At 44.9% G+C, this 113,809-nt stretch carries 111 protein-coding genes, 13 tRNA genes, 1 riboswitch and 1 other annotated feature (1 of these 126 cut by a window edge); of the genes, 32 read left to right on the top strand and 92 right to left on the bottom strand.

Annotated features, from left to right (window positions below; all coding sequences use genetic code 11):
* From ACTSEZ_RS12855 to ACTSEZ_RS12830, 6 genes are all read right to left on the bottom strand, one after another.
* Window positions 1-1,391, bottom strand: partial view of a DNA translocase FtsK gene (locus ACTSEZ_RS12855; RefSeq protein WP_369734585.1) — the 5' portion only. It extends 1,453 nt beyond the left edge of the window; 1,391 of the gene's 2,844 nt are visible here — the first part of the coding sequence; the start codon lies at window positions 1,389-1,391; the stop codon falls past the left edge of the window.
* A 235-nt stretch (window positions 1,392-1,626) separates the two neighbouring features.
* Window positions 1,627-2,442 (bottom strand): DUF1444 domain-containing protein, encoded by an 816-nt coding sequence (locus ACTSEZ_RS12850; RefSeq protein WP_369734584.1) that lies wholly within the window; start codon window positions 2,440-2,442, stop codon window positions 1,627-1,629.
* Between the two features lie 21 nt (window positions 2,443-2,463).
* Window positions 2,464-2,778, bottom strand: a complete 315-nt coding sequence (locus ACTSEZ_RS12845; RefSeq protein ID WP_369734583.1) for a thioredoxin family protein — start codon at window positions 2,776-2,778, stop codon at window positions 2,464-2,466.
* Between the two features lie 139 nt (window positions 2,779-2,917).
* On the bottom strand, window positions 2,918-3,424 hold the full coding sequence (locus ACTSEZ_RS12840) for a hypothetical protein (protein WP_029278947.1): 507 nt from the start codon (window positions 3,422-3,424) through the stop codon (window positions 2,918-2,920).
* A gap of 176 nt (window positions 3,425-3,600) precedes the next feature.
* Window positions 3,601-4,125: a DUF84 family protein gene (locus ACTSEZ_RS12835; protein WP_369734582.1), complete on the bottom strand. Its 525-nt coding sequence runs from the start codon at window positions 4,123-4,125 to the stop codon at window positions 3,601-3,603.
* A gap of 80 nt (window positions 4,126-4,205) precedes the next feature.
* Window positions 4,206-5,279, bottom strand: coding sequence for a M42 family metallopeptidase (locus tag ACTSEZ_RS12830; RefSeq protein ID WP_369734581.1), 1,074 nt, complete (start codon window positions 5,277-5,279; stop codon window positions 4,206-4,208).
* A 1,366-nt stretch (window positions 5,280-6,645) separates the two neighbouring features.
* Here ACTSEZ_RS12830 and ACTSEZ_RS12825 point away from each other — a divergent pair.
* Window positions 6,646-6,957 carry a PepSY domain-containing protein gene (locus tag ACTSEZ_RS12825; protein ID WP_282033127.1) on the top strand — a complete coding sequence of 104 codons (312 nt, stop codon included), beginning with the start codon at window positions 6,646-6,648 and terminating at the stop codon, window positions 6,955-6,957.
* 40 nt (window positions 6,958-6,997) lie between these two features.
* On the opposite strand, the gene ACTSEZ_RS12820 is transcribed toward ACTSEZ_RS12825, so the two are convergent.
* Complete coding sequence (locus ACTSEZ_RS12820; RefSeq protein WP_369734580.1) at window positions 6,998-7,846, bottom strand: YtnP family quorum-quenching lactonase; 849 nt, start codon at window positions 7,844-7,846, stop codon at window positions 6,998-7,000.
* A 56-nt stretch (window positions 7,847-7,902) separates the two neighbouring features.
* The gene (trmB, locus tag ACTSEZ_RS12815) at window positions 7,903-8,544 is read right to left on the bottom strand and encodes a tRNA (guanosine(46)-N7)-methyltransferase TrmB (RefSeq protein WP_369734579.1); all 642 of its coding nucleotides are present in this window, start codon (window positions 8,542-8,544) and stop codon (window positions 7,903-7,905) included.
* 642 nt (window positions 8,545-9,186) lie between these two features.
* Here trmB and ACTSEZ_RS12810 point away from each other — a divergent pair.
* The gene (locus tag ACTSEZ_RS12810) at window positions 9,187-9,465 is read left to right on the top strand and encodes a YtzH-like family protein (RefSeq protein ID WP_029278932.1); all 279 of its coding nucleotides are present in this window, start codon (window positions 9,187-9,189) and stop codon (window positions 9,463-9,465) included.
* On the opposite strand, the gene ACTSEZ_RS12805 is transcribed toward ACTSEZ_RS12810, so the two are convergent.
* The 7 genes from ACTSEZ_RS12805 to thpR form a co-directional block, all read right to left on the bottom strand.
* Window positions 9,462-10,262, bottom strand: coding sequence for a phosphotransferase family protein (locus ACTSEZ_RS12805; RefSeq protein ID WP_369734578.1), 801 nt, complete (start codon window positions 10,260-10,262; stop codon window positions 9,462-9,464). The two genes, ACTSEZ_RS12810 and ACTSEZ_RS12805, sit on opposite strands and share 4 nt — an antisense overlap.
* A 190-nt stretch (window positions 10,263-10,452) precedes the next feature.
* Window positions 10,453-12,585 (bottom strand): type I pullulanase, encoded by a 2,133-nt coding sequence (gene pulA, locus ACTSEZ_RS12800; RefSeq protein WP_369734577.1) that lies wholly within the window; start codon window positions 12,583-12,585, stop codon window positions 10,453-10,455.
* A 74-nt stretch (window positions 12,586-12,659) separates the two neighbouring features.
* Complete coding sequence (locus tag ACTSEZ_RS12795; RefSeq protein ID WP_369734576.1) at window positions 12,660-13,577, bottom strand: diacylglycerol/lipid kinase family protein; 918 nt, start codon at window positions 13,575-13,577, stop codon at window positions 12,660-12,662.
* A gap of 126 nt (window positions 13,578-13,703) precedes the next feature.
* Window positions 13,704-14,624: a hypothetical protein gene (locus ACTSEZ_RS12790; protein WP_369734575.1), complete on the bottom strand. Its 921-nt coding sequence runs from the start codon at window positions 14,622-14,624 to the stop codon at window positions 13,704-13,706.
* A gap of 28 nt (window positions 14,625-14,652) precedes the next feature.
* Entirely contained in the window at window positions 14,653-15,339 is a 687-nt protein-coding gene (locus ACTSEZ_RS12785) for an LrgB family protein (RefSeq protein ID WP_369734574.1), read from the bottom strand.
* The gene (locus ACTSEZ_RS12780; protein WP_369734573.1) at window positions 15,339-15,722 is read right to left on the bottom strand and encodes a CidA/LrgA family protein; all 384 of its coding nucleotides are present in this window, start codon (window positions 15,720-15,722) and stop codon (window positions 15,339-15,341) included. The genes ACTSEZ_RS12785 and ACTSEZ_RS12780 overlap by 1 nt, the downstream gene beginning before the upstream one ends.
* 44 nt (window positions 15,723-15,766) lie before the next feature.
* Window positions 15,767-16,315 (bottom strand): RNA 2',3'-cyclic phosphodiesterase, encoded by a 549-nt coding sequence (gene thpR, locus ACTSEZ_RS12775; RefSeq protein WP_369734572.1) that lies wholly within the window; start codon window positions 16,313-16,315, stop codon window positions 15,767-15,769.
* Window positions 16,316-16,514: 199 nt separating this feature from the next.
* On the opposite strand from thpR, the gene cysK reads away from it, so the two are divergent.
* A complete protein-coding gene (gene cysK, locus ACTSEZ_RS12770; protein WP_369734571.1) occupies window positions 16,515-17,447 on the top strand; it encodes a cysteine synthase A in 933 nt (310 codons plus the stop codon).
* 26 nt (window positions 17,448-17,473) lie between these two features.
* On the opposite strand, the gene ACTSEZ_RS12765 is transcribed toward cysK, so the two are convergent.
* The gene (locus ACTSEZ_RS12765) at window positions 17,474-18,652 is read right to left on the bottom strand and encodes an MFS transporter (protein WP_369734570.1); all 1,179 of its coding nucleotides are present in this window, start codon (window positions 18,650-18,652) and stop codon (window positions 17,474-17,476) included.
* 115 nt (window positions 18,653-18,767) lie between these two features.
* The gene (gene pepV / locus ACTSEZ_RS12760) at window positions 18,768-20,162 is read right to left on the bottom strand and encodes a dipeptidase PepV (RefSeq protein WP_369734569.1); all 1,395 of its coding nucleotides are present in this window, start codon (window positions 20,160-20,162) and stop codon (window positions 18,768-18,770) included.
* A gap of 332 nt (window positions 20,163-20,494) precedes the next feature.
* Here pepV and ACTSEZ_RS12755 point away from each other — a divergent pair, with 332 nt between their 5' ends.
* On the top strand, window positions 20,495-21,796 hold the full coding sequence (locus ACTSEZ_RS12755; protein WP_369734568.1) for an NCS2 family permease: 1,302 nt from the start codon (window positions 20,495-20,497) through the stop codon (window positions 21,794-21,796).
* Window positions 21,797-22,110: 314 nt separating this feature from the next.
* On the top strand, window positions 22,111-22,335 hold the full coding sequence (locus ACTSEZ_RS12750; RefSeq protein WP_029278908.1) for a DeoR family transcriptional regulator: 225 nt from the start codon (window positions 22,111-22,113) through the stop codon (window positions 22,333-22,335).
* 89 nt (window positions 22,336-22,424) lie between these two features.
* Here ACTSEZ_RS12750 and ACTSEZ_RS12745 read toward each other — a convergent pair whose 3' ends face one another.
* Complete coding sequence (locus ACTSEZ_RS12745; protein WP_369734567.1) at window positions 22,425-23,150, bottom strand: pseudouridine synthase; 726 nt, start codon at window positions 23,148-23,150, stop codon at window positions 22,425-22,427.
* Between the two features lie 145 nt (window positions 23,151-23,295).
* Entirely contained in the window at window positions 23,296-24,918 is a 1,623-nt protein-coding gene (locus tag ACTSEZ_RS12740) for a putative polysaccharide biosynthesis protein (RefSeq protein WP_369734566.1), read from the bottom strand.
* A 181-nt stretch (window positions 24,919-25,099) separates the two neighbouring features.
* On the opposite strand from ACTSEZ_RS12740, the gene ACTSEZ_RS12735 reads away from it, so the two are divergent.
* A complete protein-coding gene (locus ACTSEZ_RS12735) occupies window positions 25,100-26,377 on the top strand; it encodes a BaiN/RdsA family NAD(P)/FAD-dependent oxidoreductase (RefSeq protein WP_369734565.1) in 1,278 nt (425 codons plus the stop codon).
* An 11-nt stretch (window positions 26,378-26,388) separates the two neighbouring features.
* Here ACTSEZ_RS12735 and ACTSEZ_RS12730 read toward each other — a convergent pair whose 3' ends face one another.
* The 14 genes from ACTSEZ_RS12730 to ACTSEZ_RS12665 all read right to left on the bottom strand — a co-directional run bounded on the left by ACTSEZ_RS12730 (window position 26,389) and on the right by ACTSEZ_RS12665 (window position 38,162).
* Entirely contained in the window at window positions 26,389-26,571 is a 183-nt protein-coding gene (locus ACTSEZ_RS12730; protein ID WP_029278896.1) for a sporulation protein Cse60, read from the bottom strand.
* Entirely contained in the window at window positions 26,572-26,811 is a 240-nt protein-coding gene (locus tag ACTSEZ_RS12725; RefSeq protein WP_369734564.1) for a DUF2553 family protein, read from the bottom strand.
* A 111-nt stretch (window positions 26,812-26,922) separates the two neighbouring features.
* Complete coding sequence (locus ACTSEZ_RS12720; protein ID WP_369734831.1) at window positions 26,923-27,246, bottom strand: rhodanese-like domain-containing protein; 324 nt, start codon at window positions 27,244-27,246, stop codon at window positions 26,923-26,925.
* Between the two features lie 99 nt (window positions 27,247-27,345).
* Window positions 27,346-29,760, bottom strand: coding sequence for a leucine--tRNA ligase (gene leuS / locus ACTSEZ_RS12715; protein WP_369734563.1), 2,415 nt, complete (start codon window positions 29,758-29,760; stop codon window positions 27,346-27,348).
* 97 nt (window positions 29,761-29,857) lie between these two features.
* Window positions 29,858-30,084, bottom strand: a binding site (T-box leader).
* Between the two features lie 151 nt (window positions 30,085-30,235).
* Window positions 30,236-30,559, bottom strand: coding sequence for a DUF4257 domain-containing protein (locus ACTSEZ_RS12710; RefSeq protein ID WP_369734562.1), 324 nt, complete (start codon window positions 30,557-30,559; stop codon window positions 30,236-30,238).
* Between the two features lie 343 nt (window positions 30,560-30,902).
* On the bottom strand, window positions 30,903-32,126 hold the full coding sequence (locus ACTSEZ_RS12705; RefSeq protein ID WP_503129023.1) for an MDR family MFS transporter: 1,224 nt from the start codon (window positions 32,124-32,126) through the stop codon (window positions 30,903-30,905).
* Window positions 32,127-32,248: 122 nt separating this feature from the next.
* On the bottom strand, window positions 32,249-32,653 hold the full coding sequence (locus ACTSEZ_RS12700; RefSeq protein WP_369734560.1) for a hypothetical protein: 405 nt from the start codon (window positions 32,651-32,653) through the stop codon (window positions 32,249-32,251).
* A gap of 37 nt (window positions 32,654-32,690) precedes the next feature.
* Entirely contained in the window at window positions 32,691-34,034 is a 1,344-nt protein-coding gene (locus tag ACTSEZ_RS12695) for an ABC transporter permease (RefSeq protein WP_369734559.1), read from the bottom strand.
* Window positions 34,015-34,713, bottom strand: a complete 699-nt coding sequence (locus tag ACTSEZ_RS12690) for an ABC transporter ATP-binding protein (protein WP_369734558.1) — start codon at window positions 34,711-34,713, stop codon at window positions 34,015-34,017. The genes ACTSEZ_RS12695 and ACTSEZ_RS12690 overlap by 20 nt, the downstream gene beginning before the upstream one ends.
* An 11-nt stretch (window positions 34,714-34,724) precedes the next feature.
* Window positions 34,725-35,714 carry a hypothetical protein gene (locus ACTSEZ_RS12685; protein ID WP_369734557.1) on the bottom strand — a complete coding sequence of 330 codons (990 nt, stop codon included), beginning with the start codon at window positions 35,712-35,714 and terminating at the stop codon, window positions 34,725-34,727.
* Window positions 35,708-36,586, bottom strand: coding sequence for an ABC transporter ATP-binding protein (locus ACTSEZ_RS12680; RefSeq protein ID WP_369734556.1), 879 nt, complete (start codon window positions 36,584-36,586; stop codon window positions 35,708-35,710). The genes ACTSEZ_RS12685 and ACTSEZ_RS12680 overlap by 7 nt, the downstream gene beginning before the upstream one ends.
* On the bottom strand, window positions 36,579-36,968 hold the full coding sequence (locus ACTSEZ_RS12675; protein ID WP_369734555.1) for a GntR family transcriptional regulator: 390 nt from the start codon (window positions 36,966-36,968) through the stop codon (window positions 36,579-36,581). Before ACTSEZ_RS12675 ends, ACTSEZ_RS12680 begins: the two co-directional genes overlap by 8 nt.
* A 753-nt stretch (window positions 36,969-37,721) precedes the next feature.
* Window positions 37,722-37,883, bottom strand: coding sequence for a hypothetical protein (locus ACTSEZ_RS12670; RefSeq protein WP_029278881.1), 162 nt, complete (start codon window positions 37,881-37,883; stop codon window positions 37,722-37,724).
* A gap of 15 nt (window positions 37,884-37,898) precedes the next feature.
* The gene (locus tag ACTSEZ_RS12665) at window positions 37,899-38,162 is read right to left on the bottom strand and encodes a YtzC family protein (RefSeq protein ID WP_029278879.1); all 264 of its coding nucleotides are present in this window, start codon (window positions 38,160-38,162) and stop codon (window positions 37,899-37,901) included.
* A 188-nt stretch (window positions 38,163-38,350) separates the two neighbouring features.
* Between ACTSEZ_RS12665 and mnmL the strand changes: the two genes are divergently transcribed.
* Entirely contained in the window at window positions 38,351-39,316 is a 966-nt protein-coding gene (gene mnmL / locus ACTSEZ_RS12660; protein ID WP_369734829.1) for a tRNA modification radical SAM protein MnmL/YtqA, read from the top strand.
* Window positions 39,313-39,891 (top strand): tRNA 5-(aminomethyl)-2-thiouridylate-methyltransferase MnmM, encoded by a 579-nt coding sequence (gene mnmM, locus ACTSEZ_RS12655; protein ID WP_369734554.1) that lies wholly within the window; start codon window positions 39,313-39,315, stop codon window positions 39,889-39,891. The genes mnmL and mnmM overlap by 4 nt, the downstream gene beginning before the upstream one ends.
* Window positions 39,892-39,952: 61 nt before the next feature.
* On the opposite strand, the gene tbcS is transcribed toward mnmM, so the two are convergent.
* Both tbcS and ACTSEZ_RS12645 read right to left on the bottom strand, forming a co-directional pair.
* A complete protein-coding gene (gene tbcS, locus ACTSEZ_RS12650; protein WP_503129022.1) occupies window positions 39,953-41,032 on the bottom strand; it encodes a tetraprenyl-beta-curcumene synthase in 1,080 nt (359 codons plus the stop codon).
* A 19-nt stretch (window positions 41,033-41,051) separates the two neighbouring features.
* On the bottom strand, window positions 41,052-41,840 hold the full coding sequence (locus tag ACTSEZ_RS12645) for an alpha/beta hydrolase (protein WP_369734553.1): 789 nt from the start codon (window positions 41,838-41,840) through the stop codon (window positions 41,052-41,054).
* Window positions 41,841-41,959: 119 nt separating this feature from the next.
* Between ACTSEZ_RS12645 and ACTSEZ_RS12640 the strand changes: the two genes are divergently transcribed.
* The 3 genes from ACTSEZ_RS12640 to ACTSEZ_RS12630 all read left to right on the top strand — a co-directional run bounded on the left by ACTSEZ_RS12640 (window position 41,960) and on the right by ACTSEZ_RS12630 (window position 44,456).
* Window positions 41,960-42,481 carry a gamma carbonic anhydrase gene (locus tag ACTSEZ_RS12640; protein WP_369734552.1) on the top strand — a complete coding sequence of 174 codons (522 nt, stop codon included), beginning with the start codon at window positions 41,960-41,962 and terminating at the stop codon, window positions 42,479-42,481.
* A 218-nt stretch (window positions 42,482-42,699) separates the two neighbouring features.
* A complete protein-coding gene (locus tag ACTSEZ_RS12635) occupies window positions 42,700-43,266 on the top strand; it encodes a phosphatase PAP2 family protein (RefSeq protein ID WP_369734551.1) in 567 nt (188 codons plus the stop codon).
* Between the two features lie 47 nt (window positions 43,267-43,313).
* Entirely contained in the window at window positions 43,314-44,456 is a 1,143-nt protein-coding gene (locus ACTSEZ_RS12630; protein WP_369734550.1) for a glycosyltransferase family 4 protein, read from the top strand.
* Window positions 44,457-44,549: 93 nt separating this feature from the next.
* Here ACTSEZ_RS12630 and asnB read toward each other — a convergent pair whose 3' ends face one another.
* The gene (gene asnB / locus ACTSEZ_RS12625) at window positions 44,550-46,433 is read right to left on the bottom strand and encodes an asparagine synthase (glutamine-hydrolyzing) (RefSeq protein WP_369734549.1); all 1,884 of its coding nucleotides are present in this window, start codon (window positions 46,431-46,433) and stop codon (window positions 44,550-44,552) included.
* Window positions 46,434-46,591: 158 nt separating this feature from the next.
* Entirely contained in the window at window positions 46,592-47,794 is a 1,203-nt protein-coding gene (metK, locus tag ACTSEZ_RS12620) for a methionine adenosyltransferase (protein WP_369734548.1), read from the bottom strand.
* Between the two features lie 186 nt (window positions 47,795-47,980).
* Window positions 47,981-48,130, bottom strand: a riboswitch (SAM riboswitch).
* A gap of 305 nt (window positions 48,131-48,435) precedes the next feature.
* Between metK and pckA the strand changes: the two genes are divergently transcribed.
* From pckA to ACTSEZ_RS12595, 5 genes are all read left to right on the top strand, one after another.
* The gene (gene pckA / locus ACTSEZ_RS12615; protein WP_369734547.1) at window positions 48,436-50,025 is read left to right on the top strand and encodes a phosphoenolpyruvate carboxykinase (ATP); all 1,590 of its coding nucleotides are present in this window, start codon (window positions 48,436-48,438) and stop codon (window positions 50,023-50,025) included.
* Window positions 50,026-50,382: 357 nt separating this feature from the next.
* Complete coding sequence (locus ACTSEZ_RS12610) at window positions 50,383-51,570, top strand: dicarboxylate/amino acid:cation symporter (protein ID WP_369734827.1); 1,188 nt, start codon at window positions 50,383-50,385, stop codon at window positions 51,568-51,570.
* Between the two features lie 277 nt (window positions 51,571-51,847).
* Entirely contained in the window at window positions 51,848-52,132 is a 285-nt protein-coding gene (locus ACTSEZ_RS12605; RefSeq protein WP_369734546.1) for a CD3324 family protein, read from the top strand.
* Window positions 52,133-52,257: 125 nt separating this feature from the next.
* A complete protein-coding gene (locus tag ACTSEZ_RS12600) occupies window positions 52,258-52,902 on the top strand; it encodes a FusB/FusC family EF-G-binding protein (RefSeq protein ID WP_369734545.1) in 645 nt (214 codons plus the stop codon).
* A gap of 12 nt (window positions 52,903-52,914) precedes the next feature.
* Complete coding sequence (locus tag ACTSEZ_RS12595; protein WP_369734544.1) at window positions 52,915-53,697, top strand: arylamine N-acetyltransferase family protein; 783 nt, start codon at window positions 52,915-52,917, stop codon at window positions 53,695-53,697.
* A gap of 44 nt (window positions 53,698-53,741) precedes the next feature.
* On the opposite strand, the gene ACTSEZ_RS12590 is transcribed toward ACTSEZ_RS12595, so the two are convergent.
* A complete protein-coding gene (locus ACTSEZ_RS12590; protein WP_029278853.1) occupies window positions 53,742-53,984 on the bottom strand; it encodes a DUF2584 domain-containing protein in 243 nt (80 codons plus the stop codon).
* A gap of 53 nt (window positions 53,985-54,037) precedes the next feature.
* The gene (locus ACTSEZ_RS12585; RefSeq protein WP_369734543.1) at window positions 54,038-54,820 is read right to left on the bottom strand and encodes an alpha/beta hydrolase family protein; all 783 of its coding nucleotides are present in this window, start codon (window positions 54,818-54,820) and stop codon (window positions 54,038-54,040) included.
* A gap of 134 nt (window positions 54,821-54,954) precedes the next feature.
* Here ACTSEZ_RS12585 and ACTSEZ_RS12580 point away from each other — a divergent pair, with 134 nt between their 5' ends.
* The 4 genes from ACTSEZ_RS12580 (at window position 54,955) to ACTSEZ_RS12565 (ending at window position 59,319) form a co-directional block, all read left to right on the top strand.
* On the top strand, window positions 54,955-55,941 hold the full coding sequence (locus ACTSEZ_RS12580; protein WP_369734542.1) for an ABC transporter substrate-binding protein: 987 nt from the start codon (window positions 54,955-54,957) through the stop codon (window positions 55,939-55,941).
* Between the two features lie 12 nt (window positions 55,942-55,953).
* Window positions 55,954-56,727, top strand: coding sequence for an ABC transporter ATP-binding protein (locus tag ACTSEZ_RS12575; RefSeq protein WP_369734541.1), 774 nt, complete (start codon window positions 55,954-55,956; stop codon window positions 56,725-56,727).
* The gene (locus ACTSEZ_RS12570; RefSeq protein ID WP_369734540.1) at window positions 56,714-57,520 is read left to right on the top strand and encodes an ABC transporter permease; all 807 of its coding nucleotides are present in this window, start codon (window positions 56,714-56,716) and stop codon (window positions 57,518-57,520) included. The genes ACTSEZ_RS12575 and ACTSEZ_RS12570 overlap by 14 nt, the downstream gene beginning before the upstream one ends.
* An 836-nt stretch (window positions 57,521-58,356) precedes the next feature.
* Window positions 58,357-59,319, top strand: a complete 963-nt coding sequence (locus ACTSEZ_RS12565; protein ID WP_369734539.1) for a S8 family peptidase — start codon at window positions 58,357-58,359, stop codon at window positions 59,317-59,319.
* 35 nt (window positions 59,320-59,354) lie between these two features.
* On the opposite strand, the gene ACTSEZ_RS12560 is transcribed toward ACTSEZ_RS12565, so the two are convergent.
* The 5 genes from ACTSEZ_RS12560 to ACTSEZ_RS12540 form a co-directional block, all read right to left on the bottom strand.
* Window positions 59,355-59,906, bottom strand: coding sequence for a hypothetical protein (locus ACTSEZ_RS12560; RefSeq protein ID WP_369734538.1), 552 nt, complete (start codon window positions 59,904-59,906; stop codon window positions 59,355-59,357).
* 104 nt (window positions 59,907-60,010) lie between these two features.
* Complete coding sequence (gene ytkD, locus ACTSEZ_RS12555; RefSeq protein ID WP_369734537.1) at window positions 60,011-60,481, bottom strand: RNA deprotection pyrophosphohydrolase; 471 nt, start codon at window positions 60,479-60,481, stop codon at window positions 60,011-60,013.
* Between the two features lie 65 nt (window positions 60,482-60,546).
* The gene (locus tag ACTSEZ_RS12550) at window positions 60,547-60,879 is read right to left on the bottom strand and encodes a hydrolase (protein WP_369734536.1); all 333 of its coding nucleotides are present in this window, start codon (window positions 60,877-60,879) and stop codon (window positions 60,547-60,549) included.
* Between the two features lie 66 nt (window positions 60,880-60,945).
* On the bottom strand, window positions 60,946-61,350 hold the full coding sequence (locus tag ACTSEZ_RS12545) for a phage holin family protein (RefSeq protein ID WP_369734535.1): 405 nt from the start codon (window positions 61,348-61,350) through the stop codon (window positions 60,946-60,948).
* A 111-nt stretch (window positions 61,351-61,461) separates the two neighbouring features.
* The gene (locus tag ACTSEZ_RS12540) at window positions 61,462-61,902 is read right to left on the bottom strand and encodes a Dps family protein (protein ID WP_029278834.1); all 441 of its coding nucleotides are present in this window, start codon (window positions 61,900-61,902) and stop codon (window positions 61,462-61,464) included.
* A gap of 106 nt (window positions 61,903-62,008) precedes the next feature.
* Here ACTSEZ_RS12540 and ytzI point away from each other — a divergent pair, with 106 nt between their 5' ends.
* The gene (gene ytzI / locus ACTSEZ_RS12535) at window positions 62,009-62,173 is read left to right on the top strand and encodes a YtzI protein (RefSeq protein WP_369734534.1); all 165 of its coding nucleotides are present in this window, start codon (window positions 62,009-62,011) and stop codon (window positions 62,171-62,173) included.
* 251 nt (window positions 62,174-62,424) lie between these two features.
* Window positions 62,425-63,777 (top strand): S8 family serine peptidase, encoded by a 1,353-nt coding sequence (locus tag ACTSEZ_RS12530; RefSeq protein ID WP_369734533.1) that lies wholly within the window; start codon window positions 62,425-62,427, stop codon window positions 63,775-63,777.
* A 31-nt stretch (window positions 63,778-63,808) separates the two neighbouring features.
* Here the strand turns inward: ACTSEZ_RS12530 and ACTSEZ_RS12525 are convergent, their stop codons facing one another.
* Entirely contained in the window at window positions 63,809-64,786 is a 978-nt protein-coding gene (locus tag ACTSEZ_RS12525; protein WP_369734532.1) for a TIGR03943 family putative permease subunit, read from the bottom strand.
* A gap of 12 nt (window positions 64,787-64,798) precedes the next feature.
* Window positions 64,799-65,806, bottom strand: coding sequence for a permease (locus ACTSEZ_RS12520; RefSeq protein WP_369734531.1), 1,008 nt, complete (start codon window positions 65,804-65,806; stop codon window positions 64,799-64,801).
* A gap of 157 nt (window positions 65,807-65,963) precedes the next feature.
* Here ACTSEZ_RS12520 and ACTSEZ_RS12515 point away from each other — a divergent pair, with 157 nt between their 5' ends.
* Complete coding sequence (locus ACTSEZ_RS12515) at window positions 65,964-67,121, top strand: FAD/NAD(P)-binding protein (RefSeq protein ID WP_369734530.1); 1,158 nt, start codon at window positions 65,964-65,966, stop codon at window positions 67,119-67,121.
* 84 nt (window positions 67,122-67,205) lie between these two features.
* Window positions 67,206-68,108: a GTP cyclohydrolase FolE2 gene (folE2, locus tag ACTSEZ_RS12510; protein ID WP_369734529.1), complete on the top strand. Its 903-nt coding sequence runs from the start codon at window positions 67,206-67,208 to the stop codon at window positions 68,106-68,108.
* Window positions 68,109-68,201: 93 nt separating this feature from the next.
* Here folE2 and ACTSEZ_RS12505 read toward each other — a convergent pair whose 3' ends face one another.
* The 15 genes from ACTSEZ_RS12505 to ACTSEZ_RS12435 form a co-directional block, all read right to left on the bottom strand.
* Window positions 68,202-69,983 carry an acyltransferase family protein gene (locus ACTSEZ_RS12505; RefSeq protein ID WP_369734528.1) on the bottom strand — a complete coding sequence of 594 codons (1,782 nt, stop codon included), beginning with the start codon at window positions 69,981-69,983 and terminating at the stop codon, window positions 68,202-68,204.
* 382 nt (window positions 69,984-70,365) lie between these two features.
* Window positions 70,366-71,208 carry a DUF817 domain-containing protein gene (locus ACTSEZ_RS12500; RefSeq protein WP_369734527.1) on the bottom strand — a complete coding sequence of 281 codons (843 nt, stop codon included), beginning with the start codon at window positions 71,206-71,208 and terminating at the stop codon, window positions 70,366-70,368.
* A complete protein-coding gene (locus tag ACTSEZ_RS12495) occupies window positions 71,198-71,416 on the bottom strand; it encodes a helix-turn-helix domain-containing protein (protein ID WP_029278815.1) in 219 nt (72 codons plus the stop codon). Before ACTSEZ_RS12495 ends, ACTSEZ_RS12500 begins: the two co-directional genes overlap by 11 nt.
* Before the next feature lie 10 nt (window positions 71,417-71,426).
* Window positions 71,427-71,909 carry a DUF2975 domain-containing protein gene (locus ACTSEZ_RS12490; protein WP_369734526.1) on the bottom strand — a complete coding sequence of 161 codons (483 nt, stop codon included), beginning with the start codon at window positions 71,907-71,909 and terminating at the stop codon, window positions 71,427-71,429.
* Window positions 71,910-72,108: 199 nt separating this feature from the next.
* Window positions 72,109-72,378: a 30S ribosomal protein S14 gene (gene rpsN, locus ACTSEZ_RS12485; protein ID WP_029278812.1), complete on the bottom strand. Its 270-nt coding sequence runs from the start codon at window positions 72,376-72,378 to the stop codon at window positions 72,109-72,111.
* A 63-nt stretch (window positions 72,379-72,441) separates the two neighbouring features.
* On the bottom strand, window positions 72,442-72,798 hold the full coding sequence (locus tag ACTSEZ_RS12480) for a hypothetical protein (protein ID WP_369734525.1): 357 nt from the start codon (window positions 72,796-72,798) through the stop codon (window positions 72,442-72,444).
* A gap of 137 nt (window positions 72,799-72,935) precedes the next feature.
* Window positions 72,936-74,237, bottom strand: coding sequence for an aldehyde dehydrogenase (locus tag ACTSEZ_RS12475; RefSeq protein ID WP_369734524.1), 1,302 nt, complete (start codon window positions 74,235-74,237; stop codon window positions 72,936-72,938).
* A gap of 214 nt (window positions 74,238-74,451) precedes the next feature.
* Window positions 74,452-75,345 carry a formyltetrahydrofolate deformylase gene (gene purU / locus ACTSEZ_RS12470; protein WP_369734523.1) on the bottom strand — a complete coding sequence of 298 codons (894 nt, stop codon included), beginning with the start codon at window positions 75,343-75,345 and terminating at the stop codon, window positions 74,452-74,454.
* 133 nt (window positions 75,346-75,478) lie between these two features.
* Window positions 75,479-76,252, bottom strand: coding sequence for an ABC transporter ATP-binding protein (locus ACTSEZ_RS12465; RefSeq protein ID WP_369734522.1), 774 nt, complete (start codon window positions 76,250-76,252; stop codon window positions 75,479-75,481).
* Window positions 76,209-77,234 (bottom strand): ABC transporter ATP-binding protein, encoded by a 1,026-nt coding sequence (locus ACTSEZ_RS12460; RefSeq protein ID WP_369734521.1) that lies wholly within the window; start codon window positions 77,232-77,234, stop codon window positions 76,209-76,211. The genes ACTSEZ_RS12465 and ACTSEZ_RS12460 overlap by 44 nt, the downstream gene beginning before the upstream one ends.
* 20 nt (window positions 77,235-77,254) lie before the next feature.
* The gene (gene nikC, locus ACTSEZ_RS12455) at window positions 77,255-78,115 is read right to left on the bottom strand and encodes a nickel transporter permease (RefSeq protein WP_369734520.1); all 861 of its coding nucleotides are present in this window, start codon (window positions 78,113-78,115) and stop codon (window positions 77,255-77,257) included.
* Window positions 78,112-79,056, bottom strand: coding sequence for a nickel ABC transporter permease (gene nikB, locus ACTSEZ_RS12450; protein ID WP_369734519.1), 945 nt, complete (start codon window positions 79,054-79,056; stop codon window positions 78,112-78,114). Before nikB ends, nikC begins: the two co-directional genes overlap by 4 nt.
* Before the next feature lies 1 nt (window position 79,057).
* A complete protein-coding gene (gene nikA, locus ACTSEZ_RS12445; RefSeq protein WP_369734518.1) occupies window positions 79,058-80,617 on the bottom strand; it encodes a nickel ABC transporter substrate-binding protein in 1,560 nt (519 codons plus the stop codon).
* Between the two features lie 96 nt (window positions 80,618-80,713).
* Window positions 80,714-81,568 carry a DMT family transporter gene (locus tag ACTSEZ_RS12440; protein ID WP_369734517.1) on the bottom strand — a complete coding sequence of 285 codons (855 nt, stop codon included), beginning with the start codon at window positions 81,566-81,568 and terminating at the stop codon, window positions 80,714-80,716.
* Between the two features lie 214 nt (window positions 81,569-81,782).
* Window positions 81,783-82,256, bottom strand: a complete 474-nt coding sequence (locus ACTSEZ_RS12435; protein ID WP_369734516.1) for an S-ribosylhomocysteine lyase — start codon at window positions 82,254-82,256, stop codon at window positions 81,783-81,785.
* A gap of 139 nt (window positions 82,257-82,395) precedes the next feature.
* Between ACTSEZ_RS12435 and yidD the strand changes: the two genes are divergently transcribed.
* Window positions 82,396-82,626 (top strand): membrane protein insertion efficiency factor YidD, encoded by a 231-nt coding sequence (gene yidD, locus ACTSEZ_RS12430; protein ID WP_369734515.1) that lies wholly within the window; start codon window positions 82,396-82,398, stop codon window positions 82,624-82,626.
* On the opposite strand, the gene ACTSEZ_RS12425 is transcribed toward yidD, so the two are convergent.
* Window positions 82,614-83,177 (bottom strand): beta-class carbonic anhydrase, encoded by a 564-nt coding sequence (locus tag ACTSEZ_RS12425; RefSeq protein ID WP_369734514.1) that lies wholly within the window; start codon window positions 83,175-83,177, stop codon window positions 82,614-82,616. The genes yidD and ACTSEZ_RS12425 overlap by 13 nt on opposite strands.
* Before the next feature lie 148 nt (window positions 83,178-83,325).
* Between ACTSEZ_RS12425 and ACTSEZ_RS12420 the strand changes: the two genes are divergently transcribed.
* Window positions 83,326-84,501: a GTP-binding protein gene (locus ACTSEZ_RS12420; RefSeq protein ID WP_369734513.1), complete on the top strand. Its 1,176-nt coding sequence runs from the start codon at window positions 83,326-83,328 to the stop codon at window positions 84,499-84,501.
* A 121-nt stretch (window positions 84,502-84,622) separates the two neighbouring features.
* Window positions 84,623-85,645: a metal ABC transporter substrate-binding protein gene (locus tag ACTSEZ_RS12415; RefSeq protein ID WP_369734512.1), complete on the top strand. Its 1,023-nt coding sequence runs from the start codon at window positions 84,623-84,625 to the stop codon at window positions 85,643-85,645.
* A 28-nt stretch (window positions 85,646-85,673) separates the two neighbouring features.
* On the opposite strand, the gene ACTSEZ_RS12410 is transcribed toward ACTSEZ_RS12415, so the two are convergent.
* Both ACTSEZ_RS12410 and ACTSEZ_RS12405 read right to left on the bottom strand, forming a co-directional pair.
* Window positions 85,674-86,594, bottom strand: coding sequence for a CobW family GTP-binding protein (locus ACTSEZ_RS12410; RefSeq protein ID WP_369734511.1), 921 nt, complete (start codon window positions 86,592-86,594; stop codon window positions 85,674-85,676).
* 74 nt (window positions 86,595-86,668) lie between these two features.
* A complete protein-coding gene (locus ACTSEZ_RS12405; RefSeq protein ID WP_369734510.1) occupies window positions 86,669-86,911 on the bottom strand; it encodes a type B 50S ribosomal protein L31 in 243 nt (80 codons plus the stop codon).
* A gap of 180 nt (window positions 86,912-87,091) precedes the next feature.
* Between ACTSEZ_RS12405 and ACTSEZ_RS12400 the strand changes: the two genes are divergently transcribed.
* From ACTSEZ_RS12400 to ACTSEZ_RS12390, 3 genes are all read left to right on the top strand, one after another.
* Window positions 87,092-88,444 carry a cytochrome ubiquinol oxidase subunit I gene (locus tag ACTSEZ_RS12400; protein WP_369734509.1) on the top strand — a complete coding sequence of 451 codons (1,353 nt, stop codon included), beginning with the start codon at window positions 87,092-87,094 and terminating at the stop codon, window positions 88,442-88,444.
* Between the two features lie 27 nt (window positions 88,445-88,471).
* Window positions 88,472-89,515, top strand: coding sequence for a cytochrome d ubiquinol oxidase subunit II (locus ACTSEZ_RS12395; RefSeq protein ID WP_369734508.1), 1,044 nt, complete (start codon window positions 88,472-88,474; stop codon window positions 89,513-89,515).
* Window positions 89,516-89,636: 121 nt separating this feature from the next.
* The gene (locus ACTSEZ_RS12390; RefSeq protein WP_369734507.1) at window positions 89,637-89,795 is read left to right on the top strand and encodes a DUF1540 domain-containing protein; all 159 of its coding nucleotides are present in this window, start codon (window positions 89,637-89,639) and stop codon (window positions 89,793-89,795) included.
* Between the two features lie 66 nt (window positions 89,796-89,861).
* Here the strand turns inward: ACTSEZ_RS12390 and ACTSEZ_RS12385 are convergent, their stop codons facing one another.
* From ACTSEZ_RS12385 to ACTSEZ_RS12340, 10 genes are all read right to left on the bottom strand, one after another.
* A complete protein-coding gene (locus ACTSEZ_RS12385) occupies window positions 89,862-90,746 on the bottom strand; it encodes a metal ABC transporter permease (protein ID WP_369734506.1) in 885 nt (294 codons plus the stop codon).
* Window positions 90,743-92,059 (bottom strand): metal ABC transporter permease, encoded by a 1,317-nt coding sequence (locus ACTSEZ_RS12380; RefSeq protein WP_369734505.1) that lies wholly within the window; start codon window positions 92,057-92,059, stop codon window positions 90,743-90,745. The genes ACTSEZ_RS12385 and ACTSEZ_RS12380 overlap by 4 nt, the downstream gene beginning before the upstream one ends.
* 6 nt (window positions 92,060-92,065) lie before the next feature.
* Complete coding sequence (locus ACTSEZ_RS12375) at window positions 92,066-92,824, bottom strand: metal ABC transporter ATP-binding protein (RefSeq protein ID WP_369734504.1); 759 nt, start codon at window positions 92,822-92,824, stop codon at window positions 92,066-92,068.
* A gap of 14 nt (window positions 92,825-92,838) precedes the next feature.
* The gene (locus ACTSEZ_RS12370; protein ID WP_369734503.1) at window positions 92,839-93,765 is read right to left on the bottom strand and encodes a metal ABC transporter solute-binding protein, Zn/Mn family; all 927 of its coding nucleotides are present in this window, start codon (window positions 93,763-93,765) and stop codon (window positions 92,839-92,841) included.
* Window positions 93,766-94,155: 390 nt separating this feature from the next.
* Window positions 94,156-95,265: an o-succinylbenzoate synthase gene (gene menC, locus ACTSEZ_RS12365; RefSeq protein ID WP_369734825.1), complete on the bottom strand. Its 1,110-nt coding sequence runs from the start codon at window positions 95,263-95,265 to the stop codon at window positions 94,156-94,158.
* On the bottom strand, window positions 95,258-96,700 hold the full coding sequence (locus ACTSEZ_RS12360; protein ID WP_369734824.1) for an o-succinylbenzoate--CoA ligase: 1,443 nt from the start codon (window positions 96,698-96,700) through the stop codon (window positions 95,258-95,260). The genes menC and ACTSEZ_RS12360 overlap by 8 nt, the downstream gene beginning before the upstream one ends.
* 88 nt (window positions 96,701-96,788) lie before the next feature.
* A complete protein-coding gene (gene menB / locus ACTSEZ_RS12355) occupies window positions 96,789-97,607 on the bottom strand; it encodes a 1,4-dihydroxy-2-naphthoyl-CoA synthase (RefSeq protein WP_369734502.1) in 819 nt (272 codons plus the stop codon).
* A 28-nt stretch (window positions 97,608-97,635) separates the two neighbouring features.
* On the bottom strand, window positions 97,636-98,439 hold the full coding sequence (menH, locus tag ACTSEZ_RS12350) for a 2-succinyl-6-hydroxy-2,4-cyclohexadiene-1-carboxylate synthase (RefSeq protein WP_369734501.1): 804 nt from the start codon (window positions 98,437-98,439) through the stop codon (window positions 97,636-97,638).
* On the bottom strand, window positions 98,436-100,187 hold the full coding sequence (menD, locus tag ACTSEZ_RS12345; RefSeq protein ID WP_369734500.1) for a 2-succinyl-5-enolpyruvyl-6-hydroxy-3-cyclohexene-1-carboxylic-acid synthase: 1,752 nt from the start codon (window positions 100,185-100,187) through the stop codon (window positions 98,436-98,438). The genes menH and menD overlap by 4 nt, the downstream gene beginning before the upstream one ends.
* Window positions 100,174-101,595, bottom strand: a complete 1,422-nt coding sequence (locus ACTSEZ_RS12340; RefSeq protein WP_369734499.1) for an isochorismate synthase — start codon at window positions 101,593-101,595, stop codon at window positions 100,174-100,176. Before ACTSEZ_RS12340 ends, menD begins: the two co-directional genes overlap by 14 nt.
* 298 nt (window positions 101,596-101,893) lie before the next feature.
* Between ACTSEZ_RS12340 and ACTSEZ_RS12335 the strand changes: the two genes are divergently transcribed.
* Both ACTSEZ_RS12335 and ACTSEZ_RS12330 read left to right on the top strand, forming a co-directional pair.
* Window positions 101,894-102,829, top strand: coding sequence for a 1,4-dihydroxy-2-naphthoate polyprenyltransferase (locus ACTSEZ_RS12335; RefSeq protein WP_369734498.1), 936 nt, complete (start codon window positions 101,894-101,896; stop codon window positions 102,827-102,829).
* Between the two features lie 148 nt (window positions 102,830-102,977).
* Window positions 102,978-103,721, top strand: a complete 744-nt coding sequence (locus ACTSEZ_RS12330) for a TraR/DksA C4-type zinc finger protein (RefSeq protein ID WP_369734823.1) — start codon at window positions 102,978-102,980, stop codon at window positions 103,719-103,721.
* Between the two features lie 57 nt (window positions 103,722-103,778).
* On the opposite strand, the gene ACTSEZ_RS12325 is transcribed toward ACTSEZ_RS12330, so the two are convergent.
* The 18 genes from ACTSEZ_RS12325 to ACTSEZ_RS12240 form a co-directional block, all read right to left on the bottom strand.
* Entirely contained in the window at window positions 103,779-106,184 is a 2,406-nt protein-coding gene (locus ACTSEZ_RS12325) for a glycogen/starch/alpha-glucan phosphorylase (RefSeq protein WP_369734497.1), read from the bottom strand.
* A complete protein-coding gene (glgA, locus tag ACTSEZ_RS12320) occupies window positions 106,174-107,625 on the bottom strand; it encodes a glycogen synthase GlgA (protein ID WP_369734496.1) in 1,452 nt (483 codons plus the stop codon). The genes ACTSEZ_RS12325 and glgA overlap by 11 nt, the downstream gene beginning before the upstream one ends.
* A complete protein-coding gene (locus ACTSEZ_RS12315; RefSeq protein ID WP_369734495.1) occupies window positions 107,622-108,650 on the bottom strand; it encodes a GlgC family sugar phosphate nucleotidyltransferase in 1,029 nt (342 codons plus the stop codon). The genes glgA and ACTSEZ_RS12315 overlap by 4 nt, the downstream gene beginning before the upstream one ends.
* Before the next feature lie 82 nt (window positions 108,651-108,732).
* Window positions 108,733-109,878, bottom strand: coding sequence for a glucose-1-phosphate adenylyltransferase (locus tag ACTSEZ_RS12310; protein ID WP_369734822.1), 1,146 nt, complete (start codon window positions 109,876-109,878; stop codon window positions 108,733-108,735).
* The gene (gene glgB / locus ACTSEZ_RS12305; protein ID WP_369734494.1) at window positions 109,832-111,763 is read right to left on the bottom strand and encodes a 1,4-alpha-glucan branching enzyme; all 1,932 of its coding nucleotides are present in this window, start codon (window positions 111,761-111,763) and stop codon (window positions 109,832-109,834) included. The genes ACTSEZ_RS12310 and glgB overlap by 47 nt, the downstream gene beginning before the upstream one ends.
* A 667-nt stretch (window positions 111,764-112,430) precedes the next feature.
* Window positions 112,431-112,502, bottom strand: a tRNA-Glu gene (locus tag ACTSEZ_RS12300).
* A gap of 13 nt (window positions 112,503-112,515) precedes the next feature.
* Window positions 112,516-112,606: transfer RNA gene (locus ACTSEZ_RS12295), tRNA-Ser, on the bottom strand.
* Between the two features lie 8 nt (window positions 112,607-112,614).
* Window positions 112,615-112,689, bottom strand: a tRNA-Asn gene (locus tag ACTSEZ_RS12290).
* 27 nt (window positions 112,690-112,716) lie between these two features.
* Window positions 112,717-112,793: transfer RNA gene (locus ACTSEZ_RS12285), tRNA-Ile, on the bottom strand.
* A 5-nt stretch (window positions 112,794-112,798) separates the two neighbouring features.
* Window positions 112,799-112,872 (bottom strand) — tRNA-Gly (locus tag ACTSEZ_RS12280).
* Window positions 112,873-112,889: 17 nt separating this feature from the next.
* A tRNA-His gene (locus ACTSEZ_RS12275) sits at window positions 112,890-112,965 on the bottom strand.
* A gap of 46 nt (window positions 112,966-113,011) precedes the next feature.
* Window positions 113,012-113,087 (bottom strand) — tRNA-Phe (locus tag ACTSEZ_RS12270).
* A 10-nt stretch (window positions 113,088-113,097) separates the two neighbouring features.
* Window positions 113,098-113,173: transfer RNA gene (locus tag ACTSEZ_RS12265), tRNA-Asp, on the bottom strand.
* Between the two features lie 3 nt (window positions 113,174-113,176).
* A tRNA-Met gene (locus ACTSEZ_RS12260) sits at window positions 113,177-113,253 on the bottom strand.
* 181 nt (window positions 113,254-113,434) lie between these two features.
* Window positions 113,435-113,527 (bottom strand) — tRNA-Ser (locus tag ACTSEZ_RS12255).
* Between the two features lie 15 nt (window positions 113,528-113,542).
* Window positions 113,543-113,619 (bottom strand) — tRNA-Ile (locus tag ACTSEZ_RS12250).
* A gap of 5 nt (window positions 113,620-113,624) precedes the next feature.
* Window positions 113,625-113,701, bottom strand: a tRNA-Met gene (locus tag ACTSEZ_RS12245).
* Window positions 113,702-113,732: 31 nt separating this feature from the next.
* A tRNA-Ala gene (locus ACTSEZ_RS12240) sits at window positions 113,733-113,808 on the bottom strand.
* Window position 113,809 lies beyond the last annotated feature (1 nt).

Here is a 113,809-nt window from a genome sequence, read left to right as displayed (position 1 = left end):
GCTTTTTGCTTATCGCGCCCGAACATCATCACATTGAATGGAACCGTTGACCTCCTGTGCCCGCTGCTTGCTTGCTCCTTGACTTCTCCCGCTTCAGGCTTAGTTCCTTCGGAAGGCTCTATGTCAGCCTCCTGCTGCGGGTTCTGCGAAGATCTGTTTTCCTCATGGACGTTCAAATTCTGCACATCCTGGAAAAGAGAGGCAGGGCGCATTCTGTTTTCTGATGCTTCCGGTTCAGATTTTAATTCTGGTTCGAATTCTACTTCTTGTTCAGATTTTAATTCTGGCTCATCAAAAACTTCTTGTTCAGATTCTTCTTCTGGTTGAGATGTCATTTCTGGCACAAATTCTAATTCTGATACAGCTGTTTCTTCTGCTTCAACTGCCCTCTCTGTTTCCAGCGCAGGAATTGTTTCAAGTGATGCTGCAGTCTCATGGGGCTCTTCAGGCTGCCCTGACTGGGATGGCTCATGCAGTTCGGACACTTCTTCCATTGATAGAGCAGGAGCTGTTACTTTAAAGGCTGAAGACTGCTCATTCACTCGATCTGCAGGACGAATGACATTAGACTGTGTTTCATGTTCTGACTCTTCCATTGCCAGGGAAGCTGCTGACTCTTTGAAGCTTTGGGGCTGTTCACTCACTTGATCAGAAGGACGCAGTTCCTGTTTTTCCTCTTCTTTGCGATATCCGAAAGAAAACGTTTCAGGTTTATGATTTTGGTGTTTTTGCAAAGCTGACACTTCGTTATTTCTGTAAACCGCAGGAATGACAGTGCGGTCCTGTGATGTGTCCCCTTCAGGGATAGACCCGGAACGTGCCTTTAACCGGTCTGCTTCTTTTCTCAGCATTTCATGATTCTGCTGATGGAGCCTTGAAATGACAGACTCTGCAGCTTTCGCTTCCTGCTGGTAGCTTTGGAACATCGTTGTCCCCGCTTCCCGTCCGCCGTCCTGACTGACACGGCTGTTAAATGGACCCTGGTTGTCTCTTGATCTGTATCCGTAAATCGGAGAAGGAATTTCTGTCGGACTGAACGTTTTTTTAACAGGCTTGCTGTCTGTTTTTTTTAAAGCTTGCCCTGCCGGCTTTTTTGCTGAAGCGGGAGCTTTCCTTTCCGGTTTTGCAGCAGGTCTTCTTCTTGGTTCTGTCCGGCTGTTCTGCTGGTCGGGTATGACCGGAAATTTAAAATTCCCTTTCGGGTACTGATAGGCGATTTTTGCATCTGCATTTTTCGTATTGGCAGCCGGCTGCTTAATTTGAGCCGGTGCATTATGTACAGGCGGAAGCTGTTCAGGTACTTGCCTGCTTTCGGCTGATCTTTTTTCCAATTGCTTATCTTCTTCTGTTTCACCAGTAAAATAATTGATCATTTTTGAAAACCAACTCATTGCATACCACTCTTTCAAATGTTTCTTCTTTCTTACCCCTCTATTGTATCAGGTAATCGCATCTTTTTCAGATAAATGACCATTTCATTTTCAAGAGAGACCGGGAAATTCTGTTCCCCGCAAACGGAAAAAGCCACTAGAAAAAATCTCCAGTGACGTTTCACATTTTTATAAATGGTACGGTATCAGCCGTTTTTTTATGGGAGTCAGCGGACAAATTTTCCAGTTTGGCTATTTAGTCCTGTTCTTCCTTTTTTGCACGGTTCTTCGCAAGAATAAAAACAGGTTCAAGCTCGCGGTTTTCATACAAGAAGGACAAAGCCGTAATCGGCACTCTGCCGCTGGCAAAAAAGCTCATCGCCATTTGCCCGAGAATATCGTAGCCCGTATCGTTGCGCACATCTGCTATGATCAGAACATCCTGATGGGGAACCGCGACGGCCATTGTTCCCTCCGCTTTCTTATGAAACGAATCAAGAATCGATTCATTCAGCAGGCGGCTCGCATCATATCCGTCGTTTGCATTAAGAAAATAAAACACATTTCCTGCGACATGATCCTCTTTTACGCTCGTATCAAGCGATCTGAGATTAAATCTGGCCATCTCTTTCAGCTTGCTGAACGTCCAGTTCTCACGCTCCATCATCTTCTCATCAATCAGACGATAGGATTTTCCTAAATCAAGGGCATAATAAATTCTTGTTTCCGCAGTATGCTCTTCAAAAATCAGCTTGACTCCGTCTGACGACTCTTCAGGAAAAGATGTGGATCTGATAACCGGAAAGATCCCTTTTTCTTTGCCGGTCAATTCCTGTTCATGATTCATAACGGTAAGTGCTTCTTCAATATAGTACACAAGCTCATCAACAGCCGTATCTTTTTTCTCTTCCCATTTGGCAATAATCCCCGGAAGCGAAATGGTCAGTCCTTTTTTCGTCTCATCATCTTCAACCCGGAGCTGATCTTTTTCCCTGTCAAACCGGGTGGACCATGCTTTATGGCTCAAGCGGTCTTTAATCGTTTCAGCCATTTTTCTTGAAGTCATTTTCATCCCAGAATCTTCCCTTCTGTCTCAGGAAAGTCCATTAATAAATTCCTGAATCTGTTCTTTCGTTTTTCTGTCTTTATTCACATAACGGCCTGTTTCAGCACCTTTATGAAAAGCAACAAAGCTTGGAATACCAAAAACGCCAAGGTCTGCACACAAATCAATAAATTCGTCTCGGTCTACATAATAAAACGTAAAGCTGCTGTTTTCTTCCTGCAGCTCTGGCAAAATCGGGTCGAGAAACCGGCAGTCCGGGCACCAGTCAGCTGAAAACATGAAAATGACCCGCTCCTGCTGAATGACTTCGTTATACTGCTGCATTGATTGTAATTTTTCCATTATTAACCCTCCAACATGAACTAATTCCATCCACCCGAATCATACCAAACCCTGGTCCCTGTTGCCACTGTAGGGACTTATCAGAAAAAGCCCGGCTGAAAATAAGAAGACCTCTTCCTGTCTGAAAGAGGCCTGTTTTTCATTTAAATGAAACAGAAGAAACGATTTTCATCATTTGTTCTGCCGTATCTGCGACTTCCCTGCTGTTAGTCTGCGTCGTCATTTTCACTCCGCCGATGCCTGCTGACACTTCATACTCGTCGTCCGCTTTCAGTTTATCCACGAGAATGTAGCCAAAACGGCCTTTGTCCTCAAACGTTTCATTTACTAGCGGATCTTTATATTGCTCAAGAAGAGTATCATAGAAAAAAGAGCTCGTCTCTTTTTCATTCTCATTCACAAAGAGAACGTACTGCTGATCTCCCTTGGTAAAAATGACATTATTTGTTTTCCCTGCTTCTGCTTTATAGCCTTCAGGCAAGTAATAGCTGATAGAGCCGCTTTTATCATTGGCTGCAGGCGGTTTTGCTTCAAAAGATGTTTTCGTCTGATCTATCGTTGCAGTCTGAATTTCTTCATCATTTATCGTACAGCCAAAAAGGAATAATAAGAAAACAAATAGTAGTCCGGTATATAGTTTCTTCATACTGAAAAACCCCTCCATCTTTACTAGGAAAATAGAATTCCCTCCCTATAATAACCCTTACATTTTATAGTTAGCAAGACAGCTTTGTTTTATGTCCTGAAAAAGAGGGTATAAGAATCTGTTTTCAGCAATGGAGGCAAGTATTTGACTGTACGGACCAGCAAAAGAAGCAGCGGCTAATCACTGCTTCTCTCTGTCTGATAATGATATTGCCCAAACAAAAGCAGGCAAATATGCTTAAACATCTCTTTCCTTGTCACAAGCCCGCCTGTAAAAATACCCACTGCTCCTTCTTGTTGGCTGACATTCTCCCTGTCCGCATAGTCATCCATCACAAGCTTCAGCTCAATACCTGATTTCACTTTTCTGCCGATCTCCGCAGGCAAGGGAATCCTCGCGCCGCCTGCAATAATCGGCTCGATTCCTTGCACAGACAGCGCACCCCAATTGCAAAGGAAAAAGCCCTCATCTGTCTCGATCATACCGCCTTCAAGACCTATTCCAATATCGGCATCCTCTCTTTCTCTTGCACGCTGAGCTCTGTTTGCAGCTCCCCGGATCGTTTCTTCATCAGAAAACGGCTGGTCAGCAACACCTGATGAAACACTCGTACTGCTTAATGTAAAAGAGCCGAGCTGGTCAAGGCACTCTTGTACGGCATTTACTTTTGCCGGGTTCAGTGTCCCGATGGCAACCTTCATAATTAATCTCCTTTAAAAAAGCGCATGGCTACGGGTAACCGAAGCAAAATGCGCAAAGTAATCTGGCTGAAACGCCTATTTTATGAGTTTTGTTTAATAGTCGTCACTGTCGACTGGTCACATGCTTTAACAAGCTTCACGATCAATTCTTTTGCCGCAGCGTAGTCATCAATATGCACAATGGATGCTGCCGTATGAATGTAGCGCGAGCAAATGCCCACGACTGCAGATGGCACACCGTCATTTGATGTATGCACTCGTCCTGCATCTGTACCGCCCTGGGAAACAAAGTACTGATACGGAATATTGTTTGATTCTGCCGTATCAAGAACAAATTCGCGCATTCCTCTATGAGTGACCATCGTCCGGTCAAGGATGCGAAGAAGCGCACCTTTACCAAGCTGGCCGAATTCATGCTTTGCTCCGCTCATGTCATTTGCAGGACTCGCATCAAGTGCAAAGAAAAGATCCGGACGAATCATGTTCGCAGCTGTCTGTGCACCCCTTAAACCAACTTCCTCCTGAACAGTCGCTCCGGAATAAAGCGTATTTGGAAGGGTAACATCTTTCAGCTCTTTCAAAAGTTCAATCGATAAACCGCAGCCGTAGCGGTTATCCCACGCCTTTGCCATAATTTTTTTCGGATTGGCCATCGGCGTAAATGGACAAACAGGAAGAATTTGCTGGCCCGGTCTAATGCCCAGTTCTTTCGCATCCTCATCAGAATCTGCACCAATATCAATCAGCATATTCTTGATTTGCATCGGTTTATTGCGCTGGTCTTCGCTGAGCAGGTGAGGAGGAATGGATCCAATCACACCGGGAACTGGCCCCGCATCCGTCATGACCTCAACACGCTGAGCAAGCAGAACCTGGCTCCACCAGCCTCCAAGCGTCTGAAAACGCAGCATTCCGTTTTTTGTAACACCCGTCACCATGAAACCCACTTCATCCATGTGGCCCGCAACCATAATCCTCGGACCTTCCTCGCTGCCCCGCTTTACCCCGAAAATACTGCCGAGACGGTCCTGAATAATCTCATCTGAATACTTGGTGAGCTCAGAACGCATAAACTTTCGTACAGCATGCTCATTCCCCGGCGCACCCGGAAGCTCCGTCAATGTCTTAAAAAGCTCTAACGTCTCTTGATTCATCCATCATATCCCCTTTACGTATGTATACTTCCATTTTACAGAAGATTTATCGTTCGTGCTACTAAAGAAAAGCGGAGCCGACCGTTTAGCCCTGACAGGCAGAAAAGAAATCACCCGAAAAGTCCGGGTTTGACTTTTTGGGGGATTTTGTTCTGACGGAAGGGCTGGGAGGCGGAGCTGGACAATAAGAAAAGCGGAATCGCCTGGTTAGCTCCGGGAGTCAGATAAGAAATCGGCGGAAAAGTCCGGTTTTGACTTTTTTGACGATTTTGTTCTGACAGAGGAGCTGGGCGATGGAGCTGGACAATAAGAAAAGCGGAATCGACCGTTTAGCCCTGACAGGCAGAAAAGAAATCACCCGAAAAGTCCGGGTTTGACTTTTTGGGGGATTTTGTTCTGACGGAAGGGCTGGGAGGCGGAGCTGGACAATAAGAAAAGCGGAATCGCATGGTTAGCTCCGGGAGTCAGATAAGAAATCGGCGGAAAAGTCCGGTTTTGACTTTTTTGGCGATTTTGTTCTGACAGAGGAGCTGGGCGATGGAGCTGGACAATGCGAAAAGCGGAATCGCCTGGTTAAGAACACTTCCCCTTATACGCCAACTAGAGTTTGTGCTGCTAACCCCGGTTAAGAACACTTTACCTTCTACACCAACCAGAGTTTGTGTTGCTAACGCCGGTTAAGAACACTTTCCCTTTTACACCAGCCAGAGTTTGTGTTGCTAACACCGGTTAAGAACACTTTACCTTCTACACCAACCAGAGTTTGTGTTTCTAACGCCGGTTAAGAACACTTTCCCTCGTAAACCAGCCAGAGTTTGTGTTGCTAACACCAGTTAAGAACACTTTCCCTCGTAAACCACCCAACGTTAATGCTGCTAACCCAAGTTAAGAACACTTTCCCTCGTAAACCAACCAGAGTTTGTGCTGCTAACCCCAGTTAAGGACACTTGCCCTCATAAACCAACCAACGTTTGTGCTGCTAACCCCAGTTAAGGACACTTGCCCTCATAAACCAACCAACGTTTGTGCTGCTAACCCCAGTTAAGGACACTTGCCCTCATAAACCAACCAACGTTTGTGCTGCTAACCCCAGTTAAGGACACTTGCCCTCATAAACCAACCAACGTTTGTGCTGCTAACCCCAGTTAAGGACACTTGCCCTCATAAACCAACCAACGTTTGTGCTGCTAACCCCAGTTAAGGACACTTGCCCTCATAAACCAACCAACGTTTGTGCTGCTAACCCCAGTTAAGGACACTTGCCCTTCTACACCAGCCATAATCATTTCTGTCCACCCTCCTGCTTAACAACAGAAGGCATTTTCTGTATACTTAAATCATCGTGTACAGGATGGAGGAGATTGTGATGAATGGCAGAAAAGTACTGATAGGAATCGGGATTGGCCTGGCCGCTGCATATCTTTTCAGAGATCAATTGAAGCCGGCTTATATTTCTTCTGAAAAAGCACTGACGGCTGTGAAGAACGCGTTTAAAGAGAAAGGCCCTATTAATGGTTCATGGATTTATACGGTTCGTGAATCCTTTATTAATCAGGGGGAAACCTACAGCATCTACAAGGCCGGCGTTACACGGATGGCAGGGTCGGATCTTGAACAGTACGAAGCATTTGTAGACGCTACAAACGGAAATATCCTGCATGTTGAACAAATTGCATAATACACAAAAGGCATGGGGTGCGCACCCCATGCCTTTTCTTTTACAGCGGACGAACCCGCTCGACCTTTTCTGTTATCTCCCGCTGACTGTTCCACTTGATTGCGCGGTAAAACGCATCATGATAAAAAGAGATCCACGTATTTTGATCAGCTGCAAGTCCGAGCCATTTTTGCTTCTGTTCAATCGACTTCATCGGATAATCATCATAAGCGAGGACCCAAAGCGGATTGCTGTGCGCATGTGTAGGCATCAGATCTGCCATATGAAGGACCGTTTCCCCGCCGTCTTCAATTTTTATCACGCTGTGGCCGTTGCTGTGCCCTCCGGTGTGGAACATCGTGATGCCGGGCACAACCTCTGATGACTCATCAAAGGCTTCTACCTGCTGTTCAATGGCCGTCCAGTTATCTTTCCAGTATGTATTCGCAGACCGTATATTCGGCTCTTTCATTTCATTCCATTCCGTAAGAGAAGTGATAATTTTCGCCTTTGGAAAAACAGATGCCAGTTCCTCCCCCTCACGTTTTGTGAGACCGGAAACATGATCAAAATGTAGATGCGTCATCAGAACAAAATTAATATCTTCAGGTTTTAGCCCAAGCTCATTGAGCGAATTCTCAACATTGGATTCAGCTGTTACACCGAAATTGCGTTTCTGCTTATCTGTCAGCCTGCCTGACCCGATTCCGCTGTCGATCAGAAGATTTACCCCGTTCTTCTGGACCAGAATGGGATCTGTCCGCAATTCAATTTGATTAAGCTCGTTGACAGGATATTTTTTTGACCAAAGCGGCTTTGGAACGACGCCAAACATCGCACCGCCGTCAAGGTACGTCACTCCCCCGTCAAGCCAAGTTAAAGTTGTTTCCCCAATTGTTAACCTTTCCATTTACATCCCCTCCTCCTCCATCATACCAAAAAAAAGCCCAGGATTGATATCCTGAGCTACTTTCTGAATTTTACTTCCGAGCGGTAGATCCGCTGGCCTTTATTAGAGAATTTTTCTTCGTATTCAGTCATAATGTTGCCTTCAAACTCACTTCTGTGAAGGTCGAGGCTTACAAAAGTCAGCAGCAGGCCGTATTCTGAAAAGCTTCGCAGCGAATATTCAAATAGTCCCTGATTATCTGTTTTAAAGTGAATTTCGCCCTCTTCCACCAGAATATCCTGGTATCTTTTCAAAAAGGTTTTGTACGTCAGTCTGCGCTTTTCATGCCTTGTCTTTGGCCAAGGATCAGAAAAATTGAGGTAGACTCTGTCAACTTCCCCTTCTGCAAAAAGGTCTGTCAGGTCTTCAGCGTTTTCGTTAAGCAGAAAAAGGTTATCACACTCTGATTCAACCGCTTTTTGAAGAGCTGCGACAATGACGCTCTGAGATAATTCAATCCCGATATAGTTGATATCAGGGTTTGCTTTTGCCATTCCAGTTACGAACTGGCCTTTGCCTGTCCCCACTTCGATATGGATTGAATTTTCGTTTCCAAAAAGCTTGCTCCATTTCCCTCTATGCTCTTTAGGATTCTGTATTGCAATATGTGAATGCCCGGCAATGTAGTCATTTGCCCAGGGCTTGTTTCGCTGTCGCATCAAGCACACCTCTGTCCATGTAATGTCGGATAAAAGGGTATCACGAAACGGTCCTGCGTGCAAGAAAATCTGGTGGTTTGATTAACAGAATTTGTGAAAAAGGTCAGTGCAATTGTGCCGGCATTTTTTATGGAGCAGCAGTGATCATAATGGCACCGCTTCTTTATTATCCATGAGGGTTTTGTTGTACCACTTCACCCAGTCACGCCACTTCTCACATTCTCAACTCCCTCTTTGTGGCACTACTACGCTTAGTGACGCCACTTTCCTCTTCTCCTTGGGCCCCATTGTGGCACCTCTCCGCATAGTGATGCCACTTCTACATTCTCACCAGACTCTTTGTGGCACTACTACGCTCAGTGACGCCACTTTCCTCTTCTCTTTCGGCCCCATTGTGGCACCTCTCCGCATAGTGATGCCACTTCTACATTCTCACCAGACTCTTTGTGGCAACACTCCGCCCAGTGCCGCCACTTCTCACAACCCATCGGCCTTTCTAGGGCTCCACCTCCGGACCCACCCTAAAAAACCGCTCTACAAAAACAAAACAGCCGGCTCCCCGTGGAACCGGCTGCATACATGCGGAATGAAAACAGCGTCTCCTGCACAAATTAAGAGAAGAATTTGCAAAGGAGGCTTTTTATGCCGCTTAAATACGAGAATCAAGTTGAGTTGTTAAAGGATATTCTGTCAGAGCACCAGAGTGACTGCTGCGGAACGGTTGCTGAATGCGAGCAGCTTGAGCGCGTGGTGAAATCTTTGATGGTTCATGCTGATGTGCATCAGGATTTAAAAGGTGTCCTGCAATCGATTTATTCGTACAGCCAGGACGGAAAAAATTCCCCTGAACTGAATTCATATATTACGTCTCAGCAAAATGTGCTGTCTCAGTGGATCAGCGACATTGATTCATTTTCTTAATCTGCGCTGATTTTTGTAATCATTTGACGGAGATAGCTGTGCCATTCGTTGGTTTCTTTTTCGTTGTGCTTGGCACGGTACCAAAGGGTATAGGTAATCGTTTGCGCAAGCACATACCAGAACATTCTGGCCCGGAGCTGATCGTTAAGCTGAAGACCGTAAGTAGAAAGCCAGCTGTCCCAGTCTTTTTCGTCAATGTACCAATACAGCAGCATGCCGATATCGATTGCCGGGTCTGCTATCAGCGCGCCGTCCCAGTCAATCAGATAGAGCTGGTTCTCGCTTGAGAGCAGCCAATTGTTATGATTGACATCGCAGTGGCAGACCACTTTTTCGGCACAATCCACATACGGCAGGTTTTCTTCAAGATAGTGAAGGGCCTGCAGCACTTCAGGGAGATAGAAATCTTCAAACTCAACCGTTTGTTTTAAATCCTCTAAAATCACGGATGGAGTAAGAGGCTGCTTACCAAGACGCTTCAGCATATCAAGCAGTTCTTTTGAATGATGGATCTTATGCAGCAGTTCCGCTACGTTTTCCCCGTTCATATCATTCGGCTTCAGTTCACGGCCGCTGAGCCAGTGCTGTGCTGTAATCACATCGCCATTTTCCAGTCTCTTTGTCCATACGAGCTTAGGAACAATTCCTTCTGCAGACAGAACGGCCAAGAATGGAGAACTATTTCGTTTTAAGAACAATTTTTGTCCTTCTCGCTGTGCAAAATAGGCATCGCCTGTTGCTCCGCCAGCAGGAGATAGCTCCCACTCGCTGCCTAGTAGTTGTTCCAACCAGTTCACCTTCAATTTCAACCCAACATTTCATTTATAAGTTTGGAATAGGAAAAGAAAGCATGCGCTTTTCCTGTCATTAGTCATCATTTCAGTCAATTAAAAAAGACAGCTAGTTTGATGAATCAAACAGATACAAGTAGCCATCCTTTTAAATTTTATCGTTTCCAGGCGAATTTAGTCAAGAAAAACCGAAAAGCTACTTTTGAAACAAGACTAAAGTGCCGATTTCATTTGCTGTGATTTGTGAGTCTGCCTTCTGATCATGGTGATCTTTATTCATCAATGGACTTGATGCGATTTCCCATTCTCCTCCCGCAGGAAGCGGAATGACCGCACCATTTCGATGGCTGCAGTGAATGACCGCGATGTGTCTCCATGGACCATAATCTTTTACGTCCATTAAAGCATATGCGTATACTCCGCCTTCATTTTTCAGTACCCGGTAATGTCTGCTGATTTCATCTGAAGCTGCAAACCGGAAGGCGCCGTGGGATTTTCTCAAGGCAATAAGATGCTTGATATACTCGACATCCTCAGCGTATTTCTCCCGCTCATTCCAGTCGAGCTGATTGATGTCATCAGGTGATTTATAGCTGTTTTCTACGCCTTTTTTCGTCCGGTAAAATTCCTGGCCGCTGTGAAAAAACGGGATGCCCTGCGCAAGGATGACCATTCCGGCAGCAAGTTTTTGCCTCATACGTCTGTCTTCATGCGCCTCATGAGGATTTGACACCTCCATTTTATCCCAAAGCGTATGATTATCATGGGATTCCACATAATTAATGGATTGCGCAGGCGACGTAAAATGGGCAATCGATCCTGTCATGACTCTTGCCAGCAGATCCGGGTTTGATGTATGCCCGAAAATAAAACCTTTATCGTAAAGGTTGAACGTGCTCCCTTTGATGACATCCCTGAACTGGTCATTGAAAAAAGAGATGCCCGGCATTTTCCCGGCGTTTGCAATAATGGCTTTTTTTTCATAGGAAAGCGGGGTGTTTAAGTCCCATCCTTCTCCCAAAATAAGAAGATCCGGTTTAATCCTCATACATGCTGCATGGACTTCATTCATCGTTTCAACATCTAAAATACCCATCAAATCAAAACGGAAACCATCTATATCATATTCGCTCAGCCAATAGGAAACAGAATCCACAATAAATTTCCGGGCCATTTTCCGTTCGGATGCGATATCATTTCCGACACCGGTACCATCTGACGGAAGTCCGTTGTGGTCGTGACGGAAATAATAGCCCTGTACAATTTTTTCAAAAGAAGAGGTCTCCCGGATATAAACGTGGTTGTACACGACATCCATGATCACTCTGATTCCGCTTTCATGAATAGACTGAATGGCGCTCTTTAATTCTTTTATCCGTTCGGCAGGGTCATCGGGCTTCACCGAATAGCTTCCCTCCGGCGCATTAAAGTGCAGAGGATTGTATCCCCAGTTATACTCTGCCGATGTGTCCTGTTCATCCACGCCTTCAAAGTCGTTAAAAGGCAAAAGCTCCAGGTGGGTAACACCAAGCTCCTGCAAATAGGAAAGACCAGACGATAATCCGCCGGTTGTTTTCGTCTCTAATTCGTTGAAGGCTGCGTATTTTCCCTTTTGCTTGATGCCGCTGTCCGGATGGATGCTGAAATCACGGATATGAGCCTCATATATAATGGCATCGGTCAATTTTTCAAAAGGTTGAGGTTTTTTTCTTTCCACATCTGTTTTTTTCAAATCGGTTATGACACCGTACTCTCCGTTTATGGAAACCGCTTTTGCATAAGGATCGACAGCTTCGTTCCAGATCAGGTTCACACAGACAAGATACGTATAGAAAACGCTGTCAAAATTACCCTGAAGCTCTATCATCCATATTCCTTTTTCTCCAAGCGTCATAGGCATCGTTTCTATTTTATTTACATCCGGAAAAAGAAGCTTTACTTTCACCTCTGTCGCAGTAGGAGCCCAGACCTTTAATACTGTGAATTCCTCCCCGTAAACTGCGCCAAGGTCATTTTCTCCGTAGTAAAAATAGTCGTCAAATAAATCTGTTCGGATGACTGCCCCCATCTGGAGATCGGTTTTCCGGTTCAGGTCATCGCAAATTTCGTACAGTTTTCCGAAGGGCTTAACGGACGGGTCAAACCTGCATTGAATCTTTACTCTGTTTTCAATCGTCTCGATCCGTTCACACTTGAGCTCTGTCCGGGTCTCCCCGTCAAGCAGATAGAACGTCCTCTTTCCCTCTCCCTGCATTTCTCCAGGAATTAAAATGGTGATTAAGTTCATTTCGTCAAGGTATGCATGATATGCACGTTGTACCGTTAGCATGTTGATTCACCTGCCTGCAATAGTTGTTTCTTCATCACACCAGTATACCCATGTGGACACGTCTTGATATTTATTCAGATATAATACTTTATGCTTTTTGGCCTTAATGTGACTGTAACAGGTGTTTCGCCTAAATATTCTCCGTCTGCATGCACCATGACAGAAACGGGGCCTGATATCGTGATTTCATGGCCCTCCATCATGCAAACTTCTTTCAGCCCTTTATGTCTGCCCGTAAAAACAAGTACAAAGAGTAGGAGCAGTTTGCCTCTGGATAATCCGTGGACAACGGTGGCGTTCAGCAATCCGTCATCAGGCCTTGCATCAGGGGAGATTTTCATTCCTCCCCCGTAATATGGATGGTTGCTGACTGCAGCAAGCCAGACCTTCTCAAAAACCTTTTCTTCGCCGTCAATCGTCACAGAGAGCAATCCGGGCTGGTAGGTGATAAGACCTTTTATAAGAGCAAGGGTGTATACGAAGGAGCCTGCACCCGCTCTATTCAGAATCTTTTTCCACTTCATTTCACTGGAAAGCTTCGCAACGTAGGCGTCGAAGCCTGCACCTATGCTGTTCACAAACAGCCGGTCTGCTTTCCCGGCCCTGCAGCAGCCCAAGTCGCAGCTTTTAGCCTGTCTGTTCAGTCTTGTGAGAATGGAGCCTTTCCCCTTTGAGCTGCCGTATCCCCTTTTAAAATCATTGCCCGACCCCGAGGCGATATAGCCGATCTGGATATGATCAAATCCGCTGAGCCCGTTTACAATCTCGTGAATTGTTCCGTCTCCGCCAATGCCTATCACCGTTTTCAGCCGGTAGTCATGTATGGATGCAATTTGCCTGGCAAGGACTTCTGCATGTCCGGCGTAATCCGTCATAAAAGACCGGTACTCCATGTTTTTCTTTTCCATTTCTGCTTTGATTTTTTTAAAGACACGCAAAGACCGTCCATTTCCCGCAACGGGATTTATAATAAAGTATATGCTGTTTTCCATCGTCAGCCCCATTATCTTCATGTGGATTATGAATACCTTAAGAGATATTCCGAGTCTAGTAAAATTATAGCTTTTTTCTTTGGGGAAGTGGGTGTAATCCAATAAAAAAATACGCCAAAAGGCGCATTAGTCATTTCTTCTGAACGATTCACTCACACAATTAGCCAAGAGCACACCGGCTGCTTTCAGCTGATCATGCTTCATCGGCATTGTATGATGGACGTGAGGATATATCCACTGGCTGTATGACCTTTTATCCGCAACTGTCAAATCATAGGAAGCCTCTGGGTATTCAACAAAGCCCTCTTTGCAAACAAGTGCTTTTTTCACTTTTAATCCAATCTCTTTTTCTTTTAAAAGCTGCTTTACAAGGGCTGCTGTCCGGCTGAGGCTGATTATCGGCGAGAGGAGACTTGATTCATCTTTTTCTCCGGGGTTTTTCCGCCAGAACCTTTCTGCTGATCCCATATAGACGTCATGGCGGTCACCTTCAAGAAAATGAATGCACGTGATTTCCCCCGGGCTAATTAAAATCGTGTCGAGGGCAATGGATGTATTTTTCACCCTGAGGACTGGAGCATACATGATCAGATGCTGATCCGGAAGCTTTTGCAGAAGCTCCTTCAGATTGCGGTCATCCAAGAGAGAAGGATCTGCAAATGATCTGTCCCTTATGGTTGACGTTGCCCATTTCAGCTGGAAATGAAAGACCCGCTTCATAAACATTTCCTTAAGCTCATCAAGGGAGCCGGGAATGGCATGAAAGCTCAGCTCAGATGAATCCATATTTGCTTCAGGATAAGTGACCGATGTGCCGGACCTTTCCTTTTTAAGCCTGTAACTACGTATCCGTGTCAGGGAATCTCCCACTTTTTCCGTGCTTTCCTTTTGCTCTTTTTTAACAAAATGGTGAAATTCATTCTTTTCAAAAGCTTCCTTCAGCATGAGCCACTGCTGTTTTTTCACACGCAGAAACCGGCTCTGATAGCGGTACAGATCCATTTCATATCTGGATATGCACGCGTGAACTTTTATTAATTGAGCCACTTTATGTAAACTCCTTTCGGGTCATTCCTCACAGAACATGTAAAAGAAACGGAACCAATACCGGGCACAGAACAGCCGTAAATATGGCGCACAGCGTCATGGAAATGGAACTGACAGCTCCTTCAAGCTCTCCCATTTCAAGAGCTCTCGCCGTACCTGTTCCGTGTGATGCCGCACCAAGTCCGACTCCTTTTGCAACGGGATGGCTAATGCCGAAAGCCTTCAGAAAAGAAGGACCGAAAACAGCCCCCGACATGCCTGCTATAACCACATAAATAGCCGCAAGCGCTGGGATTCCTCCAAGTATTTCTGAAATATCCATTGCAACGGGATTTGTGACCGATTTCGGAGCGAGCGACAGGATTATCTCCCGGTCTACATGAAATAATGCTGCAAGGCCGGCACCGCTCACAATTCCGATTATACTTCCCGATAGAACGCTCGTAAAAACGGTCCAAGCATACCTTTTCATCACATGTCTGTTTTCATACAGCGGATAGGCAAGTGCGACTACCGCAGGCCCTAAAAGAGCATCAATCCACTTTCCGCCGGTCATATACTCAGCATACTCCGTATCTGTGAGAAGGAAAAGCACAATTAAGAGAAAAGTGCTCGTTGAGATCGGCACTAATAGAGGAAAAGGGTATTTTTTATAAACCTCTCTCATAAGGGCGTACACGATAACCGTAAGGACAATATAGAAGATCACAGCCATTAAGAGTTTTCCCCCTCTCCTTCATTTGCCGTTTTTCTGGTGCTCATCCACTGGCTTACCGAAGCAGCTGACAGCATGACGAGAGCTGTGCTGAAAAGAGCAATCAGCGCGCTGATCAGGCCCCTTCCCGCAAACAGGTCAAAATGGTCCATCAGCCCGACCGTTGCAGGAACGAAAAGCAAGGCTAAATGTTTAAGCAAAAAGGAGCTTCCCTCCTTTAACAGCGGCAGTTTTATGAGTTTGAAGGACAGGCAGAAAAATAAAAGAAACATGCCGATAATGCTGCCCGGCATGGACAAGTTGAAAGATTGCTGAATGGCTGTGCCGGCAAAATAAAAAAGAAATAAACCGGCAAGCTGAATAACAATACGTATAAATTTCATAGTTTCCCCGCTTAGCGTAAAAGTCTTATTTATCTTATTGGGCATCAGCGCAATAAGACAGTTTCCATCGCATGGTACTTAGGGACTTCCAAAAGCCTGGTCTGAAACAGATTGATTTTTGAAACCTGAAAGGCTGACACCGGATGATCCGGAACCATCCCTCCCTGAAATTCTTCATCTGCAGCCCATTTTCGCGCGATCGTGATATGAGGGGCAAATGGACGTTCATCAAGTGCAAAACCATGTTCCCGGCACACGGAATATACCGTTTCCCTCATCTTTTCAAGCGGCTCTGATTTTTCCGCACCCGCCCAGAAAATACGGGGGGCCTGCTTTCTCCCAAATGTGCCGAAACCGCTGATTGTCAGGTGAAAGGAAGGAAACTCGCCAAGGGCTGCGTGCAGTTCCTTCATGACGGCCTGCAGCTGATCAGCGGAATCCGGATGCCCCAAAAAAGCGAGCGTCAAATGATAATCCAGAGGATGAACCCAGGACTTAAACAGCTTTCTCATCCCTTCTGTTCTTGCTGTCAGTCTATCTGCTTCATTCTGAGGGACAGGTATTCCAATAAAATAATGGGTTTGTGTCGTCATAATGGTTCCTTTCCCGTCTGTTTGCTAAGAGTATGGCTCTGCTCCGGCGCTTCCATGCAAAAACAGCGCAATCACTTTTTTCATTTTATCAAAGTCTCCGGGAAGAATAGAACCAAAGCGCCTTGCTTTAAGAAAATCGATTGCTGGGAAGGCAAACAGAGGATATGCTATTATATCAACTAAAGGAGCTGAAAAAATCATGCGTGTTGTAGAAAATGTGGCAGATTTAATTGGCCACACACCTCTTTTAAAATTAAACCGCCTGAATCCAAAAGACGGGGCTGCGGTTTACCTTAAGCTTGAGTTCTTCAATCCAAGCGGCAGTGTAAAAGACAGAGCTGCTTTTAATATGATTGTCGAGGCCGAAAAACAGGGCCTGTTAAATGAAAATTCAACGATTATCGAGCCAACGTCAGGCAATACAGGCATCGGACTTGCGATGAATGCGGCAGCAAGGGGCTACAAAGCCATTCTTGTCATGCCTGATACGATGACACAGGAGCGCATCAATCTGCTTAAAGCTTACGGTGCAGAAGTTGTGCTTACACCCGGCGACGAAAAAATGCCCGGTGCTATAAAAAAGGCAAACGAGCTTGCAGAGGAAATCCCTGACAGCTTTGTTCCCATGCAGTTTGAAAACGAAGCAAATTCTGATGCCCACCGCAAAACAACGGCACCCGAGATTATTGCCGCAATGGATGAGATCGGGAAAAAGCTTACTGCATTTGTTGCCACAGCTGGCACTGGCGGAACCATTACAGGCACCGGCGAAACGCTCAAAGAGCACTATCCGGATCTGACCGTCCATGTTGTAGAGCCGGCCGGCTCCCCGGTCCTTTCAGGTGGAAAGCCCGGCAAGCATAAGCTTGTCGGCACGAGCCCGGGCTTTATTCCGGACATTCTGAACCAGAATGTTTACGATGAGATTTTCAAAATACAGGACGCTGAAGCGTACGATATCACACGCAGACTTGCTGCTGAAGAGGGAATCTTGGTCGGTCCATCCTCAGGTGCAGCCTGCTTTGCCGCCCTTGAAGTTGCAAAACGCCTGACACCGGATGATGTTGTTGTCTGCATCGCATGCGATACAGGCGAACGCTATCTATCAAGCGATGTATTCAGAGAAGAATAAGTCTTTTAAAAAAGAGCTGTTCCGGATCAAACCGGAACAGCTCTTTTTTGATTCAGCTTCATCACACAAAGGATGACAAGCGCAATAAGGGACATCGTTCCAAAGAACAAATACACATGAAGAATAGAATACCCTTCAAGGATAAGGCCCCCGAAAAACGTGCAAAACCAGTTTCCAAGCCCGTTGCCGACAGATGAATACAGAGAAATCGCCGTTGCCCCTACAGAAACAGGAGCAAGCTCTCTCACATACTGAAGGGCAGCGGGAATGAACAATCCAACAGAAAACCCCTGTGCAATCGTTGTGGCATATACAACCCCAAGAGGCGGTTCAAAGAAATACAGAAACCATCTGAGACATGAAATGCATGTTGCCATAACCAGGATGTTCATCATGCCGAGGCGCCTGATCCAGCTGCTTGCAAACTTCATAAACGGGGCTTCACTGCCGGCCGCAAGCAAAAATGCAATGCCGATTCCGGTCAGCCCGCCGCCAAGATCAGCGACAAAAATGCCGAAATAAATATTGTTGGCAAGAATAGGGCCAAGAACAAGAAATGCGATAAATAGAAACAGAAAATACCTCGGCACATTCGCAAGTTCTTTTATGCCGTCACGGATGCTGATCTGCATCGTCCTGCTTTCATTCGGCAGCTGAGCTGCGAAGAAAACGGCAAGAAACAGCACGAGTGCAAAGGAATAAAAAATCACGTGAAGAGAATAGTGTTCAGACAGCTGGCCAACAGCCATGACAGCAACTGCAAAACCCACAGCTCCCCACAACCTGATTGAACCGTATTCCGTTTTGGTTTTGTGAACATAATTCATTGAGATGCTGTCGGATAGAGGAATCAGGGCACTCTGAACAACTGCAAGCAGCAAAGCAATCACGATCAGCCAGAAATAGCCGTCAAGAAGTGAGAATACAATCCCAAACAGTCCGGCAAGCGTCAAAGCGACGGTCAGTAAAACAGTCGGTTTCTGCGTGATGTCACTTAAAATCCCCCACAGCGGCTGAACTAAAATCATAACAACCGGGCTGATGCTCATAATGATTCCAATCTGGCTTCCTGAAAGTCCTACACTGTCCTTTAAATAAACCGGCAATAATGGAAACAGAGATCCAATGGCAAAAAACATGAGAAAATAAAACGAACAGAACGAAACCCGCGTCATGCGGTGTTCTCTTTGAAGAGTGTAATCCAAACCAGCAGCCTTCTTTCCCCACCTGTCATTTCGATTGCTAAAAACCGCTCCCTGGAAAGAGAGCGGCTAAAAGCTTCTTCAAATATCCTACCACATGAAAAGCGTTTCGTTAATCTTATTTTGCCAGTTCATAAATGGCCTGAGCATAAATGGCCGTTGCCTTCAGAAGATCGTCGATGATCACGTATTCATCCTTTTGATGTGCTACATCCGGTCTTCCCGGAAACATAGGTCCGAAAGCGACACCTGCTTCAAGCGACCGCGCATATGTTCCTCCGCCGATGGCAATCAGTTCAGCCTTCTCTCCTGTCTGCTCCTCGTAAACCTTTTTAAGCTTTTGAATGAGTTCATGCTCTGCTTCCACATAATGCGGTTTTGAGTCGCTGAAGGATGTAAGGTGAAAATCAGTGATGGATTTGAGTCCTTCCTGAATCCTTTCCGAATCTGCTGTAACAGGGTAGCGGATGTTTACCCCAAGCTCTCCGCCTTCTTTGCTGTCATATGACATGATGCCGAGATTGACTGTCAATTCTCCGCTAACTTCGTCTTCACACTGAATGCCGATTTTCTCTCCTCTTGTATCATTGCTGAAAAAGGCGGTCATTTGCTTCAAAAAAACCTTTCCATTATGATCAAGCTCAGCTTCAGCAAGGAAAAGCCCAAGCAATAGCCCTGCGTTTTTGCCTGTATGCGGAAGGCTTCCGTGAGCGGAAATTCCTTCAGCGGTTAATTTGAGGGTGCCATTCTCTTCTGAAACACTGCCTTTGATTTCGTACTGGGAAAGGTAGCTGCTGTATTTCTCGGAAAGGGCTTTTGCATTATCTGTCTGAACGATTGCTTCAGCGAAATCCGGCACCATGTTAAAACGTCTTCCTGATTTGAAAGAAAGGAGCTTTGGTCCATTTTTGCTGATGCTCGCTTTATCAAAATGGAACGAAAGCTTTGCATCAATAATACCCTTTTCGGCATTTATAATTGGAAAATCTGCATCTGGAGCAAAACCGAGGGAAGGCATTTCTTCATGTTTGAAGTAGTGCTCCACACAGCCCCAGTCACTTTCTTCATCGGTTCCAAGAATCATCCGCACCCGCTTGTTCAGCGGAAGCCCGAGATCCTTCACAATTTTCATGGCATAATAAGCTGCCATTGTCGGGCCTTTATCATCAATCGCCCCGCGCGCGTAAATTTTTCCGTCGCGGATTTCCGCTCCAAATGGATCGCTGCTCCAGCCGTCCCCTTCAGGTACAACATCGACATGACAGAGTATGCCTACAATTTCATCTCCCTGTCCCATTTCAAGGTGTCCGGCGTAGCCATCGAGGTTTTTAGCCGTAAACCCGTCTTTTTCTCCCTTTTGGAGCATGTGAGTTAATGCTTTATGTATGCCTTTTCCAAATGGAGCGCCTTCTGTTTTTGATTTTTCATCCAGCACGCTCTTAATCCGCAAAAATTCCTGAGTATCTTCGGTAAATTGATCTTTTCTTTTCAGTACTTCCTGCATCCAATCCATTTGCATACCTCTTTTCATGATCATTTTCATCGTACCTCTACTTAGTTAAGATACCAAAGGATGCAAACATAAGAAAGCGCTCCACGGAGAAACTAAGCTTAAACAAAAAACAAAAACTCTTGCAAATCTACCTAAAAACGAATAATATAATAAATGTTTTGCAAAAACGTTCGTTTATCAAGTGCACTCATCACTCATTCTGCTTCTGCTGCCGATAAACAGCGCAGAAAAAAGCAGATACCAATTATTCAACAGCGGTCCCTGCATTCAAGGGACCTTTCTCATGACAGCAGCTGATGGCTGCCTGAAAGACTACACATTGGAGGCTTACTATGTTTAAACTGAAAGAACATCAAACAACGGTACGCACAGAGACACTTGCAGGAATCACAACATTCCTGACGATGGTCTACATCGTGGTTGTAAACCCGATTATTCTTGCAGATGCAGGCGTTCCATTTGACCAGGTATTTACAGCCACCATCATTGCGGCAATTGTCGGAACACTGTGGATGGCTCTTGCTGCAAATTACCCGATTGCGATTGCACCCGGAATGGGTTTGAACGCTTACTTCGCCTACTCGGTTGTCGGCGGCCACCAGGTCAGCTACCAGGTTGCCTTTGCCTCTGTTTTTGTGGCGGGCATCATTTTCCTGATCTTATCGCTGACACCGTTCCGCAAAAAACTGATTGAAGCCATCCCGGCTAACCTGAAATACGGCATCACAGCGGGAATCGGTCTGTTTATCGCCTTTATCGGCCTCAGACTGACAGGTATTGTAACAGACCATCCTGAAAACCTTGTGACGCTTGGCGATCTATCTTCACCACCTGTTGTCCTAGCTCTGATCGGGCTTGCAGTTTCCCTGCTCCTTATGAGCCTGAACGTTCATGGCGCCCTGTTCTTCGGGATGATCATTACTGGAATTATTGCCTATTTTACCGGACAACTTTCATTTGAAAATGGTTTTGTCTCTGTACCGAGCCTGCCTGAAGGATTTATGGTCCTGAACCCGGCCGATGCCATTGGACAGGTGATTTCAAATGGTCTTTACGCCGTTGTTTTCTCATTCCTTTTGGTTACGATCTTTGATACAACCGGCACGATGATCGGCGTTGCCCAGCAGGCCGGTCTTATGAAGGGTAATGAACTGCCGAATGCACGCAAAGCGCTGCTTGCCGACTCTGCTGCAACGACTGTAGGCGCTATGTTCGGCACAAGCCCGACGACTGCCTACATCGAATCCTCTGCAGGCGTTGCCGCCGGAGGACGAACAGGACTCACTACATTAACTGTTGCCGTGCTGTTCGGGCTTACCGCCTTTTTCAGCCCGCTTGTAGGAGCCGTTTCAGGCATAGCAGCCATCACAGCCCCTGCCCTGATTATCGTAGGAAGCTTAATGATGGGCAACATTGCGAAAATTAACTGGAACGAACTTGACGAAGCTTTCCCGGCCTTCCTTGTCATCATCGCAATGCCGCTCACTTCAAGTATTGCAACAGGCATAGCGCTAGGCTTCATCTCTTATCCGCTAATGAAAATAGCAAAAGGAAAATGGAGAGAGGTTCACCTGTTTGTTTATATCTTTGCCGTTCTGTTCTTTATTCAGCTCGTGTTCCTTGGCGGACATTAAAAGCCGCTCATAAAACACTTCAAAAGCACCCATACTAGAAATGGGTGCTTTTTTATATGCATAAAAATGTCATACTATTCAGAATTAATTACATATAGTAAAATAAGAAATATAGAACAAATCAGTGTGTAACAAGATTAAAACTATGTAAAAATTTTGTTAATTCTAGCTTTTCGCTGGTATGATGATGTCGAAATCGTGTAAAATATTGTTGTAGCGTTCATAAATTAAATTAGTACAGTAACATCTGCAGTAGGGGACATCGTAGGTTGCAGTAGGCTATGCCATACGATCAAATGATAAGGAGTGGTTTTTTGAAACCTTCAACAAACCGTATGCTAACTCGTATCAAATCTGTCTACATGTTTATCCATGAAAGAGGTACTGTTACAACTCAGCAGCTTGTTGACGAATTTGGTATTACACCCAGAACCATTCAAAGAGATTTAAATGTGTTAGCGTATAATGACCTGGTTCGGAGCCCAAGCAGAGGCAAATGGACAATTACACAGAAGAAGGTTAGAAAAATGTCTTCCTAGAAAGCCGTTTATTCCGGAAAAAAATGTTAAACTTGCATACATAAGAAAACCAGTCTGCCCATTTGGCGACTGGTTTTTTTCTTGTCATTTTACAGCTCTATGGCCTGTGCATTCCTCAAAGCTTCCACTTCTTCGTCCGTCAGCTCTCTGTATTCTCCGAGTTCAAGACTCTCATCCAGATGAAGCGGGCCCATGCTGATGCGCTGAAGATAGGCAACTTTTTTGCCGACTGCCTCAAACATCCGTTTTACTTGATGGAATTTGCCTTCAGTGATGGTAATATGAATCTCTGACCGTTCTCCTGCTTCGATGATTTCAAGGCGGGCAGGCTTTGTGACATACCCGTCATCAAGCTCTACTCCTTCTTTGAAAGCAGACGCATCTTCTTCTGTCACATGTCCCTCAATTTTCGCATAGTACGTTTTTGGCACATGCTTTTTAGGAGAAAGCAGCTGATGCGACAGCTGGCCGTCGTTTGTAAGGAGAAGAAGCCCCTCTGTGTCTTTATCCAGACGTCCTACAGGAAATGGCTTGTAGACGGCATCAATCATTTCTAGCAGATCAATAACCGTTTTCTGGACAGAGTCCTCTGTGGCCGACAGGAAGCCGGCCGGTTTGTTCAGCATCAGGTAAATGTGCTCTTTGTACTCAACTGTTTCACCGTGAACCGTCACGGCCTGAAGCGCTGGGTCAACATGTGTTTTGGCATCCTTGATGATCTTGCCGTCAGCCTTTACAGCACCTGTTTTCAAAAGCTGCTTGACTTCTTTTCTGCTTCCATAGCCTATATTTGAAAGTAATTTATCGATTCTCATTGTACGACCTGCCTTTTAATTAAAATATAGATTAATGCAAGGGCGGATTCTGAAATTATACCGTTCCTTTCCCCTCCACTGGTTTGTATGGATTATGCTGACTAGCATCCCTCTATTTCCAAAAAGAGCTTTTAAAAAAGAAGGCTTACTCAGAAGCCTTCTTCTTGCGGTTTAGAAAGGAAAAACGGCTTCCGAGAAGCTTCTCAAGCAAATGAGAGCGGTGCGCTGCGTAAAGGTATGCAGCTGCTCCTAAGCCAATTGCAATCAGCAGAATGATGACTGACTGCATTTTCCCATCAGAGTATTCAATAAAAATAGATAGAACGGATTGGGTGACTGACACGACTAGACCCATGAACGCCGTCAGAATTCCGATAAAGACGGTGCGTTTGAACAGGAGCTTGAATGAATAGCCGGCGTGGCGGCGGATCATCGCAAAACTGTACAGAATGGATGCACCGAACCCAAGCGCAGTTGCTAGAATGGATCCGGCTCCCTGGAACGCCTCGATGAGCGGAGCATTCACAGCAAGTTTAATGATCAGTCCAAGCGAAAGGGAAATGACAGCAAGCTTTTGCTTGTTGATTCCCTGAAGAACGGCGGCTGTTACGGTAAAGAAAGAAAACAGGATCGCTACAGGCGCGAACCATCTCAGCAGGCCCGGGCCGTCCGGGTCGTTTTCGTAGAAAAGCATATAGGCAGGCTCTGCAAGTATAACGAGCCCAACAATCGCAGGCAGAGTCAGGAATATGATAATCTGAAACGCCTGATCAATTTGTTTATTTACAAGCTTCATATTCTTATCTGTGAAGGATTTTGTAATCGTCGGTACAAGCGTCAGTCCGAAAGCTGTCGCGAGTGATACAGGTATCATCACCAGTTTTGGAAGATACAAGACTACAATTGAGAAAATCCCGGTTGCTGTTTCTTTAAATCCGCCTTCAACCATCGATTTAATGAACGTATTTGTATCAATGTACGTATATAAAGGGATAGCAAGTCCAACAAAAACAAATGGTCCTGCGTATGAAAAAAGCTCTTTAAACATGCGTCCTGCGGGCATGTCTTGAGAAGGAACCACATTCTCCCTCATAGCTTCAAGAGTGTGTTTGCGGCGCTTCCAGTAAACAAACAGCACAAGCAGGCCTCCGATGGCTCCGACAAATGCAGCAAAGGTGGAATATCCGACTGCTGTGACCAGAGAGCCGTCAAATACCTTAAGAACCAGGTAAGCTGACGCAAGCAGGAATGCAATCCTCACAATTTGTTCTATGACCTGAGAAACTGCAGTTGGCCCCATTGACTGATGCCCCTGGAAAAATCCCCTGATCAGACTCATAATCGGCACAACAATTAAAGCGAGACTGACCATGCGGATCACAAGCACAGCATCGTCAATCGTAGTATTGCCGATCTCTCTTTGTCCAAGCGAACTTTCAGCCAAAACCGGCGCCAGAAAATAGAGAATGATAAACGCAAGCACTCCCGTTAAAAACATAACCGAGATACCCACTCGGAACATTTTTCTGCTTGTTGCGTAATCTCCTATGGAATTATACTTAGATACAAATTTTGAAACCGCTTGGGGGAATCCCATGGTCGCAATGCCGAGGAAAACGGCATACTGCGCATATCCGATCTGGTACAAGGCCCCGCCGTCTTTTCCGACAAGCGCATAGAACGGGATAATGTAGATCATTCCAAGAATTCTTGATATGTAGGTGCCAAGCGTTAATACGAGTGTTCCCCGCAATAATTTATTCGACATGAATGAAATCACCAATTTCTCTCTGAAGATTCAACTTTTCTATTTTAACACATTAGGCACCTATAACAAGAATCTTTGTACGTGGCATATCTAAACATTAAATGCCGGATTTGGCATTTTACATGATTCCGCTATAATAGGGAGAGAAAAGGTTTTTTCAGAAAGAAAAGGTTGTGAAAGCATGAAGGTTGATGTAGTTATTATCGGAGGCGGTCCATCCGGCCTGATGGCAGCGATTGCTGCAGGTGAAAAAGGAGCAAGCGTCCTCCTGCTCGATAAAGGAAACAAACTCGGAAGAAAGCTTGCGATTTCAGGTGGCGGCAGATGCAATGTCACAAACAGGCTCCCGGTTGATGAGATCGTTAAACATATTCCCGGAAACGGACGATTTTTATACAGCGCATTCTCAGAATTCAGCAATGAAGATATCATCCTCTTTTTTGAAAAGCTTGGCATACAGCTGAAGGAAGAAGACCACGGCAGGATGTTCCCTGTCACAGACAAAGCTCAGTCGGTTGTCGATGCTCTTCTTAATGAACTTAAGAAGCTGCGTGTGACAATCCGGACAAACGAGCCTGTGGAAACGATTGAGTACGAAAACGGCCAGACTGCCGGCGTACGGTTGAAAAACGGCGAGTATATTCAGACACAGTCGGTTGTTGTTGCTGTCGGGGGCAAAAGCGTTCCCCATACCGGAAGCACAGGAGACGGGTATGCCTGGGCTGAAAAAGCAGGTCATACCATTACTGAGCTTTTTCCAACAGAAGTTCCGGTAACATCCAATGAACATTTCATTCAAGAAAAAACGCTCCAGGGCCTCTCTCTCCGGAATGTCGCCCTGAGCGTGCTGAATCCTAAAGGCAAGGTCATCAAAACGCACCAGATGGACATGATCTTTACCCACTTCGGGATTTCCGGACCGGCTGTTCTCCGCTGCAGCCAATACGTCGTCAAAGCGATGAAAAAGTTCAAAACCACGGCTATTCCCGTGAGCATCGACTCGTTTCCGGAGCGGAACCAGGAAGAGCTTTTTCAAGAGACGGTCAAGCTCTTCAAAACAGAACCTAAGAAAGCCGTTAAAAACGTGTTGAAAGGATTCCTGACTGAAAGATACCTTCTGTTTCTGCTTGAGAAAAACGGAATAGACCCGAATCTGCCCGCTGCCAATCTGCAGATGGAAAAATGGCGCTCCTTCATACAGGACTGCAAAGGATTTCAGTTCAACGTCCACGGGACGCTGTCAATTGACAAGGCGTTCGTCACCGGTGGCGGAGTATCCGTTAAGGAGATCCATCCGAAAGAAATGGCATCGAAACTTATGGACGGTTTGTATTTTTGCGGAGAAATCCTTGATATCCACGGCTATACAGGAGGCTACAACATAACATCTGCTCTTGTTACAGGCAGGCTTGCAGGTAAAAATGCCGCTCAATATGCAAAGGAAGCAGCTAGTTTATAGCGGCTTCCTTTTTAGGTTCTGTATAATATCAGGGCTGAAAAACAATAAAGCTGCTCCCCGTTCTGATCGCAGGCTGCCGACACATTGTACTTTATATCAACAAGCTGCTCATCTGAAATCGACTTCAGGAATTGATTGATTGCCTTCTCCAGGTCTTTTTCATGTTCTTTATCAAAAACGGCCACCTTGTACATTTAGCACCATCCCATATCACAGCCTTCCGCGTATTGCTGCTGGAGCTCGCAGTTCCGTTCATACACGCGGTAAAACCTGTCCTCTTCCATCATGAATCCATTTACTAATTCATATTCCCGTCCATCAGACGTTATGACAAGCTTTCCGATATACTCCTTTCCAATGTAAAGCTCCATAAATTCCCCGTGCAGCTTTGCGACAACGCGATCCGTTACATCAAGCTTGTGATAGTCAGACATATCACATCCCTCCTTAGTTGAAGTGTATTTTTAACGGCTGTTGTTTATGATAGCGTTTTCATTTTGGCTGTTCATTCAACAAAAAAACCCTGCCGAAGCAGGGAAATTGAATTATGCCAATTCACTTTTGCGTTTTGTGTCGCCTTTCCAGTCAAGCATGCCGCCCGCCATGTTCGTCACTTTGTAGCCTTTGTCCTCCATGAAGGAACAGACATTGCCGCTGCGTCCGCCTGATCGGCAGATGATGATGTATTCTTTGTCTTTATCAAATTGATCAAGCTTTTCAGGAATTTCTCCCATGCGGATATGTTTTGCTTCAGGAATCATCCCTTCTTCCACTTCATCATCCTCACGTACATCTACAAGGTTCAAAGTCTCTCCGCTTTTCAATTTAGTATGTAATTCGTCTGTAGTAATTTCTCTCATTGAAATCATCCTTTCTGTTTCAGATGGCTTTATTATACCAAAGCCTGTGTATGACATACCACTTTCACAAATGCAATGAAAAAAGCAGGCGCCATGGCCTGCTTTATCTCAGTTTGCTACAATATTTACAAGTTTTCCGGGAACGGCAATGATTTTGCGTATTGTTTTTCCGTCAACCTGTTCTTTCACGTCAACGTCTGAAAGAGCAAGCTCCTGCATTTCTTCGCGTGTTGCGTCTTTTGGAACGTGAAGTTTTGCTTTCACTTTCCCGTTTACCTGAACGACGATCTCCACTTCGTCCTCTACTAATTTGCCTTCGTCGTATGCAGGCCATGTTTCATAGGAGACTGTTCCTTCGTGGCCAAGCTTTTCCCATAATTCCTCTGCAAGGTGAGGAGCTACCGGTGAAAGCAATTTAACGAAGCCTTCCATATAAGACTTCGGAAGAACCGTTGCTTTGTAAGCCTCATTAATGAAAACCATCAGCTGGGAGATCGCTGTGTTGAAGCGCAGCCCTTCGTAATCCTCTGTTACTTTTTTAACGGTTTGATGATACACACGCTCTAAGCTGTCAGATGTGCTGTCTGTCACTTTTGCATTCAGGGCTCCGTTATCTTCGACGAACAGACGCCATACGCGGTCAAGGAATCGGCGGGCTCCGTCAAGTCCTTTTTCAGACCAGGCGATAGAAGCCTCAAGAGGTCCCATGAACATTTCATAAAGGCGGAGTGTATCTGCGCCGTGGCTTGCAACGATATCATCCGGGTTGACAACATTGCCTTTGGATTTGCTCATTTTTTCGTTGTTTCCCCCGAGAATCATTCCCTGGTTAAACAATTTCTGGAACGGCTCTTTTGTAGGAACAATGCCAAGATCGTAAAGCACTTTGTGCCAGAAGCGCGCATACAGCAAATGAAGAACCGCATGTTCCGCACCGCCGATGTATGTGTCAACAGGCAGCCACTGCTTGATTTTTTCAGGATCTGCAAGGTGATCAGCGTTCTTTGGATCAATATAGCGCAGGTAGTACCAGCAGCTTCCGGCCCATTGCGGCATCGTGTTTGTTTCGCGTCTGCCTTTTTTGCCTGTTGCAGGGTCTGTTACGTTCACCCACTCTTCAATAACGGCAAGCGGAGATTCGCCTGTGCCTGAAGGGCGGATTTCTGTCGTCTTCGGCAGTGTCAGAGGAAGCTCTTCCTCAGGTACTGCTGACATTGTGCCGTCTTCCCAATGGATAATCGGAATCGGCTCACCCCAGTAGCGCTGGCGGGAGAACAGCCAGTCACGAAGACGGTAAGTCGTTTTCTTCTCGCCCTTTTTATTTGTTTCAAGCCATGCGATCATGTTTTCGATGGCTTCTTCTTTATTTAAGCCGTTAAGGAAATCAGAGTTCACATGCCGGCCGTCGCCTGTATATGCTTCATTTTCAACATTGCCGCCTTCAACAACTTCTTTGATCGGCAGGTCGAATGTTTTTGCGAATTCATAGTCTCTCTCGTCGTGTGCGGGAACAGCCATAATAGCGCCGGTTCCATAGCTTACAAGAACGTAGTCTGCAATCCAGATCGGCATTTTTTCGCCGTTTGCAGGGTTAACAGCAAACGCCCCTGTGAACACTCCTGTTTTTTCTTTCGCAAGATCTGTCCGCTCAAGGTCACTCTTGCTTTTTACTTTATCAAGATAAGCTGCTACAGCTTCTTTTTGGTCTTCTGTTGTAATTTTATCAACTAAGGCATGCTCGGGAGCAAGCACAGCATATGTCGCGCCAAAGAGAGTATCCGGGCGTGTCGTGAAAACGGTAAAGGATTCTGCATGTCCGTCAACGTTAAACTGAACGTGCGCTCCTTCAGAACGGCCGATCCAGTTGCGCTGCATTTCCTTAATGCTCTCAGGCCAGTCAACCTCTTCAAGGTCCTCAATCAAACGGTCTGCATATGCCGTGATTTTCAGCATCCATTGTTTCATCGGGCGGCGTTCTACAGGATGGCCTCCGCGCTCGCTCTTTCCGTCGATGATTTCTTCATTCGCAAGAACCGTTCCCAGAGCAGGACACCAGTTGACCGCTACCTCATCAACGTAAGCAAGTCCTTTTTTATATAACTGAAGGAAAATCCATTGTGTCCACTTGTAGTACTCAGGATCTGTCGTATTGATTTCACGGTCCCAGTCATATGAAAATCCGAGGCTTTGAATCTGGCGGCGGAACGTATCAATATTTTTGGCCGTGAACTCTGCAGGGTCATTTCCAGTATCAAGCGCGTATTGCTCAGCAGGAAGACCGAATGCATCCCACCCCATCGGATGAAGGACGTTATATCCCTGCATGCGTTTTACGCGGGAAAGAATATCTGTGGCCGTAAAACCTTCCGGATGTCCCACATGAAGGCCCGCTCCTGATGGATACGGAAACATGTCAAGTGCGTAAAATTTAGGCTTGCCGGCATCTTCCGTTGTTTTGAACGTTTTATTTTCAAGCCAGTAGTTCTGCCATTTCTTCTCGATTTTTTCGTGCTTGTAATTCATCATTATCCTCCTCTGATTGGTGCGCTGTTTCTACTAATTCAGTTTGAACGGGATTTGGATTGTTAAACGGAGAAAACAGAAAAAACCTCCCGTCCCCGAAAGGGACGAGAGGTTTATTTCCCGCGGTACCACCCAATTTAGCGCCATACGGCACTCACTTGATATCCGTAACGTGGATCACGACAGACATTACCGTGCAGGCTGCCCTGCAGTTCGCATCTGTAACTCAAAGGTGAGTTCGCAGGCATTGGATGATTGACTCTCACCGTCCGTCAATTCTCTGAGCATCCGCAGTCTGTTACTAATCCTTATCACCGTTCAAAATCATAAAGTTATACATGTATTTTATAGAATTTGAACCACGGTTGCAAGCTGTTCGCTATAAAAACTTCAGAAATGGGCAAGAATGCGGGAAAATCATGCTTTTAATAGAAGTGTAAGATGTTGAGAGATAAGGTGTGAGATGGTTTGGAGATTATTTCGCTTGGCGCTCATTGTCTTTTACAGGCTGTTCGATGCTGTCCTGCTGCTGTCTGACAAAGTCAAAACTCCGAAGTACGGCCTCCCCGCTGTAACCAGCGATAATAGAAAGCACGACAAGCTGAAATGAGGATGAAGGTTCTGTAGATAAAACGAGCAGGATCGATGCGGTCGTGCCCATTGCGATATCCTCCCAGAAACCGAGGTAGATAAAACGCTTGGTCATTCTTGGCTTTTCCATCCTTCCTTTCTTTTTAACATGTCCAAGCAGTCCCATTAACCCCCCAATCAATGACGCTACAAGTACAGTCTGCAGCATAAGATCACCTTCCTAAAGCCGTAATAAATTCGGCACGCGACTTCAGGTACAAGATATATTGCTTCTCTTTGCTTGTACAAATCAATAAAACCAGAAGCTTGTTTTACTTCCATTATATGTGAATAGCAATGGAACAATCTTGATTAAATAGAAGGAATTTTCAGTAAACTTTCATTCGTACTATTTCACTAGACCGAACACTTTTTCGGTCCGGCGCCTAAGTGATTAGTACCATGCATTTGTGGAGAGTACGCCTCTTTATTTTCCTCACTCTTCCAAATACTTGTCCATTTGACCGAAAAAAAGCACACCTTTTTCCATTTAAAAGGTGTGCCATCTGTTATTAAGCACTCACTGCAGGTGAAGCATGCTTCTCTTTGATCTTCTTATCGTAAACGGATGTAGTAAACATTGCGATAAACAGCAATCCGATCAGAACAGTAAACAGCATGTTCATGCCATAAAGATCAACCAGTACGCCGCCAAGCAGCGGACCGATCATTCTTCCGCCTGTAGCTGTACTGTTGACGAAGCCCTGATAAAATCCTTCACGGCCTTTTGGAGCAAGATCATTGGCGATGGTCGGAACCGCCGGCCATACGAGCATTTCCCCGATGGTCAAAATAATCATGGCTGTCATAAATCCTTTGAAATCCCCTGCAAAGGATACCATGACAAAGGAGAAAATAAAGATGCAAAAGCCGATCATCATCTGCTTTTTAATTGATTTGGCCGCATATTTTACAAATGTATTCACAAGCGGCTGGCCGAAAACAATCAATGCCCCGTTTACCGTCCAGATCAAGCTGTACTGGGTAAGCGGAATGTTCAGCTCCTGAGTGTGAGCGGCAATCGTTGACTGCCACTGAACATACGCGACCCAGCACAGCAAATAGCCGGAGCAAAGAATGATCAGTGCTGTAAATTTATCCCGGTTCTGCAGTTTGGATGACTCCTGCAGGATGGATGACTGCGCCGAGGGAGCTGACGCGATCTTTCGATATCCGAAACATGCAAGCAAGAAAAAAACAGCATACAGTGCTGCATTTGCAATAAAGATCAGCTGAAACGAATACCCTGCAATCAGTCCGCCAAGCGCTGCCCCAATCGCAACACCCGCATTTTGCGAAACATAAATCGCGTTAAACGCTTTTCGCCCGCCTTCCGGCCAAACCGTTCCGGCAAGTGCATACATCGATGGAAACACAATTCCGGAACCAAACCCGACAAGTGTCAAAAAGACAATATACCAAGGCCAGTCATTGAAGAATACAAGACCTAAAATAGCCGTGAACGTAAGCACAATTCCGCTCAAAATGGAACGGTAGCCCCCGTACCGGTCAAAAAGAACCCCGCCGATCAGGTTGCCCGCTACACTTGCAGCAGAATTCAGCATCAGAACAATCCCTGCAACTGTCAGCGATTTTCCAAGATGATCATGAATGTAAATCGTATTTAAAGGCCACAGAAACGAAGAACCTGTTACGTTAATCAACATTCCTATTACAAGCAGCCATAAAGAACGCGGCATCGCGAAAACCTCCTTAAAAAACTCACAAAAAAGCACGAAGGCAAGAACTGCCTTCGCGTTTTTTTAAATCCATAGAAGATTGTAGTCCTTTTGTCTGGAGATTGCAACCGGGAAATACCGGCTGATCCGGCGTGTCTGGAGCTGATCAGGTTTCACTTTTAATAGACAGATATTTCTTCTTTTGTATCAAATGTTATTTTACCGCCGGATTGTATGTTTTTTGCCGTCACGTCCGCGGAACCCCTGTATCCTTTTTCAAAATAGCCGACAATCGTTTCTTCAAGCTGTTTTCCATTTTTGTCTCTGTATAAAAGCTTCATTGAACTTTCACTGAACGTTTCGCTGGGCACGATTTTCACCTGATAGGTTTCTTTAGGTTCCAGTGATGGGATCACAATTTTTTCTTTATTATAAAAGTAGCTAATCTCCATTTTATTCAGCTGATGCTCAGATTGATTTGTGATCGTAACGGTGATTGCGCTGCTGAACATGCCTTTTACAGGCAGTACGAATAAAACCATCAGCAGCAGAGTAATCATCAAATTGACAAGCCATCTTTTCATTTGCCATCCCTCCGCCGGTCATAGGCAATGAACGCCATTAAAGCTCTCGTCTAAGTGCGGAGAGCACATTAATATTCGTCGCCTTCACTGCCGGACGCAATCCTGAAATCAAGGCCACTCCAAGACTGATGCCGCCCGCAATCAGGACAAGGCTGAGCGGGATATAGGAGAACGTAATGTCCACACCTTCCATGCTTCCCTCAGAAACAGCTTCAAGCACAAGCGGGATGGCAAAGTTCGCAGCAAAGCTGACGGCGTAGGCAATGATGACACCGAGCAATGCCCCCAGCAGACCGATAAACGCACTTTCAAGAAGAAAGATTCTGCGAATCACGCCAGGCTGCGCCCCTATCGCCTTCATGATCCCGATCTCCTGTGTACGTTCTGTTACAGCCATCGTCATCGTATTAAAAATACCGATCGATGCAATCAGAACGGCTACAGTTCCGACAAAAATCAGTCCTGCTTTAAAGGCATTAAAGAATAAGTTCATATTTTCAAGCTCTTCTGTTATTGAGTACACTAAGTAACCCTTTTTCTTCAGGGAATCTGTCACGCCTTTAACATCTTCAATGCTTGCCGTATAAACCTTGATTTCATTGTATTCCTGCTGCTCAACTTCATCTGCCGCATCTGCTTTTGCAGCAAATCCCTGCATGTCCTCTTTCCAATTATCACTGATGTAGATAGTGGCATCCTGTAAATAATCCTTTGCAGGAGCTTTTGTAATACCGGAGATCGTAAACGTCCAGCTTTTCGTTTCCGATTTGCCTTCAATCTGCTCGGTTTGTGTCAGGACAATCTCTTTTCCGATCAGTTCGCCCTGATAGCCTTCCGGTTCTTCTGCAGCCGCCTCTGGATTCTCAGCCTGTTCATCGCGCTTCTTTCTCTCCGCATCAGTCAGAAGCGAAGCAGCAAAATGATGACCGACAATGACTTCCCGGTCATTTTCCGGTGCTTTTCCTGAATCAAGCTTCAAATTCGCCTTAAATTCATTTTCCATATTTGTAAGCAGCAAAGGTGCGAAATCGGCTGTTCTGTCTCCGAGCTTTGCAGCCGTTTGTCCTGTGGTGGTAGCATAGGACCTTCTGACGACTGCTGCCACATTCTTTGTATCCTCGAGTTCTTTAATTTGTTGATCATTCCCCTGCTCAAAGCCCGCGTCCGTTTCCTTCCCGCTGATTTGAATTTCATTCAGCTTTTGAGCAGTTAAAAGCTCTTCCTGCATGCTTTTTTGCATCCCAAAACCTACAGATGCAAGTACAATCAGAAACGCACAGCCGATGGTCGTTGCAAGCACGGTCATGAAAACCCTCATCCTGTTTTTCTTCATATTTCTTCTGACAAGGCTGAGCTGATCTCTAAATTTCAACAGGAACACCCTCTTCCTTCAATACGCCGTCCTGCAGAACAAATCTTCTGTCGCTGAATGCTGCAACTTCTTCATCGTGAGTGATGATGAAAAACGTGATGCCTTTTTCTGAGTTCAGCTCTTTAATGAGATCAAGAATTTCTTTTTCTGTCTCACTGTCAAGACTTCCTGTCGGTTCATCAGCCAGAATGATTTCCGGATTTGTAATCAGGGCGCGTCCAATTCCAACGCGCTGCTGCTGTCCCCCTGAAAGCTCATTCGGATAATGGCCTGAATGATTTTCAAGGCCGATTCTGTAAAGCATTTCGGTTACCTTCGTTTTTCTTTCAGAGGAAGGAACGCCCTTCAATGTTAATGGCAGTTCAATGTTTTCAAACGTCGTCAGACTCGGGATGAGCTGAAAACTTTGAAAGATGAAGCCAAACGTATTAAGCCTGAAGGCTGCCCATTCTTTTTCACTGAACCCTGTCACCTCAGTGCCGCCGACTGAAATGGTGCCGGCCGTCGGTGAAATATAACCTGAAACCAAGTTCAAAAGCGTTGATTTCCCTGAACCGCTTCGTCCGACGATTGAAGCAATTTCTCCCTTTTGAATAGAAAGCGACACATTTTTCAAAACGGGTATTTCTTTTTCGCTTCCTTTTTTCCCAACCTTAAACGAATGACTTAATCCATCAACTTTTATCATATTTTCCTCTCCTAGGAGTGCTTTGTTTTTTTATAAATAAGGAAGTAGCCGAGCAGCAGACTTACGGCTGCTCCGGCGGCTGCTCCTGTTGCAAGTCCTGTCATGCCGTTAGCTGACATATGGTATCCCATCGAGCTGAACCCCAGCACTCCGAGCACGAACACCAGCAACAGGACAGGCAGATTGAGCTGTTTCCATAAAAAGAAATTGCCGTTCCTTTCATTCGGATGATGCAGGAATGAAACCAGTCCGACTGTAAAAAATATGACACCCATAGATGCCTGAATCAAAAAGTAAAGGGGCATCCCATCCGTTATTTCCTTGTAAAAAGTCCAGCTCATCATTGGCAGAAACGGTGTCATAAGACATCCCGCATTAATGAATTTCTCCATTTCTACATAGGAGTATAATCCAAGGCCTTCTACATGGTTAAAGAGAACAAATGTAAACAGAAACGGCAGCGAGCCGGTGCTCAGAGCCGTCAGCCCCTGCGCGAAAGGCGTTCCCGTAAGCGAGCCTGCTGCAAACGTCAGGCAGTAAACCATCACCAGGCAGAAAAACAGTTCCGAATAATAATCCATTAACGGTTCAGACAGAGCCACTCCTGCCGTCTCTGTGTAGATTCCTGACAACACAAGCGAAATCAGTGATGAAAGAAGGATTGCAATAAGAACAGAAGCAGATTTCACAAGATAAATCTCTGAACGTTTAAAGGGCAGACCAAGTGTATAATCCATTGTCCCCCTGGCTCTCTCCGTTCCCATTTGTGCGATTGCGATAAAAAACAGGAAAACAGACGATAAAATCAAGAGCAAATCGTCTCCTAACGGGTAAACAAAATGAGCAGACGACATTTCCGGATACTCTTTCAGCATATTTTGGTGGCCCGTGTATTCGGACCAGATTCTATATGGAAGGAAAAAGGCATTCAGAATGAAAAATAAGACAAGCAGGACCCTGATCTGCCTGAACTCTTTTAAAAATAAAGCACGCATTACCATCTGCGGTCCCCCCCAAACTTCGCAATAAATACTTCCTCTAAGTTAACCGGGAGCGTATTCCAGACTTTAGGACCGAGGGATTGAAGCCGCTTCAACTTATCTTCATCCTTTTTTTCCAGAAGCAGCGTGTAAAATATACCGGAGTGGTCAAGAATCGGAACACCCATTTCTCTAATCTTTAAGTGCAGATCATTTTCAAAAACCGCCTGTATTTTCACAAAATCCTCCCTAAGCGATTCAAGGTCCATCACATTGGACAAAGTATGGCCATCCAGAAAGCCGATTTTACTGCAGATCCTTTCAATATCCTCAAGCCTGTGGGAAGTAATCAGAATGGCGGTTTCTCTTTCCCCCACTTCATCTACCATAAGCTGAAGGAGATCTCTTCTTGTGACAGCATCAATCCCGTCAGTCGGTTCATCCAGCAGAATCACTGCAGGTCTTGAAGCAAAAGCCATAATGAGAGCAAACTGTTTTTTCAGCCCCGTAGATAAATCCCTGTATTTTTTAGTTTCAGGTATGCCATAGCGGTTCATCAGCTCGTTCGCATAGGTGACATCAAAATCCGGATACAGGGATCTCAGCATCACGGTCAGTTCTTTATATGTATATCTATCATAAAATGGGTTTTGGACAGGTACATAAATGACCTTTCTTTTAGCAAGAGGCTGCTTCTTTATGGAGGCATTTTCAAACAAAACCTCTCCCTCATCCGGCAGCACTATCTGTTGAATAATCCTCAGAAGCGTCGTTTTCCCCGAGCCGTTTCTGCCGAGAAGCCCAAAGATATCGCCTTTATCAATCATCAACGATACGTCCTGCAGCACCCTTACTCCATCGAGCGATTTTGAGAGATTCTTTAGTTCAAGCATGGTCTCCGCCTCTCATTTCTCTGCTGATTTCCTCAATCCATTTATAAATGACTTCAATGTCAATTCCCGCATAAACGGCATCTACAATCAGCGGCTTCAATTGTTCTTTGATCATCTCCATCTTCCTTTCATCAAGCGTTACTCCCGCATTTTCAGAGACAAACGTTCCCCTGCCCCTCAGCGTTTCAATAATTCCTTCACGTTCAAGTTCTTTATACGCTTTGCTTACGGTATTAGGGTTTGCAATAATCATGGTTGAAAGCTCGCGCACAGACGGGAGCTTTTCACCGGGCTTAAGAATCCCTTTCAGGCAGAGCTCTTTCATCTGCTGAATGATCTGTTCATAAATCGCTTTTGAGCTGCGCGGATCAATTTGAATCATCGGTCTCCCTTCTTCCTATCGTGAAATGGTTCTGTACTATGTGTATTACTTTTAGTAGTACACTTAATACAATAATGATTTTTGAAATTATTGTCAATGGTTTTTTGGGGGATTTTGGCAGTGTTTTTAGGAGTTGGGTGACATCAAGAGCAACGATTTCTTTTTTGATGGCACTATTACTGAAGTTTAGAACCACCAACACGCGCGATTTCTTTCTTGATGGCACTTATCACGAAGTTTAGAACCACCAACACGCAGAATTTCTTTCTTGATGGCACTTATCACGAAGTTTAGAACCACCAACACGCGGAATTTCTTTCTTGATGGCACTTATCACGAAGTTTAGAACCACCAACACGCGCGATTTCTTTCTTGATGGCACTTATCACGAAGTTTAGAACCACCAACACGCTGAATTTCTTTCTTGATGGCACTTATCACGAAGTTTAGAACCACCAACACGCAGAATTCCTTTTTTGATAGCACTTATGCCGGAGTTCAGAACCATCAAGAAACAGACTTTCCTTGTTGATGGCACTTATCCCGTAGTTCAGAACCATCAAGACGCGGAATTTCATCCTTGATGGCACTATTCCTGAAGTTCGGAACCATTAAGTCGCAGACTTTCCTTGTTGATGGCACTTATCTCGGAATCCCGTACCATCAAGATGCACAGTTCTTTTGAGGGCACCTATCTGCAGCACTTCTGAAAAACACCAAAAAACCGCTTCCAAATCCGGAAGCGGTCATTCATTATTCAGGACGCTGTTTTGATTTCACTTTCTGTCCCTGTTTTTCATATTTCTTCTTGGATTCTTTTACCGGATCAAATTCCTGGCCGAACTCAGTGTCCGTATTGTTGATGCCGTTTCTTGTTTTCTGTTCGGGGTTTTGCTGTTTTGAGCGTTTTTTCATACAGACTTCATCCTCCTAGTGATCAAGCAGAATCATTTCATTTTGCAGCTGCTGAAGCTGTATGCGCATTCTGTACAGCTGTTCTTTTTGCTGATCGTTTGCGCTCAGAGACAATGCATTGCACTCGTTTACTGCATCTTCGAGCATTTGCTGCGCTTTAGAGTATTCCGTATCGTTGTAATGCTCCTGCTTTCTGCCTTCTGTATACTGGCTTTGGGCGAAATCATACGTATTTGAGCAATTATCGAGACATTCAGTAACAGATTGTCTTGTTGCCATGGCTGCAGACCTCCTATTGTAAAATGAAGCATTGTGCTCCATTACTCATATTGTTTGCCTAGTGCCTGTTCATGTTACTGAAAAACAATTGGTAAATCGGTATGGGCATGTTTGTCATAAGAGTCTGCCCCGTGATAAAATGCTCTGATGGCTACTTAAGCAAAATTCTTCAAAGGGAGGTTTTTCCGCTGAAAGAGAAAAACCCTTTTCTATATGCAGCAGACGATAAAAGGTACCATACATGGAACTACCACTTGCGCAATCATTTTGGACATAAGGTGTTTAAAGTAGCTCTGGACGGCGGTTTTGACTGTCCGAACAGAGACGGGACGGCAGCGTTTGGAGGGTGTACGTTCTGCAGTGCAGCAGGTTCTGGCGATTTTGCCGGAAACCGCAAAGAGGACCTTGTGACGCAATTTCATGAAATTAAAGATAAAATGCACGAAAAGTGGAAAGACGGAAAGTATATGGCCTATTTTCAGGCTTTTACAAATACGCATGCACCTGTTGAGGTTTTAAGGGAAAAGTTTGAATCCGTTCTTGCTCTTGAAGGGGTTGTGGGCCTCTCTATTGCGACCCGTCCTGACTGCCTGCCCGATGATGTGGTTGAATATCTGGCAGAATTAAACCAGCGCACGTATCTTTGGGTTGAGCTGGGGCTTCAGACCGTTCATGAACGCACGGCCCTGCTTATTAACCGGGCACATGATTTCGCCTGCTACGCTGAAGGTGTTGAAAAGCTGCGCAAACATGGCATAAGAGTCTGTACACACATTATTAACGGCTTGCCGCTTGAAACGAATGAAATGATGATGGAGACAGCCCGTGCGGCAGCAAACCTTGATGTGCAGGGAATTAAAATCCACCTTCTGCACTTGCTGAAAGGCACGCCGATGGTCAAGCAGTATGAAAAAGGAAAGCTTGAATTTCTTACAAAAGAGGATTATGTAGCATTAGTATGTGACCAGCTTGAAATACTTCCCCCTGAAATGATTGTGCACCGCATAACGGGAGACGGGCCGATTGACCTGATGATCGGGCCGATGTGGAGCGTAAACAAGTGGGACGTACTGAATTCAATCGATGCGGAATTAAAAAGAAGAGAGAGCTTCCAAGGGAAATTTTATAAGACAGAAAAGGCAGGACAATTATGATACTTGAACGGGTTCTTACTTTTGCTAAAACACTTTTATCCAAAGCAGCAGCAGAAGGCGACATCGCCATTGACGCTACAATCGGCAACGGGCATGATACGGTTTTCCTCGCAGAGCTTGTTGGAGAATCAGGTCACGTGTTCGGCTTTGACATACAGGAAGAAGCTGTCCGCGCAACTTCAGAACGGGTTTTACAGGCAGGATACACGGACAGGGTCACTCTTTTTAAGGAGAGTCACGAAAACCTGGCTGATTTTATTCCTGAAAAATGGCATGGAAAAGCGGCCGGAGCCATATTCAACCTCGGATATCTTCCAGGCGGCGACAAATCGATTGTGACAAGACCGGATTCCACCCTGAAGGCTGTGGAACAGCTTCTTTCCGTCCTAAAAAAAGGCGGCATCATGATACTTGTCATTTACCATGGCCATGAAGAAGGAAAAGCAGAAAGAGATGCCGTTTTGGACTTTGTTCAAAAGCTTCCCCAAAAAGAAGCCCATGTCCTTAACTATCAGTTCATGAATCAGAAAAACGACGCTCCTTTTATCGTGGCGATTGAGAAGATGAAGGCATAAGTAATGCTTGCTAACAGAAAACGGGCCTTGAAACCAGTTGGGTTTCAGGCCCGTTTTTTTATTACGAACTTTTCGCAGACAGCTTCTGAAAAGCCCTGTACGCTCTGCCGTTCCAGTAGAAAAATGATGAAGTTTTTCCGCCAAGCTTGATCAGCTGCCTGGCAAGTCTCCCGAGATCTTTTCTGGCCGTTACTTTTTCATCTGAGAGATACACGCCAAGAAGTCCCCGGTGAATCAGCTTATGAAAGTTTTCATGGGGAATGCCGTTCAGATTGGTTTCTGCCTGAACAACGAAGTGCCGGAGACGCCCCATCATTTCCCGTTCGTCTGAGTAATAATTGCAGAAGTTCAGATCGCCGCCGATTCTGTCTTCTTCCTGATCAATCAAGTAATCGAGAAGGATATGCAGTCCCTGCACATAGGGGAAGTAGCTGTTTCTGATGCGGGCAGCTTCGGACTTGCTGAAGTCTTTCCTGAAGGCATAGGAGACAAGGCAAAAGATGCCCAATGTAGAGCCTGCACACGCAGAAAATTCATACCATTGCATGTCGGGAAGCTCCTGCCTGTATGTTTCAAACCAAGTTTCAAGTCTCGGTATGCGCTCATTAACTGTAACGTGCTTATGTACCTGAAGGTCACAATAGTAGCGGGCGAGTTCAATCAGATAATCCGCAATGAAAGGATAGTTTTCGAGCCCTGACAAAATTCTCTGGCACGTTTTCACCAGTTCATGCAAATACCCGCCGTCATCCTGGTCAATCCTGTATGCATAGTAATTTTTCAGAGGGGCACCGACTGTTAGTGCGTCAGTCATGGATTCATGCAGCATGGCAAAATCTTCTGGGTTAAGTGACGTGCTTCTGTCGCACAGATTATCAAGATAATCGCTGATTGTCTGATAGGCGACAATGAACTCCACGCAGTCGTGCCTGCATTCTCCTGAGAGGAGTCCGTAGATGCCGCCTCCTTCACAATGGAAGGTCTTGGAGCTGATGCTTGCAAGCGCCTGGGTTCTAAGCTCAGTATTCGGAATCTGTTCCGCTTTCTTTTTCCACGTATTCAAATGTGCATGAACGGAAGGAAAGATGTCTTTATAAATTTTTGCCATAAGCCATAGCGGGTGCTCGGGTATTGCCTTCAAGAAAATCACCTCTTTATGTTCATCGCTCTAAATGCGCGCTGACAAACGCCTCAGCGTACTTAAATACTTGATCTCTCTCTGGTTCGTTAAATATTTCATGATAAAAGCCGTCCCATTCCTTATATGCCTTTTCTCTGAGCGGAGCCCTGTTAAACCAGGTTCTGACTAAGGAATGATCAACCACCTTGTCATCTCCGCCCTGCATGACTAAAAGCGGCAGATCGGGAAATTGCTTCACTTTCGCATGAGCCTGTTCCATTGCCTTAATGAGTTCACGATACCACCTTATGGATACTTTTGTCACATAAAGCGTATCATTTTCATCCGCATCCCTGACTTCCTTATTTCTCGTTGCCAGGCTGACGGAAAGACCGGAATTCACTTTTAGAGATGGCGCAAGAATATTTAAAGGTTTTGAAATAAGCTCCATTGCTTTATTCGGCTTAAAAATAAGTCCAAGGCATGGAGATGAGAGGATTACACCGTTAATGTGCTGATGTTCTTCCTGCAGGGCCCTGATGACGATCAGCCCTCCCATGCTGTGTCCAAGCAGAAACAGCGGCAGGCCAAGCTTTCTCGCTTCTTTTACCCAAACGTTAAATTCTGCAATGTATTCATTGAATGATTTTATATGCCCTCTGTTTCTTGTCGAAGTCCCCTGCCCCGGCAAGTCGCCCATAATCACATGATACCCTGCACATTTCCACATCTGGACGAGCCACCTGTAACGTCCATGATGCTCTGCAGCTCCATGAACAATCACAATGACGCCTTTTGGATTCTCATCCTCACATTCCCATTTCCACATAACTCATTTCACACCTTTCTAAAAGGTTTTTCGCGCCAGCTGCTGCATGTTCATTTAAACTGGTCGTTCTTTGGTATAATATGTTTGCCTAATTATATAACAAAAGGAGTTTGATCCGCATGATTTATCCCTTTAAAGACACATATCCGGATATAGCAGATTCTGCTTTTATTGCAGATACAGCAACCGTCTCAGGAGATGTAGTAATCGGCCGGGAATCAAGCATCTGGTTTGGAACCGTCATCAGAGGAGATGTGTCTCCTGTCAGAATCGGTGACAGAGTCAATGTTCAGGATCTCAGCTGTCTTCATCAAAGCCCGAACGCGCCGCTTGTATTGGAAGATGGCGTAACCGTTGGCCATTGTGTGATTCTGCACAGTTCCATCATCCGTAAAAATGCGTTAATCGGGATGGGATCAATTATCCTTGACGGAGCTGAAATTGGAGAAGGCGCCTTCATCGGTGCAGGAAGCCTCGTTCCGCAGGGAAAGAAGATTCCGCCAAATACCCTTGCATTCGGCAGGCCCGCTAAAGTTGTCAGAGAATTAACTGACGAGGACCGCCTGGATATGGAGCGCATCCGCCGGGAGTACGCTGAAAAAGGACAGCTCTATAAAGCGGTGCAGGAAAACCGGGAATAACCCATGCCGTTTTTACATATTAGTTAACACCTGCAAAAAAGGGTCTATTCGGCTGGGCTGATGACCGCGAAATGGCTCTTGACTGCTGTTCCGCGGTTTTTTTTATGGATAAAATGAATGTAAATTTCTTACTTAAAATCTTTACATCCCATTATTATTCTCTAAATATTTCACCATTAAAATGGAGGTAAACAGTGTTGTAAAGGAGCATCGGATAGATGACTAAATTTATCGCAAACATGTACGATTTTGAATGCAGATTGTTCCGCAGTGTAAACCGTCATTTTGACCGGAAGTTCATGAATTGCTTTTTCCGCAATATCACCCATACCGGCGGAGCAACCTTTACCATCTCGCTGTGCCTAATTCTCCTTTTTATCACATCTGGCCAGCTGCGCCTTGCAGCGGCAGCAAGTGCAGCGGCATTATTGCTCAGCCACCTGCCCGTTGCCTATGTCAAAAAACGCTACCCGAGAAAACGCCCTTATCTGGCGCTGCTTGAGACAAAGGTGCCGGCGAACCCGCTTGAGGATCATTCGTTTCCATCCGGCCATACAACAGCCATCTTTTCCGTCATCATACCTTTTTTATTCCTCTTTCCTCAAGCTGCCATTATCCTGCTTCCTCTAGGGTTCAGTGTAGGAATTTCGAGGATGTATCTCGGACTTCACTACCCCTCGGATGTTCTTGCAGGATGCCTTCTTGGCACGACTGCCGGTATAACCTGCTATCTTTTCATTCAGAAATACTTTGGAGGGGCATCCTTTTTCCAGCTTCCATTGTAACGTGAAAGAGAACATTGCTGCTGCAGCAGACTCATGGAGGGGTAAAGATGAAAATTGCGATATTCACAGACACATTTGCACCTGATGTAAATGGTGTTGCGAGAACGTTAAAGCGTCTTACCGATTATTTAGAAGAAAAGGGTCACGAATACAAAGTTTTTGCACCGGAGAGCACGAAGGAATCACTTTTTTCCAGTCATATTCACAGATTTGCAAGCTCCTCCTTTTTTCTGTATCCCGAATGCAGACTTGCATGGCCGAACATGCTGCAAGTAAAATCAGAACTCATGAAATTCAAACCCGACATCATCCATGTAGCCACTCCTTTTAACATTGGTCTATGCGGACTGCATTATGCCAAAAAATTAAATATTCCCCTAGTCGGTTCATACCATACAGATTTTGACCAGTATTTAGAATTTTACGATCTGCAGATTTTCTCGAAGCTATTATGGAAATATATGCTCTGGTTTCACCGCCCCCTGCAGAAAGTTTTTGTGCCCTCGGAAGAAACGAAACAGCAGGTGCTGCATCAGGGATTTGACAATGTCCGCATCTGGTCGCGGGGCGTAGACTGTCAGCTTTTTCATCCCAACTACCTTCGAAGGGAGATTATTCAGGAATATCAGATAAAAGAAAAGTTCATTTTGACTTATGTAGGAAGGCTCGCCCCGGAAAAGGATGTGGAGACTTTTATGAAAATCTCCCATCAGCTCCCGCCTCAATTAAAAAACAAGGTTCACTTTCTTGTCGTCGGAGACGGGCCGTCAAAAGAAGAAATGATGAACGGGGCACCTGACAATATGACCTTTGCAGGCTATGCAAGCGGCGAAAAGCTCGCAAAGATTTACTCAGGATCAGATCTATTTGTGTTCCCTTCACCAACCGAAACATTCGGAAACGTTGTACTGGAAGCACATGCTTCAGGAACACCGGTAATTGGAGCAAACTCAGGCGGAGTGAAGAACATCATCCAGCATGGAAAAACAGGCTATCTTTGCGAAACCGGCTCCGTTTCAAGTTTTACCGGTGCCATTGAAACACTTCTTAATAATGATGCTCTCCGTTATCAGATGGGCATGAGCTCCCGTGCATATGCATTGACACAGACGTGGGATTCTATTTTTGAAGGGCTTCTTCATGAGTACAATGACGTGCTTCATCAGCAGTCCTACATCCAGTACGCTTAATAAAAGGGAGACCGCCATCATGCGCTCTCCCTTTCTTCTGCTGCTATTTTCCATACTCTGCACGATTCTTTCTATATTCCGCTTATGCACCAATCAGGAATGGACAAGCTCAAGCGGCCTGAACGTGTAAACATTTTCGATGAAAATCTGATGCCACAAAATAAACGTCAATACTGTCCAAATTTTCCTGCTGTAATCCCCTTCGCCCCTTCTGTGCTTTTCAAGCATCCCAAGAGCAAGAGTCTTATCCAGCAGGTAATCCGTCCCGCTCTCCATGAGGAGCAGCCTTGCCCACTCATACATTTCATCTTTAAGCCAATCTCTGATTGGGACTGGAAAACCAAGTTTCCGTCTGTGCAGGACATGGGGTGGAACCAAATCACTGACAGCCTTCCGAAGCAGATACTTGGTTTCACTATTCTTCACTTTCCATTCATGCGGAATCTGCGCAGCCGCCCGGAAGACTTCCTTATCCAGGAAGGGAACCCTCAATTCAAGAGAATGTGCCATCGTCATTTTATCGGCCTTTACAAGGATATCCCCTTTCAGCCATGTCATAAGATCGATGTACTGCATTCTTGATACACTGTCAAGCTGGCGCACTTCATCGAACAGGCATTTCGTAATTCCGGTTGGCTTTTCATACTGTTCCATATTTTTCAGCATCATCTTTTTCTCTGATGCTGAAAAAATGTTTGCATTCCCTATGTACCTTTCCTCCAGGAGAGTTGTGCCTCTTTCGATAAAACTCTTTCCCTTCATTCCTTCAGGGAAGATGGCTGACAGCTGTTTGAGCGCTTTCTTGAAGGAATCTGGCATATAGGTAAACACAGATAAATCTCCAGGTTCTTTGTAAATGTTATATCCGGCAAAGAGTTCATCTGCCCCCTCACCCGAGAGAACAACGGTTACCTGCTTTCTGGCTTCTCTTGCAACAAAATAGAGCGGAATAGAAGCAGGATCTGCAACCGGATCATCCATATGCCAGATGATTTTCGGAAGCTCTCTCATAAATTCCTCATGGTCCACATAATAGGAAACGTTCTCTACGCCAATGGCAGCTGCCGTTTCTTTTGCCACGTCGATTTCACTGTAGCCGGACTGCCTGAAGCCGACAGAAAATGTTTTCAGCCCGGGATGATACTTGCGTGCGATGGAAGCAATAATACTGGAATCCACCCCTCCCGACAAAAAAGAACCAACCGGAACATCACTTCTCATATGAAGGTTCACAGAGTCGATGAGCGCCTCCTGAATGTTCCTGATCATTTTTTTCTCATCAGCCTGCCGTTTTGGTTCAAGCATCGGCTTCCAGTAGCGTTCAATCTGAAGGGGCTGTCCAATAGTCTTTGAAAAGACAGATCCGGGCGGCACCTTTTGAATATGCTCCTGTATGGTGCGGGGATCTGGAACATACTGAAATGAAAGATAATGCTGCAGTGATTGGACGTCAATTACAGGGTCTGTACAATATTCTTTTATACTTTTCATCTCTGAAGCAAAAATGACCGTATGTCCGTCTTCAATATAGTAGAGCGGTTTAATTCCAAAATGGTCTCTTGCTCCAAAAAGGCGCCTGTCTAATCTGTCCCAAATTAAAAAGGAAAACATCCCCCTTAAATAATCGACGACTTCCGCTCCGTAAAAGTGATACAGCGCAACAATCACTTCTGTATCTGTTTCCGTTTTTAAGGAAGCTCCTTTTGAAAGCAAGTGTTTTCTAAGCTCCACATAATTATAAATCTCTCCATTAAACACAATGTGATAGCGGCCGTTTTGAAAGGGCATGGGCTGATGGCCGCCCTCGACGTCAATGATGCTGAGTCTTCTGAATGCAAGAATTACGTGCTCATCCTCAAACATCCCGCTGTCATCCGGACCCCTGTGCTGTATCATCCTGCCCGCATTCTTTATAAGCTCCCTGTACTCCGTTTTCTTTGTTTGACTGTAATCAATAACACCTGCAAAACCGCACATTTTTTTCCCTCCAGCTTCTTGTCTGCCTGTGAAACGACAGAACCTGCCGGAAAGTTGCATATTTTTACAAAAAAAAAGAATTTTGGCCTCATGTTTCTAAAAATGAGCTCAAAAAAAAGATGAAACCCGCCTAAAGGCAAGTTTCATCTTTTGATATCTTATCGGTTTAACGCTTGCTCTTTAAGAGCCTCTGCTTTGTCCGTTCTTTCCCATGGAAGATCAAGATCGTTACGGCCGAAGTGACCATAAGCAGCCGTTTGTTTGTAAATTGGACGGCGAAGGTTCAGCATATTGATGATGCCTGCAGGACGAAGGTCGAAGTTTTCGCGGACAACGTCTACCAGCACATCTTCTTTTACTTTACCTGTTTCAAATGTGTCAATTGCAATAGAAACCGGCTGTGCAACGCCGATTGCGTATGCAAGCTGAACTTCACACTTGTCAGCAAGACCTGCAGCTACAATGTTTTTAGCAACGTAGCGCGCTGCATATGCTGCTGAGCGGTCAACTTTTGTAGGATCTTTACCGGAGAATGCGCCGCCGCCGTGACGAGCATAGCCTCCGTAAGTGTCAACAATGATCTTGCGGCCAGTCAGACCAGCATCGCCTTGAGGTCCGCCGATAACAAAGCGTCCAGTCGGGTTGATGAAATATTTTGTATCTGCGTCGATTAATTCCTTTGGAACAACCGGGTTGATGACATGCTCTTTTACATTGCGCTGAATTTGCTCAAGTGAGATCTCAGGATGATGCTGAGTTGAAATAACAATTGTGTCAATGCGCACAGGCTTGTCATTTTCATCGTATTCAACCGTTACCTGAGTTTTTCCATCCGGACGAAGGTAAGGAAGGATATCTTCTTTACGCACTTCAGTCAGGCGTCGGGAAAGCTTGTGAGCCAGTGAAATCGGAAGAGGCATAAGCTCTTTTGTTTCATTGTTCGCATATCCGAACATAAGACCCTGGTCACCTGCACCAATTGCATCGATTTGCTCGTCAGTCATTTTTCCTTCGCGGGCTTCAAGCGCCTGGTCAACACCCATGGCGATGTCAGCTGACTGCTCGTCGATGGAAGTAAGTACTGCACAAGTTTCAGCATCGAAACCGTATTTTGCACGAGTGTAGCCAATTTCCTTAACTGTCTCACGGACAATTTTAGGAATGTCTACATAAGTAGAAGTTGTGATTTCACCGGCAACAAGCACAAGACCTGTTGTTACAGATGTTTCGCACGCTACACGGGCATTTGCATCTTTTTCAAGAATTGCATCGAGAATCGAATCAGAGATCTGGTCGCAGATTTTATCAGGATGACCTTCAGTTACTGACTCTGAAGTAAACAGACGACGTTGTTTAGTCATTAAAGTTTTCCTCCTCAAAAGGTAGATGATACGGAACTCATTCCCTTTCATATTTTGACCATTAGGCAAAATATTTCAGTTGGCATGTTTTAGGAGAATCCACGAGTACATTCAGGCAAAATATCATATAAAATAAAAAATCCTTTCCCGCGAGGAAAGGTTATTTACTGAATTCGCAGCCTTTCGCTCTTATCGATCAAGGGCTTTCGCCTTGCATCAGGTTAGCACCTTTGCTTTTCAAATTCACCAGGGCATTCTGATCTGAAATGAATTTTTCCGGAAAAGCAGGTTGCTGGGTTTCACAGGGCCTGTCCCTCCACCAGCTCGGGATAAGAGAATCCGTTCAAGGACATATGATAGCGTACTTTTCGTGCAGGTGTCAACAAAAAATGACAAGGTTTTTATGTTCCTTTTTTTTACTCTTATTTCTTCTTTTCCACAAAAAGATACGGACGAAACACTTCTATTATATATGTCTCATTTTCAGGGAAAACAAAACAGTATTTGTTCCATTTCGTGAATTTTCACGTAGAATAAGTTAAATAGTATAGACTATTTATTTTAATGTGTTATACTAATTAACAAGAGCAGGATGAAACTATAGATAAAAATCCGAAATATAGGTAAAGGATGGGTATGGGATGAATTCAATCGAAATCACAAACGAGCTTGAAGTGTTACTTAATGGGGAAAATGCATTTCATAACTTATCGGTTCCAGTTCTTGTTGAAAAGGTTCTGGAGCGAAAAGAAGGCGTTTTGACATCAACGGGAGCCGTACGTGCAACTACAGGCACATATACAGGCCGCTCACCTAAGGATAAATTCATTGTAAACGAAAAATCCACAGAAGACAAAATTGAATGGGGTTCTGTGAATCAGCCTTTCTCAGAAGCAGCATTTGAAAAGCTTTACTTAAAAGTCCTTTCATACTTAAAAGACCGCAATGAGCTCTTTGTTTTCAAAGGATTCGCCGGCGCCGATACGAAATACCGGCTTCCGATTCAGGTTGTAAACGAGTTTGCATGGCACAATTTATTTGCCCAGCAGCTTTTTATCCAGCCTGGAAGTCCAGATGAGCTGGTTCAGCATACAAATCCATTTACAATCGTTTCTGCACCGAATTTCAAAGCAGACCCTGCTGTTGATGGAACAAATTCCGAAACATTCATTATTGTCTCTTTTGAAAAGAGAACGATTTTAATCGGCGGTACGGAATATGCCGGCGAAATGAAGAAATCCATTTTTTCTGTTATGAACTACCTTCTGCCTGAGAGCGGCATTCTGCCGATGCACTGCTCGGCTAACGTCGGTCAGGAAGGAGATGTCGCCCTGTTCTTCGGACTTTCAGGAACAGGAAAGACAACGCTTTCTGCAGACCCGAAACGCAAATTGATCGGCGATGACGAGCACGGCTGGTCAAATGCGGGTGTTTTTAATATCGAGGGAGGCTGTTATGCCAAGTGCATCAACCTCACAAGAGAAAAAGAACCGCAAATCTTTGATGCGATCCGATTTGGATCTGTTTTGGAAAATGTGGTCCTAGATGACGATACAAGAGCGGCAGATTATGATGATACATTCTTCACTGAAAATACAAGAGCAGCTTATCCGCTTGAAGCAATGGACAATATTGTGATGCCGAGCATTGCCGGACATCCTCATACAATTGTCTTTTTGACAGCTGATGCATTCGGAGTTCTGCCTCCAATCAGCAAACTGACGAAAGAACAGGCAATGTACCATTTCCTTAGCGGCTATACAAGCAAGCTTGCCGGAACAGAGCGCGGCATTACATCACCGCAGGCTACGTTCTCAACATGCTTCGGCTCACCATTCCTTCCGCTTCCGGCTACAGTCTATGCCGAAATGCTCGGACGCAAAATCGATGAGCACGGTGCCAATGTGTTCCTTGTAAACACGGGATGGACCGGCGGAGAGTACGGTACAGGTCAGCGTATGAAGCTTAAGTATACGCGTGCAATGGTTCAGTCTGCACTTGAAGGAGAGCTTGACAGCGTTGAGACAGTAACCGATGCAAACTTCGGCCTGCAAATTCCAATTCATGTACCGGGAGTGCCTGATGAAGTGCTCCAGCCGGTGAAGACATGGGACAGCACGGAAGCCTACAACGCAAAGGCGCAGGAGCTTGCGGAACAATTCAAACAAAACTTCAAAAAGTTCAAGAACGTTTCAGCTGAGATTGAAGCGCTTGGCGGTCCTACAGTCTAAGAACAAAAGCGCAAGCGCCTTGGTCAGATCCGATAGGCAGATAAGAATCCGTCAAAAAAGTCCGGTTTTGACTTTTTTGACGGATTTGTTCTGACAGAGGATCTAGGCGCTTCCGCTTGCCGATGATAACTTTGTTATGTTATCCACAGCCTTTTATTCTTTATAATTTCCTGGTTAACTATAAAAAATCTGTGCCCTCTACTGCGGCACAGATTTTTTTGTGTTTCTTCTCCTTCATTTCCATATATTAATAAAATAAAATTCTTGTTTTTTATACAAATTTCAGTCCGCCTGTGCTAAAGTAGTTTCTATAACTCATGTACAAATGTATCTTTCAGGAGGACACATCAAATGAAAATCAAGCTCGGATTATTGCCGAAAATTGTACTGGCCATCGCATTAGGTGTCATGATCGGAAGCATTTCTCCCGAATGGCTGGTAAAAGGCTTTGCTACTTTTAACGGGATTTTCGGCAACTTTATTAATTTTGCCATTCCATTTATTATTATTGGCTTTATCGCTCCAGGTATCGGACAGCTCGGAAAAGGCGCAGGAAAGCTGCTTGGTATGACAACAGGCTTTGCCTACCTCTCCACCATTATTGCAGGTTTACTCGCTTTTGCGGCAGCATCCTTTATCCTGCCGTCCTTTATCTCAGAAAATAAACTCGTCCAAACAGACAACCCTGAAGAGTTCCTTCAGAAACCATTTTTTGAAATCGGCATGCCGCCTGTGATGGAAGTAATGAGCGCCCTTCTTTTCGCGTTTATCATCGGAATCGGCCTTGCATCGATTAAAGGAAACACACTGCAGCATGCGTTTGATGATTTCCAGAAAATCGTTGAAAAGTTAATTAAAGCTGTCATTATTCCGCTTCTGCCGTTTCACATATTCGGAATCTTTGCCAACATGACATTCGGAGGACAGGTTCAGTCCATTCTGTCTGTTTTTGCAAAAGTCTTTATCCTGATTATTGCCCTGCATCTCACAATGCTTCTGCTGCAATACAGCACGAGCGGATTGCTGACGAAAAACAATCCTTTCAAACTTTTAAAAATCATGTCGCCGGCTTATTTCACAGCGCTTGGAACACAGTCATCGGCAGCGACTATTCCAGTCACGCTTGGTCAAGTGAAGAAAACAGGCGTTCAGGCTAAAGTAGCCGATTTCAGCGTGCCGCTGCTTGCAACAGTTCACCTTTCAGGAAGCACCATTACACTTGTCTGCTGTGCGATGGGCGTTATGATGATGAACGGCACAGACCCGACTGTTGAAATGATGATTCCGTTTATCCTAATGCTCGGCATCACAATGGTTGCAGCACCGGGTGTACCTGGCGGAGCGGTCATGGCAGCGATCGGCCTGCTGAAAACGATGCTCGGCTTTGATCCGACAATGGTATCACTCATGATTGCGCTGTACCTTGCTCAGGACAGCCTTGGAACAGCAACAAATGTAACTGGTGACGGCGCACTTACGATGCTTGTAAACAAGTTCAGCACAAAGAAAGAACAAAAAATGAACGAATCGAAAATAGCTGTATAAAAGAAAAACGTTTGGCCGCAGGTGCAGCCAAACGTTTTTTCTTTTTTCCCGCCGTATGATAGTATTGTATAAAAAAGGCAGTTAAGGAGGTGATCACTTTGGCAGACTTATTCCATTTGCCGGATACTGCAGCAACTCATGCAAAGCCCAGTATTAATAAGGCGATCCTTTGCATGGGGCAAATCACGAGTAAGGCAATTCATGCCTAACATTCCGCATCGCCATTAATGCCAGGCTTTGCCCTTATTTCTCAATTAAAAATAAGGAGCTGGCAGAAATGAAATATGTTAACGCAAATGAGGTTCTTCCTGACAGGCTGATTACTGAAATTCAGCAGTATATTCAGGGAGAGTCTATCTATATACCAAGGCCTGAATCGAGCCGCCAAAAATGGGGAAGCTGTTCCGGCAGCAGAAAATGGATAGATGAAAGAAATGACAGCATCCGTACATCCTTCCGCAGCGGCAGCACTATCCAGGAGCTTGCACAGGAATATTTCCTTTCCACTGAGACTATAAAAAAAATTGTCTATAAACGAAAAGCGGCAGCGGATGATCAATAAGATCATCCCTCTTTTTATGCCGAGTTTCCTTCTATTTGTTCCATCCATTTAAAAACGGACGAATCGTGCATATAATAAAAGAAAGCCGGTTCAGCCGGCTGCTAAGAAGCGGAGTGAATCAAAAAATGGAACCTTTTATCAGAAGCGACCAGTACAACCACATAAAGGCACAGGCACAGATTCTTGTGAACGGGCACAGCTCGGCTAATGACCGCCATGTCTTAGACGCACTAAAATCACTTGCGGCAGAAAGGTCTATAGCTGTTTTCAAAGAACTTTCTCCTGAGCAGAGAGACCTTATTTCTCCTGTTTCAGATGTTCAAGACACGCTGGACATTGATGCATATCTGGCAAGACTGCGTCCATACACCATTCCGTTCAGGCCGTTAACGGAGCAGTCTGTCAAAAAACTTTTCCCGAAAGCAAAAAAATTAAAGCTTCCCTCTTTTGCACAAGAGCTGGAACTAAACGAAGTATCCTATATCGGCTGGCACGACAAAGGAACGGGAAAATACTTTATGATAGCGGAAGCCGGAGAAAAATGGACCGGACTCAGCGGCACCTTCAGCAGCAGTTACCAGAAAGGCATCTGTGCAATCTGCAGCAAATTTTCCGAAACAGGACTTTTTACTGTAGAGCTGAAAGGATCAGAGCAGGGAACGTACGTTAAAAAGGGAAACTATATTTGCAAAGATGCAAAAACATGCAATGAGAATCTGACTTCAGTGGACAAACTGCATGACTTTCTTGATTGGATGAAAACCATATAAAGGAGGGATTCCATGGAGCTTAATCAGGCGTTCAGAAACAGACTGGGTTTATCCGCCGGCAGCACCATTTCATTTGAACAGCTTGATGACCTGCTTGAGCGGACGGCCTCAGCTTTTCCTTTTGAAAATTTTCGTGTGCTCACCGGACAGACAAGGCCCGTCACTAAAGAAAACCTGACGGAAAAAATGCTGGCTTTGAATGAAGGCGGGCTCTGCTATGAGCTGAACCCCCTCCTCTATCATTTTCTGCTGGAAAACCATTTGAACGTAAAGTTGGTCAGGGGAATGGTCTATGACCACCATAACAACTGCTTCAGCCGGACAGGAAGAACACATACCGCCATCCTTCTTGACCACGACAGCAGGCACTATCTGATTGATACCGGGTTTGGAGGTAATCTTCCGTTGAAGCCTGTTCCTCTGAACGGAGAGGTCATCAGCTCCCGCAATGGGGAGTTCCGCGCGGCTGAGGTTTCGGGGTTTTCAGGAGAATATCTGCTTGAGATGAAGCTTTCAGGCAGGGATACAGATTGGAAAAAAGGATATGTATTTGACTCAAGAGAAATGAAGGAGTCAGAATTAGATGAAATACAGGATGTTATCTCTCATTCTGAATTCTCCCCTTTTAACAAAAAGCCTTTGGCCGTAAAAATAACAGACATCGGCACCGTTACACTGACCGACACCTCACTCACCCGTACGATCAACGGACGGGCTGAAAAGACAGCGATACAGCAAGAAGAGTTTGCTCAATTGGCGAAAACCCTTTTTCAGCTAAATGATAAAAGCTGCTGATGTGCTCAGCAGCTTTTTTGTATGCAGACGGCATTTCAGACGCTTTAATTCGTCGACTTCAGCGCAATCAGCTGATACGTCAGAATGGTTTTTGAATCAGCAAGTTCAAGTTTTTTAATCAGAGCCTGTCCGCTGACATCGCCGTCTTTTGTTTTTCTGACTTCAACAGGTATTTCTAGCGGATAAATGCGATAGCCCTCTTTTTCAAGCGAAAAAAGATTCTCTTCCAGCCTGCTCTCTCTTCCTTTGGTCACGATCATTGTGTTCAGCTCTAAAGGCATACCCATCCTCATCACTCCTCTTCATAGATAGCCTTATTTTATCATATCCATTCCCGGTTTTACTGCTTTTTCATCCATGCTGTAAGGTCCCTCACAACTTTTCTGTTTACAGCCGGGGGAAAATAATGCGTATATTCCTCAAAGTACATTGTTTCTGCTTTTATTCCGAGTTCCAAAAGCCTGTTCTCCAATAAATGAGCATGCTGAACGGAAACATTCTGATCATGCATCCCGTGGATGATCAAGATTGGCGCATGCCAGTCTTCAAGGTCATAAAGAGGGGTTCTCCAGTGATACCGTTCCGGATATTTGGACGGAGTCCCTCCTATCACCCGCTTCATCATTCTCCTCATGTCTTCTCTTTCTTCGTAAGTCAGCGTCATATCCGAAACACCGCCCCATGTCACAACCGATTTCACATCCCGGTCAAGCAGTCCTGCAAACAGCGCCATGACGCCTCCTCTGGAAAAGCCGAAAACGTGAATCCGATCGTGTATCACCTTCGAATGATTTTTTAAAAGCGTTAAAGCATGCAGGGCATCATATCTGTCTTCTCCTGCAAAATCCTCATTCCCTTCTCCTCCCTGATTCCCCCGGTAGAAAGGGGCCATGACGACAAACCCTTCAGAGGCAAACTGCACGATCCGTCCGGGTCTGACTTTGCCGACATTCTTAATGCCGCCGCGCAAATACAGAAAACCGTCAAATACTCCCTCCTGCACAGGTTCTGCGAGCAGTCCCTTCACCTTTAGGCCTTCAGACAGATAGGTGACGATTTCCAGTCTGACAGCAGGATTGGGAGACGGCATTACTTGGCGTTCAATAATCGATCCGTTTTCCATCTTCCCTTCACCTCACAAAACGATAATAGGCATTCACACATTTCCGCTGCATTCATACACTATTTCAGGCGTTACATTACTGAAAACTTATTTTACCTATTTTTAATGGTGTCTGTCACCAAGGAGGATTATGTATGAAAAAAAAGCTGATTGGCTTTTGTCTGCTTGCTCTGCTCGTCTTTACAATGAGCGCGTGCAATCAAAGCAAGCCGGAAAAAATCAGACTCGCTGAAGTCACCCATTCCATTTTCTATGCTCCTCTTTATGCAGCGATGTCTGAAGGTTTTTTTGAAGAAGAAGGTCTTGATGTAGAACTGACGACTACTTGGGGCGGTGACAAGACGATGACGGCCCTGCTCTCAGATGGAGCTGATATCGCACTTGTCGGCTCTGAAACATCCATTTATGTTTCAGCCCAGGGCTCTAAGGATCCTGTGATCAACTTCGCACAGCTCACACAGACAGACGGAACCTTCCTTGTTTCACGCGAGAAAATAGACAATTTCAGCTGGGATCAGCTGAAAGGCACAACATTCCTGGGCCAGCGCAAAGGCGGCATGCCGCAGATGGTTGGCGAATTTGTCCTGAAACAGCAGGGAATTGACCCGAAGGCGGATCTGGAACTGATTCAGAATATCGATTTTGCTAATATTCCGAGCGCATTTGCATCAGGCACAGGCGATTTCGTCCAGCTCTTTGAACCGACAGCCAGTATTTTTGAAAAAGAAGGTACCGGACATATTGTGGCATCCTTCGGCGAGGAATCCGGCAAAGTCCCATATACGACCTTTATGGCAAAACAAAGCTTCCTGAAAGACGATAAAGAAGCGGCTGAAAAATTCACAAAAGCGATTTATAAAGCGCAGCAATGGGTGGAAGAAAATAAGGCGGAAACAATCGCAAAGTCCATTGCCCCTCAATTTAAAGATACAGATCTCGACCTGATCACGACCGTGGTTGAACGTTATAAAGCTCAAGGATCATTTGCCGCAGACCCGATCCTTGATGAAGCAGAGTGGACGAATCTTCAGGACATCATGGAAGAAGCCGGCGAACTCCCTGCGCGGATTGATCACGCCGAGCTTGTTAATACGAAGTTTGCTGAAGATGCCGCAAAGTAAGGAGGTTTCAGCATGTCTTTCTTAACGGTCCAGCATATCCATCACATCTACTTCACTAAAGAATCCGCAACTCTTGCATTAGAGAACATTGACCTTGAAATTGAAGAAGGAGAATTCATTTCTTTCCTTGGCCCGAGCGGCTGCGGCAAAACCACGCTGCTGTCCATCATAGCGGGACTGATTTCTCCGACAAAAGGAAAGGTGCTGATGGAAGGAAAACCTGTTAACCGGTTCTCTTCATCCATCGGCTATATGCTTCAGCAGGATTATCTATTTCCCTGGAAGACCATTGAAGAGAATATTCTTCTCGGATTAAAAATTGGAGGAAAGCTCACACCGGAGGCAAGGAAAAGAGGGCTTGCCCTCCTTGCTGAAATGGGACTCGAAAATGTGGAGAAAAGCTACCCGCGTCAGCTTTCAGGCGGGATGAGACAGAGGGCGGCACTTGTCAGAACGCTTACAACCGATCCTAAGCTTCTGATGCTTGACGAACCATTTTCGGCTCTTGATTATCAGACAAAACTTAAGCTTGAAGATCTTGTATGGAACACACTGAAAGATTACGGAAAGACTGCCCTGCTTGTTACCCATGATATCGGGGAAGCCATTGCCATGAGCGACCGCATCTTTCTTCTCTCGTCAAAGCCCGGGAGAGTGGCCAAAATATTTGACATACCGGAAGAACTGAAGAAGCTGGAACCATTTCAGGCAAGACAGCACCCTTCCTTCAATGATCTCTTTCAGCACATATGGAAGGAGCTGGACCTTCTCGATGAAAAAGGATGAACTGCAGCAGTTGCATCTCTCGTATTTAAAAGGGCTAAAAAAAGAGAAGAACTGGATAAGGTTCTACCAGCTTCTAATATTCGTCTCTTTCTTTTCATTATGGGAGCTTGCGGGAAAGAGTGAATGGATTGACCCTCTTCTCTTCAGCTACCCGTCGAAGATCTGGAGCTTGTTTTTGGAAAAAACTGCAGATGGCTCTCTCGCTGCGAACTTGAGCGTCACTTTGTTTGAAACCGTGCTCGGCTTTATCCTCGGCACACTTGCGGGCACCATTCTTGCCGCCATTCTCTGGTGGTCAAAACGGTTGTCGAATATCCTTGATCCCTACCTTGTCATCTTGAACGCCATGCCTAAAGTTGCACTTGGCCCCATCCTGATCGTAGCACTCGGTCCCGGCTATTTTTCCATCATTGCAATGGGGGCCATAATCTCCATTATCATCACGACCATCGTTGTCTACACGGCATTCAGGGAAATTGATGCCAACTACCTGAAGGTCCTCCAGACATTCGGCGCAAAAAAATGGCAGATGTTCAAAGAAGCTGTTCTTCCCGCTTCCTTCCCAACCATTATTTCGACGTTAAAAGTCAACGTCGGCTTATCCTGGGTAGGCGTCATCGTCGGCGAATTTCTCGTATCTGCAAAGGGACTCGGCTACATGATCATTTACGGCTTTCAAGTCTTTAACTTTACCCTGGTTCTCCTCTCTCTCATCATCATCGCGTGCTTTGCCACAATCATGTATCAGGCGGTGGAGCTGCTTGAGAAAAGGCTTGTGAAAGACAGAGAATAAATGCAGCTGCGCGGGCAGCTGTATTTTTTTGTGCAGCCTTTCATTTTCACTTTCTAGTGCCCTCTATTTTGCGCCGGCTGATTTATAGGATACCATTTTCGCTTTTTGGTACCCTCTATTTTTCTCCAGCCGATCTATGAGATACTATTTTCGCTTTTTAGTGCCCTCTATTTTGTGTCAGCTGATTTATAGGGCACCATTTTACCTTTTTAGTGCCCCCTATTCTGCGCCGGATAATTTTTAGGGCACTATTTTCGCTTTTTGGCACCCTCTATTTTGCAGCAGCCGAATTATAGGGCACTATTTTCGCTTTCTAATACCCCTCTATTCCACGCCGGCTGATTTATAGGATACCATTCTCGCTTTTTGGTACCCTCTATTTTGCGCCAGCCGATCTATGAGATACTATTTTCGCTTTTTAGTGCCCTCTATTTTGCCCCAGCCGATTTACAGGGTACCATTCTCGCTTTTTAGTACCCTCTATTTTGCTCCAGCCGAATTATAGGGCACTATTTTCGCTTTCTAATACCCCCTATTTTGCCCCAGCCGATTTACAGGGTACCATTCTCGCTTTTTAGTACCCTCTATTTTGCTCCAGCCGATTTACAGGGTACCATTCTCGCTTTTTAGTACCCTCTACTTTGCTCCAGCCGATTTATAGGGTACCATCCTCGCTTTGCCACCTCCCGCCCCAATCATGAATCCTATATTCTTTCTAGTCTATTTGGCATTTGCAAGAGTTTTTGGAAAATGATAGAATTTAACAGAAAGTTCTGATTACTCACTGCTCATTTGCCGGTTACTAGTTTGCGAGAAACAATTTAGGAGGGGTTTTTATGGAAAAATCTGTTCGATTAATCCCGTACCAAGTTGAAGACCAGCTCGTAGATATTCAGCAGATTCCGGAAGGCGTAAATCTGATTCAGGCCCCGTCGATTTGGAGCAAGGGGTTTAAGGGAAAGGACGTAGTCGTTGCAGTGATTGATACCGGATGCGACGCACAGCATCCTGATCTTGAAGGCAGAGTGATCGGCGGCCGCAATTTTACCGATGATGACAATGGCGATCCCGAAAACTTCACTGACTACAATGGACACGGAACTCATGTTGCCGGAACAATTGCAGCAGTTAACCCTGATTCGGGCGTTGTCGGCGTTGCACCTGAGGCTAAATTGCTTATTCTGAAAGCTCTGGGCGGCGAGGAAGGATCAGGCGCCTATGAATGGATTATCAGCGCAATTGATTATGCCATTTCAGAAAAAGCAGACATCATCTCCATGTCTCTTGGAGGTCCATCTGATGTGCCTGAGCTTCATGAAGTGGTTCAAAAAGCTGTTCAAAATCAGATTTTAGTTGTCTGTGCAGCAGGCAATGAAGGAGACGGCAACAGCAAAACGTCCGAATTCTCCTATCCCGGCTGCTATAATGAAGTCATCTCAGTAGGAGCTGTTAGCCTGCAGAGAAAGTCATCCTACTTTACAAATTCCAATAATGAAATAGATGCCGTTGCACCCGGTGAAAAAATTGTCTCGACAGTCCCCGGCGGCAAATACGCTATTTTCAGCGGCACATCCATGGCGGCACCTCATGTGTCGGGAGCTCTGGCACTGCTGAAGCCTCTCTCTGAAAGCGAGTTTGAACGAAAAATGTCAGAGCCGGAAATTTACGCCCAGCTCATGAAGCGGACCATCCCGCTTGGATTCCCAAAAAGCCTGGAAGGCAACGGCCTCATTTATCTGAGCGCACCGGACCTTCTTGCTGATTATCTGAAAAAAGAAGATCTTGCAATCGGCGTATAAAGATAAAACAAAAGGCTTCCTCCAAAGGGGAAGCCTTATTTGTCATTTATCCCCTTGTAAGGCACTCCATGCATTTTCGCAGCCGCATAAAAATTCGAATGATTGCTGTTGAACCGTTTGTCTCTTAAAAATACAAGTTCATTTCCATCCTTGAAAAACAGCTTCACTTGCCAATTGACAGCTTGATCTTCCGAATCTTCCGTAATAATTTCCTTTACGTCTGACCATTTGTAGCTTGTTTCTGCAAACGTCCATGCATCGCTGTATTTTATCTCATCATAGGTAACGACTTTATAATGGTCCGTTCCAAGACCAAGTCCGATCAGTCCGAGTACAGCAAGAGGCAGCGCCGCTTTCCAGAGCTTCTTTTGGTTCAGGTACATCAAAAAACAGGCAAGGGCCAGCACCGCGATTGAGATGCCGTAGATATAAAGAACAAGTCTCGGTGTTTGGATAATGGCTGTATTCGGAGTATGAAAAAGAACATTATGCACCGTCTGCGGAACGATTAATATAACAAAAAAGCTTGAAACGGCAAGCAGCAAAGCAATGGCAATCCATATGTATCTTGGTTCACTGTGGGTCATTGTAGTCCTCCATTCCGTAGTACACTCTCTTTATATTACTATATTTTCCAAGAGTGAAAGGGTTTTTTCACAAAAAAAACCCCGGCTTCCTCTGAACCGGGATTTTACATAAAGCGCTCTAATATTCGTTCCATGCTTTTCAGCAGGACGTCATCTTTCATAATAAAACTGAATCTGCGGTTTCTTCCGATGTCCGTCGGCAGTGTTTCAAAAAGAATGGGGCCTTCTGTTTCAAGGTAGTCAGCCTGCGGGATGATCTCGTCGATTTCTGCATAATAAATGTTTTTAATGATTGTTTTTTCTTTTCCAAGCACTTTGTATTGCCCGACATAATGCAGCTTAGAAACACTTGCTCCCGTTTCTTCTTTTACCTCTCTTAGAGCGGCATCTGAGGGATTTTCACCCTTTTCAACTTTTCCTCCGGGAAATTCAAAGCCGCGGTCCCTGTGTATGGTGAGCAGCCAGCGGTTTCCATACCGGCAGATCACCCAGACGTGTTTCGGTTTTTCTGAAAATGGATGTTCTTCAAACGATAAATGCACTTCATTGTGATAATAATCTTTAAATCGAAACATTTCCAATCCCTCAATTTCTATGTGTCCATAAAAATCTTATCACAATGAATGAAATTGTATAAGACCTATTGTTGTTCTTCAATCTTTTTTAATATCCCCTGAGACTTGATATGTTCCTTTGCCTCTTCGTCTCCGAGTTCATAAATCATTTCAAAAATCTTGATGTTGGTCCGGTCAATTGCATCGTTCTGCCTGTCATAATGATACTCAAGATATGGCACATGGGCCCTGAAAAACCCCTGCCAGTCAGAAGAATACACCTGGTCAAAATATTCTCTGAGCGACGTAATTTCTTCTTCTGTCGCTTCAATTTGATAGTCCCACGGCGCCTGCGTGCTGAGTCTCGATATTTCTCCGTTAGCAACCGTGACATAATACGTTTGTTTTGTATCAGGCATTGTTCAGCCACCCCTTTACTTGTCCATTTTTTATTTTTTTCCCATTGGAGGACAATTTATTCGGGGCTACTTTCTAAGCAGCTGTTCCATCAGCTCAAGAATCCGTATTAAAAACTGGGGGACCGGCAGTTTGACATAGTGTGCGTTGCGAAGGATTCTGAGGGCTTCAAACACGATATAAAAGCAGATTGTGCCGTCGCGGACAAGGTAGCTTGTGTTGAGTATCAAATCAATGAGGTTTGCTACTGCCACAACTGCAACAATGATGACCTTAGCTCCAAATCTGGAAGCTGCGTTTTTTAAAAGGTTTTTATTGTTGCTTAAAATATCCGCGAGTATAAAAGTAACCAGTTCCAGGGCCATCAGCGCAAGCAGGATCAGAAAAATTTCGTGCAGTTCTCCAACAATGAAAGTCAATACAGAAAAGTAGACAGAAGTCAGCATAAGCAGGCCCATTTCTGGACGAGACATTTTCTATGCCATCCTTTCATGAAAAATAAAATCCTTATATCATATGCTGTGCTCGCCTGCTTGCTCTAGCAGATACCCTATCAAACAAAAAAAGACTGCCATCCGGCAGCCTTATTTTCCCAAGAATGATTTCAGCATCCAATTATGCTTTTCAAGACTCTGATGAATTGCAAGGAGCATATCTCCTGTCGTTTCATCTCCTACCTCATCGGCAAGCTCCATGCCTTCTTTCAGCTCTTCCGCCACTTTTGTGAAATCATTGAAAGTGGACTGAACCATCTGCTCTGCGGTCTCCTTGCCTTCTGCTTCACTGATGGTGGACAGCTCCAGACACTCTCTGAGCGTTGCAACCGGCGCTCCCTCAAGTGCAAGCAGACGCTCTGCAAGTTCGTCGATGTGGACGTGTGCTTCATTGTAGAGCTCTTCAAATTTTTCATGAAGGGTGAAGAAGTTCTGGCCCTTTACATACCAGTGATAGTTATGTAATTTTTCATAAAGGACAGTCCAGTTTGCCACTTGTTTGTTGACGGTTTGAATTAGTTTTTCAGACATATGAATCTCCTCCTTAAATCTATTCTTACGTTACCCAGAATCACAAAAAATAAAACAAAAAAGACATGAAAATCTGATACAATGTGGACATACAGGGGGGACCAGCATGTATGTAATCTTTGCGATATGCATTCTCATTATTCTAATTGTTCTTCTTTTGAGTGTACTCACAACATCTAAAGCATATAAATATGAGCACACGATTGATCCTCTTCAAAAAGAGGAAGTACCATCAGAAAAAAAGCATATTACTGACGGTAAAGACGCCTGATATACAGAGGCGTCTTTTTGTGTACTTAGAACTATACTTTCGACACTTTTTTTAACTAGCTTGTATTATCACTCTTTTTGAAGGAGGGAAAAATCCAATCTTGCTATCTAATTATTGTAAGATATTATCATTTCTCCTGCCAAAAGATAGATAGCGCACCAAAAACCTGTCGAAACCACTCGAACAATAAAGAAAAACGATCTAGTTTTTATACTATAATGAAAATTAAGAAAATAAAGGGGGATACATACATGACATTGAAAAAAGGATTTATGGCAGGCGTATTAAGTACTGCACTTTGTGCTTCTGCAGTATTTGGAGGGGCTGCTGCGACAGGTTCTGCCCAGGCTCCGGAAAAAAGCTATCTGGTGGTTTTCAAACATGAAAACACTCTTCCATCCGGCTATCAGGAGCTGATTGAAAAAGCAGGAGGAAAAGTAAGCGACAAGCTTGAAAAGGTTGGTGCCGTAGAGGTTTCTTCTGCTAATCCGGACTTTTTGACAGCTATTAAAAAATCCTCCAGCGTACAGGATGCAGGTGTCCAAAAAAAGCTTTACCCGGAATCACCGGCTGTTGAAGCAGCCTTTACACCTGAAGCAAATACACAAGCAGCAGATTTATATGAATCCCTGCAATGGGACATTAAACAAGTAACCAATAACGGCGAATCATGGACCCTTCCAGGCGGAACAGGAAAATCCGTTGACGGCAATGATATTGTAGTTGGGGTCATCGACACAGGCATTGATTACAATCACCCGGATTTAAAAGATAACTATGCTTACGGCAAATCGTTCGTGCCGGGCTATCCCGATGCTATGGACCAGAACAGCCACGGTACTCATGTTGCCGGATCAATTGCAGCAAAAGGCCGCACAATGGGTGTCGGTCCTGACTTGAAAGTAGCGGCTTACCGTGTATTCGGTCCAACAGGAGGAGCTGAAACAGCGCATATCGCAGAAGCGCTTATGACGGCTGCGGATGACAATGTGGATGTTGTCAACATGTCGCTTGGCGGGTACGACTGGTTCCAAAACCCTGAATATGCAACAAAGGACACTGTAGCAGACGTAAGACTGTTCAACAGAGCCATTCAATACGCAATCAAAAAGGGTGTAACGGTTGTCGGATCTGCCGGAAATAATGCCCTCGACATCAGCAGCCCTGGAAAACTATCGGGCGATGACAATGGCGCTACACACAGAAGTCCGAGCAGCCAGAGCATGATTCGCGTTTCTGCAGGCGGACAGCTTAAAAACCTTGCATTTTACTCGAATTACGGTGTAGGTAAAATTGATGTTATCGCTCCTGGCGGTGACTTAGGACCGAATTATGATCCAGCTACAGGTGCAGGAAGAGACAATACGTATCTGTGCTTAGCTACAATCCCTGGCGGAGGATATGGATATAAGGCTGGCACATCCATGGCTGCTCCAAAAGCTGCAGCACTTGCAGGAGTCATTATCGCAAAGCATGGAAAGGACAAGCTTTCTCCTTCCCAAGTAAAACACATTGTTCAATCTTCTTCTGTAGATCTTTTCAAAAATGGATATGACGGTGAAGCAGGACACGGGTTAATCAATGCCGTTAATGCTTTAAAATAAGAAAAAAAAAGCGGGGCAGCTGCCCCGCTTTTTAATATTCTTCATATACATATGGTTCTTTCGGCTGCTCAATCTTCTTGATTGACTGAATCTCGACACTCGGCAGCGTCCAGTCTTTAAACTTCACACTCTTTAGTTTGCCGCTTACTTTTACCCATTCATCCTGTTCGTATGTCTCCCCGTCTTCAATGGAAGCAAGAGTTCCGTACACTGAAGCATCCGCCACACAGCATGACAAGCCAAATCTCGCGACAACAAACTGGTCTTCTTCAAAGCCCTCTTCCCTGTATACAAATCCGTGCATTTCCACTTCTTTGCCTTCAAACTTCTGAGGGTTTTTATCCAATATATTGGTCATGGCGATATAGTTTTTTTCTGTCAGGACGATTTTGTCCATTTTCAGCATATCTGCTTCCAGCTCTTCATAGAAGCCATCGGGAGGTGCCTGGATCTGAAATCCGTCCGGATGCTCAAGAGGAACGTCCGAACTTGATTCCGGCGACTGCGTTTTTTCCTCTACGCGTTCCTCAAGCTGCTTCATATATTCATCCGGATCCTGCAAGTACAAATCAGCGAGGTCTTCATCCATCTGAGCGTCTTCTTCTGATCCTGCCTGCTGCTCCTGAGACTGGGCCAGACCGTTTTTAAAGCCGCGCTTTGCAGCAATTGAGCTGTCAAGAACGGTGTCAGGAAAAACAAACCCTGTCACAACCGGAAAAATAAAGAACGAGTAGATAACAAGCGACTGAATCGGCGAACTTTTTCCTGAGTGATCAAAACCGCAGTTGCAGTAGAGCTCTTCCGCTTTTTTGCTGCCGCTTCTCCAGATTTGGACAACACCGAGAATTAAAAATGTGACAACAGCAAAATAGATAAACGGAAGCATCCTGGGTGCAATGAAATTCCGGATGTCTCCAGTGACGATGAGTTTAAAAAGAAGCATCGTAAAGCCCATCAGAATAATGCCGCGCAAATATAGGTGAAAACGGTAATCTCTTTCCTTTTCCATCGGTTTTCCTCCTTACAGGATTACCTGCTGATAAACCAGCACGGATAGATAAACAGCTGCTGTTACAATTGCAATAAAAGCAAAGACAAATTTTGCTCTGAAGAAAGCGAACAGCATGATTGTATTTTTGAAATCGATCATTGGTCCATAAACCAGGAATGCAAGCAGGGAGCCTGCCGTAAATGTCCCGCCGAAAGAGGCAGCGACAAACGCATCTGCTTCCGAACAAAGCGACAGAATGTAGGCAAATGCCATCATAATGGCCGGAGACAGGAATTCACTTGAACCAAGATCCGTCAGCAGGGAGCGGTCAAGGAACGTCTGGAAGACACTTGCGATGAAGGCACCCAGAATGAGGTATTTCCCCATTTCAAAAAACTCATCGCTTGCATGGAACAGTGTCTCTTTCCATTTACTTACTCCCTTGACAGGTTCAGCTGGAACGGTTCTCCCAACGAGCTCCTCCCTTGTCCATTTCAGCTGATCGCGGTTTTTAAAAATCAGATAGACTGCGAGTCCGACAAGGATGGCAACGATAAAGGCAAGTCCCATGCGGCCGTACACAATTTCTTTTGATGACTGAAAGGCATAGTATGTAGACGCGAACACGACCGGATTTAAAATCGGAGCAGAAACAAGGAATACAATTCCGATATGAAGAGGCATGCCTTTTTTAATTAACCGTCTCACAATCGGAACAATGGCACACTCGCAGACAGGAAAAATAATTCCCAGCAGTGCTGCAGGAAACAGGGCAATGACAGCATTTTTAGGAAGGTATTTTTGAATCATCTCTTCCGATACAAATGACTGAATCAAAGCTGAAACAAATACCCCGAGCAGAATAAAGGGAATGGCTTCAAGCACAATGCTCAGAAAAATCGTGTTTAAATTTAAGAACGATTTAGGGGCGTCAATCTGGAAGTCCCCGAAATCTATGAATATAAAAAGATAAATAAACAACCCTATTAATGCAAGAGCGAGAGACTCTTTCACAATAGAAAACGCCGGTTTTTTCATCTTAGATCTCCAATCCTATTAATTCTCCTAGCATTATATCATACGGGGCAAGTCCATAAATTATGCAATTTCATGACAAATCTCTTCCCTATTGCCAAATACGTGCTCATTGGGTAAAATAATTAAATCGTAACAATTACGTTTTAGGGGTGGGATTATGTTCGAATGGATTATTATCGGAGGCGGAGTCCAGGGAATGACAATGGCTGCTTTTCTTCTGCAAAGCAAGAAAACCAGTGAAGAAAAACTGAAAGTAATTGATCCCCATTCCAAGCCTCTTGAGAACTGGAGAACATGCACAGAAGCCATATCAATGCCATATTTACGGTCACCTTCTGTTCACCATATTGAGATGAATCCCTTTGGACTCGAGCGCTTTTCCAAACAGAAGGGACATCAAGGCTTCTATGGCAGATTCAAAAGACCTTCTCTTGAATTATTTAAAAAACACTGTGAGCACCTATACCGGGAGCTGAGCCTTGAAGACTGCTGGGTCCAGGGCCGCACAGAAACACTGAAAAAAAGGGGTGGCCATTGGGAGGTTACTCTCTCAGACGGGAAAACGCTGATTTCAGAAAATGTGGTGCTTGCCATTGGAATTGGAGAACAGCCCTATTGGCCAGAGTGGGCTGAAGCAGCGAAAAAAGAGTTTGATCATATCTACCATGTTTTTGATAAGGACCTGGAACTTGATAACCTTCCCGGTCCGGTAGCGGTCATTGGCGGCGGAATGACGGCTGCCCACTTATCAAATAAGCTCGCAGGACTCTATCCTGGAGAAGTAACGATGTTAAAGCGCCACCCCTTCAGAGTTGAACTCTTTGACAGCGATCCCGGCTGGCTTGGACCGAAAAATCAGCGTACCTTCAGAATGGAAACTGATTATGCCATCAGACGCAATGATATAAAGGCGGCAAGGCACCGCGGCTCCATAACAAGGGATCTTCATGTGAAACTTCATCATTTAAAAAAGCGCGGTATGCTTGAATGGAGGGATTTCGAAGTTGAAACGGCGGCTGCAGACGGGAAGACGCTTGTCCTTCATGGAAAGGACGGCAGTCTCATCCAGGCTGAATCAGTCATTCTGGCAACCGTCTTTTTGCCGTCATTGCCGGGAAAAGAATGGATAAATCCTTTAATAGAACGCGAGAATTTAACATGCGCCGACTGCGGATATCCAATTGTAAATGAGCACCTGCAGTGGGACCGGGGGCTGTATGTAACAGGTGCACTGGCAGAACTTCAGGTAGGACCGATTGCCCGAAATATATCAGGTGCCCGGCAGGCTGCAGAATTGATTTTATCCGGTCTTTAACCACGATTGAGCATTTTTCATTGCCGTAATCTTTCATTGTACAGTATACTCTCTAGTATTGAGGCACTCGAGAGGAGATCAGCTATGAACAGAGAATTACAGTTACCGCCCAAAAAAGAAAGACACAGATTATTTGGGTCAGTAGAACCAGGCAAGAAAACCAAACCGGTTGAAAAGGACAAAATGCCGGATCTGCAAAATTCAAAAAAAGACTTTTTATTTCATATAAATGCTGTCGGCATCAGCAATGTCAAATATCCCGTTGTTATTCAATCTTCGCTGTCGCCTGAACAGCAAACAACAGTGGCTTCATTTAAAATGACGTCATCCATCTCATATGAAGCAAAAGGAACCAACATGAGCCGTTTCACAGAACAGCTTGAGAAATACCGCTTAAACGGCGGATTCACCATGTCCATCAATGAGCTCTATGACTTTACAAAAGAGCTTGCTGAACGATTGAAACAGAAAGATTCTGAAATCGACGTAACCTTTCCATGGTTCTACGAGCGGAAAGGACCGAGCTCAGAGCTTGCCGGCTTAAACCACGCCACTGCAGGCATGAAGATCCGCTATGAAGAAGGTAAAGGCTTCACATCCAGTGCAAATCTTACATGTGCAGTGACTACACTCTGCCCGTGTTCAAAGGAAATCAGTGAGTACAGCGCCCATAATCAGCGCGGATTCATTACAATGGAAGTAGAATTTGCAGAAGGCTATAACGAAGAGCGTGACTGGAAAGAGGCGCTCCTCACAGCAGCGGAAACAAACGCAAGTGCCATGATCCACCCGGTCCTTAAACGCCCGGATGAAAAAATGGTCACAGAAACAGCCTATGAAAATCCGCGCTTCGTGGAAGACATGGTCCGCCTCGTTGCAGCAGACCTTTACGAGCTTGACTTTGTTTCAGCATTCCGCGTCGAATGCCGGAACGAAGAATCCATCCATCTGCATGATGCGATTGCAGAATTGTCGTACCGGAAATAAATATGCAGCCTTGAGATGCCTGATAACGGGCATCTCTTTTTTTATGCACATAAAAAGGCTGTTCATCCGCAGTTGAATGAACAGCCTTCTCTTCTATTTTTCTTTATTGACTGATTCGGCAATCAGGTCAGTCAAAGCCTCTGAACCTGTTTTTCCAAGATGCACTCCGTCGTCTCCAAAATATTCGGGATGATCAATGGATTCTGCATACCAGTCAATCAGTGTAACATTTTCGTTTTGCGCTGCTTTTTCCTGCAGCAGACGGTTTACACTGCTTTCCCATTCCTTCGGCACCCGGGTGTTCACCAGATAGACGTCGGCTTCTGAGAACGAATCGAGCAATTCCTGCAGCTGGTTCTCCGGAAAGTATCCATTGGTTCCGAGATGAATGACAACCGCTTTATTCTGCTCATTATATTCTTTATATTCAGGAGCAAGGCTGACCGCCTGGCGCATCTGCCTGCCAATCTCAGCATCTATCGTAATGCCCGGATATTCTTCCTGAAGCTTTGGAGCTATATCAATCATGACAGAATCACCAATGGCGAGGACTTCCTTAGCAGACGGGTCCTCTGTCTTCGGCTCCTCTTTTTCTGAAGGGCTGCTATTCTGCGATTTCTCCTGCTTATCACTGATTTTGACCTGTTTAGGAGAAGAATGCATCTCTTTTTTCTCTCCTTCAACAATCCCCAGTGCTCCAGCGGCAAAGAAAACAAACAGAACAGATACAACAAGTGATGCTGCTTTTCTTGATAGAGAAAAGTCTGTCCATGTAAGCTTGATAAATCCCCTGAAACCCTCTCTTCTGACAGGTACTTCTATCAGCCGGTATGAAAGCTCTGCGATGACCAGGATCAGCAGAAGCTGCAGCCCGACTCTCCAGTAAACCGGATTTCCTATTTCATGGACGGGCGTGCCAAGCACAATGACAGGGTAATGCCACAGGTAAATGCCGTATGACCGCGTCCCGATCCAGCGCAGGGGTTTAAAAGAGAGAATCTTCCCCAAATAGCTGACCGGATGACTCACGGCTCCAATTAGAACGGCTGCGTTCAGACAGATTAAAAACATTCCTCCTCTGTACAGAAACGCCTGATATTCAGTGACAAAATGAAAACAGGCAAGAAGAATTCCAAAAGCTGCGAAGCTGATAACGTTCAGCGATACCTTATGTCCAATCGGTACCCTGCCTGAAGTCAAACGCTTCATCGGCCATACAAGAGCCAGGACACAGCCCGTCAGAAGCTCAAATGCCCTCGTATCGGTTCCATAATAGACGCGGCTCGGATCCGTTCCGTCCTGAAAGAGAACAGCCATCAGAACCGCTGAGCAAACAGCTAAACCCGCTATGACAGCCGCCAGTTTCAGCCGCTTTTTAAAGACAAACAGACCGGCTGCAAGCAACATTGGCCAAATAATATAAAACTGTTCTTCGATGGCAAGCGACCACAGGTTCTTAAAAGGTGACGGCGATCCAAATTGATCAAAGTACGAAAGATCGTTAAAAATGTACCACCAGTTGCTGACGTAGAACAGGGACGAAACAGCATCACCGCGAAGTGTGCCCACAAGCTCTCTGTCAAAAAACATCACCCATACAAACGTTGCCGTAATCATAACGAAAGCGGCAGGGAGCAATCGCCTCAACCTGCCTGTCCAAAATGCGGCAAAGTTCAGCTTAAGCGTCTCTCCTTTTTCCGGGAGGATCATAGATGTGATTAAATAACCCGATAAAACAAAGAAAACATCAACCCCCAAAAATCCTCCCTTTGCAAAGCCAAGATGAAAATGATAGGCGATGACCGTCATAACGGCAATTGCCCGAAGTCCATCCAGTGCAGGGATGTAGCGGCGGTTATCCGTTTGGCGAAACATGATTAACTCCTCCAATATTCTGCTGAAACCTCTAGTTGGTTCTTATTCTATGTACCTTTTATTTTTATTCAGATACTCTCTGATTTTTCACTTCTGTGAATCTGACTTCTATCCTCCCTTTTCCACTGCAAGAAGTTATTTCATATTTTAATTGTTCCATTTTAACAGAAGGAAATTTAGATTATCAATCATCTTTACGCAACGATTAAGGTTTTTTAATCATACTGACACAAATCGGGTGAAAGGATCTATGAAATGACGTTTTTTTACAGAAAAAAACAGCACCCGTCCATTAAGGAGAAGTGCCGTTCAAGTATTTGGTTTGATTTAAACACAACAAAAAAGGGGACGCCTATTCAATCTAAGCAGACCTTTCTCCTCATTATGCATGACTCTTTTCTTTTCCGCTCGAATCTCCCTTGATCTGCTTCAGCACGGCCACGATAAGAAAGCTGACAATCACAAGCAGCAGCCATGAACTGACTTTCCCTAAATGAACGAGGCTCCATGCTTCCGTTTGATTGGGATACTTCCAGGCTCCAAAATAGGTGGCAATATTTTCGGCAACCCATATGAAAAAGCCGATCAGAACAAAAGATAGAGTAAGCGGCATGCGGTACCTGGTTCCGTTCACCTCATAAGAAACCCAGGACTGCCAGAAAACAAGAATGACCAGTCCGGACAGCCACCACCTGACGTCAATCCAGAAGTGATGGGTGAAAAAATTCAAATAGATGGCAGCTGCAAGCGGCACGACTGCCCAGAGCGAAGGCCATTTTATCAGTTCCACTTCAAGACGCCTCCAGGCCTGGCATAAGTAGCTCGCTACACTTGCATACATAAAGCCGCTGTATAGCGGAACGCCAAAAACCTTGGAATACCCTTCTTCGGGATATGACCATGAGCCCATATGCACCTTGAAAAGTTCAAGGGCAAGCCCGATGATATGAAACAGTGTGATGACTTTAAGTTCATCCTTCGTTTCAAGCCCTGATCTCAGCATCAGCCACTGCATAACAAGACAAATCACAAGCAGCCAGTCATACCTTGGAAGAAGCGGAAGCGGGATAACCTGTGTCAATGCAAGGGAAGCAAAGATGACAACAGGAAACAGACAGGACAGAGCCTGCTGCCATCCAAAGTGAAAGAGCTGTGCGATTCCTCTTGTAATGAAGGCTCCAAGTGAGTTTCCCCGAGCTTGAAATACCTCCTGTTTACTCGCCATCTTCGTCACTCCGGTATTCCAGAATATCTCCCGGCTGACAGTCGAGCGCCTTGCAGATCCCCTCCAAAGTGGAGAGCCTTACAGCTTTTGCCTTGCCATTTTTTAAAATAGAAAGGTTAGCCATTGTAATCCCTACTCTCTCCGAAAGTTCTGTTACGCTCATTTTTCTTTTGGCCAGCATGACATCAATATTTATAATAATCGCCATATCATTCACCTCAGACCGTTAAATCATTTTCTGATTTGATATCAATCGCCTCTTTTAACAGCTTCTGCAGGACAGCAGCAAAAACCGCAACTACAAATGATGCAAAAATCATGACCATACCGATTAAAATAATGCCCGGTGCATCATCCCTCTCTGCCATGAGGTAAAAGAGCGGCATGCCACACACATACAGGGCACTGAAACTAAAAGCGCAGTATTTGATTTTCTTCAAAGCCTCGACGGCAAGATCCGAGAAGGCATGATTTCTGTCGATTAAATTTAAAAGGTGAAACGATTGATAAAGAGCAAAGTAAAATGGAACAGCCGTCGCATACAGAACAATTAGCACCAGGTATTTGAGATAAGTCTGTTCAGGATACAATTCTGCAGCAAAATTCCCAATTTGGGGTACTAAAAAGATACACAAAGCAATGACAGGAAGACCAATCAGGATGATCGCTGCCTTTAAAAAGAGCGTTGTTCCCCGGTTCATAAAAAGCACCTCGCATATATATTTTCAATTAGACTGTACCACGTTATTTATTGTTTTACAATAAATTTTTATTTATTTAAGTTGTACTTTTATTGAATATGTAAACAATCTTTTACGGCACAAACAAATAAAAAAGCATACCACGGCAAATGGTATGCTTCAGTCACATATTAACAGAGTATGTTTTCCGTCTTTTACCTTACCAGCTAGATTTTTTGACACCGGGAAGCTGGCCTTTATGTGCAAGCTCGCGGAATGCAATTCTCGAGAGCTTGAATTTACGCAAATACCCTCTGGGTCTTCCTGTTACCTCGCAGCGGTTTTTCAGGCGTGTCGGGGAAGAATCACGCGGCAGCCTGCGCAAAGCTTCGATATCCCCGCTCTCCTTTAATTCTGCACGTAATTCCCTGTATTTTTCAACAAGCTCCTGGCGCTTTTTTTCTTTTGCTACTTTTGATTTTTTGGCCATAACTCATTCATCCTTTCTTTTTCGTAATTATTACGATTTAAAAAGCGTACTTTTTCCGCACAACTATGCTAGAAAAAGATAATGCTTTTTGTTGTTTTCTGACCCATTGGCTATCCGCTCTGTACAGTCGATCCATTTATAAGTGTCCAGTTTTTGTTCCAGCTTCTTGTTAATCTCAGCTTCTGTTTCTTTCATCAGCCGGTAAACTTCTTCAACACTTATACTGAACCTGTTCGCTGCTTCATGATAAGGCGACACTTTTACGAGCATGGTCAGAAATTGTTCTTTTGTTTCGCATTGAGACGCGAGTTCATCTTCTCTGCTCTCTATATATTGATAAACTGATCGTTTCGTCTCGGATAGACCTGCAATGATTCCCTTTGCAAGGACGTTCATTCCTTTTTCATTCAATCTCAGCACCCCGGTTTCGATGAGAGTTAATATAAATCGTAATAACTACGATTTAAAATCATTATACATTTTCTATATCTAAATGAAAAGCCTGCAGAGGAATATATTTTCTCTCTGCAGGCTTGAGGTACTTTTGTCTATCAGTCTTACTTAAAGGAACGTTTAAGAATACTTTTAAAATGTGTAAACGTATCATAGCTCGCTCGGCCATGATAGGCACCCATGCCGCTGTCTCCAACACCGCCGAATGGGAGGTAATGAGACGTCATATGGCTGATGGTATCGTTTATTGCACCGCCGCCGAATGACAGGTTGTTCAGCACTTCATTTTGAATGTTTTCATTTTCAGAGAAAAGATACAGAGCCAGCGGTTTTGGGCGCTCGGCAATTATTTCAATGGCCTCCGGAAGTTCATCGTATACAAGAACAGGCAGGATTGGCCCAAAGATCTCATCCTGCATCACAGGATCATCCCATGTAACATTATCAAGGATTGTCGGTTCGATGAATAAACGTGATTTGTCGGATTTGCCTCCTGCAACTGCGTTTCCGCTTTCCAGGAATGCATGCAGCCGGTCAAAGTGTCTTTCACTTACTACATGCGGGTACTCATCTCCCGGCACATTTTCGCCGTAAGTCTTTGTAATGGCTTCTTTCAGCTTGGCTATCAGCTGATTTTTCACTTCGCTCTTTACCAAAATATAATCGGGTGCCACGCACGTTTGACCAGCATTCATGAATTTCCCCCCGGCAATTCGCGCGGCCGCCTGATCCAGATCAGCATCGTCGTGAACAATCGCCGGACTTTTTCCGCCCAGTTCAAGCGTGACAGGTGTTAAATGCTCTGCAGCAGCTTTTGCGACAATTTTGCCGACTGGTGTACTGCCGGTAAAGAAAATATAGTCAAATTTCTCTTTCAGCAGAGCTGTGCTGGTTTCGACTTCCCCTTCAACGACACGCAAATATTCCTCAGGGAAGTTGTCATTAATCAGCTTTGCCAAAAGCCCTGATGTGCGGGGTGTGAGCTCAGAAGGTTTCAGCACCGCACAGTTCCCGGCTGCAATAGCGCCCGCAAGCGGATTAACGGCAAGCTGGAACGGGTAGTTCCACGGGGCAATAATAAGTGCTGATCCATACGGTTCTGATAAGATAAAGCTTTCTGCCCCTTCATGTGTAGACGGGGTATCTGCTTTCTTCGGTGCAGACCAGGAAGTTACATTCTCGGCCATAAAATCTATTTCACTCAAAACAAGGCTTATCTCTGCGCGCTTCGCTTCAACTTCAGGTTTATTCAGATCAGCTTTCAAGGCGTCAAGAATCTCCTGTTCATTGCTTATGATAAGCTCTTTCAGTTTAGTCAGTGTTTGGATTCGGAATTGAACATCCTTCGTTTTCCCGCTTCGGAAAAATGACTGTTGTTTTGCTGTAAGTTCTTGATAGTTTTCCATATCGCATTCTCCTTCATGGGTCTATTTTTTGAAGCATTCTTTCTTTAGCAGCTCTGCAAAACAGAGAAATAAGCTATATAGAAGTTAACGCAGACAACGATACTCCTCTTGAAGAATAGGGTCAATTACTTTGCTCAGGGCAGGTATTTAAATTAATGCGAAAACAGCAAAAAAAAGAGACCAGTCTGCAATCGACTGATCTTTCGTTAGTTTTTTAGGGAAATACTACCGTTTTATTTTCATAAACGAGTACCTTATCATCCAGATGCCACCCGACGGCGCGTGACAGCACAAGCTTTTCAACGTCTCTTCCAACCCGTTTCAGATCCTTAATCTGATATCTGTGGCTTACCCGCTCAACATCCTGCTCAATGATTGGACCCTGGTCAAGCTCTTCTGTTACATAATGGGCGGTTGCCCCGATAATTTTCACGCCGCGGTCATAGGCTTGATTATAAGGTTTGCCTCCAACAAAGGCAGGCAGGAATGAATGATGAATGTTAATGATCCGGTTCTTAAAACGTTCAATCATAACAGGGGGAATAATCTGCATGTATCTCGCCAGAACAATGGTATCCACACCTGCTTCTTCCAAAAGTTCAAGATGTGTTTTTGCCGCCGCTTCTCTTGTTTCCTTCGTTGCCTGCACATGGTGATACGGAATGCCGAACGGCTCAACAATTTCCCGCATTTCATTATGGTTGCTGACGATCATGGCTATTTCTGCAGAAAGTTCGCCGAGGCGGTACCGCTGCAGCAGATCCTGAAGACAATGATCTTCTTTTGAAACAAAGATGGCGATTTTCTTTTTATCACTCGCGCAGGACATCCGCCATTTCATTTGAAACGCCGCTGCCGTCTGCTCAAACCGGTTTCTGAGTTCATGAATCATATTCTCAATGCCATGAAGCTGAAATTCGATTCTCATAAAAAAAAGACCGCCGACCGGGTCGGTAGAATGCTGATCCGAGTGAATAATGTTGGCTCCTTCATCAGCTAAAAAACGTGAAACCGCTGCAACAATACCTGGGCGGTCCTCACATGAAATCAATAATCTTCCTATCACACTGAATCCTCCTCGGCCCGCATGTGTTCTCTGCACGGACATATGTATAATCAATGTGAACAGTATAACGAATCGGCCGTTTTTAAGCAACGTCTTTACCTGACATCAGCTTCTTTTCTGAAATACTTATTTCCTAGAGATACGACATCTACAAATGGCCCTTAAACCCTGATAATCAGGTGAAAGACCGGCAGTAACCAGCATCTCCAAGTTGCTTTGTGTATGGGTGACGTTTGTCCTCAAAGAGCTCTGCTGGAGAAAAGACATCAAGCAGATTACCGTCCTTCAACACACAGATTTGATCGCTCATAAACCGGACGGCAGCTATGTCGTGGGAGATAAACAGAAACGACATGCCGAGCTCTTCCTTCAGCTCCTTGAGCAGGTTCAATATTTGCGCCTGGACAGATACATCAAGGCTTGACGTTGGTTCATCCAAGATGAGAAGTTTGGGTTCAATGCTGATTGCCCGGGCAATGGCTGTGCGCTGTCTCTGGCCTCCGCTTAGCTGATGCGGGTAACAATTCAGGTGCCTTTCGCTCAAGCCAACTCTTTTTAAAAGGTGCAGCGCCATTTTTTTTCTGTCCGCTTTTCCGTCAAATAAGTAAGCAGGAACAGCTTCCGGATAGTTTTCAAGCGGCTCTGCGACCGTTTTCCAAATAGGCAGCTTGGGGTTTAGTGAAGCATGAGAATCCTGAAACACAACCCCGATGTGGCGCCTTATTTTCTTAAGAGCTTTTCCCTTTTGTTCCCTCAGCATAATTCCGTTTATCGTGATTTCTCCGCTGTCAGCAGAATCGAGCCCCATTATCAGCTTGGCAAGCGTACTTTTACCGCTTCCGCTTTCGCCTATCAGCCCAAGGCACTTTCCTTCCTGAACAGTGAAAGAAATGCCTTTAAGAACGTTATGATTTCTGTAAGACTTTGTAATCCGGCTGACTGTCAGCATCTGTTTTGTCTCCTTTCATATCCGCATGACAAGCGGACCAATGATGAACACTCTTTTCCTGAAACGAGGGAAATGTCCCGCACTCCGGCATTACGATCGGGCAGCGAAAGGCAAATGGGCAGCCGGTTTCAGCTGAAAGACCAGGCTCGCCTCCAATGCTTGGCAATCTTCTGGGTATACTTCCAGAGAGCTTGGGCTGTGTGCTTAATAAAAGTTTCGTATAAGGATGCGCGGGTTCTGAAGCGATCATCTCGGTTGGGCCATGCTCAACGATTCTCCCGCCGTACATGATCATCATCTTGTCTGTCCGTTTCAGCAAATGATTCAGATTATGTGATATAAGGAGAACCGCACAGTTTACTTCTCTTTGAAGGTCAGCAAGCAGCTGAAGAATCGATTCACCAGTCAAAACATCAAGGGCCGTTGTCGGCTCGTCTGCAATGATCAGTGAAGGTTTCATCATAAGGGATGATGCAAGTGCGGCTCTCTGCAGCTGTCCTCCGCTTAGCTGATGCGGATAGCTTCCGAACGTTCTTTTTGAAGGAAGCTTCACGCGCTCCAGCCAGTATAGAACCTCCTGTTCAGCGTTCGCTTTACTTACTTGACGGTGAGATTTAATCGCTTCGACAAGCTGTCTGCCAATTTTAAGAAAAGGCGAAAAACTTCCTTGATAGTTTTGGAAAATGTACGTCACATCTTTTCCTCTTATCTTCTGCATTTCTTTTTCTTTCATGGCTGTCAAATCATTTCCGGAAAAAAGGATGCTCCCTTTTGATATACGGGCAGACGGAGGCAGCAGACCCAGTACAGCTGCCGCTGTCATACTTTTCCCGCTGCCGCTCTCTCCTGCAAGTCCAATCATCTCTCCTGCCTTGATCTTGAAATTAAGATCTTTTACAAGAATTCTGCTCTCATGTTTATCCGTTAGTGCAATTGAAACGTTGCTTACGGTTAAGACTGTTTTATCATTCTCTGCGTTCAATGCTCTTTTCACCTCCGGGCCTACCTGCTTTTTACATCGAGCCGGTCTCTCAGGCCTTCCCCTATTAAGTTGCATGATAAAACAACCAGAAAGATGGCAAGACCGGGATAAATCATCAATTCCGGGTACGTTTGAAAATAAGGCCTGCCGTCATTCAGCATGGCTCCCCATTCAGGATTAGGGGGCTGTGCACCGAGGCCTATATAAGATAAAGATGAGATAATCAAAATCACTTTCCCAATATCCAGTGCTGCGAGTATGAGAACCGGCGACAGAATGTGAGGCAGTATATGCCTTCTAAGAATCTTCAAGTCAGAGCATCCTCCAACCTTTGCTGTAAGAATGTACTCTTTTTCCTTTTCCGAAATCACAATGCCCCTTACTAAGCGGGTGTAGGTGATCCATTTCACTGCGACAACAGCAATCATTAAATTTGTAAGGCTTGGACCTAAAAATCCGGCAATGGCAATCGCCAGAATAAATTCCGGCAAAGCAAGAAGCCCGTCTGCCGTTCTCATGAGAAAAGCATCAAACTTGCCCCCTGCATACCCCGACAGAAGGCCGAGAGGAAGACCTATACAAAGAACACTTGCCACAACAAGCGCTGTGATGCCGAGAGTTGCTTTTGCCCCTACCATCAATCTTGTAAAAATGCACCTGCCAAGATTATCTGTTCCAAGAGGGTATTCCAGCCTTGGAGAAGCAAACCGCTCCCCCATATTGGCTGTATAAGGATCATTTGAAACAAGCAGCGGGCCCGCAATCGAAAGAACGGCAATGAAAACAAGCAAAGCTGCTCCTGTCACTATCATTAATCTGCCTGAAAAAATGGTTCGCTGCAGATGGCGGACGTTTTTTTTCACCTGCGGAAAAGTATTCATTTCGCTGCCTCCTTTCCTCTTCTGATTCGGGGATCAATGAGAAAATACGAAAGATCTGTCATCAGATTCATCGCTACAACAAAAACTCCTGTCAGTAATACATAACCCTGTATGACTGGGTAATCGCGGGCAAAAATAGCGTCGACCGCCATACTTCCAAGCCCGGGCCAGGAAAATAAGATTTCAATAACTACAGCTCCCCCAAGAAGACTTCCCATACTCAGACCAAGCACCGTCATGACAGGCAAAAGCGCAGCCCGGATAGCATGAATCCACAGAATGCGCCATTCTTTCACCCCTCTTGCTCTTGCTGCCCGGACATAATCTTCGGAATAGCTTTCCATTAAACCCGAGCGCAATAATCTTGCATAAACAGCTGCCAGTGAAAACCCTAAAGCAAATGAGGGCAAAATGGATTGAGACCACTCTCCAAATCCATTCGAAGGCAGCAGCTGAAGCTTAAAGGCAAAAACATAAATAAGCATCAGTCCCAGCCAGAAGCTTGGAATTGATGCTCCAATCAGCGCAAGCACTCTGCTGACATGATCCGGCCATTTTCCTGGAAAGCGTCCTGCTGCAATACCTAGCGGAAGAGCGATAGACACCATGACCAGAAGTGCTCCCCCCGCAAGCTCCAATGTAATCGGCAAGCGCTCCATCATTTCTTCCCAGACTGGATTACCGCTCATGTAGGACTTTCCAAGGTCAAGCTGGAGCAGCCCAACCATCCACTTTCCATACTGAACATACAGGGGCTGATCAAAGCCGAGCTCTTTTCTGAGCTCAGCCTGATCAGCATCTGTCACCATCATTTCATCAGCGTTTAATATCAGCAAAACCGGATCACCCGGTGCAAGCTTCATCAGTCCGAATGTAAAAACAGACAAAATGAACATGACCAGCATCAGCTGAATGACACGCTGTTTTATTAGAGGAAGCATGCTACTTCACATCCATTGTATGAGTTAAAATATAATACTCCTCAGCTGTGGGATTAAAGTTTTGAACCCGCTCGTTTACTCCTACCAGTATGTTTGGGTAAACAGCATAGCTGTGCGCGAATTCTTTGTTGATGATGCCTGCTGCATCCCTTGTCAGCTGCGTTCTTTTTTCTAAATCGGTTGTTGTATTGAGTTCTTTGATCAGTTCATTCAGTTCAGGTATCGAAATCTTCCCGACATTTAGAGCACCTGTCTCTGTAAAGGCAGAATTCAGAAAATAGCTCCCATCTCCCCGTGGAGACGTATTGTTGCTGTATGTAGCTAGATCCCAGTCTTTATTTTGGGCAAGATGTGTATCCGCATTTTCAACATTTTTAATTTCAATTTCAATTCCTGCTTTTGCTGCATCCGACTGCAGTAGCTGTGCGATAAGCGGAAGTTCAGGACGTGCTTTGTATGTAATCAGTTCAAGCTTGAGGGGCTGTCCGTCTTTTTCCATTTTTCCTTGACCATTCTCTTTATAGCCGGCTTTAGTAAGCAAATCTTTGGCTTTCTCTGCATCCAGTGCTTTCACTTTATCCTCTATGCCAAATGGAAGGGTGCTGTTAAACGGGCCATTTGCAGGAATTCCATGTCCCAGCATAATGTCTTCTGCAGCGCTTTTGCGGTCAAGGAGCAAATCAAGTGCTTCTCTCACTTTCGCATCTGACACTTTAGGGCTTTGCTGATTGTATAAAATAAAATGCGCTCTAAGGCCAGGAACCGATTCAACCTTCAGTTCTTTATCTTTTTCAATCGGCTCGATGCCTTCTGCCGGAAGATTGTAGACGATATCTGCCTCTTTAGATTGAAAAGCAAGTGATCTTACGTTGGCATCTTCATTGAATTTGATGACTGCTTCACTGAGCTTAGGTTCTCCGGCCCAGTATCCGCTGAATTTTTCAACCTGAACTTCTTGATTTGAAATGAATTTTTTGACTTTGAACGGCCCTGTACCGATTGGGGCATTGTTAAATTTCTCTTCGCCCATCTCTTTTTCAGCTTCCGTGTTCACAATTGATGTATACGGGTTTACAAGCTCAGAAGGAAGAGCCGGATAGGGTTCTGTCGTGATAATGGAAAGCGTTTGTCCGTCAGCTTCCATTGATTGAATTTTCAGCGAATCTCCAAGGGACTCGTTTACAGCAGTACTTCTTTCAAGAGAACTCTTTACTGCCGCTGCATCAAGTTTTTTCCCGTCCTGAAACTTGACTTCATCACGGATTGTAAATGTCCAGTGCACATTATCTTCTGTTTCCCATTTTTCAGCGAGCCAGCCTTCAATCTTTGAATCTTCATCAAGCTTAAGAAGCGTCTCTGTCACTCCTGCACGAATTGGGGTAAATCCTGTATGAGGATCCATGTTCGGCGACTTAAAGCTGAAGATCATCGATACCTTCTTATCCTTTTCTTCTTTTTCAGGATCAGCCTTGCTCTTTTCAGCAGAACATCCTGCAGCTGCAAGAATAAATAAGCCTATTAAAATAGCAATCAAGCTTTTCGAACCACTAAACGATTTCATCAAATCTACCACCCTTGATTAATTTAATTCGTAATAATTACGATTTACATTAGTAAATATTACTAGCTTCTTCAACATCGGTCAATGCCCATTTTTCTAAACAGAAGACGAGCGCCCCTGCACCACAGCTGTTTTTCTTTTCATCATAGAAAGCAGAACACATGAAGCAACAATCAGGATACCGCCTGAAATGGTGATTGCATCCGGAATCTCTGACCAGAATAAAAAACCCCACAATGCATTAAAGACAATTCCTATGTATCTTGTCATTTCCACAACAACAATATTTTCATGGGTGAAAGCTTTCGTCAGGAAAATCTGGCCAAGAAGGGACACAACGCCAATGCAAATCAGGTAAAAGCATTCAAGCAGAGACGGTATGACAAATTCGTTCCACATGAGCGGTATGGAAAGAACCGTTCCGGTTGCGAGAAAATAAAAAACAATTTCATAAGACGGATGTGTTTTGCTGAGATACCGAATAGATGTTGCTGCCCCTGCAGCAAACAGGGCACTTAATACACCTACCAGGGCATAGACTGAAAAAGACGAGAATTGAAACGGCTTAATCAAGAGTATTGCTCCAAGAAAAACAAGGGGAAGAACATAAAAGGTTGATTTTGAGACCTTTTCCTTTAAAAAAACCGCTGAGAGGAAAAAGACAAAAATGGTTGATAAGTGTGCAAGAATACTTGCATCAGCAAGCGGTATTTTTGAAATGGTGAAAAAGTAAGCATACAGATACAATGCACCGAGCATTCCTCTTACAAAGAGCATGGGAACACCTTTTTTTGAAAAGGCGGTTTTGCTTTGCCTCATCATCACAAAAATGATGACAGTGCCGATCAAGCTTCTGAAAAACATAATTTCTGAAGCAGGAATATTCAGGCTGACCGCTTTTACAAGGGCATTCATTATACTGAACACAAGTGAGGATAAAACAGCAAGCAAGACCCCATTCTTTAGTATGTCTTTCCTCTCCCTTCAGGATTGTAAAGCATTATAATGGACACTAAAAATCTATAATTGCCTTTCAAATGACCTCTCCTCAAAACGTAATTATTACGATTTGAAGTGTATCATTCACTTCTTTCCACCGTCAATCAGGTAAAAAGGCTCAAAAAAAAAACAGCACCCCGCATCGCAGGGCGCTGTTCTCTGTTCATTATCCAAAAACCTTTGCAAGGTCTTTCTTATCCTGATCAAGCCAGAAACGCATAAGTCGCTTGGCTCCTTCTAAATCATGAAGTTTAGCCTGGCCGCACTGCTTTTCGTTGGCTGCCGGAATTTCAGTAATTTCGATGGCATCTTTTAAAGTATCTTCAAGAAGATCGATAATTTCTTCAACCTTCGGCTCGCCGCTCACTACCAGGTAGTAGCCGGTCTGGCAGCCCATTGGTGAAATATCGATGATATCAAAATGATCGTATTTTTCAGCATGCGTGCGGATATTGAATGCAAGCAGATGCTCAAGTGTGTGGATCACATCCGGCTTCATTGCCTGCTTATTCGGCTGGCAGAAGCGGATATCAAATTTATTAACCAGTCCGTCTGTTCCTACTTTATGAACGCCGCAATGTCTGACATACGGGGCAACGACTGCATTATGATCAAGGTCAAAGCTTTCAACTGATGGCATAGTACCACTCCTTTATTACGTCTCTTTTTATCATACAATTAATTCCGATAAAATTCATCACTTTTGTCTGAATAAGTGTTTCCAATTTTAACTTCTTCCCACTTGCAGTATACTTAAGGCATACAGAGAGGTGATTAAAATGAAACAGCTGTTTATTGCACTGATCCGCTTTTATCAGAAATTCCTTTCGCCGCTGAAACCCCCATCATGCCGTTTTTATCCGACATGTTCCCACTACGGACTCCAATCAGTCAAACGGTTTGGGGCTTTAAAAGGCGGTTATCTGACCGTAAAACGAATCCTGAAGTGCCATCCTTTTCATCCCGGAGGCTTTGATCCGGTTCCGGAAAAAAAGGATCAGACGCCGTAGCCGTCCACTACTAAATCAAGCTTTCCTGTAGACGGATCAATCACAAGTCCGTGTACAGGAACATCAGCTGGAAGCAATGGGTGGTTGCGGATAACGTCTACACTGTGTTTTACACTGTCTTCGACTTTATTAAACCCTTTCAGCCAATCATCAAGCTGAATTCCAGAATAGCGGAGCGTATCGATTTTATCCTGGGTAATTCCCCGGTTTTTTGCTTTTTCAAGAAATGAATCCGGATTCAGGGCACTCATGCCGCAGTCATGGTGACCGACAACGCATACTTCGTCTGCGCCAAGCTCCATAACAGCTACAAGAATACTTCTCATGATGCTTCCAAACGGATGGGCAACAATCGCACCGGCACTTTTGACAATTTTCACATCGCCGTTCTTGACGTTCATTGCCTGCGGAAGAAGCTCGACAAGTCTTGTATCCATACAAGTTAAAATGACCATTTTTTTGTCAGGAAATTTTGTCGTCTGATACTTTTCGTAGTCTCGCTTCTCTACAAACTGGGAATTGTGTTCAATAATTTCTTCTAACAATCTCATCTGCTATTCTCCTTACAAAGTGGTATAGTTTGGCTGCATGTAATAGGCAGCTTTTTATTTACTATATCATAACACTTGTTTTTTAGGCGCGTTTTACTATATGATGTAAATCGTAATAATTACTATTTATAAAAGCTGGAGGATTATAATGAGCAAACAAATTCCCGTAACGGTTTTAAGCGGATATCTTGGAGCCGGAAAAACGACCCTTTTAAAGCATATTCTTGAGAACAAAGAAAACAGGCGAATTGCTGTGATCGTCAATGATATGAGCGAAATCAACATTGACGGGAGCCTGATTAAAAATACCGTCAGCCGTACAGAAGAAAAACTGGTGGAAATGCAAAACGGATGCATATGCTGTACGCTGCGCGAGGACCTGATGATTGAAGTCGAGCGTCTCGTTAAGGAAGGAAACATCGACTATATCGTTATTGAATCATCTGGCATCAGCGAACCGGTGCCTGTCGCTCAGACATTCACCTACATTGACGAGGAGATCGGCATTGATCTGTCTGCCTTCTGCCGTTTGGATACAATGGTAACGGTTGTGGACGGGAACCGCTTCTGGGACGATTTCTCTTCTGGTGAAAATCTTCTTGACCGGAAGCAGGGAACAGATGAAAACGATACAAGAGAAGTCATTGACCTGCTGATTGATCAGATTGAATTTGCTGACGTTCTTCTTCTGAACAAAACAGATTTGCTGGAAGAGGAAGATGTGAATGAATTATATGGTGTACTGAGAAAATTAAATCCGGATGCAAGGATATTGAAAACAGCCTTCAGCCATGTACCGCTGGCTGAAATTATGGACACTAACAGATTTGACTTTGAAAAAGCCAGCCAGTCCGCCGGCTGGATCAAGGAACTTAACGAAGAGCATGTGCCGGAGACAGAGGAATACGGCATTTCTTCCTTCGTTTACAGAAGACGGAAGCCGTTCCATCCGGAGCGGTTCATGAACTGGCTTGAGAATTGGCCCCAGGATGTAGTGAGAGCAAAAGGTTTTTTCTGGCTTGCATCAAGAAATGACACTTCAGGCCTTCTTTCACAGGCAGGCACCTCCATTATGATTCAGGGAGCAGGGGAATGGGTGGCCGCTTATTCGGAGGACGAGCGTATTCAAACACTGAAGGATGAACCCGAGCTGCTTGAACGCTGGGACACGGAATTTGGAGACCGCATGACGGAACTTGTTTTTATCGGGATTGACCTTAATCGGACAGATGTGGAAGCTTCACTTGACGAATGTCTCCTTACAGATGAAGAAATGACATCAGACTGGTCCTCCATGCATGACCCGCTTCCTGCTTTTTCATAATTGTGAGAATGGTTTTTCTTTTTACATTAAAGTATTTACGGTTCTCAAATCGTAAGTATTACGATATAATGTGATAGGAAATGATGAAACCAACGAAATTTTTATATATAAGGAGCTTACAATGAGAAAAAAAGGTTTATCTATGGCACTTGCACTGCTGCTTGGAACAGCTCTTGCAGGATGTGCAGACAGCGGAAATGAAACAACCGGGGACGAAAAGGACAAGCTGAAGGTTTATACCACCATCTTCCCTGTTCAGGATTTTACTGAAAAAATCGGAGGAGACGCTGTAGAGGTTGAAAGTGTGTACCCTGCTAATGCAGATGCCCATACGTTTGAACCTTCTACAAAAGATATGGTTGCCATGGCTGAGGCGGATGCCTTTATCTACTCAGGTGTCGGACTTGAAGGATTTGCCGAAAAAGCAACTGAAACCCTGCAGTCAGAAGATGTGAAAATCATCAAAGCGGGCGAAGGGATTGAGCTTGCTGATTCCTCTCATAACGAAGAAGCACATGCTGAAGAAGAAGGACATGACGACCATGCCCATGAGGAAGAGCATGCTGATGAAGAGGGACATGACGACCATGCTAAAGAAGAGGAGCACGCTCATGATCATGGAGATAAAGATCCCCACATCTGGCTTGACCCGGCACTTTCCGTCCAAATGGCTGAGAACATTAAAAACGGCCTGACAGAGCTTCATCCGGAATCAAAAGAAGAATTCGAGAAAAATTTCACTGCGCTTAAAGCAGATTTAGAAAAACTGGATGCTGATTACAAAGAAACAATTGACGCTGCTGAAAAGAAAAAAATCCTGGTTTCTCATGCTGCGTACGGCTACTGGGAAAACCGCTACGGCATTGAGCAGATCAGCGTTTTAGGACTTTCTCCGACACAGGAGCCATCTCAAAAGCAGCTTCAGACCATCGTTGAAACAGCGAAAGCAAACAAAATCAATTATGTGATTTTTGAGAATAACGTCAACAGCAAAATTGCAGACATTGTGAAAAATGAAATTGGCGCAGAAAGCCTTACCCTTTCCAACCTTGAATCCATCTCAGAAGAGGATGCTGAAAACAAGGAAGACTATTTCAGCATCATGAAGCGCAACCTTGAAACGCTAAAGACTGCCCTTCAATAAAAATACCGGCCAACGCGGCCGGTATTTTTTATATATGCCTTTTTACAAACAGCTGCTGTATTTTTTCTGCAGGCAGATTCTGCCCAATCAGAATCAGAACGGGCTTTTCGCTCTCAACCTTTTCTTTTGATATAACCGCTTTACCCGCAGCATACTGCATCTCCCTCATTGTGCCTTCCATAATAAGATGCCCTTTTGCACGGATCAGACCATCTATATCTCTAAGCAGAGACTCAAGCTCTAAAAGATCCATGATCTGCGGATTCTCAATCTTGATCGTGCCAATGGAGTGATGATGGTGATGGTGCCCTGCTCCCTCACTGAGTGTCAGGGCAGCATGGCGCTGTTCAATCAGTTTTTCATATGGTACGTTTCCATATGATGCATCATGCATTTCCACTTCTTCCGGAACGGTTTTCCGGATTTTCTTCTTCACTTTTTCCAGGTCTTTATCCCCTGCCAGGTCTATTTTGTTTAGAATCAGCAAATCAGAAGAAATAATCTGTTCTTTCAGCAGTGAGCGGATTTCCTTCGAGCTTGAGAACATGCTCTGGTAGTCCAGGTAATGACTGGCATCGACAATTCCGATCATTGAAAGAAGCTCATAGTCATCAAACAGTGCCGGAGAAAGAAGCACGTCTTTAATTTCCAGCGGATTCGCCACTCCTGTTCCTTCTATTAGAAGAACATCAACAGACTGCTCTGCTTTAAATGCTTTGAGCGTCGTCAAAAGGTCATCCTGAATGGTGCAGCAAATACAGCCATTTAAGAGCTCATGGACCTGCTGATCTTTAAATAAATGCTTCTCTACGTTCTCATCGCCAAGTTCATTTAAAATAATGCCTACTTTTTGTCCTCTGATTTTCAGCTCATCCGCCATCTTTACAAGAAGCGTTGTTTTGCCGCTTCCCAAAAAACCGCTTATTGTATAAACGGGTATTTTTTTCATGTAAAAAACCTCCCTGCCAGTAGATTATTATACAGAAAAGATGCCCTGGAACATGATGCTCCAGGGCTCCCTTTTTACATGTTGTATTTTTTCTTGAAGCGCTCTGCGCGTCCGTCGCGGTCTGCGAATTTCTGGCGCCCTGTGTAGAAAGGATGTGTATCAGAGCTGATTTCAATTTTGATCAGCGGGTACGTATTGCCGTCTTCCCACTCTGTTGTTTCATTCGATTTTTGAGTAGAACCGCTCAAAAATGTAAAACCGCTGTTTGTGTCCATATATACGACTTTATGATAATCCGGATGGATACCCTGTTTCATTTACAGCACTCCTTTAATCGTAATTATTACGTTTTATATGTTACTCCCTTTCCGGCAGTTTGTCAACGCTCCTGCCTGAAATGAAATTTCTTTTGAGAAACATCCTAAGCATATTTTATGGAAAAATGCGGACAATAAGGAAAGATTGTTACAACCATGGGAAAGAAAGGCGGAAAACAGATGGATGATCTCGTACTTGCCAGATCCTTGTTCGGGACGACAATGGGCTTTCATATTATTTTTGCATCGCTTGGTGTAGGCCTCCCTCTAATGATTTTAATAGCAGAGCTTCTTTTTCAAAAAACGAAGGATCCTGATTATGCCGTGATGGCAAAACGGTGGACAAAAGGACAGGCCGTGCTGCTCGGTGTTGCTATCCCTACAGGAACGATTGCAGGCGTGCAGCTTGCCTTGCTGTGGCCGGGATTTATGGAAGTTATCGGCCGGGTTATGGCCCTTCCATTTCAGATTGAAATTTATGCCTTTTTTGTGGAGGCGCTGTTTATGTCCATTTATGTGTATGCTGCAGACCGCATCTCCCCGAGAATGAGGATTGTCAGTGTATCACTTGTTTTGATCGGGGCCGCAGCATCTGCGATTCTCATTACAAATGTCCATGCGTTTGAAGGAACTCCCGCGGGCTTCAGAATTGAAAATGGAGAAATCGTTGATGTTGATCCTTGGGCGGCGTTTTTCAATCCAAGCTTCATCGTAACGGCTGGACATGTCGTTGTTTCTGCATTTATGACCGGCGCATTCGTTATTGCTTCAATTGCTGCGTATAAAATGCTCCGAAACATGAAAAATGAGAGGCTATACAAGTTTCACCGCAAGGCGCTCATGATGGGGCTGATTGTCGGAGGCATTTTCTCATTTTTGACCGCTTTGAACGGACACGAATCTGCCCAGATGCTGCATGAATATCAGCCTGAGAAGCTTGCTGCAGCAGAAGGTCTATTTGAAACGCAGCGCTATGCGCCGCTTGCTGTCGGCGGATTTACAGACAGAGAAACACAGGAAGTCAAATGGGGAATTGAAATTCCGTGGGCACTCAGCTTTTTGGCAGACAACAGCTTTGAGACAGAAGTCATTGGATTAAATGACTTTCCGGAAGAATATTGGCCTCCGCTGTTTGTCCATACCCTGTTTAATGCCATGGTGGGAATCGGAAGCCTGCTGATTCTCCTTTCCCTGATCGGATTTTTCTGGTACAAAATTCTGAAGCGGCCCCATTTTCCGAAATGGCTGCTTGTACTGTTTGTACCATCAGGTATTCTGTCCATGCTTGCAATTGAGTTTGGCTGGATTTTCGCTTGTACAGGAAGACAGCCTTGGGTGATTTACCGTTTGCTCAAGACAGAGGATGTGGTGACAGCTTCAGGTCAGATTGGAACGCTCTTTATTTTGTTCACCCTTGTTTATGCGATATTGGGTCTGGCCGTAATTCTTGTGCTTGTCTACTACTTTAAACGCAATCCGGTTGAAAATGAGCTAGATAAGCGAGGAGACGGAGATGGCGTCAGTGTTTATTAATCCAATCATGAAGGAGGCGCTGCAAAGATGACAACAGATGCTCTGCTTGCCATTACGGTTGTCTGGGGATTTGTCTTTATCTATGCTGTTATGGCGACGATGGACTTTGGAGCGGGATTTTGGTCCATGGTTTACATAAACAAAGAACGGACAAACGCAACGAACATTGCCAATCGCTATTTATCGCCAACCTGGGAGGTAACGAATGTTTTTATCGTTGCTATTGTTGTCGCCCTGTTCAGTTTTTTTCCGGGGGCAACGTTTATCCTGGGCACTGTGCTTTTGATTCCGGGCAGCATCATTCTGCTGCTGCTCGCAATCCGAAGCGGTTTTCTCGTTTTTTCCCACTATTCAAAATCAGGATACGGCAAACTGCTGACGTACGTTTCAGGGATCTCCGGCTTTATCATACCGGCAATCCTGCTTTTAGTCCTTCCGATTACACATGGCGGCTACATTGAAGTAATCGACGGCGCCCATCAGCTTCAGCTTGATAAACTCTTCACAAGTCCGAATGCCTATGCATTCAGCGGGTTTGCCATTACGAGCACACTCTTTCTTTCTTCGCTTCTGCTGTCGGATTATTCAAATGTGGCGAATGAGCCTGAGGCATATAAAGTATACAGGCGGGATGCCCTGATTCTCGGCCCGCTTTCGCTTGTAATGGGTTTTCTGATCATGCTTACGCTGCGTAATGAAGCAAACTGGCTTTACACGAACATGATGGAGTATTTGCCATTTTTAATCGGCTCGGTAGCGATGTTTGTCATTGCCGGCGGAGCACTGTTTCTCCCATCCCAAAAGGATAAGAGAAAACTTGGCCGCCCGAGGCTTGCTGTAGTAGCGGTCGTCATTCAGTATTTTCTGGCAAGCTACGCCTATGGCCGGGCACATCTGCCTTACATGCTCTATCCTGATGTGACCATACAGGACGGCTTTACACACCCGAACACGTTTCATGCCGTCTTTATCACCTACATCGTCGGATTTCTCATCCTTTTCCCTGGCTTCTTCTATTTCTGGCGGCTGTTCATGAAAGACAAACGCTATTTGGATCAAAAAGAAAGCTAAGGGTCAGTCCCGCTCCTCGTTAACAGATTAACGCAGAGCGGGACTGACCCCTTTTCACGTATGAAAGACAGTAAAGTAAGCAAAACTAAAAGATGAACCTTAATAAAAGGAGGGTATTTTTATGCCAAGAGAAGTAAAGTGCGAAGTAAATAACTGTGAGTACTGGGGCAGCGGCAACCAGTGTACGGCTGATGCCATTTATGTTGTGAGCCATAGAGGCGACACGGCTTCACGCAGTGAAGAGACAGACTGTAAAACGTTTAAACCTCATGATTTGTAAAATGTTCTAGTGAAAAGGACAGCTGGCGGCTGTCCTTTTCTTTATTATTGATAATGAGAATCATTTTTATTCACTGGCAGAAGCAAAATTTCTTTTTGCAAGCCATTTTGCAAGCATGCCGTGCGTTGGCGAAAAAAGAAAGGCCAGGAAAAAGATTGCCCCTGCAGCTGTTGCCATTGCGCCGGCTATGGAAACATTCAGCCAAGTTGCCGACCAATAGCCAAGAACGGCAGACAGAACACCAATACCTGAGCTGATCACGAGCATATGCGACAGTTTATCTGTCAGCAGATAGGCCGCTGAAGCAGGAACAATCAGCATCGCAACCACTAATATCGCTCCGACACTGTCAAAGGAAGCTACCGTTGTAATCGAGAGCATCCCCATTTGCAGATAATGCATCACAAGGACAGGGATGCCGATGGCAGCTGCCATTTGAGGATCAAAAGACGTTATTTTGAACTCCTTATAAAACAGCGCGATCAGAATGAGATTAATCACAAGGACCGAACCAAGCATCCAGACCGCTTTTGGCCCAACATCCATTCCTGCAAGTGTGAGGGTATTCCACGGAATAAAGGTGATCTCCCCCATTAATGCATGATCGACATCAAGATGTATATTCCCTCCAAAAAGCGACAGCAAAATAACTCCGACGGCAAAGAGGGATGTGAATACGACTCCAATTGCCGCATCGGACTGAACCCCTTTCGCATTCAGCACCTGGACTAAAAAAGCTGTCAGAAGGCCGACTATAGCTGCCCCTATAAACATAGAAACGCCGTCAAGACTCTTGCTGACAAAATAGGCACCGACTATGCCAAGCAGAACAGAGTGGCTGATCGCATCAGCAAGCATCGCCATTCGCCTGAGAATCAGGAAACAGCCAATGATCGCACATGTAATGCCGACGAGCGATCCTGTCAAAAGAATCCATGCATCATAACTCATTGAACCTGCCACTCCTTTCTATTTAAAGCATTTGCGGTTTTTGGCAGCAGTTTCGGCTCTCTGCTGTGATCTTTCAAAAGGCCCATCAGCCTCTTCTTCATATCGAACGACATTTTCTCCACATCGACATCATCCCTGCTTTTAAGCTGAAGCTGGGCAAGCTCCATTTCGTGCATCAAATACATCTCATACAGCCTCTGACTCAAGGTCAGCTCATAAGCATGCTTCAAACCGCTGTCTGACAATCTCCATTGATCGCTCCCGACCTGCATGACAAGCTTCTTCTTTTCAAGTTCCTTGACCGATTTATTGATCAGACTTTGGGAAACCTTTCTTTTACTGAGAACATCTTCGAGGGAAAATGCCCCATTCACACCTGCATTCTCCGTCACATCGTAAAAAGAGAGAAGAAGCTGTTCAACAGACGTTTTCCTTTTCAATTTCCACTGTTTCACCGCTTTGGACACGATGCCCCTTTTCGGTGCAAAAACAAGGGATATCAAAAACAGAATCGTCGCTGCAACAATAATCAGCGGCCCGGTCGCCATTCCGTCTGTTGTCGTGCTGAGAAGAGTCCCTGCAACACCTGAGATCCCTCCTATAAGCCCTGCAATAAGAACCATATGTCCAAGCTTATCCGTCCAATATCTTGCAGCAATCGCCGGAGTGATCAGCATGGCTGCCATTAAAATAACACCAACCGTCTGGAGGCCGATTACAACTGCGCAGACAATCAGGACCATCAGCAGGCCATTCAGAAATGTTGTCGGCTGGCCGATTCCTTTTGCAAATTGAGGATCAAACGTCAATAATTTGAACTCTTTAAAGAAAAGAGCGGTAAGGAGGAGCAGGGCAGCTGCAATCCAAGTAATAATCTGAACATCCTGACCGACCATGGATGCCGCTTTTCCAAATATAAAATCACTCAGTCCGCTCTGATTTCCCCCCCGGTTATGCTGAATATAAGTCAGCAGCACAATCCCAAACCCGAAGAAAACGGACAAAACAAGGCCAAGGGCTGAATCCTCTTTTATTCTTGAGTTCTTGATAATGACCCCAATCAGCCATGCGGCAAGCATTCCCGAAACCGCAGCTCCAACAAGAAACCACAGCAATGATTTAGATCCGTATAGGAGATAGGCCATACAAACTCCGGGCAGAGCGGCATGGGCCATTGCATCGCCGATCAGGCTCTGTTTTCTAAGAAGAGCGAAGCTTCCAAGGACTCCGCTTGCAAGACCGAGAAGCATTGTTCCGACAAGCACCCACTGTGTATTTTGATTTTGCAGCTGATAGATTAATTCCTCCATCATAGTTCTTCACTCCTGTTTGGTTTCGTCTACAAGCACCTGCTGATCCTGCAAGAAAGTGAGTCTGCCCCCATAGGTTTTCTGAAGGTTCTCCATTGTAAAAACCTCACTCGTCGGGCCAAAAGCAATTTTCCTCAGGTTCAAAAGCAATACCCAGTCAAAGTATTCTTCCACAGTCTGCAGATCATGGTGCACGACCAGCACCGTCTTTTTTCTTGCTTTCAGTTCGTTAAGAAGAGAGATAATAGCTTTTTCCGTTGCTGCGTCAACGCCCACAAATGGTTCATCCATAAAATAAACGTCTGCATCCTGTGCAAGGGCTCTTGCAAGAAAAACACGCTGCTGCTGGCCGCCTGAAAGCTGGCTGATTTGCCTGTCGGCAAAATCCAGCATACCCACTTTATTCAGGCACTCCTTTGCAAAAGCCGTGTCCTTTTTGCCCGGCCTTTTCATCCAGCCCACATGGCCGTAGCGCCCCATCAGCACAACATCAAGAGCATTTGTCGGAAAGTCCCAGTCGACTGAACCTCTTTGAGGCACATAGCCGACCCGCTTACGCTGTTTTTTATATGAATCTCCATAGATTTCAACTTCTCCCGAGGCTGAAGGGATCAGCCCGAGTACAGCTTTTATCAGCGTGGATTTCCCTGCCCCGTTTGGACCAATAATTCCGATCAATTTCCCTTCAGGGACCTCAAAACCAACCTCTTGAAGGACAGGTTTCCGGTGATAGGCTACCGTCAAATTGTTAACTGCTACTGGTTTCATACTTAGCACCTGCCTTATTTCAATGATGAAACGATTGTATCGATATTGTGTTTGAACATTCCAAGATACGTTCCTTCTTCAGATCCTTTTTCTCCCATGGCATCTGAATAAAGCTGTCCTCCTATTTTCACGTCATGACCGTTTTTCTTAGAGCCTTCGACAACCGCGTTAATGGATTTTTCAGAAATGCTGCTCTCAACGAAAACAGCCTTAATTTCTCTTTCTGTCAGCACTTCCACCAAATTTTGAACATCCTTCAGGCCATATTCAGAATCTGTGCTCAGTCCCTGAAGGCCCATTACTTCAAAGCCGTATGCCTTCCCAAAGTATGCAAATGCATCATGGGCGGTAACCAGAACTCTTTTCTCTTCAGGAATGGATTGAACCTGCTCTTTTGCATATTGGTCCATTTCTGCAAGCTTCTCTTTATAGGCAGCTGCATTGGCAGCAAACTCTTCTTTGTTTTCAGGAGAAAGCTTGCTCAGCTCATCTTCTACTTTATCAACGGTGTACATCCATAATGAAATATCAAACCAGACATGTGGATCATGTGCTTTTTTATTGGCAGGATTACTCATTAATTTCGTTTTGGGTATCGTCTCTGCTACTGGAACAGTAGGCTTTTCATTTGACATCTTTTCAAAGATCTCACCCATTTTGCCTTCCAGATGGAGCCCATTGTAAAAAATAATATCAGCCTTATTCAGCTTCTGAATGTCTCCCTGTGAAGCCTGATACAAATGGGGATCAATTCCCGGTCCCATCAGAGACGTTACTTCTACATGGCTGCCTCCGACATTCGCTGCAACATCCGCAATCTGAGCAATTGTCGTCGTTACCTGAACTTTGTCATTTTCCCCTCCGCCTGTGCTCTTGCTGCAGGCAGACATAATTGCCGTAAACATGAAAACCGCAATCAGCATACTGAATCGTTTTTTCATAGAAATCCTCCTTTTCGTCAATCAACAAATGTTTCCCATGTGCAAATTTTAAGGTAAAAAAAGTCTTTCTTTCGCTGAAGCATCATATGAAAGAAAGGTAGGTTGAGTGCCAATAAGTTAGCTTGTTTCATGATTTGTTGACAGGTATAATTTTTTTGCCCTTACGCAAAATTTAAATCATTTCCGTCTTTCTGTCAATCATAGATTCTCGACAAAAAAACCAGCTATCCGAAGACAGCTGGCTAAAAAAGGGCAGAGAGGGTATTTTTTAAGAATGATGCCGAATCACTCTACACTCTCTTTTTATCATATAAAGCAAATATGAGCAAAGCGGGAAAATCCCGATTTCAATTGGAAAAACTTCATTTTCCCCTGGGGGAAAACACCATTTTACAGTGTAAATTCCTCTTTGAACGTACGGTATTTTTCTAATTTCGTCCTATCGATATCAAATCCGATTCCTGCTGCTGCCGGAACATCAATCAAGCCCTGGTCAACCCTTACTTCCGGTGTAATAATATCCTCCTTCCAATACCTTGAGGAAGCAGAGATATCACCAGGTATTGAAAATCCGGATAGAGAGGCCAAAGCGATATTATGTGCTCTTGAAACGCCAGTCTCAAGCATTCCGCCTACCCAGACAGGTATGCCCTTTTCGACACATAGATCGTGGATCTTAATTGATTCCGCAAGCCCTCCAACTCGTCCTGGTTTAATATTTATAACCCCGCAGCTTCCAAGCTGGATCGCATTTTTCGCATCATTGAAGGTGATGATGCTCTCATCCAGGCAGATGGGCGTTTTGATTTCAGCCTGCAGGACCGCATGCTCAACGATATCATCATGGCCAAGCGGCTGCTCTATCATCATCAGATTATAGGCATCCAGCTTTTTTAAATGCTCGAGATCTTTCAGTGTATAAGCTGAATTGGCGTCTGCCATAAGAGGAATGTCAGGAAAACGGGTTCTGATTTCTTCAATCAGCTCAACATCCATCCCCGGTTCGACCTTCACTTTGATTCTTTTATATCCTTCATTGATACGCTGCTCAATTGTCTGAAGCATGGATGAGACAGGTGCCATTCCCACAACGACTCCAGATTCAATCTGGCTTCTTGTGCCGCCAAGCATGTTTGCTAGCGGCTTGCCGAGAAGCTTCGCATGCAAATCCCAAACAGCAGATTCAATCGATGCCTTTGCCATTTGGTTCCGCCTGATCCACTGAAGGGATGTTGCATAGGCCTCCGGATGCGGGAACGTTTTACCGAGAAGATCCGGAATCAGAAAAGCTGTCAGCATATGATGGCATGTCTTGATGGTTTCTTCCGTATACCAGGGGGATGAAAAGGCAACTACCTCTCCCCAGCCTGTGAATCCCGAGGAATCTTCCAGTTCAACCAGAATACTCTCCCGCCTGTCAACCGTTTCTCTGCTGTTTTTAAAGGGAGAGACAAGATTCATCTCCAAATGGTGAAGGGTCACTTTCCGGACATCAATCATGCCTGCCTCCATCCGCAAGCATCCTCCGCATCAGCTTGCTCGAAGCATTTCTCGGCAGGCTGTCTCTAAAATAAATGCGGGAAGGAAGTTTATATTTTGCAAGTCTTTCCCTGCAATACGAGAGCAGTTCAGCTTCGCTCACATGCTCCTTCAAAACCACATATGCAAGAGGAACCTGTCCCCACTTTGGATCATCTGCCCCCGCTGCTCCCGCTTCAAGTACAGACGGGTGAGACAGGAGCACGGCCTCTATTTCAGCCGGATACACATTTTCACCGCCTGAAACAATTAAATCTGAGCGCCTGTCTAATACAAATAAAAACCCATCTTCGTCAAGATAGCCGATATCGCCTGTTGGAAGAAAACCGTCGTGAAACGTGCTTTCCCGTTTCCAGTAGCCCTTTGTCACATTCGGCCCCTGGACGTAAATCTCTCCTTCAGCCATAGGAGGACACTCTTCTCCGCTGTCCATGATTTTTATCCGGCACGGAAACAAAGGTTTGCCGGCAGATCCAAGCTTTGAAAAACTGTATTCCGGAGAAAGGGTGACAATTTGAGAGGAAGTCTCTGTCATTCCGTAAGTCTGATAGACCGGAACGGATTTTTCTTTGCACTCTTTTAAAAGAGGCATGGGCGCCGGACCACCGCCAAGGAGCATAACCCGCAGACTGTCCGGAAACTTTGCATCACCAAGCGTTTCAAGCATCCGGGTCAGCATTGTCTGAACAACCGATACAATGGTAACCCCTTGTTCAAAGATCGCCTTATTTGCCTTTTCAGGCTGAAATGTTTCATGAAGCACAACGGTCATTCCATAAATGATCCCCCTCATTAAGATGGAAAGACCGCTGATATGAAAAAGAGGAACCGCACAAAGCCAGCGGTCATCATGATGAAGCCCAAGATTTAAAGAGGAGCCGGAAGCGCTCCAGTAATGATTTCCGAAGGTCTGCATCACGCCTTTTGGTTTCCCTGTCGTGCCTGATGTATACATAATGGTCGCCGTCTCATCAAGATGAAACGTTTTTTCATAGGAAGCAGATTCTGTTAAACTTTCAAGGTTTCTGCTGTCTATGGATATCCAGCTTGGCTTCTCCCAATGATGCTCCAGGGCATGATGGTATAGGAGATACTCTGCTTCTGAATCACGCAGCTGATAGTCAAGCTCTGCTGCTGTTAATCGTGTATTCAGCAAGATGGCCTGTGCCCCAATATAGGCAAGAGCATGAATGGTGACGGCCATATCAAGACTGTTCTTCATGAGAACCGCACATCGGCTCCCTTTCCCCATGCCTTTTTCTTGCATGGCGGCTGCTTTGCGGAGTGTCCGGCTGTGCAGCTCATGAAAGGTTACCGTTTCTTCCTCCGCTGCAACCGCAATCCGTTCAGGCGTCAAAAAAGCCCTCTGCATCAGCCAGTTTGGCATCGTTGTCATGTTTTCACCAACTTTCATATGCTAGTAGCTTCGGCAAATTTGCATAAAAGAAAACAGCTTGATGAACTCATCAAGCTGCTGCATGCCCTTAAGGAAATCTCGGGAACTGTTTGAAGTCAGGATTGCGCTTTTCTTTGAAAGCGTCTCTTCCTTCTTTTGCTTCATCTGTCGTGTAATAAAGAAGAGTTGCGTCACCTGCAAACTGCTGAATGCCGGCAAGTCCGTCTGTATCCGCATTAAATGCAGCTTTTAAGAAGCGGATGGCAGTCGGGCTCTTCTCAAGAATCTCCTCACACCACTGAACGGTTTCTTCTTCAAGTTTTTCAAGAGGCACTACTGTGTTGACAAGTCCCATGTCAAGCGCTTCCTGTGCATTGTACTGACGGCATAGGAACCAGATTTCTCTCGCTTTTTTATGTCCCACAATACGGGCAAGGTATCCTGAACCGTATCCTGCATCAAAGCTTCCTACCTTTGGTCCAGTCTGTCCGAATACAGCATTGTCAGCCGCAATCGTCAGATCACATACGATGTGAAGAACATGTCCGCCTCCGATCGCGTATCCTGCAACCATCGCGATAACCGGTTTCGGAATAACACGGATCAGGCGCTGAAGGTCAAGAACATTCAGCCTTGGAATCTGGTCTTCTCCAACATATCCGCCATGGCCGCGGACTTTCTGGTCTCCTCCGGAACAGAATGCCTTTCCGCCTGTGCCTGTTAAAATGATGACTCCTACATTTGCATCGTCTCTTGCGTATGCAAAAGCGTCAATCAGCTCCATCACTGTCTTTGGACGGAATGCATTATGTACTTCAGGGCGGTTAATCGAGATTTTGGCAATCCCATTATACGTTTCATATAAAATATCTTCGTACTTGCGTTCAGCTACCCATTCTACTGTCATTTCGCGTACAGCCTCCTTTTGAATACGTTTACTTATTCATAAACTCATTTACTATTTTACCAAAGATTTGCGGCTGTTCTACATGAACCGCATGACCTGCATCTTTTATTTTAATATATGTCGAAAGAGGGAGCAAACCTTTCATCTCTTCTGCAAGTCTGCAGAACTTCTCATCCCGCTCTCCGCATACGAGAAGGACAGGGATATGCAGGGAAGAAAGGCCGTTCCAGACAGGTGGCTGTGAGCCTGTCCCCATCCCGAGAAGACTGTTTGCCAGGCCGGCTGCCTTGTTTTTAAGCCGCTTGCTGCGCTCCCTGTTCTGAATGGCCTCAGGCAGCTCTTTTTGGGATGCAAACAGCGGAATCTCCTCCCAATACTGTATAAAATGCGGAATCCCTTTTTCTGAAATCATTTCCGCAAGTTCCTTATCACTTTGCCGTCTTTTCTTTCTTTCCTCACTCGAGAGGAGCCCGGGTGTGCAGCTTTCAAGAATCAGCTTGCTTACTGTTTCGGGATAGCGCACAGCGTACGACAAGGCTGCCCTGCCGCCCATTGAATAGCCTGCAAGCACAGGCTTATCCAGTTCGAGTTCATTAAAGATTGCATGCAGATCAAGCACCGTCTCCTCCATTGAATACCTCTGGTAATCTGCCGGAGAATCAGTCCTGCCGTGACCGATCAGATCAATTAAAATTACTTTGCATGAGCGAAATATTTCCAGAAACGGATGCCATGATTCTGCCGATCCTGTAAACCCATGCAGAAGCACAAGGGGCCGGCCCTCTCCATACGTTTCAACCGAGTAGGATATCCCTCTTATCTTCACCATCATTTCCGCAGCATCTCTCTTATTTCCTGGGAAACACGATTCATCAAGTTTCGATGAATCGTGACACGGGAATGGCGGTTCGTACGGACTTCGATGATATGCAGCCCCTTTCGGCGAGCAGCGTTTTCAACGTCATCTCTAAATGCCTCCCACGTCTCAGGCTGGGTATATGCCGCATCATAGAGTGAGGCAGCATGCTGAAAATGCAGCCCGGTCGGGGTCCCGAAAAGCGTTTCAAAATGTTTTTCTTCTTTTGACTGAGGCAGGAAGGAAAAAATGCCGCCGCCGTCGTTGTTCAATAGAATCACCGTCATGTCAAGCTTATGCATTTTTGCAGCCAGCAGCCCGTTCATGTCATGGTAAAAGGAAAGGTCTCCAATGACCAAGAAAAGCGGATCTTCTGTACCGGCACTCATTCCAAGAGCTGTTGAGACGACTCCGTCTATCCCATTTGCCCCCCGGTTTGCATGTACAGAAATGTTCTTATTTGAATTTAAGAAGTAATTGTCTGCATCTCGAATCGGCATGCTGTTTCCAACAAACATATGGCTTCTTTCCGGCATGGCCTTTTGAAGCTCGGTAAAGACTTTGCCTTCAAACAGGTCGTCCGGGCCGTCTTCAGGAGAGGAAAGGATCTTCCGTGCTGTGCTGTTTGTCTGCTGCCATGTCTTTAGCCATTGTTCATTTTCTTCAGAAGAAACCCTCCCCGACAGACTTTCACAGAACCAGCTTTCTTCGCATTCTATCATTTCAGAAGCCAGCAAAGTAGGTTCGCGGAACCCGCCTTGTCCGTCGACCACCAGCTGCAGAATCTCAGGAAATCGTTTCAGGAACAAAAACAGCGGCTTTGAAACCGGCATCGCTCCAAAACGGAGAATCACGTCTGGCTTTAGCTCATTTGCAAGTTCATCATCTTTCATGAAAGCGTCGTATCCATCAATGACTGCAGACTTATCATGAGATCCCGTTCTTAAGTTCGAAAGGGGATCTGCAAGAATCGGGTATTTTAAAGCTGCAGAAAGTTTAAGGACAGCGTCAGTAAAGAGCGGATCACGTATCTCACCACACACAATCAGCCCTTTTTCTTTACCGGAAAGCATCTCCGCTATCCTCTCTATTTCAAGGTCCTGAAGAACTGCCTGTCCCGGTTTGATGGTGACATGATGTGTTCTGCCGCTGCCATTCTTCCAAATGTCTTCCAGGTCCAAATCAGGAATCAGCGGTTCTCTGAACGGAAGATTCAGGTGTACAGGACCAGCTGGAGACGACATTGCTTTGCCTGCTGCCCGGGCAGCCATCATTCTGCTGTAGGCAAGCATTCCTTCTGTTTGTTCAGGGATTGCCATGTCAGCAAACCACTTCGCATACCGCCCGAAAAAATGAATCTGATCAATTGCCTGGGGAGCTCCGACATCCCGCAGTTCGTGGGGACGGTCAGCCGTCAAAATAAGCAGAGGCACTCTTGAATAGAATGCCTCAACGACAGCAGGGTAATAATTTGCAGCTGCAGTACCGGATGTACAGAGCAACGTTACCGGTTTATTCAGCATTTTGGAAAGCCCCAGAGCAAAAAAGCCTGCGGACCTTTCATCAATCATAAGGTGAATGTTGATATCTGGGTGTTCTGCCATCAGCATCGCCATCGGTGTTGACCTTGATCCGGGACTGATGACAGCTTCTGTGACCCCTGCTTTTGCCAGCTCATCTGCAAAATTTGCTGCATAAAGGGTAAGTGATTTAGATTTGCTCATGCTGCATTCCTCCCAGAGCAGAAAGCATCGGCTTCAGTTTAATGATCGTTTCCTGATATTCCGACTGCGGATCCGATTCTGCTACAATTCCGCATCCAGCAAACAGGGATGCCTGTTTCCCGTCAATGAGGCCTGACCGGATGGCCACTGCAAATTCCCCGTTGTTGTCTGAATCCAGCCATCCAACCGGACCTGCATACCATCCTCTGTCCATCGGCTCAATGTCTCTGATCATCTCAAGTGCACCTGCTTTTGGATATCCTCCGAGGGCAGGCGTTGGATGCAGTTTTTCAACTAAGCTGAGCAGCGACCTGCCGCCGTGCATTGTGCCTTCAATTGGCGTATACAGATGCTGTATATTTTTTGTTTTTAAAAGCTGCGGACCATCCGGCACCCTGATTTCACTGCAGCACTCCTCAAAAGAATCCTTGATCATTTTTACGACAATGGCATGCTCAATCAAATTCTTTTCATCATTTAAGAGAGCTGTGCCGAGTTCTGTATCTTCATGCTTTGTTTCCCCTCTTTTGATTGACCCTGCAAGACATGTTGAAAGCAGTCTGCTGCCTTCTTTTTTAATAAGCCGTTCAGGTGTAGCCCCAATAAAAGACTTGCTGCCGATTTCTATCGAAAAAATAAAGCTTCCAGGCTGTTCTGACTGAAGCTTATTTAAAGATGCATAGACATTGATATCACGCTCATAAGAAACACTGACTTCCCTTGCAAGCACGACTTTATCAAGCTTGCCGCCTTTAATAGAAGCTGTAGCTTTTTCAACAGCGGACATCCATTTTTGTGTATCTGCTTCTTCCAGTGAATAATTGCCGGACGTTTCCATGCTCACCGGCTGCTGTGCGGCCAGTACTTTATTTGCAAGATCCGTAAAGTGCACCGCGCAGTCCTCAAGCTCGTCATCCGGCCTGATTATACGGTTGATGGTTAAATAGGATGCATTTTCCTTTACCGTAAGCATCACAGAAGGCAGAAAAAACTTAGATTCCGGAAAATGGCTCCACTGCTCATTGCTGCGATTGTGCGGATCAAACGAAAAGCCCCCAAAAAGCAGGGCGCCCGTCCCTATGTGAAAACTTTCACTATCTTCATGGTGAACAATCTTTTTAAAGCGCTTCCATTCCGTTTCAATGCGCCCAAAACGGTCGCTTACAGCATCATTTTCCACTGTGCATTCACTGCCCAGACCACAGATCGTAAACCGGGTACCCGGAGTTGCCCAGTAAAACCGGCTGCCTGAAAAATGCTGCTCGCCATCCGCATAAAATTGGAGGGGGTTCTTGATCTCATGCAATGTTTTAACCTGACTCAGGATCACCGGTTCTTCTAACTGTCTGGCTTCATCCAAAGCACCCTTCAATTTCTCTGTAAATGTATGTTCTAACGCCGTAATCATTGGAAATCCCTCCAAAACCGAAAAATCGCTTATATTAAGATACACCCCAGAGGAAAGAGGTGTCAATAGTACTTTCCCAAAGAAATGGTATAATAGAATGAACGACTATTATCCTTATTATATTACTACCCGCATCACTTTAAAATGAAAAGCTCTCAAGGAAGAATTTTCAGGTGCTGGAATAGTCCCCAATGTTCAAACATCTGTAAAAGGATTGACACAATATTGTAAATTTCCTACACTTAATTTTGTGAAGCTGACAGCTTTAGTCTGCTTCAACTAGGGGAGGAAAAAAAAGATGCACACACAATCTCACACAACTCAGAACATGCCTTCCATTAAACCGGATAAAAGCTGGAAAGTATGGTGGATGCTGCTGCGGCCGCATACCCTGTCAGCAGCCTTTATACCCGTTACGATCGGCACAGTTCTTGCCTTAAATGAAGGCGGTATACATGTGGCCCTGTTTCTTGCCATGCTCATTGCATCCATTCTGATTCAGGCTGCAACCAACATGTTCAATGAATACTTTGACTTTAAGCGCGGTCTCGACAATGAAAACTCTGTCGGAATCGGCGGAGCAATCGTCCGAAACGGCGTAAAGCCAAATACAGTACTGAACCTTGCTTTCGGCTTTTTCGGAATCGCCATCTTGCTTGGCATCTACATTTGTATGGAGTCCACTTGGTGGATTGCTGTCATCGGCCTGATTTGCATGGCGACAGGATACTTCTATACAGGAGGCCCTGTTCCGATAGCCTACACTCCTTTTGGAGAGCTTGTTGCGGGATTCTTTATGGGAATGGTCATTATTCTGCTCGCTTATTATATCCAGACAGGCACAATTTCTGCTATCAGCGTAATCATTTCCATACCAATTGCATTTTTAGTCGGGAACATCATGCTGTCCAACAACATCCGTGACCTTGACGGCGACAAAGAAAACGGACGGAAGACCCTGGCCATTCTGATTGGCCGCAAAAAAGCCATCATCTTCCTTGCCGCCACGTTTGCCGCTTCCTACGCAGTCATTCTTGTCATGATTGCTTTTGGCTATCTGTCAGCATGGGCTTTGCTTGTTTTGATCAGCACGCCTAAAGCATACAGTGCGGTCAAAAAGTTCATCGGAAAATCCGTTCCGCTTGAAATGATGCCTGCTATGAAAGCTACCGCTCAAACAAACATCCAGTTCGGCTTTTTGCTTGCAATCGGATTATTTATCAGCACGATCTAAAAGGTCCTCTTAGGGGCCTTTTTTTTTAGCATCTTCACATGCAGAACCAGGAAACTTTCATTTTCAAACATGAAAATACGTCTTTTGACCATACTAAGAAAAGCGATTAAAAAAAAGCAGGTCAGACAGGGAAAGGAATGTGATGGAAATGCTGAACAGCGAACAAATAGCTTCCTATCGCTCTGTTCTTGAAGAGATAAAAACGGAGCTGGAACGGCATCTTAAGGAAAACAGCCACTACGGCCTTGAACAGAGCTTCGGGCATGATTCAACAGGAGAGCTTTCAAGCTATGATAATCATCCTGGAGATGAAGGTACAGAGCTTTATGAACGAGAGAAGGATATTGCCCTCAATGAGCATGCAGAAGAAGAATTGAGCGATGTGAACCGGGCTCTTTCAGCCATCAAGAATGGCACTTACGGCAAATGCGAAGTCTGCGGCCGGGACATTCCGGAAGAACGGCTTGAGGTTCTTCCGACAGCCGTCACCTGCAAGGAGCACTCGCCTGAACAGGCTGTCTCCTATGAGCGCCCCATTGAAGAGGACGTTTTAGAACCTGCCTTTGGTCAGTTTGAGTACGATGAAAGCGATTCTGAAGCTTATGATGCAGAAGATACGTATCAGGATGTCGAGCGGTACGGAAACTCCGAAACACCTTCAGACCTTGAATACCCCGTCGATTCATACAATGACGTCTACATGGAAAATGATGACCCGACAGGCTATGTCGAGGATTACGAAAACTTCGCTGCCACAGATATTGAAGGAAAGAATGTAACCGTCTATCCGACCATTCAGCACAGACAATATGAACACACTCTTGATGAAGAGGGTCTGATGACGCCGTTCGGTGATTTGCCTGAATACGAAAAAGACCCTTACACAGAGTAGAATAGAGCGTCCTGTAAAGGTTTTACCGCCAAAAAAAACCCGCTAAAAGCGGGTTTTTCAATGGAGTACAGGAATCGGCTGGATGTCCCAAATGCCGTCTGCGTATTCATGAATGGTGCGGTCACTTGAAAAATAACCGGAATGCGCAATGTTCAACAGGGCTTTTTCAAGCCACTTATCCTGATTTTGATAGGCCTTTTCAAGCTGATCCTGTGCATCCACATATGACGCGAAATCCCGAAGAACGAAATACTGATCGTTTTCATACAGCAAGGAGTCTTTTATCGCCTCAAATTCATCTTCCGTATCAGGGAAAAATCCATTTGTGAGCTGGTCAACTACCTGTCTGATCCGCAGATCATGGTGATAATATTCGCTTGAGCGATATCCGCCATTTTCATAATAGTTCAAGACTTCCTCAGCCTTCAATCCGAATGTGAAAATGTTTTCCTTCCCCACTTCTTCAAGAATCTCAATGTTTGCCCCGTCCAGAGTTCCGATAGTCAGGGCGCCGTTCATCATGAATTTCATATTGCCTGTGCCCGATGCTTCCTTGCTTGCTGTAGAGATTTGCTCACTGACGTCTGCAGCAGGGAAAATATGCTCTGCCAATGACACTCTGTAGTTTTCCATAAAAATGACTTTCATCATACTTGAAACTTTCGGGTCATTGTTTACTTTGTCGGCAAGTGCATTAATCAGCTTGATGATTTTCTTGGCGTAATAATAGCCCGGTGATGCCTTTGCCCCAAAGATAAAGGTTCTCGGATGAATGGAGAAATTAGAATCCTCTTTCAGCCTGTTGTACAAATACATAATGTGCAGCACGTTCAGCAGCTGTCGTTTATAGGCATGAAGGCGCTTAACCTGAACGTCAAAAATGGAATGTTCATCTACCTTGATGCCAGTATTTTTTTCAATAATGTCAGCTAAAATTTTCTTTCGCTTCTGTTTTACAGCTGCAAATTGTTCTTTCAGCAGCGGATCGTAAATGTGCCTTTTCAGTTCAATCATCAGATGGGGCTTTTTAATCCAGTCTGTGCCAATCGTATCCGTTATCAGACTTGTCAGCTCCGGATTGGCTTTCAGCAGCCATCTGCGATGAGTAATGCCGTTCGTTTTATTGTTGAATTTTTGCGGATAGATTTGATGAAACAGCTTCATTTCCCTGTTTTTCAGGATATCAGAGTGGATTTTGGCTACTCCGTTTACACTGTGGCTGCCTGCTATGGCTAAGTGAGCCATCTTGACGACGCCGTGCGCAATAATCGCCATATTTTCAATCCGCTTCCAGTCTCCAGGGAAACGATTCCACAATTCTCTGCAAAATCTTTCATTTATTTCTTCGACAATCATATAAATCCGCGGCAGCAATGGTTTAAAGATATGCAGCGGCCATTTTTCAAGTGCTTCAGATAGTGTTGTATGATTTGTATAGGAGATCGTGCCAACGGTGATGTTCCATGCTTCTTCCCATTCCATGTGCTCTTCATCAAGAAGAATGCGCATCAGTTCAGGAATGGCCAGAACCGGATGTGTATCATTGACATGAATGGCTACATGCTTGTGAAATTCATGCAGTGTATCATTCTTTTTCAGGTAGGATCTTATAATGGACTGCAGGCTTGCAGAGACGAGAAAATACTGCTGTTTCAGACGAAGAATTTTTCCTTCATCATGTGTATCGTCCGGATACAGAAATTCAGAAACAGCCTCTGTCTCGCGTTTATACGCAAGCACGTCGCGGTTAGGCGGGTTTGGAGACGGTTCAGCATTCCACAGTCTCAGAGTATTGACGGTGCTCGTTTCATAGCCGATGACGGGCATATCATAAGGCACAGCCATTATGTTTTCTGCATGAACGTGACGGAATTCAAGCTTTCCATCCTCCATTACATGTTCGATTTTTCCCCAGAAAGGAATTTCAATTGCTTGATCCGGCTTGCGCACTTCCCAGACGTTGCCGTGTCTGAGCCACTGCTCAGGCAGCTCCACCTGATAGCCGTCCACGATTTTCTGGTCAAAAAGGCCGTGTTTATAGCGTATTCCAAGGCCATGGCCCGGAAGGTTAAGAGATGCCAGCGAATCAAGGAAACAGGCAGCAAGGCGGCCTAAACCGCCGTTGCCAAGGCCTGCATCTGCTTCGCTTTCCTCGATTTCCTCAAGATCAATGCCAAGCTCAGCAAACCCTTCAAGCACAACATCCCGGATGCCCAGGTTCAGAAGATTTTGTCCGAGCAGCCTGCCAAGCAGAAACTCGATTGACAGGTAATAGACCTGTTTGTTGTTGCTTGCGCGGTTCCATTCATTTGTCTGGATCCAATGGCTGCTGATATGTTCTCTTACCATGTTTCCAAGCGTTTGGTACTGATCGCGTTTAGTCGACTCAGCAAACGTTTTACCGTACATCATCTCCAGACGCTTCAGAAAACTGTTTTTAAACTCGTTTTTGTCAGAGAACATGACTCCCACTCCTAGTCATTAAATCAGCGTAAAGCTGGTTGTATTTAAACGCAGACTGCGCCCAACTGTAATCTTCCTTCATAGCTGTTTTGACAAGGCTGTTCCAAATGGTTTTGTTTTGATAAATTGAAAATGCACGGTCGACTGTATTCTTCATATCATGCGCATTGAAATTTGTGAAGGTGAACCCGTTCCCTTCACCTGTATCATCCCGGTAGGAAGTAACAGTGTCATTCAGTCCGCCTGTTTCCCTTACAATCGGAATGGATCCATAACGGAGGGCAATCAGCTGTCCAAGTCCGCACGGTTCAAACTGCGACGGCATCAGGAAGAAGTCCGAACCGGCATAAATGCGGTGTGCAAGAGGCTCATCAAAGCCGATATATGCTTTGCATTTATCCGGAAACAGCCATTCCATGTGGCGGAAGAAATCCTCGAATTTCTTTTCTCCAGTTCCAAGGATAATCATCTGCATATCAGACTGCAGCATCTCATGCAGCACGCGCTCAACAAGATCGAGTCCTTTTTGCTGAGTCAGCCGCGTAACCATTGTCATGAGCGGCGTATCCTCTTTTTCAGGCAGGCCAAACATTTTTTGAAGCTCTTTTTTGTTTTTCGCTTTATTCTGAGCTCTGTGTTCGTCATAAGGGAATGCTATGTATGGATCATCCCCGGGGTTGTAGATCGTGTCATCGATGCCGTTTAGAATCCCGACAAGAGACGCTTCCTTAACCCGCAGCAGACCGTCAAGACGCTCTCCGAAATATGGCGTCTGAATTTCATTTTTATACGTCGGGCTTACCGTCGTGATCAAATCAGAGGCTACAAGAGCAGCTTTCATGAAATTGACCATGCCGTGAAACTCAAGCTGATCGTTGTTGAAATAACGGTCATCAAGGCCCAGCAGGTCATAAAGAATTTCTCTCGGAAAAATTCCCTGAAACTGCAGATTGTGAATCGTAAAGACTGCTTTCATATTTTCATAAAAAGACTGCGAGGCATACTCCTCTTTTAGAAGGAATGGAACCATACCTGTATGCCAGTCATGACAGTGGATGACATCAGGCTGGAAGTCAACCGCCTTAATGGAATCAAGAACGGCTCTGCAGAAAAAAGAGAACCGTTCCCCGTCATCATAATGGCCATATAAAGAATCACGCTTAAAATAATATTCATGATCGATGAAATAATACGTGACACCCTCAAATTCAAGCTGCTCGATTCCGCAATATTGCCGTCTCCATCCGACAGGAACGACAATCTCCTTCACTTTCTTCATTTTGGATCGGAAGCGCTCTGGGATTTGCCCGTATTTAGGCAGGACTACTCTTATGTCCGTCCCGAGGCGCTTAAGCTCCTTCGGCAATGCTCCCGCAACGTCGGCCAGGCCTCCGGACTTGACGAAGGGAACACATTCCGATACGACAAATAATACTTTCACGATTTCATCAGCGCTCCTTGTACCGTTCCTTTTCTGAGGACAACCGGAAGATCGGATGTTCCTTTCAGTTCGATGCCGCTTCCAACTTTGACATCTTTATCAAGCACGACATTTTCAAGAACACAGTCATCACCGATTTGTGACTTCTGCATGATGATGCCGTTTTTCACAACGGTTCCTTTTCCAATATGAACGGCTCTGAAAATAATGCTGTTCTCAACATGTCCTTCAATAACGCTGCCATTTGCAATCATGGAATTTTTCACTACCGCGTTCTGGCCGTGGCGTGCAGGCGGCTCATCCTTTACCTTCGTTAAGATCGGGCGATTTGTAAGGAACAGCTGCTGCCAGACTTCCGGCTTCAGCATTTCAAGGCTGTGGCGGTAATAGCTTTGAGTTGAATCAATAATGGCGACATATCCGTCAAATTCATAATCACAGATCATAAGCTTGTGGGTATTATCCATGATTACCTGGGCTATCGTTTTATATCCTGTCTGGTTATTGTCATGAATCAGATTCAGCAGCAGTTTTGTTGACATGACATACATCTGCAGGGACTCGCCGTCTTTGCGGATTTCTGTTATGTCGCAGCCCATTTTCACGTGCTTGGCAAGAACATCTTTAAAGTCGATATTGCAGACGGTATAGCTGTTTGCAATAACTGCATATTCCTGCTTGCTTCTGAGGAAATAATCAATATGATCTGACAGCTGGCGGATCGATCCGAACTCGCTGTACTGATCATTTAAATGCGGTGACGGGAAAAAGAACAGTCCGTCACGCTTTCTGTTTAAGTCCCATTGCTTTCCTGAACCAAGATGGTCCATTAGAGAACGGTACTGGTATTTCGGGAAGATTGCTACACTGTCAATATCCGAGTTCACCATATTCGATAAGATAAAGTCTATTAATCTGTAGCGTCCTGCAAACGGGACCGCTGCCATAGAACGATTTACCGTCAAGTCTTCGATGGCACTTGTATACGTTGTTGCATCAATAATTCCCAGCATCCTTTGATTCATAGCTGTTCCACCTCTCGCATTCGTTTTTTTTCATCGGAAATAAATAGGATTTCACTGCTGACACGCACATCGTACTTAACGGTTACGCTCCTGCCGTTTGCTCGACTAATTCTTCCGTTACTAAAATGACTTCATCAATATCTTTATCCGAACGAATGACCATGCCATCCGGCACAACAAGTCCCGACGGAACAATCGCATTCTCGATATAAACATTATTGCCAATGACAGCATCCGGCATGACGACCGTATTTTTAAGGAAAGAGTGCTGTCCTACTGTTACACCCTGGAAAAGGACGGATTTATGAATGGTGCCGTATACGACACAGCCTTCGTTTACTAAAGATTCCGTCACTTCTGCGCCTTCTGACAGATACTGCGGCGGCTGATTAGGGTTGACAGAATAAATTCTCCAGTTATTGTCGAAAAGATCAAGCTCAGGATCGGCTTTTAAAAGATCCATGTTTGCTTCCCACAGACTTTTCACTGTGCCGACATCCTTCCAGTAGCCTTTAAATGGATACGCAACAAGCTTTTTCTTTTCGTCAAGAAGCAGCGGAAGAACATCTTTTCCAAAGTCGTGGCTTGAATATGGATTGCGCTCATCCATTTCCAAAAATTCCTTAAGAATGGACCATTTGAAGATATAGATTCCCATGGAAGCAAGATTGTTTTTCGGGTTTTGAGGTTTTTCATCGAACTCTATAACCTCAAGATTAGCGTCAGTATTTAAAATACCGAACCGGCTCGCTTCATCCCACGGAACTTCTTTTACCGAAATAGAGACGTCGGCGTCTTTTTCGATATGATAGTCAAGCATGTCGGAATAATCCATTTTGTAAATATGATCACCTGACAAAATGAGCACATATTCAGGATCATACTGTTTTAAATAATTCATATTCTGATAGATGGCACTCGCTGTTCCTTTGTACCATTTCACTTCTGAAGACTCAGCATATGGAGGAAGAACCGTTACTCCTCCGTTTTTACGGTCAAGATCCCATGCACTGCCGATTCCGATGTAGGAATTCAGGACAAGCGGCTGATACTGCGTCAGCACACCAACAGTATCAATACCGGAGTTGCAGCAGTTGCTCAGTGTAAAATCAATGATTCTGTATTTTCCTCCAAATGGAACAGCCGGTTTCGCCAGATTCTGTGTCAGTGAACTTAATCTGCTACCCTTTCCTCCTGCCAATAACATTGCGACGCACTTTTTTTTCACCATGGTTGATTGTCTCCTCTCGTTTTTTAACTGCGCGTAATATGGATATTCCATATGGCGGAATGGTCATTGATATATGGTAAGGCTGATTATGCATCTTGCCTTCCTGCGCTTTCAGTTCTTTCCTGTTGATCTGTCCCGAGCCTCCAAATACGGCATCATCGCTGTTCAGCGTTTCAATATATCTGGTATCAATCGGCACTCCGACTTTATAGTCATGGTACGTTTCAGGAGTGAAGTTACAAACGACAACAAGCTGTTCGTTCGGCTTAATTCCTTTACGGATAAAAGAAAAAATACTCTGGTCCGAATTATTGACGTCAATCCATTCAAAGCCTTCCTGCGAATGGTCAAGCTCATAAAGCGGACGCTGCCTTTTATACAGGGCAAGCAGCTCTTTCACATATACTCTGGATTTTTGATGCATGTCAAAGTCATCAAGCACCCAGTCAAGCTCCTCAAGGTCTTTCCATTCGTCAAACTGGGCAAATTCTCCGCCCATAAAAAGCAGCTTTTTGCCTGGATGTGCAAGCATATAGCCGAGCAAAAGTCTGTACTGTGCAAACTTCTGCCAGTAGTCACCCGGCATTTTATTCAGCAGTGAACGTTTTCCATGGACCACTTCATCATGTGAAAGCGGAAGGATAAAATTCTCTGTGAAAGCGTAAATCAGGGAAAAAGAAACTTTGTGATGAAGATCTTTCCGCTGTTCAGGAGGGGCTTCCATGTATTTGAGGATATCGTTCATCCAGCCCATATTCCATTTATAATTAAATCCCAGTCCTCCATCAGAGACAGGAGATGTAACAAGAGGAAAATCCGTAGAATCTTCGGCAATCATCAGTACGGAAGGATCGTACTCAAACACTTTCTCATTCAGTTTTCTTAAAAACTGAACCGCGAACGGATTCTCGTGGGATTCATCCGTATTCTGCCAGTAAATCATATTTGCAACAGCATCAACCCTGAAACCGTCGATGTGGAACATTTCAAGCCAGAAGAGAGCATTTGAAATCAGAAAACTCTGCACTTCCGGTTTTCCAAGATCAAAGTTCGCCGTTCCCCAGACGATATTCTCACGGTCTTCAAATTTCTCATATTCAAAAACCGGTTCCCCGTCAAAGAAATAAAGTCCATGTGCATCTTTGCAGAAATGGCCTGGAACCCAGTCCATAATGACTCCCAGGTTATTCTGGTGGCAAAGATCTATGAATGCCATCAAGTCGTGAGGGGTGCCGTAACGGCTTGTAGCCGAATAATAGCCTGTGCCCTGATATCCCCATGAACGGTCATATGGGTGTTCAATAATCGGCAAAAGTTCGATATGTGTAAACCCATGCTCAAGAACATACGGAATCAAGACATCCGCAAGCTCTAAATATGTATAAAGGCTGCCGTCTTCTTTCTTTTTCCAAGAGCAGATATTCAGTTCATAAATATACATAGGGCGCTGATAAATTTCCTTCTGGCGCTTTTTTCTCTGCCAGTTTTTATCATTCCATTTATACCCTTCAAGATTGTAAACAACAGAAGCTGTATTTGGCTTCAGCTCAGAATAAAAGGCAAATGGATCAGCCTTCAGGATCTTTTCCTGCTTTTTCGTGATAATCTCATATTTATAGAGATCACCCTCTTCAATGCCGGCAATAAAAGCAGACCAGATTCCCTGTTCATTCAGCTTCTCAAGCTTGTGTCCTGTGCCGTCCCAGTGATTAAAATCACCTGCAACCCGCACCTCAAGCGCATGAGGAGCCCAAACTGTGAATACTGTTCCGCTTACACCGTTTCGCACGCTGCTGCGGGCACCAAACAATTCATGAGCTCTGAACAAATTTCCTTCATGGAAAAGATGGACCTCAAAATCAGTTGGCGTAGCAAGATTCATTCCCATCACCCTTTCTATAAAGTAATCTTAATTCTTATTTCAATCAGAAGGAAGAATTACCTTTTTTGTAAGCGCTTCTACTTATTGACACGATATGTCATGAACAGTCATTCATTTTTCAAAACATTATTCTTTTAAAATGATGTCGAATAAAGAAAGGAAGGAAGGATAGAGTGTTGGTGAAATGAACATCAGTCTTATTTACTAAATAAAAACATATTCGATGAGAAAATCCGGGCATATTAACCAAAAAATACAATCTCAGCAAATACCGTATGCTATATCACGAAAACAGTTATTTCGACAAATCCTCTTATGTTTGTCGAAATTTTCACGACCTTTTAATCACGGTTTCTTTATTACCATTACATATACCTCTAATGAAAAACATTCAAACCTTTTTGAATAACAGAAATATATATTATTTGTTGAAAACATATTTTTAGGGAAAAAAAGATTTTTTGAAGTCTTATTTTAACGGGGAGAAGGGTTTCATTCGTTCCCTGGAGACGGTCTAAGCTGCTTTGCGGAAGTAAATTTCGAGATCATGATTCACGGACGCATGATTTAGGATAAATACGTTCTATGCCGTTTTTCATACCTGCTTTTTATTTTCTTCTTTAACGACAAAAAAAGCGCTGCACATTGTGCAGCGCTTTTCAAATGATGACCCGTACGGGATTCGAACCCGTGTTACCGCCGTGAAAGGGCGGTGTCTTAACCGCTTGACCAACGGGCCGGAGCATGCCTTCTGGCGGAGAAGGAGGGATTTGAACCCTCGCGCCGCTTACGCGACCTACACCCTTAGCAGGGGCGCCTCTTCAGCCACTTGAGTACTTCCCCAGAATAAATGGCTCCGCAGGTAGGACTCGAACCTACGACCGATCGGTTAACAGCCGATAGCTCTACCACTGAGCTACTGCGGAAAATCATATATGCTCCTATAATAGGAATGGTGGGCCTAAATGGACTCGAACCATCGACCTCACGCTTATCAGGCGTGCGCTCTAACCAGCTGAGCTATAGGCCCATTATTGGAGCGGGTGATGGGAATCGAACCCACGACATCAGCTTGGAAGGCTGAGGTTTTACCATTAAACTACACCCGCAGAGAATAAAGATAAAATGGGGCGACTGATGGGAATCGAACCCACGAATGCCAGAGCCACAATCTGGTGCGTTAACCACTTCGCCACAACCGCCACTATCTGTAAAATTTTCTAAAGCTGCAAGATTTGCAAAAGCAAATGGTGGCTTGGGACGGAATCGAACCGCCGACACAAGGATTTTCAGTCCTTTGCTCTACCGACTGAGCTACCAAGCCTTTATAAAAATGGCGGTCCCGACCGGGATCGAACCGGCGATCTCCTGCGTGACAGGCAGGCATGTTAACCGCTACACCACGGGACCATTTGGTTGCGGGGACAGGATTTGAACCTGCGACCTTCGGGTTATGAGCCCGACGAGCTACCAGACTGCTCCACCCCGCGATAATAATAGATAATGCTGTTTTCCGATGCTCATTTAGAGCATTGACCGTCCCGATCTCAGGAAGCTTAGCCAAGAAGCAGCTCGATCGTTACGCTGATGCGGATTCAGAGAAGCATATTCGTGCTCCACCCCGCAATAGTAATAAATAATGCTAATTTGTTTTGCTGAAGATAAAAGAAATGGAGGAGGTAGAGGGATTCGAACCCCCGCGGGGTTTGACCCCCCTGTCGGTTTTCAAGACCGATCCCTTCAGCCGGACTTGGGTATACCTCCGTATGAAAAATAGAATGGTGGACCTTGTAGGACTCGAACCTACGACCGGACGGTTATGAGCCGTCTGCTCTAACCAACTGAGCTAAAGGTCCTTTTTTGGTAGCGGCGGAGGGAGTCGAACCCACGACCTCACGGGTATGAACCGTACGCTCTAGCCAGCTGAGCTACACCGCCCCAGGAACAAAGTCAATTACTTCTATTAAAATGGTGGAGCCTAGCGGGATCGAACCGCTGACCTCCTGCGTGCAAGGCAGGCGCTCTCCCAGCTGAGCTAAGGCCCCT

It is taken from the genome of Metabacillus mesotrionivorans (genome assembly GCF_052171315.1).
Classification (GTDB): Bacteria; Bacillota; Bacilli; order Bacillales; family Bacillaceae; genus Bacillus_P.
Note: the sequence above shows the minus strand (reverse complement) of the source record. Positions and strands in the feature narration are given on the sequence as shown.

Bases quoted from the DNA above. Each gene is read 5' to 3' on its own strand.
- ACTSEZ_RS12680 (WP_369734556.1), bottom strand. From the start codon at position 36,586: ATGCTTGAACTAAAGAATCTCTCAAAATCGCTCGATGGAGTAAGGGTG.
- leuS (WP_369734563.1), bottom strand. From the start codon at position 29,760: ATGAATTACAAGCACGAAAAAATCGAGAAGAAATGGCAGAACTACTGG.
- ytkD (WP_369734537.1), bottom strand. From the start codon at position 60,481: ATGTTTCGATTTAAAGATTATTATCACAATGAAGTGCATTTATCGTTT.
- ACTSEZ_RS12465 (WP_369734522.1), bottom strand. From the start codon at position 76,252: ATGCTGACAGTCAGCCGGATTACAAAGTCTTACAGAAATCATAACGTT.
- ACTSEZ_RS12830 (WP_369734581.1), bottom strand. From the start codon at position 5,279: ATGAATCAAGAGACGTTAGAGCTTTTTAAGACATTGACGGAGCTTCCG.
- ACTSEZ_RS12420 (WP_369734513.1), top strand. From the start codon at position 83,326: ATGAGCAAACAAATTCCCGTAACGGTTTTAAGCGGATATCTTGGAGCC.
- ACTSEZ_RS12590 (WP_029278853.1), bottom strand. From the start codon at position 53,984: ATGGGTATGCCTTTAGAGCTGAACACAATGATCGTGACCAAAGGAAGA.
- ACTSEZ_RS12315 (WP_369734495.1), bottom strand. From the start codon at position 108,650: ATGAATCAAAGGATGCTGGGAATTATTGATGCAACAACGTATACAAGT.
- ACTSEZ_RS12600 (WP_369734545.1), top strand. From the start codon at position 52,258: ATGGAACCTTTTATCAGAAGCGACCAGTACAACCACATAAAGGCACAG.
- purU (WP_369734523.1), bottom strand. From the start codon at position 75,345: ATGTCCGTGCAGAGAACACATGCGGGCCGAGGAGGATTCAGTGTGATA.
- ACTSEZ_RS12575 (WP_369734541.1), top strand. From the start codon at position 55,954: ATGTCTTTCTTAACGGTCCAGCATATCCATCACATCTACTTCACTAAA.
- ACTSEZ_RS12595 (WP_369734544.1), top strand. From the start codon at position 52,915: ATGGAGCTTAATCAGGCGTTCAGAAACAGACTGGGTTTATCCGCCGGC.
- ACTSEZ_RS12505 (WP_369734528.1), bottom strand. From the start codon at position 69,983: ATGTTTCGCCAAACGGATAACCGCCGCTACATCCCTGCACTGGATGGA.
- rpsN (WP_029278812.1), bottom strand. From the start codon at position 72,378: ATGGCCAAAAAATCAAAAGTAGCAAAAGAAAAAAAGCGCCAGGAGCTT.
- ACTSEZ_RS12665 (WP_029278879.1), bottom strand. From the start codon at position 38,162: ATGGCAACAAGACAATCTGTTACTGAATGTCTCGATAATTGCTCAAAT.
- ACTSEZ_RS12390 (WP_369734507.1), top strand. From the start codon at position 89,637: ATGCCAAGAGAAGTAAAGTGCGAAGTAAATAACTGTGAGTACTGGGGC.
- ACTSEZ_RS12580 (WP_369734542.1), top strand. From the start codon at position 54,955: ATGAAAAAAAAGCTGATTGGCTTTTGTCTGCTTGCTCTGCTCGTCTTT.
- ACTSEZ_RS12385 (WP_369734506.1), bottom strand. From the start codon at position 90,746: ATGAGTTATGATGCATGGATTCTTTTGACAGGATCGCTCGTCGGCATT.
- ACTSEZ_RS12710 (WP_369734562.1), bottom strand. From the start codon at position 30,559: ATGCTGCAGACTGTACTTGTAGCGTCATTGATTGGGGGGTTAATGGGA.
- ACTSEZ_RS12565 (WP_369734539.1), top strand. From the start codon at position 58,357: ATGGAAAAATCTGTTCGATTAATCCCGTACCAAGTTGAAGACCAGCTC.
- ACTSEZ_RS12550 (WP_369734536.1), bottom strand. From the start codon at position 60,879: ATGCCTGATACAAAACAAACGTATTATGTCACGGTTGCTAACGGAGAA.
- ACTSEZ_RS12560 (WP_369734538.1), bottom strand. From the start codon at position 59,906: ATGACCCACAGTGAACCAAGATACATATGGATTGCCATTGCTTTGCTG.
- ACTSEZ_RS12585 (WP_369734543.1), bottom strand. From the start codon at position 54,820: ATGGAAAACGGATCGATTATTGAACGCCAAGTAATGCCGTCTCCCAAT.
- metK (WP_369734548.1), bottom strand. From the start codon at position 47,794: ATGACTAAACAACGTCGTCTGTTTACTTCAGAGTCAGTAACTGAAGGT.
- ACTSEZ_RS12845 (WP_369734583.1), bottom strand. From the start codon at position 2,778: ATGGAAAAATTACAATCAATGCAGCAGTATAACGAAGTCATTCAGCAG.
- ACTSEZ_RS12380 (WP_369734505.1), bottom strand. From the start codon at position 92,059: ATGATGGAGGAATTAATCTATCAGCTGCAAAATCAAAATACACAGTGG.
- yidD (WP_369734515.1), top strand. From the start codon at position 82,396: ATGAAACAGCTGTTTATTGCACTGATCCGCTTTTATCAGAAATTCCTT.
- ACTSEZ_RS12835 (WP_369734582.1), bottom strand. From the start codon at position 4,125: ATGAAGGTTGCCATCGGGACACTGAACCCGGCAAAAGTAAATGCCGTA.
- cysK (WP_369734571.1), top strand. From the start codon at position 16,515: ATGCGTGTTGTAGAAAATGTGGCAGATTTAATTGGCCACACACCTCTT.
- ytzI (WP_369734534.1), top strand. From the start codon at position 62,009: ATGTATGTAATCTTTGCGATATGCATTCTCATTATTCTAATTGTTCTT.
- ACTSEZ_RS12540 (WP_029278834.1), bottom strand. From the start codon at position 61,902: ATGTCTGAAAAACTAATTCAAACCGTCAACAAACAAGTGGCAAACTGG.
- ACTSEZ_RS12415 (WP_369734512.1), top strand. From the start codon at position 84,623: ATGAGAAAAAAAGGTTTATCTATGGCACTTGCACTGCTGCTTGGAACA.
- ACTSEZ_RS12635 (WP_369734551.1), top strand. From the start codon at position 42,700: ATGACTAAATTTATCGCAAACATGTACGATTTTGAATGCAGATTGTTC.
- ACTSEZ_RS12500 (WP_369734527.1), bottom strand. From the start codon at position 71,208: ATGGCGAGTAAACAGGAGGTATTTCAAGCTCGGGGAAACTCACTTGGA.
- asnB (WP_369734549.1), bottom strand. From the start codon at position 46,433: ATGTGCGGTTTTGCAGGTGTTATTGATTACAGTCAAACAAAGAAAACG.
- ACTSEZ_RS12395 (WP_369734508.1), top strand. From the start codon at position 88,472: ATGACAACAGATGCTCTGCTTGCCATTACGGTTGTCTGGGGATTTGTC.
- nikC (WP_369734520.1), bottom strand. From the start codon at position 78,115: ATGAATACTTTTCCGCAGGTGAAAAAAAACGTCCGCCATCTGCAGCGA.
- ACTSEZ_RS12730 (WP_029278896.1), bottom strand. From the start codon at position 26,571: ATGTACAAGGTGGCCGTTTTTGATAAAGAACATGAAAAAGACCTGGAG.
- ACTSEZ_RS12840 (WP_029278947.1), bottom strand. From the start codon at position 3,424: ATGAAGAAACTATATACCGGACTACTATTTGTTTTCTTATTATTCCTT.
- ACTSEZ_RS12640 (WP_369734552.1), top strand. From the start codon at position 41,960: ATGATTTATCCCTTTAAAGACACATATCCGGATATAGCAGATTCTGCT.
- ACTSEZ_RS12755 (WP_369734568.1), top strand. From the start codon at position 20,495: ATGTTTAAACTGAAAGAACATCAAACAACGGTACGCACAGAGACACTT.
- ACTSEZ_RS12795 (WP_369734576.1), bottom strand. From the start codon at position 13,577: ATGGAAAACAGCATATACTTTATTATAAATCCCGTTGCGGGAAATGGA.
- thpR (WP_369734572.1), bottom strand. From the start codon at position 16,315: ATGACGACACAAACCCATTATTTTATTGGAATACCTGTCCCTCAGAAT.
- ACTSEZ_RS12670 (WP_029278881.1), bottom strand. From the start codon at position 37,883: ATGAAAAAACGCTCAAAACAGCAAAACCCCGAACAGAAAACAAGAAAC.
- ACTSEZ_RS12725 (WP_369734564.1), bottom strand. From the start codon at position 26,811: ATGTCTGACTATCACAAGCTTGATGTAACGGATCGCGTTGTCGCAAAG.
- ACTSEZ_RS12745 (WP_369734567.1), bottom strand. From the start codon at position 23,150: ATGAGAATCGATAAATTACTTTCAAATATAGGCTATGGAAGCAGAAAA.
- ACTSEZ_RS12785 (WP_369734574.1), bottom strand. From the start codon at position 15,339: ATGGCTGTGATCTTCTATATTGTCCTTACGGTTATCGTGTACGCCCTT.
- ACTSEZ_RS12685 (WP_369734557.1), bottom strand. From the start codon at position 35,714: ATGGTAATGCGTGCTTTATTTTTAAAAGAGTTCAGGCAGATCAGGGTC.
- ACTSEZ_RS12850 (WP_369734584.1), bottom strand. From the start codon at position 2,442: ATGAAAATGACTTCAAGAAAAATGGCTGAAACGATTAAAGACCGCTTG.
- ACTSEZ_RS12735 (WP_369734565.1), top strand. From the start codon at position 25,100: ATGAAGGTTGATGTAGTTATTATCGGAGGCGGTCCATCCGGCCTGATG.
- pepV (WP_369734569.1), bottom strand. From the start codon at position 20,162: ATGGATTGGATGCAGGAAGTACTGAAAAGAAAAGATCAATTTACCGAA.
- ACTSEZ_RS12495 (WP_029278815.1), bottom strand. From the start codon at position 71,416: ATGGCGATTATTATAAATATTGATGTCATGCTGGCCAAAAGAAAAATG.
- pckA (WP_369734547.1), top strand. From the start codon at position 48,436: ATGAATTCAATCGAAATCACAAACGAGCTTGAAGTGTTACTTAATGGG.
- ACTSEZ_RS12525 (WP_369734532.1), bottom strand. From the start codon at position 64,786: ATGGAAAAGGAAAGAGATTACCGTTTTCACCTATATTTGCGCGGCATT.
- ACTSEZ_RS12720 (WP_369734831.1), bottom strand. From the start codon at position 27,246: ATGATTTCAATGAGAGAAATTACTACAGACGAATTACATACTAAATTG.
- ACTSEZ_RS12370 (WP_369734503.1), bottom strand. From the start codon at position 93,765: ATGAAAAAACGATTCAGTATGCTGATTGCGGTTTTCATGTTTACGGCA.
- nikA (WP_369734518.1), bottom strand. From the start codon at position 80,617: ATGAAATCGTTTAGTGGTTCGAAAAGCTTGATTGCTATTTTAATAGGC.
- ACTSEZ_RS12545 (WP_369734535.1), bottom strand. From the start codon at position 61,350: ATGTCTCGTCCAGAAATGGGCCTGCTTATGCTGACTTCTGTCTACTTT.
- ACTSEZ_RS12740 (WP_369734566.1), bottom strand. From the start codon at position 24,918: ATGTCGAATAAATTATTGCGGGGAACACTCGTATTAACGCTTGGCACC.
- ACTSEZ_RS12375 (WP_369734504.1), bottom strand. From the start codon at position 92,824: ATGAAACCAGTAGCAGTTAACAATTTGACGGTAGCCTATCACCGGAAA.
- ACTSEZ_RS12780 (WP_369734573.1), bottom strand. From the start codon at position 15,722: ATGAAATTTATACGTATTGTTATTCAGCTTGCCGGTTTATTTCTTTTT.
- ACTSEZ_RS12325 (WP_369734497.1), bottom strand. From the start codon at position 106,184: ATGTTCTCTGACAAAAACGAGTTTAAAAACAGTTTTCTGAAGCGTCTG.
- ACTSEZ_RS12820 (WP_369734580.1), bottom strand. From the start codon at position 7,846: ATGGAAAGGTTAACAATTGGGGAAACAACTTTAACTTGGCTTGACGGG.
- ACTSEZ_RS12340 (WP_369734499.1), bottom strand. From the start codon at position 101,595: ATGATTACGGCGTTAGAACATACATTTACAGAGAAATTGAAGGGTGCT.
- ACTSEZ_RS12645 (WP_369734553.1), bottom strand. From the start codon at position 41,840: ATGTGGAAATGGGAATGTGAGGATGAGAATCCAAAAGGCGTCATTGTG.
- ACTSEZ_RS12425 (WP_369734514.1), bottom strand. From the start codon at position 83,177: ATGAGATTGTTAGAAGAAATTATTGAACACAATTCCCAGTTTGTAGAG.
- ACTSEZ_RS12530 (WP_369734533.1), top strand. From the start codon at position 62,425: ATGACATTGAAAAAAGGATTTATGGCAGGCGTATTAAGTACTGCACTT.
- pulA (WP_369734577.1), bottom strand. From the start codon at position 12,585: ATGCTAACGGTACAACGTGCATATCATGCATACCTTGACGAAATGAAC.
- menD (WP_369734500.1), bottom strand. From the start codon at position 100,187: ATGAGCAAATCTAAATCACTTACCCTTTATGCAGCAAATTTTGCAGAT.
- menH (WP_369734501.1), bottom strand. From the start codon at position 98,439: ATGATGGTGAAGATAAGAGGGATATCCTACTCGGTTGAAACGTATGGA.
- ACTSEZ_RS12490 (WP_369734526.1), bottom strand. From the start codon at position 71,909: ATGAACCGGGGAACAACGCTCTTTTTAAAGGCAGCGATCATCCTGATT.
- ACTSEZ_RS12335 (WP_369734498.1), top strand. From the start codon at position 101,894: ATGCACACACAATCTCACACAACTCAGAACATGCCTTCCATTAAACCG.
- ACTSEZ_RS12515 (WP_369734530.1), top strand. From the start codon at position 65,964: ATGTTCGAATGGATTATTATCGGAGGCGGAGTCCAGGGAATGACAATG.
- menC (WP_369734825.1), bottom strand. From the start codon at position 95,265: ATGATTGATGTCCGGAAAGTGACCCTTCACCATTTGGAGATGAATCTT.
- ACTSEZ_RS12400 (WP_369734509.1), top strand. From the start codon at position 87,092: ATGGATGATCTCGTACTTGCCAGATCCTTGTTCGGGACGACAATGGGC.
- ACTSEZ_RS12810 (WP_029278932.1), top strand. From the start codon at position 9,187: ATGCCGCTTAAATACGAGAATCAAGTTGAGTTGTTAAAGGATATTCTG.
- ACTSEZ_RS12690 (WP_369734558.1), bottom strand. From the start codon at position 34,713: ATGATAAAAGTTGATGGATTAAGTCATTCGTTTAAGGTTGGGAAAAAA.
- ACTSEZ_RS12630 (WP_369734550.1), top strand. From the start codon at position 43,314: ATGAAAATTGCGATATTCACAGACACATTTGCACCTGATGTAAATGGT.
- ACTSEZ_RS12435 (WP_369734516.1), bottom strand. From the start codon at position 82,256: ATGCCATCAGTTGAAAGCTTTGACCTTGATCATAATGCAGTCGTTGCC.
- ACTSEZ_RS12410 (WP_369734511.1), bottom strand. From the start codon at position 86,594: ATGAAAAAAATACCCGTTTATACAATAAGCGGTTTTTTGGGAAGCGGC.
- mnmM (WP_369734554.1), top strand. From the start codon at position 39,313: ATGATACTTGAACGGGTTCTTACTTTTGCTAAAACACTTTTATCCAAA.
- nikB (WP_369734519.1), bottom strand. From the start codon at position 79,056: ATGCTTCCTCTAATAAAACAGCGTGTCATTCAGCTGATGCTGGTCATG.
- ACTSEZ_RS12520 (WP_369734531.1), bottom strand. From the start codon at position 65,806: ATGAAAAAACCGGCGTTTTCTATTGTGAAAGAGTCTCTCGCTCTTGCA.
- ACTSEZ_RS12405 (WP_369734510.1), bottom strand. From the start codon at position 86,911: ATGAAACAGGGTATCCATCCGGATTATCATAAAGTCGTATATATGGAC.
- ACTSEZ_RS12700 (WP_369734560.1), bottom strand. From the start codon at position 32,653: ATGAAAAGATGGCTTGTCAATTTGATGATTACTCTGCTGCTGATGGTT.
- glgB (WP_369734494.1), bottom strand. From the start codon at position 111,763: ATGAATCTTGCTACGCCAACTGATTTTGAGGTCCATCTTTTCCATGAA.
- folE2 (WP_369734529.1), top strand. From the start codon at position 67,206: ATGAACAGAGAATTACAGTTACCGCCCAAAAAAGAAAGACACAGATTA.
- menB (WP_369734502.1), bottom strand. From the start codon at position 97,607: ATGACAGTAGAATGGGTAGCTGAACGCAAGTACGAAGATATTTTATAT.
- ACTSEZ_RS12825 (WP_282033127.1), top strand. From the start codon at position 6,646: ATGAATGGCAGAAAAGTACTGATAGGAATCGGGATTGGCCTGGCCGCT.
- ACTSEZ_RS12570 (WP_369734540.1), top strand. From the start codon at position 56,714: ATGAAAAAGGATGAACTGCAGCAGTTGCATCTCTCGTATTTAAAAGGG.
- ACTSEZ_RS12675 (WP_369734555.1), bottom strand. From the start codon at position 36,968: ATGATTCAAATTGATCCGCGCAGCTCAAAAGCGATTTATGAACAGATC.
- trmB (WP_369734579.1), bottom strand. From the start codon at position 8,544: ATGCGACAGCGAAACAAGCCCTGGGCAAATGACTACATTGCCGGGCAT.
- ACTSEZ_RS12330 (WP_369734823.1), top strand. From the start codon at position 102,978: ATGCTGAACAGCGAACAAATAGCTTCCTATCGCTCTGTTCTTGAAGAG.
- ACTSEZ_RS12605 (WP_369734546.1), top strand. From the start codon at position 51,848: ATGAAATATGTTAACGCAAATGAGGTTCTTCCTGACAGGCTGATTACT.
- ACTSEZ_RS12360 (WP_369734824.1), bottom strand. From the start codon at position 96,700: ATGACAACGATGCCAAACTGGCTGATGCAGAGGGCTTTTTTGACGCCT.
- ACTSEZ_RS12475 (WP_369734524.1), bottom strand. From the start codon at position 74,237: ATGGAAAACTATCAAGAACTTACAGCAAAACAACAGTCATTTTTCCGA.